The organism is Amycolatopsis sp. NPDC043887 (assembly GCF_056435665.1).
Genome location: NZ_JBWKEB010000002.1, coordinates 735,485 through 822,038, shown reverse-complemented (window position 1 = coordinate 822,038; position 86,554 = coordinate 735,485). Strand labels below are relative to the sequence as shown.

85 protein-coding genes and 1 tRNA gene are annotated in these 86,554 nt (G+C 68.4%); 45 read left to right on the top strand and 41 right to left on the bottom strand.

The genetic code is table 11. From position 1 onward, the window contains the following. Positions 1 to 241: 241 nt before the first annotated feature. On the bottom strand, positions 242 to 895 hold the full coding sequence (locus tag AC069H_RS09115; RefSeq protein WP_478231877.1) for an NAD(P)-dependent oxidoreductase: 654 nt from the start codon (positions 893 to 895) through the stop codon (positions 242 to 244). Between the two features lie 141 nt (positions 896 to 1,036). Here AC069H_RS09115 and AC069H_RS09110 point away from each other — a divergent pair, with 141 nt between their 5' ends. Beyond that, the gene (locus AC069H_RS09110; protein ID WP_478231876.1) at positions 1,037 to 1,861 is read left to right on the top strand and encodes a class I SAM-dependent methyltransferase; all 825 of its coding nucleotides are present in this window, start codon (positions 1,037 to 1,039) and stop codon (positions 1,859 to 1,861) included. On the opposite strand, the gene AC069H_RS09105 is transcribed toward AC069H_RS09110, so the two are convergent. Together AC069H_RS09105 and AC069H_RS09100 are read right to left on the bottom strand one after the other, a co-directional pair. After that, complete coding sequence (locus AC069H_RS09105) at positions 1,858 to 2,184, bottom strand: YciI family protein (RefSeq protein ID WP_478231875.1); 327 nt, start codon at positions 2,182 to 2,184, stop codon at positions 1,858 to 1,860. The two genes, AC069H_RS09110 and AC069H_RS09105, sit on opposite strands and share 4 nt — an antisense overlap. A gap of 8 nt (positions 2,185 to 2,192) precedes the next feature. Then, a complete protein-coding gene (locus tag AC069H_RS09100; protein WP_340688756.1) occupies positions 2,193 to 2,627 on the bottom strand; it encodes a MarR family transcriptional regulator in 435 nt (144 codons plus the stop codon). 110 nt (positions 2,628 to 2,737) lie between these two features. Here AC069H_RS09100 and AC069H_RS09095 point away from each other — a divergent pair, with 110 nt between their 5' ends. Both AC069H_RS09095 and AC069H_RS09090 read left to right on the top strand, forming a co-directional pair. Further along, a complete protein-coding gene (locus AC069H_RS09095) occupies positions 2,738 to 3,403 on the top strand; it encodes a nitroreductase/quinone reductase family protein (protein ID WP_478231874.1) in 666 nt (221 codons plus the stop codon). A 217-nt stretch (positions 3,404 to 3,620) separates the two neighbouring features. Next, a complete protein-coding gene (locus AC069H_RS09090) occupies positions 3,621 to 4,478 on the top strand; it encodes a hypothetical protein (protein WP_478231873.1) in 858 nt (285 codons plus the stop codon). A gap of 94 nt (positions 4,479 to 4,572) precedes the next feature. Here the strand turns inward: AC069H_RS09090 and AC069H_RS09085 are convergent, their stop codons facing one another. From AC069H_RS09085 to AC069H_RS09050, 8 genes are all read right to left on the bottom strand, one after another. Further along, a complete protein-coding gene (locus tag AC069H_RS09085; RefSeq protein WP_478231872.1) occupies positions 4,573 to 5,793 on the bottom strand; it encodes an RNA polymerase sigma factor in 1,221 nt (406 codons plus the stop codon). Then, positions 5,794 to 6,198 (bottom strand): YciI family protein, encoded by a 405-nt coding sequence (locus AC069H_RS09080; RefSeq protein WP_478231871.1) that lies wholly within the window; start codon positions 6,196 to 6,198, stop codon positions 5,794 to 5,796. A gap of 96 nt (positions 6,199 to 6,294) precedes the next feature. Further along, on the bottom strand, positions 6,295 to 7,287 hold the full coding sequence (locus tag AC069H_RS09075; RefSeq protein WP_478231870.1) for an isopenicillin N synthase family dioxygenase: 993 nt from the start codon (positions 7,285 to 7,287) through the stop codon (positions 6,295 to 6,297). A 31-nt stretch (positions 7,288 to 7,318) separates the two neighbouring features. Next, positions 7,319 to 8,908 (bottom strand): DHA2 family efflux MFS transporter permease subunit, encoded by a 1,590-nt coding sequence (locus AC069H_RS09070; RefSeq protein WP_478231869.1) that lies wholly within the window; start codon positions 8,906 to 8,908, stop codon positions 7,319 to 7,321. A 66-nt stretch (positions 8,909 to 8,974) separates the two neighbouring features. After that, on the bottom strand, positions 8,975 to 10,321 hold the full coding sequence (locus AC069H_RS09065; RefSeq protein ID WP_478229634.1) for a UDP-glucose dehydrogenase family protein: 1,347 nt from the start codon (positions 10,319 to 10,321) through the stop codon (positions 8,975 to 8,977). Positions 10,322 to 10,430: 109 nt separating this feature from the next. After that, the gene (locus AC069H_RS09060) at positions 10,431 to 11,621 is read right to left on the bottom strand and encodes a hypothetical protein (protein ID WP_478231868.1); all 1,191 of its coding nucleotides are present in this window, start codon (positions 11,619 to 11,621) and stop codon (positions 10,431 to 10,433) included. Next, on the bottom strand, positions 11,618 to 12,718 hold the full coding sequence (locus AC069H_RS09055; RefSeq protein WP_478231867.1) for a Gfo/Idh/MocA family oxidoreductase: 1,101 nt from the start codon (positions 12,716 to 12,718) through the stop codon (positions 11,618 to 11,620). The genes AC069H_RS09060 and AC069H_RS09055 overlap by 4 nt, the downstream gene beginning before the upstream one ends. Then, complete coding sequence (locus tag AC069H_RS09050; RefSeq protein ID WP_478231866.1) at positions 12,696 to 14,138, bottom strand: FAD-dependent oxidoreductase; 1,443 nt, start codon at positions 14,136 to 14,138, stop codon at positions 12,696 to 12,698. Before AC069H_RS09050 ends, AC069H_RS09055 begins: the two co-directional genes overlap by 23 nt. A 555-nt stretch (positions 14,139 to 14,693) precedes the next feature. Between AC069H_RS09050 and AC069H_RS09045 the strand changes: the two genes are divergently transcribed. The 8 genes from AC069H_RS09045 to AC069H_RS09010 all read left to right on the top strand — a co-directional run bounded on the left by AC069H_RS09045 (position 14,694) and on the right by AC069H_RS09010 (position 23,047). Then, a complete protein-coding gene (locus AC069H_RS09045) occupies positions 14,694 to 15,704 on the top strand; it encodes a helix-turn-helix domain-containing protein (protein ID WP_478231865.1) in 1,011 nt (336 codons plus the stop codon). Positions 15,705 to 16,251: 547 nt separating this feature from the next. After that, entirely contained in the window at positions 16,252 to 16,992 is a 741-nt protein-coding gene (locus tag AC069H_RS09040) for a class I SAM-dependent methyltransferase (RefSeq protein WP_478231864.1), read from the top strand. Continuing rightward, positions 16,973 to 18,067, top strand: a complete 1,095-nt coding sequence (locus tag AC069H_RS09035; RefSeq protein ID WP_478231863.1) for a FecCD family ABC transporter permease — start codon at positions 16,973 to 16,975, stop codon at positions 18,065 to 18,067. The genes AC069H_RS09040 and AC069H_RS09035 overlap by 20 nt, the downstream gene beginning before the upstream one ends. Further along, positions 18,067 to 18,855 (top strand): ABC transporter ATP-binding protein, encoded by a 789-nt coding sequence (locus AC069H_RS09030; RefSeq protein ID WP_478231862.1) that lies wholly within the window; start codon positions 18,067 to 18,069, stop codon positions 18,853 to 18,855. The genes AC069H_RS09035 and AC069H_RS09030 overlap by 1 nt, the downstream gene beginning before the upstream one ends. Next, complete coding sequence (locus tag AC069H_RS09025) at positions 18,852 to 19,835, top strand: ABC transporter substrate-binding protein (protein WP_478229642.1); 984 nt, start codon at positions 18,852 to 18,854, stop codon at positions 19,833 to 19,835. Before AC069H_RS09030 ends, AC069H_RS09025 begins: the two co-directional genes overlap by 4 nt. Beyond that, on the top strand, positions 19,832 to 20,887 hold the full coding sequence (locus AC069H_RS09020; RefSeq protein WP_478231861.1) for a cysteine synthase family protein: 1,056 nt from the start codon (positions 19,832 to 19,834) through the stop codon (positions 20,885 to 20,887). Before AC069H_RS09025 ends, AC069H_RS09020 begins: the two co-directional genes overlap by 4 nt. Then, on the top strand, positions 20,884 to 22,074 hold the full coding sequence (locus AC069H_RS09015) for an ATP-grasp domain-containing protein (RefSeq protein WP_478231860.1): 1,191 nt from the start codon (positions 20,884 to 20,886) through the stop codon (positions 22,072 to 22,074). The genes AC069H_RS09020 and AC069H_RS09015 overlap by 4 nt, the downstream gene beginning before the upstream one ends. Before the next feature lie 67 nt (positions 22,075 to 22,141). Then, positions 22,142 to 23,047 (top strand): SDR family NAD(P)-dependent oxidoreductase, encoded by a 906-nt coding sequence (locus AC069H_RS09010; RefSeq protein WP_478231859.1) that lies wholly within the window; start codon positions 22,142 to 22,144, stop codon positions 23,045 to 23,047. Between the two features lie 481 nt (positions 23,048 to 23,528). Here AC069H_RS09010 and AC069H_RS09005 read toward each other — a convergent pair whose 3' ends face one another. Beyond that, entirely contained in the window at positions 23,529 to 24,146 is a 618-nt protein-coding gene (locus tag AC069H_RS09005; protein ID WP_478229646.1) for a TetR/AcrR family transcriptional regulator, read from the bottom strand. A gap of 85 nt (positions 24,147 to 24,231) precedes the next feature. Here AC069H_RS09005 and AC069H_RS09000 point away from each other — a divergent pair, with 85 nt between their 5' ends. Then, entirely contained in the window at positions 24,232 to 24,936 is a 705-nt protein-coding gene (locus tag AC069H_RS09000) for an SDR family NAD(P)-dependent oxidoreductase (RefSeq protein ID WP_478231858.1), read from the top strand. Position 24,937: 1 nt separating this feature from the next. On the opposite strand, the gene AC069H_RS08995 is transcribed toward AC069H_RS09000, so the two are convergent. Genes AC069H_RS08995 through AC069H_RS08980 form a run of 4 tightly spaced genes read right to left on the bottom strand, consistent with a single transcriptional unit; the run spans position 24,938 to position 27,511 of the window. Continuing rightward, positions 24,938 to 25,315: a RidA family protein gene (locus tag AC069H_RS08995; protein WP_478229648.1), complete on the bottom strand. Its 378-nt coding sequence runs from the start codon at positions 25,313 to 25,315 to the stop codon at positions 24,938 to 24,940. 59 nt (positions 25,316 to 25,374) lie between these two features. Beyond that, positions 25,375 to 26,616 carry a hypothetical protein gene (locus tag AC069H_RS08990; protein ID WP_478231857.1) on the bottom strand — a complete coding sequence of 414 codons (1,242 nt, stop codon included), beginning with the start codon at positions 26,614 to 26,616 and terminating at the stop codon, positions 25,375 to 25,377. Beyond that, positions 26,613 to 26,945, bottom strand: a complete 333-nt coding sequence (locus AC069H_RS08985; RefSeq protein ID WP_478231856.1) for a type VII secretion target — start codon at positions 26,943 to 26,945, stop codon at positions 26,613 to 26,615. The genes AC069H_RS08990 and AC069H_RS08985 overlap by 4 nt, the downstream gene beginning before the upstream one ends. Further along, positions 26,942 to 27,511 carry a YbaB/EbfC family nucleoid-associated protein gene (locus AC069H_RS08980; protein WP_478229650.1) on the bottom strand — a complete coding sequence of 190 codons (570 nt, stop codon included), beginning with the start codon at positions 27,509 to 27,511 and terminating at the stop codon, positions 26,942 to 26,944. The genes AC069H_RS08985 and AC069H_RS08980 overlap by 4 nt, the downstream gene beginning before the upstream one ends. A gap of 228 nt (positions 27,512 to 27,739) precedes the next feature. Between AC069H_RS08980 and AC069H_RS08975 the strand changes: the two genes are divergently transcribed. Beyond that, positions 27,740 to 28,195: an N-acetyltransferase family protein gene (locus tag AC069H_RS08975; protein WP_478231855.1), complete on the top strand. Its 456-nt coding sequence runs from the start codon at positions 27,740 to 27,742 to the stop codon at positions 28,193 to 28,195. Here the strand turns inward: AC069H_RS08975 and AC069H_RS08970 are convergent. The 11 genes from AC069H_RS08970 to AC069H_RS08920 form a co-directional block, all read right to left on the bottom strand. Then, complete coding sequence (locus tag AC069H_RS08970) at positions 28,192 to 28,773, bottom strand: P-loop NTPase family protein (protein WP_478231854.1); 582 nt, start codon at positions 28,771 to 28,773, stop codon at positions 28,192 to 28,194. The two genes, AC069H_RS08975 and AC069H_RS08970, sit on opposite strands and share 4 nt — an antisense overlap. 64 nt (positions 28,774 to 28,837) lie before the next feature. Beyond that, positions 28,838 to 29,476 carry an SRPBCC family protein gene (locus AC069H_RS08965; protein ID WP_478231853.1) on the bottom strand — a complete coding sequence of 213 codons (639 nt, stop codon included), beginning with the start codon at positions 29,474 to 29,476 and terminating at the stop codon, positions 28,838 to 28,840. Positions 29,477 to 29,649: 173 nt separating this feature from the next. After that, a complete protein-coding gene (locus tag AC069H_RS08960) occupies positions 29,650 to 30,228 on the bottom strand; it encodes a TIGR03086 family metal-binding protein (protein WP_478231852.1) in 579 nt (192 codons plus the stop codon). 9 nt (positions 30,229 to 30,237) lie between these two features. Then, on the bottom strand, positions 30,238 to 31,221 hold the full coding sequence (locus AC069H_RS08955) for an alpha-ketoacid dehydrogenase subunit beta (RefSeq protein WP_478231851.1): 984 nt from the start codon (positions 31,219 to 31,221) through the stop codon (positions 30,238 to 30,240). Continuing rightward, positions 31,218 to 32,192: a thiamine pyrophosphate-dependent dehydrogenase E1 component subunit alpha gene (locus tag AC069H_RS08950; RefSeq protein ID WP_478229656.1), complete on the bottom strand. Its 975-nt coding sequence runs from the start codon at positions 32,190 to 32,192 to the stop codon at positions 31,218 to 31,220. Before AC069H_RS08950 ends, AC069H_RS08955 begins: the two co-directional genes overlap by 4 nt. Then, positions 32,189 to 36,946, bottom strand: a complete 4,758-nt coding sequence (locus AC069H_RS08945; RefSeq protein WP_478231850.1) for an amino acid adenylation domain-containing protein — start codon at positions 36,944 to 36,946, stop codon at positions 32,189 to 32,191. The genes AC069H_RS08950 and AC069H_RS08945 overlap by 4 nt, the downstream gene beginning before the upstream one ends. An 11-nt stretch (positions 36,947 to 36,957) precedes the next feature. After that, a complete protein-coding gene (locus tag AC069H_RS08940; RefSeq protein ID WP_478231849.1) occupies positions 36,958 to 38,904 on the bottom strand; it encodes an amino acid adenylation domain-containing protein in 1,947 nt (648 codons plus the stop codon). Next, positions 38,897 to 40,126: a cytochrome P450 gene (locus tag AC069H_RS08935; RefSeq protein WP_478231848.1), complete on the bottom strand. Its 1,230-nt coding sequence runs from the start codon at positions 40,124 to 40,126 to the stop codon at positions 38,897 to 38,899. Before AC069H_RS08935 ends, AC069H_RS08940 begins: the two co-directional genes overlap by 8 nt. After that, complete coding sequence (locus AC069H_RS08930) at positions 40,123 to 41,271, bottom strand: LLM class flavin-dependent oxidoreductase (protein WP_478229660.1); 1,149 nt, start codon at positions 41,269 to 41,271, stop codon at positions 40,123 to 40,125. The genes AC069H_RS08935 and AC069H_RS08930 overlap by 4 nt, the downstream gene beginning before the upstream one ends. 37 nt (positions 41,272 to 41,308) lie before the next feature. Beyond that, positions 41,309 to 41,572 carry an acyl carrier protein gene (locus AC069H_RS08925; protein WP_034309004.1) on the bottom strand — a complete coding sequence of 88 codons (264 nt, stop codon included), beginning with the start codon at positions 41,570 to 41,572 and terminating at the stop codon, positions 41,309 to 41,311. A 329-nt stretch (positions 41,573 to 41,901) separates the two neighbouring features. Continuing rightward, positions 41,902 to 42,906 carry a ParB/RepB/Spo0J family partition protein gene (locus AC069H_RS08920; RefSeq protein WP_478231847.1) on the bottom strand — a complete coding sequence of 335 codons (1,005 nt, stop codon included), beginning with the start codon at positions 42,904 to 42,906 and terminating at the stop codon, positions 41,902 to 41,904. A 359-nt stretch (positions 42,907 to 43,265) separates the two neighbouring features. Here AC069H_RS08920 and AC069H_RS08915 point away from each other — a divergent pair, with 359 nt between their 5' ends. Next, a complete protein-coding gene (locus tag AC069H_RS08915; protein WP_478231846.1) occupies positions 43,266 to 44,003 on the top strand; it encodes a phosphotransferase family protein in 738 nt (245 codons plus the stop codon). Between the two features lie 89 nt (positions 44,004 to 44,092). Next, positions 44,093 to 44,431 carry an ankyrin repeat domain-containing protein gene (locus AC069H_RS08910; RefSeq protein WP_478231845.1) on the top strand — a complete coding sequence of 113 codons (339 nt, stop codon included), beginning with the start codon at positions 44,093 to 44,095 and terminating at the stop codon, positions 44,429 to 44,431. Positions 44,432 to 44,490: 59 nt separating this feature from the next. On the opposite strand, the gene AC069H_RS08905 is transcribed toward AC069H_RS08910, so the two are convergent. Next, positions 44,491 to 44,563, bottom strand: a tRNA-Arg gene (locus AC069H_RS08905). A 258-nt stretch (positions 44,564 to 44,821) separates the two neighbouring features. Here AC069H_RS08905 and AC069H_RS08900 point away from each other — a divergent pair. Both AC069H_RS08900 and AC069H_RS08895 read left to right on the top strand, forming a co-directional pair. Then, positions 44,822 to 45,946, top strand: coding sequence for an epoxide hydrolase family protein (locus tag AC069H_RS08900; protein WP_478231844.1), 1,125 nt, complete (start codon positions 44,822 to 44,824; stop codon positions 45,944 to 45,946). 150 nt (positions 45,947 to 46,096) lie between these two features. Continuing rightward, on the top strand, positions 46,097 to 47,014 hold the full coding sequence (locus AC069H_RS08895) for a cation diffusion facilitator family transporter (protein WP_340683776.1): 918 nt from the start codon (positions 46,097 to 46,099) through the stop codon (positions 47,012 to 47,014). 87 nt (positions 47,015 to 47,101) lie between these two features. Here the strand turns inward: AC069H_RS08895 and AC069H_RS08890 are convergent, their stop codons facing one another. Both AC069H_RS08890 and AC069H_RS08885 read right to left on the bottom strand, forming a co-directional pair. Continuing rightward, positions 47,102 to 47,800 carry a DUF305 domain-containing protein gene (locus AC069H_RS08890; protein ID WP_478231843.1) on the bottom strand — a complete coding sequence of 233 codons (699 nt, stop codon included), beginning with the start codon at positions 47,798 to 47,800 and terminating at the stop codon, positions 47,102 to 47,104. An 8-nt stretch (positions 47,801 to 47,808) separates the two neighbouring features. After that, on the bottom strand, positions 47,809 to 48,609 hold the full coding sequence (locus tag AC069H_RS08885) for a DUF3105 domain-containing protein (protein ID WP_478229706.1): 801 nt from the start codon (positions 48,607 to 48,609) through the stop codon (positions 47,809 to 47,811). 203 nt (positions 48,610 to 48,812) lie between these two features. Here AC069H_RS08885 and argS point away from each other — a divergent pair, with 203 nt between their 5' ends. From argS to AC069H_RS08850, 7 genes are all read left to right on the top strand, one after another. After that, positions 48,813 to 50,468, top strand: a complete 1,656-nt coding sequence (gene argS / locus AC069H_RS08880) for an arginine--tRNA ligase (protein WP_478231842.1) — start codon at positions 48,813 to 48,815, stop codon at positions 50,466 to 50,468. Positions 50,469 to 50,474: 6 nt separating this feature from the next. Then, complete coding sequence (lysA, locus tag AC069H_RS08875) at positions 50,475 to 51,908, top strand: diaminopimelate decarboxylase (RefSeq protein ID WP_478231841.1); 1,434 nt, start codon at positions 50,475 to 50,477, stop codon at positions 51,906 to 51,908. A 3-nt stretch (positions 51,909 to 51,911) separates the two neighbouring features. Then, a complete protein-coding gene (locus AC069H_RS08870; RefSeq protein ID WP_478231840.1) occupies positions 51,912 to 53,222 on the top strand; it encodes a homoserine dehydrogenase in 1,311 nt (436 codons plus the stop codon). Beyond that, positions 53,219 to 54,280, top strand: a complete 1,062-nt coding sequence (gene thrC / locus AC069H_RS08865; RefSeq protein WP_478231839.1) for a threonine synthase — start codon at positions 53,219 to 53,221, stop codon at positions 54,278 to 54,280. The genes AC069H_RS08870 and thrC overlap by 4 nt, the downstream gene beginning before the upstream one ends. Beyond that, positions 54,277 to 55,158, top strand: coding sequence for a homoserine kinase (thrB, locus tag AC069H_RS08860; protein WP_478231838.1), 882 nt, complete (start codon positions 54,277 to 54,279; stop codon positions 55,156 to 55,158). Before thrC ends, thrB begins: the two co-directional genes overlap by 4 nt. Before the next feature lie 419 nt (positions 55,159 to 55,577). Further along, the gene (rho, locus tag AC069H_RS08855; protein ID WP_478231837.1) at positions 55,578 to 57,536 is read left to right on the top strand and encodes a transcription termination factor Rho; all 1,959 of its coding nucleotides are present in this window, start codon (positions 55,578 to 55,580) and stop codon (positions 57,534 to 57,536) included. 174 nt (positions 57,537 to 57,710) lie between these two features. Then, positions 57,711 to 58,244, top strand: a complete 534-nt coding sequence (locus tag AC069H_RS08850; protein ID WP_478231836.1) for an AAA family ATPase — start codon at positions 57,711 to 57,713, stop codon at positions 58,242 to 58,244. Positions 58,245 to 58,309: 65 nt separating this feature from the next. Here the strand turns inward: AC069H_RS08850 and AC069H_RS08845 are convergent, their stop codons facing one another. Beyond that, positions 58,310 to 58,855, bottom strand: coding sequence for a CHAP domain-containing protein (locus AC069H_RS08845; RefSeq protein WP_478231835.1), 546 nt, complete (start codon positions 58,853 to 58,855; stop codon positions 58,310 to 58,312). A 222-nt stretch (positions 58,856 to 59,077) separates the two neighbouring features. Between AC069H_RS08845 and rpmE the strand changes: the two genes are divergently transcribed. Together rpmE and prfA are read left to right on the top strand one after the other, a co-directional pair. After that, the gene (rpmE, locus tag AC069H_RS08840; protein ID WP_007028345.1) at positions 59,078 to 59,305 is read left to right on the top strand and encodes a 50S ribosomal protein L31; all 228 of its coding nucleotides are present in this window, start codon (positions 59,078 to 59,080) and stop codon (positions 59,303 to 59,305) included. A gap of 94 nt (positions 59,306 to 59,399) precedes the next feature. Continuing rightward, positions 59,400 to 60,470 carry a peptide chain release factor 1 gene (gene prfA, locus AC069H_RS08835; RefSeq protein ID WP_478229674.1) on the top strand — a complete coding sequence of 357 codons (1,071 nt, stop codon included), beginning with the start codon at positions 59,400 to 59,402 and terminating at the stop codon, positions 60,468 to 60,470. A gap of 6 nt (positions 60,471 to 60,476) precedes the next feature. Here prfA and AC069H_RS08830 read toward each other — a convergent pair whose 3' ends face one another. From AC069H_RS08830 to AC069H_RS08810, 5 genes are all read right to left on the bottom strand, one after another. Next, positions 60,477 to 61,214, bottom strand: a complete 738-nt coding sequence (locus AC069H_RS08830; protein WP_478231834.1) for a hypothetical protein — start codon at positions 61,212 to 61,214, stop codon at positions 60,477 to 60,479. 165 nt (positions 61,215 to 61,379) lie between these two features. Further along, positions 61,380 to 62,279 carry a hypothetical protein gene (locus AC069H_RS08825; protein WP_478231833.1) on the bottom strand — a complete coding sequence of 300 codons (900 nt, stop codon included), beginning with the start codon at positions 62,277 to 62,279 and terminating at the stop codon, positions 61,380 to 61,382. A 193-nt stretch (positions 62,280 to 62,472) separates the two neighbouring features. Then, positions 62,473 to 62,940, bottom strand: a complete 468-nt coding sequence (locus AC069H_RS08820; protein WP_478231832.1) for a mannosyltransferase family protein — start codon at positions 62,938 to 62,940, stop codon at positions 62,473 to 62,475. 202 nt (positions 62,941 to 63,142) lie between these two features. Next, positions 63,143 to 64,579, bottom strand: a complete 1,437-nt coding sequence (gene wsfD / locus AC069H_RS08815) for a glycan biosynthesis hexose transferase WsfD (RefSeq protein WP_478231831.1) — start codon at positions 64,577 to 64,579, stop codon at positions 63,143 to 63,145. A 59-nt stretch (positions 64,580 to 64,638) separates the two neighbouring features. Continuing rightward, on the bottom strand, positions 64,639 to 65,406 hold the full coding sequence (locus AC069H_RS08810; protein ID WP_478231830.1) for an alpha/beta fold hydrolase: 768 nt from the start codon (positions 65,404 to 65,406) through the stop codon (positions 64,639 to 64,641). A gap of 58 nt (positions 65,407 to 65,464) precedes the next feature. On the opposite strand from AC069H_RS08810, the gene AC069H_RS08805 reads away from it, so the two are divergent. The 18 genes from AC069H_RS08805 (at position 65,465) to AC069H_RS08720 (ending at position 81,452) form a co-directional block, all read left to right on the top strand. Then, complete coding sequence (locus AC069H_RS08805) at positions 65,465 to 65,812, top strand: MerR family transcriptional regulator (RefSeq protein WP_478231829.1); 348 nt, start codon at positions 65,465 to 65,467, stop codon at positions 65,810 to 65,812. A gap of 7 nt (positions 65,813 to 65,819) precedes the next feature. Continuing rightward, positions 65,820 to 66,368, top strand: coding sequence for an HD domain-containing protein (locus tag AC069H_RS08800; protein WP_478229686.1), 549 nt, complete (start codon positions 65,820 to 65,822; stop codon positions 66,366 to 66,368). Positions 66,369 to 66,452: 84 nt separating this feature from the next. Further along, the gene (gene prmC / locus AC069H_RS08795; protein ID WP_034308966.1) at positions 66,453 to 67,319 is read left to right on the top strand and encodes a peptide chain release factor N(5)-glutamine methyltransferase; all 867 of its coding nucleotides are present in this window, start codon (positions 66,453 to 66,455) and stop codon (positions 67,317 to 67,319) included. A gap of 178 nt (positions 67,320 to 67,497) precedes the next feature. Further along, on the top strand, positions 67,498 to 69,483 hold the full coding sequence (locus tag AC069H_RS08790; protein WP_478231828.1) for a M6 family metalloprotease domain-containing protein: 1,986 nt from the start codon (positions 67,498 to 67,500) through the stop codon (positions 69,481 to 69,483). 79 nt (positions 69,484 to 69,562) lie between these two features. Further along, entirely contained in the window at positions 69,563 to 70,213 is a 651-nt protein-coding gene (locus tag AC069H_RS08785) for an L-threonylcarbamoyladenylate synthase (RefSeq protein ID WP_478231827.1), read from the top strand. A gap of 88 nt (positions 70,214 to 70,301) precedes the next feature. Beyond that, positions 70,302 to 71,453 carry a glycosyltransferase family 4 protein gene (locus tag AC069H_RS08780; RefSeq protein WP_340683754.1) on the top strand — a complete coding sequence of 384 codons (1,152 nt, stop codon included), beginning with the start codon at positions 70,302 to 70,304 and terminating at the stop codon, positions 71,451 to 71,453. Between the two features lie 57 nt (positions 71,454 to 71,510). Next, a complete protein-coding gene (locus AC069H_RS08775) occupies positions 71,511 to 71,966 on the top strand; it encodes a hypothetical protein (RefSeq protein WP_478229689.1) in 456 nt (151 codons plus the stop codon). Positions 71,967 to 72,343: 377 nt separating this feature from the next. Then, positions 72,344 to 73,141 carry a F0F1 ATP synthase subunit A gene (atpB, locus tag AC069H_RS08770; protein ID WP_478229690.1) on the top strand — a complete coding sequence of 266 codons (798 nt, stop codon included), beginning with the start codon at positions 72,344 to 72,346 and terminating at the stop codon, positions 73,139 to 73,141. Between the two features lie 62 nt (positions 73,142 to 73,203). Next, positions 73,204 to 73,461 carry an ATP synthase subunit c family protein gene (locus tag AC069H_RS08765; protein ID WP_478229691.1) on the top strand — a complete coding sequence of 86 codons (258 nt, stop codon included), beginning with the start codon at positions 73,204 to 73,206 and terminating at the stop codon, positions 73,459 to 73,461. 34 nt (positions 73,462 to 73,495) lie between these two features. Then, complete coding sequence (locus AC069H_RS08760; protein ID WP_478229692.1) at positions 73,496 to 74,059, top strand: F0F1 ATP synthase subunit B; 564 nt, start codon at positions 73,496 to 73,498, stop codon at positions 74,057 to 74,059. Between the two features lie 6 nt (positions 74,060 to 74,065). Continuing rightward, positions 74,066 to 74,887 carry a F0F1 ATP synthase subunit delta gene (locus tag AC069H_RS08755; protein ID WP_478229693.1) on the top strand — a complete coding sequence of 274 codons (822 nt, stop codon included), beginning with the start codon at positions 74,066 to 74,068 and terminating at the stop codon, positions 74,885 to 74,887. A 54-nt stretch (positions 74,888 to 74,941) separates the two neighbouring features. After that, positions 74,942 to 76,579, top strand: a complete 1,638-nt coding sequence (gene atpA, locus AC069H_RS08750) for a F0F1 ATP synthase subunit alpha (RefSeq protein WP_478229694.1) — start codon at positions 74,942 to 74,944, stop codon at positions 76,577 to 76,579. A gap of 11 nt (positions 76,580 to 76,590) precedes the next feature. Next, positions 76,591 to 77,535 (top strand): F0F1 ATP synthase subunit gamma, encoded by a 945-nt coding sequence (locus tag AC069H_RS08745; protein WP_478231826.1) that lies wholly within the window; start codon positions 76,591 to 76,593, stop codon positions 77,533 to 77,535. Then, on the top strand, positions 77,535 to 78,959 hold the full coding sequence (atpD, locus tag AC069H_RS08740) for a F0F1 ATP synthase subunit beta (RefSeq protein WP_038508936.1): 1,425 nt from the start codon (positions 77,535 to 77,537) through the stop codon (positions 78,957 to 78,959). The genes AC069H_RS08745 and atpD overlap by 1 nt, the downstream gene beginning before the upstream one ends. A 114-nt stretch (positions 78,960 to 79,073) precedes the next feature. Continuing rightward, complete coding sequence (locus AC069H_RS08735) at positions 79,074 to 79,439, top strand: F0F1 ATP synthase subunit epsilon (protein ID WP_034309272.1); 366 nt, start codon at positions 79,074 to 79,076, stop codon at positions 79,437 to 79,439. A 25-nt stretch (positions 79,440 to 79,464) separates the two neighbouring features. After that, positions 79,465 to 79,899: a DUF2550 domain-containing protein gene (locus AC069H_RS08730; RefSeq protein ID WP_039915170.1), complete on the top strand. Its 435-nt coding sequence runs from the start codon at positions 79,465 to 79,467 to the stop codon at positions 79,897 to 79,899. A gap of 75 nt (positions 79,900 to 79,974) precedes the next feature. Next, positions 79,975 to 81,210, top strand: coding sequence for a 3-phosphoshikimate 1-carboxyvinyltransferase (gene aroA / locus AC069H_RS08725; protein ID WP_478231825.1), 1,236 nt, complete (start codon positions 79,975 to 79,977; stop codon positions 81,208 to 81,210). 89 nt (positions 81,211 to 81,299) lie between these two features. After that, positions 81,300 to 81,452 carry a hypothetical protein gene (locus AC069H_RS08720; protein WP_478229697.1) on the top strand — a complete coding sequence of 51 codons (153 nt, stop codon included), beginning with the start codon at positions 81,300 to 81,302 and terminating at the stop codon, positions 81,450 to 81,452. A gap of 81 nt (positions 81,453 to 81,533) precedes the next feature. Here the strand turns inward: AC069H_RS08720 and AC069H_RS08715 are convergent, their stop codons facing one another. After that, on the bottom strand, positions 81,534 to 82,106 hold the full coding sequence (locus AC069H_RS08715; RefSeq protein ID WP_478229698.1) for a cob(I)yrinic acid a,c-diamide adenosyltransferase: 573 nt from the start codon (positions 82,104 to 82,106) through the stop codon (positions 81,534 to 81,536). Positions 82,107 to 82,167: 61 nt separating this feature from the next. On the opposite strand from AC069H_RS08715, the gene murA reads away from it, so the two are divergent. Next, entirely contained in the window at positions 82,168 to 83,442 is a 1,275-nt protein-coding gene (gene murA, locus AC069H_RS08710) for a UDP-N-acetylglucosamine 1-carboxyvinyltransferase (RefSeq protein ID WP_395874693.1), read from the top strand. Here murA and AC069H_RS08705 read toward each other — a convergent pair whose 3' ends face one another. From AC069H_RS08705 to AC069H_RS08690, 4 genes are all read right to left on the bottom strand, one after another. Continuing rightward, positions 83,443 to 84,315 (bottom strand): trypsin-like serine protease, encoded by an 873-nt coding sequence (locus AC069H_RS08705; RefSeq protein WP_478231824.1) that lies wholly within the window; start codon positions 84,313 to 84,315, stop codon positions 83,443 to 83,445. It lies immediately after the preceding gene. Positions 84,316 to 84,392: 77 nt separating this feature from the next. Continuing rightward, a complete protein-coding gene (locus AC069H_RS08700) occupies positions 84,393 to 85,052 on the bottom strand; it encodes an LPXTG cell wall anchor domain-containing protein (RefSeq protein ID WP_478231823.1) in 660 nt (219 codons plus the stop codon). Positions 85,053 to 85,113: 61 nt separating this feature from the next. Beyond that, on the bottom strand, positions 85,114 to 85,734 hold the full coding sequence (locus AC069H_RS08695; protein WP_478229702.1) for a LysE family translocator: 621 nt from the start codon (positions 85,732 to 85,734) through the stop codon (positions 85,114 to 85,116). After that, positions 85,731 to 86,357, bottom strand: coding sequence for a LysE family translocator (locus AC069H_RS08690; protein ID WP_478231822.1), 627 nt, complete (start codon positions 86,355 to 86,357; stop codon positions 85,731 to 85,733). Before AC069H_RS08690 ends, AC069H_RS08695 begins: the two co-directional genes overlap by 4 nt. Positions 86,358 to 86,554: the final 197 nt, after the last annotated feature.

Sequence of the window (86,554 nt, the reverse complement as noted above, 5' to 3'; positions counted from 1 at the left end):
AGGACTTTTTTCGCTAACGAAGCTCCGAGGGAGTACCCGGGGGGGAGGGGGAGGGGGGGGGGGGGGGGGGGTGTTGGGGGAAAAACCCAAAACCCCCCCCCACGACCCCCTCGTCGAACCGTGCAAATCACCCAAGTCGGACACTGTCACCGCGGAAAAGTCCGTTATGAACAGTTGGAAGGTGCCTGGTCGGCGAGTCCCGCTCCTGCCGCCAACTCCGAATCGCCACTCACGACGCCGGTCAGTGGTCGATGGCGACCATCATCCGTGAATGCTTCGGCCGCTCGATCTCGTCGACCAGCGCGACCGCGAGGTCCGCGTAGGAGAACGGTCTCGCGTCCGCCGCGCGCGGCAGCACCCGGTGGTCCCCGCTGCGGTACGAGCCCGTGCGCTCGGCGTGTTCGTCGATCATCGCCGGCGGCGGCGCGATGACCACCCAGTCGAGCCCGCCGCCGGACGCACGGAAGACCTCCAGTTCCGCCGTGTGCCCGAGCGAGAACTCGCGGTGCTCGGGCGGCCGGCCCGGCTGGTCGTGGAAGGCGACGCCCGGAGCGATCTCCAGCGCCGACCCGACGCCGACGACGACCAGCCTCGCGACACCGGCCCGGCCGAGGCCGTCGATCAGCGCGTGCGCGGCGGCCGGGTAGTACTCGCGTGACGGGAGGTCCGCGCGGTAGATGGAACTGATCGCGGCGTCGTGCCCGGCGGCGGCCTTCGCGACGTCGTCCGCGACGGTGACGTCGGCGGCGATCAGGGTGACGTTGTCCCCGGCGAGATCCGGGTGGCGGCCGGGATCCCGCACGGCGGCGGTGACCTGGTGCCCGCGGCTCACGGCTTCGGCGACGGCGCGGCGCCCACCGCGTCCACCCGCCCCGAAGATGACGATCCTGCTCATCGTGCTCCCTTTTCCGGTGCCGGCACCCGAGTACCGGCGGCGATCGCGATGCTAGGAGCGGCCCCCTCGGTTACCGCAACGAAACCGGCCCCGCGCGTTCTGGAGCCGTTCACCCGGATGGTGCTGGTGTATCGTCCCGGGATGCGTCACCTGGTACCCCATTCAGCCCTGAAAACCCTGAGCCGGTCGGCTCGCGGCACGCTCGGCCGGGGCCTGCACCGGCTCGCCCGCCGATTCCATGATCCTTATACCGAGGAACTGGAACGGGTCGCCGCGGAACTGCGGGAGGAGATCGTCCGCCAAGGGGATCGCTGTTTCGATCGGATCGTCGAGTTCGAAATCCGGAGCCGTCGCGACATCATCTACGCCGGTGACCAGGACGCGGCCAGGGACAGCAATCGTTTCGCCCGTGAGAATCTGACCGGGACCAAGCATTTCGCGCGTCCACAAGAGACTCTCGCGTACGCGCTTTCCCTTGCCCCGTCCGGGGGAATGGCCCTCGAATTCGGTGTCGCGAGCGGGAACACGCTGCGCGCGATCGCCAAGGCCCGCGGTGGTGTCGAGACCTACGGATTCGACTGGTTCCAGGGACTCCCGGAGAACTGGCTCAACGGGATGCCCGCCGGTTCGTTCGCGCGCGACGACCTGCCGGACGTCCCCGGAGCCGAACTCGTCGTCGGACTTTTCGCCGACACGCTTCCGGGTTTTCTCGAGCGGCACGAAGGCGTCGTCGATTTCCTTCACGTGGACGGCGATCTGTACAGCTCCGCGAAAACCGTACTCGATCTGGTGGGCCCGCGTCTGCGGTCCGGCAGCATCGTGCACTTCGACGAATTCTTCAACTACCCCGGCTGGCAGCGGCACGAGCACAAGGCGTGGCTGGAGTACGTCGAACGCACCGGCGTCGAATTCGAATACGTGGCCTACACCTACGCCGACAACCAGGTCACCGTCCGGATCGCCTAAAGCAGTTCGCGGACCTCGATCGTGCCGATCGCGGCCCACGGGTGGGTCTTCGCCGCCTCGACGGCTTGTTCGCGGCTGTCGCATTCGAGGATGTTGATGCCGCCGATCTGTTCCTTCGTCTCGGCGAACGGACCGTCCGTGAGCAGTGCCTCGCCGTCGCGGACACGGACGGTCGTCGCCGACTCGGGCGAGTGCAGTCCCATTCCGTTCACGCGCAGACCGCGCCGCGTCATCTCTTCGCCCCAGGCGCGGCACGGTTCGGTGATGTCGGTGGTCACGGCCGGATCGCCGTCGGTCCCGCAGAGCATGAGCAGGTAGCGCACCGCTCCTCCTAGTCGGTCAGTCCGTCTTCGTAGGCGCGCAGGGTATCGATGAACACGCGCCGTTCGGCCGGGGTCAACGGCGTGAGCGCCTTCTGCCAGGCGCGGGCGCCCTGCGCGAGCCAGCCGTCGATCGCGGGCCGCATCGGCTCGGCGATGGCGACGATCCGCCGCCGCCGGTCCGTCTCGTCCTCACGCCGGTCGAGCACGTCCTTTTTGGTCAGTTCGCCGACCATAAGGCTCACCGTGGTCGGGGCGACCTCCAGCCGCTCGGCCAGCTCGTTCACCGTCATGGGCCCGTCGAAGAGCAGGTACGACAACAGTGACAGATGACGCGGAGCTAGCGACAGTGACTGGAGTTCTTCGGGGATCTTGATCCGCTTCGCGCGTCCGACCATCCGCGGCATGAGCAGCAGCAAAGCCCGCACGGCGTCGTCGACTTCCATGTCCTCGGTTGACACAGGACACCCTCCTGGATACCTTTGCAAGCAAAGAAGCTTTGCTTGCAAAGCAAAATAGCTTTCACGATGATGCTACCTGGGGAGTACCGGTGCTGATGACCACCGCGGACGCCGAAACGGGGCGTCCCCGCACCACTCGTGTCGACTGCCGCCCGTCCGGGAGCCGGTACCTGGCGTTCGCGCCCGACGGCGATTCGCCTTGGTATCGCGACCTTCTGGTCAGTCCACAAGCGACACTCGAGATCGACGGCGTGCCGCATGCCGCGCGTGCCGTGCCGCTCGAAGGCGGGCAGCGGGGTTTCGCGCTGCATCTCTTGGAAGTCGATGCCGCCCGCGGCCGGGCGATCGCCGACCAGTTGCTCGTCCATCACGGGGAGCTCCGCAAGACGCTGGCGGCCGCGCGGGCCGAACTCGACGGCGCGCCGGTCGCGGACCGGCGGAATCCGCGGCGCGAGCTGCTCGGCCATTGCGTGACCTTCTGCAACGACCTGCGCATGCATCATCTCCGCGAGGACGGCGCGTTCACCGCGATCGAGAAGGCCCACCCAGGGCTCGCGCCGGCGCTGAAGCGGCTGCGTCAGGAGCACGAAACCGTGTCCCGCGCACTGCGCGATCTCGATCAACTGCTGCAGGGTAAGGGGAAGATCGAACGCGCCGTGCTGCGAGAGGAGTTCGAGCGCGTCGTGAAAGGACTCGAAGAGCACTTCGCCTACGAGGAGGCGAATCTGCTCCCCGTGCTCCGCGGCGACGATGAGGCCTAGCCGAAGTTTTGTCACAGCTTGGGAACGAGCGCGGTGATCGAACTGCTGACCGAAGACGCGTGTTGTGCACCTGGAACACGCGAGCGGGTTGCTCCGAGCGGGTGAGAGCCTTGGGGCGGCCGGTGGGAAACACCGGTAACGAAGGTCCGTTCCTGGGCGACTGATCGTTGTCCGCACCGATCGGCGCGACGCCCCCGACCGGAATAGTGAGAACCGAATGAAGCTTCGAAGAGCCTCGATTCTGTCTCTGGTGGCCGCGGTGGCCACGATCATGCTCGTGACGCCCACCTCTGCTCTCGCCGCCCCGCCGACCAGCGCGGTGGAGGTCTCGCCGACAACAGTCCAACGTGGACAGACATTCACCGTGACGCAGACCGTCTACAACGCCGACGCGACGTCGACGATCGAGGGCGGCAAGGCGACGCTTTACGGAAAGGAATCCCCGCTCCCTGGGATCGTCGACCTGGTGTCCTGTCCCGGCGCGTTCGCCTGCGACATGCTCGGCGGCAGCATCCGCGGCGGCGTCGGCACCGTGACCCCCGGACAGAGCAAGACCGTGGTGTTCACCTTCCGGGTCAAGGACGACGCCCCGCTGGGCGATGTCACGCTGCAGCACCAGTTCGTCGGTGACAACTACAGCTTCGAGATCCTCGACGGCCCTGTGCTGACCATCACCGACACGCCGAGCACGGCCGACCTCGGGGTCACGCTGACCGCGTCCCCGCACGGGCTCCTGACGTCGTCGATCGACTACACGGTCAAGGTCACGAACGCGGGCCCGGCCGCGGCGTCCGGGATCCGGGTGGCGTCGACCCTCGGCAACGGGCTGCGCTTCACCGGCTCCCCGGCCTGCTCGAACCCGAGCGGCACGACGGTCGTCAACTGTGACTTCTCGTCCCTCGCGTCCGGCGCCAGTGCCACGGCCAAGTTCTCGGTGGCGACCGGGCTGCTGACCGTCGGACCGGTCAAGACGACCGCGAAGATCACGCAGAGTTCCGTCGCCGACCCCAACGCGGCCAATGACACCGCGTCGGCGACCTGCACGGCGGTCACCGGGCTCCTCGTCAGCTGTTAGCACCCGGTGTCACATGGGCTGGGCGGGTCGTGAGTGGTAAGGACGGTTAGAACCGTCTTTACCACTCACGACAAGCCCGGCTCGCCACTCATGATCAGCGCAGGCGTTCGGCGCGGGTGTGGAGATAGCGCTGGTGCGGCAGGCTCGTGGCGCGCCGCGCGGCCTCCACATAGGACTCGACGGCTTCGGCGGTGTCTCCGGCCATCTCCAGCAGATGCGCGCGAGCGGCGTGGAACCGGTGGTCGCCGGAGATCCGGTCACCGAGCTCTTCCAACGCCGCCAAGCCTTCTCGCGGCCCTCGGGCCATTCCGACGGCGACGGCGTGGTTCAGCGCCACCACCGGATTGTCGGAGAGCCGCAGCAGAAGCCGGTACAGCGCCTCGATCTGCGGCCAGTCCGTCTCCTCGGCGTTCGGCGCCTCGTCGTGCAGCGCGGCGATGGCCGCCTGGATCTGGTACTGCCCGGTCGGCCCGTGCGGCAGCGCTTCGGACAGCAGCGCGACGCCCTCGGCGACGTACTCGGTGTTCCACCGGCCCCGGTCCTGTTCGGACATCGGGATCGGCGCGCCGTCCGGCCCCGTCCTCGCCGGACGGCGCGCGTCGGTCAGCAGCATCAGCGCGAGCAGCCCGGCGACCTCGCTGTCGTCCGGCAGCAGCCGGTGGACGATCCTGGTCAGCCGGATGGCTTCGGCGGACAGGTCGTTCCGCACCAGATCGGGACCGGACGTGCTGGCGTATCCCTCGGTGAAGATCAGGTACAGCACGTGGAGCACCGCGTCGAGCCGTCCCGCTTCCGGCGGCATGCCGAACGGGACACCGCCGGCCTTGATGCCGGCCTTCGCGCGGCTGATCCGCCGGGTCATCGTCGCTTCGGGGACCAGGAAGGCGCGGGCGATCTCCGCGGTGGTGAGGCCACCGACCGCGCGCAGGGTCAGCGCGATCTGCGACGCGGGCGACAGGGACGGGTGGCAGCACAGGAAGAGCAGGACGAGCGTGTCGTCCGAGTCGGCGGCACGCCGGTCCGCGGCGGGGGCGAGGTGCTCCTCCGGCAAGGTGCGCTGGACGACGGTGTCCTCGCGACGGCGCCGCGCCTGCTCGGCACGCAGGAGGTCGGTCAGCCTCCGTGAGGCGACCGTGATGAGCCACGCGCGCGGATTCTCGGGCAGCCCTTCGGCAGGCCATTGCGTCGCGGCCGCGAGCAGCGCCTCCTGCGTCGCGTCCTCCGCCAGGTCGAAGTGACCGTAGCGGCGGACGACGGCGCCGAGGACCTGCGGCGACAGCTCGCGCAGCAGATCCTCGGCGCCGCTGTCCGGCACCTAGAGCTCCAGTTCTTCGAAGCTGTCGGCGCACGGCCGGATGTCGACGTACCAGTCGCGGCCGAGGTCGCTGCCTTCCGGATGCGGGGTGTTCGCCAGCTGGGCCGCGATCTCGGTCGCGCGGTCGTAGCTCGCGCAGTCGACGGTCGTGTACCCGACCAGCACCTCCTGCGTCTCGGCGTACGGCCCGTCCGTCACCACGAGCGCGCCGTCCCGCAGGGAGACGCGGCGCGCGTGCGTCGGCTGGGAGAGGCCCTGAGCGTCGACGAACTCGCCGGACTCGACCAGATCGTTGTTCCACTTGCTCATGAACTCGTGCAGGGCCTTGACTTCGTCGGCGCTCCAGGCGCCGGCGATGTCGACGAGGTCCTTCTGCGACCCGAACATCATGATCATGTACTTCATGGTTCTCTCCTCTCGGCGGGCACCGCTCCGGTGCCTTCTGCCGGGGACGTCGGAGCCGCCGGACAGGACCGGACATGGTCCGCCGAGGATTCTTCCTCAGCCGCGGTCGGCCGCGGTGTTCATCGCGTCGGCGGGTTCCAGGGTCCGCCCACCGGTGATCTTGGCGTGGAGGTGCTCGCCGCCCAGGACCGGCGGATACTTCGGCGGGTTATCGGCGGACTGGCAGGTCGGAAGGCATTCGAACCGGGCGTCGTGGTCGCCGTCGAAGAAGAACGCCACGCTTCGCCGCCGTGACGGCCCCGGCCCGGACGGCGGCACGACCCGGTGCAGGGTGGAGCGCCAGCGGTCGTTGGTCCACTGCGCGGTGAGGTCGCCGAGGTTCACCACCAGCGCGTCCTCGGCGGGGACGACGTCGTGCCAGGCGCCGTCGGGACCGTGGATCTGCAGCCCGGGGACGGGGTCGGTGTAGAGGACGGTGACGATGCCGTAATCGGTGTGCGCGCCGAGCCGCATCTGGCCCGGCAGGGGCTCGGGCGCTCCGGCGCGGCGCTCGAAGTGATTCACCCGCAAGGTACGTGTCGGGTGCCGGGTGTACGCGCCGAGGTAGCCGTCGGGGAGCCCGAGTGCCTTCTCGAAGATCTCCAGCAGCACTCGCGCGACCCGGTGCGCTTCGTCGGCGTACGCGGTGAGCGCGGGACGCAGGTTCTCCGGCAGCTCGGGCCAGATGTTGGGGGCGAAGAAGCCATAGGGGTCCTCGCCGTCGATGTGCTCCGCGCCGATGACGAACGATTCCGACAGGTCGGGTGGCGTCGTCTCACCGAGGCTGTACGCCAGCCCTTCGGTGCCTTCGGCCGCGTACCCGCGATCCGAGGCGCGGTCGGCGGGCGCGGATCGGAGCTTCTCCTCGACAGGGAGCGCGAAGAAGGCGGCGGTCGCTTCGCGCATGTCGTCGATCGTCGCCCACGGGATGCCGTGTCCGACGACCTGCAGGAACCCGACGCGCTTCAACGCCTCGTCGACGGCGTGCGCGAGCCGAGTGCGGTCGCCGTCGTGCCAGGTGCTCAGGTCGACCGTCGGTACGAGAGTCATGGAGCGACGGTAACCAGGTCCGCGCCGGTGATCACCGGGTCGCGGTCATCCGATCGGGCGATCTGCGCTGCCCGATCGGCCCGCGCAGGTTCACCGAGCACAACAGTCCGAGGATCAGCGCGCAGACGGGAAGGAGGAAAGCGGCCTTGACCCCGTCCGTGAGCGCGGCGCCGGTGACCTGCGCGGCGAGTTCCCGTGCCTGGGCCGCGATCTCGGACGGCAGATCCAGGGGGACCTCGGGAGTGCCGCCGAACTCGCCGGCGGCGACGTCCGCCCCGGCCTCCCCGGTGAAACCGTCGACGAAACCCTGCCGGAACTCGGCGGGCAACGCCGCCGCCGCTTCGTTCGCCCGCGCCGTCATCGAGGCGCCCGCCCGCGCCTGCACCAGGACTCCGACGGCCGCGCCGCCGAGCACCCCGCCGACCTGGCGCGCGGTGTTGAAGATGCCCGACGCGCTGCCGACCAGCGAACGCTCGACGGAGTTGAGGGTCACGTTGTTCATCGGCGAGAAGGTGAACCCGACCCCGAGACCGCAGAGCAGCAGTCCGGGGAGCAGGGCCTGCGGCGAACTCGCCGGGATGATCACCAGCGAGACGAGGCACAGGCCGCCGCTCAACGAGAGCAGCCCGAACGCCAGCAGGTATTTGGGATTCACCCGGTCCGAGAGCCTGCCCGCGAACGGCGCGACACCGCCGGACACCACGGCGAGCGGCGCGATGAGCAGCCCGGCGTCGGCCGGGGACAGGCCGAGCACCGACTGGACGTAGATGACGAACAGCAGAAGCATGCCGGTCATCGTGAAACCGACCGTCACCGCGGCCGCGGCACCCAGCGAGAAGTCGCGGTGGCGGAAGATCCGCAACGGCAGTAGCGGTTCGCGGCGGTTGGCCCGTTGCCACAGGACGAAACCGCCCAGCAGCAGCACCCCTGCCCCGATGACCTCGAAGGCCGTTCCCCAGCCGTAGGTCTGTCCATTTTGGATACCGAAGACGACGCAAACGAGACCCGCGCCGAAGAGCAGGATCCCGGGAACGTCGAAGCGGTGCGAATTCCCCGGCCGCCAGTCGGGGACGAGGACGACGGTGAGCGCCAGCGCGATCAGCCCGACCGGGACGTTCGCGAAGAAGATCCATTCCCAGCCGAGATGGTCGACGAGCACACCGCCCAGTACCGGGCCGGCGATCATGGCGAGCCCCGCCACACTGCCCCAGGCGCCCATCGCCGGGCCGCGTTCGTCCGGCGGGAACAGATGCGTGATGAAGGCCGTGGTCTGCGGGGTCATCAACGCGGCACCGAGGCCCTGCACCGCGCGGGCGGCGATCAGCGTCTCGACGTCACCGGAAAGTCCGCACCAGAGCGACGCCGCGGTGAACACCAGCAGCCCGGCGACGAAGACGCGCTTCGGCCCGAAACGGTCGCCCAGCCTGCCGGCGGGCAGGATCGGGACGGCGTAGGCGAGCAGGTACACGCTGGTCACCCAGATCACCGCGGTCAGCTCGGTGCCGAGTTCGCGCACCATCGACGGCACCGCGATGTTCACGATGCTGATGTCGAGCATGACCATGAAGAAACCCAGGCACAGTGCGAAAAGCGCCGGCCAGGGCCGGGTCCGCTTCGCCATCCGTCCTCCTGTTCCGGCGCTGGAAGGGGCGGACGACGAGCAGGGCCGCTCGCCGTCCGCCCGGGGTCATCCTGCTTGCGTGACCATTTCGACGACGTTCGCCACGGGGGCCCAGACGCTGTCCGGACGACCGATTCCCTGATACGAAAGCCCGGTCCGCGCCACGGTGTTCGGGTCGAGCAGGTTCCGGGTGTCGATGACGGACCGGCCGTGGAGCCGGTCGGCGATCCGCCCCCAGTCGAGGGCACGGAACTCCGGCCACTCGGTCAGCAGCACGACCGCCGCCGCCCCGTTCGCCGCGTGATAGGCGGTCCCGGCGATCCGCACGTCGTCCGTCACGCCCGCCACCGGCGCGTGGACGCTGGGGTCGTAGCCGGTCAGTACAGCGCCTTCGGCGGCCAGCAGTGCCGCGATCGCCAGCGACGGGGAATCCCGCAGATCGTCCGTCCCGGCCTTGAACGTCAAGCCGAGCAGGCCGATCCGGACGCCGGCGAGGTCGCCGCCGACGGCCTTGCGCACCTTGTCGACCACGAGTTCCTGCTGCTTCACGTTGGTTTCGATCGCCGCTCGCAGCAGGGCGAAATCGCTGCCCGCCGATTCCGCGGTGCGCAGCAGCGCGAAAGTGTCCTTCGGCAGGCAGGAGCCGCCCCAGCCCGGGCCCGGTCGCAGGAACGACTTGCCGATCCGCTCGTCGTAACCCATCCCGGTCGTCACGTCGTCGATACTCGCGTCGAGGTACTCGCACAGTTCGGCGACGGTGTTCACAAAGGACAGACGCGTCGCGAGGTAGCAGTTGGACGCGTACTTGATCATCTCCGCGCTCGCGGAATCGGTCACCAGCACGGAGGTGTCGAGCTGCTCGTACAACTCGGCGACCCGGCGGGCGGGGACCGGGTCACGGTCGGCCGAACCGACCACGATCCGGTCGGGGTTCAGGAAGTCGTAGACCGCGAACCCTTCGCGCAGGAACTCGGGATTGGACACGACCGCCACGTCCGGGCGATCGATCAGGTCCGCGACGCGGGCCGCCGTGCCGACGGGGACCGTCGACTTGTTCACCACGACGCAGCCGGGCGGCAGCAGATCCCGCACCTCGGCCACGACGGATTCCAAAGTGGACAGATCCGCCGCGCCGCTCGCGCCCATCGGGGTCGGCACGCAGAGGATCACGATATCCGCCGCGGCCGCCGCCGCGCTCGCGCCGAGGACGAACCGCAGCCGCCCGGACGCCAGCCCGTCCACCACGAGTTCGCAGATCCCCGGTTCCCTGATGGTCGCCTCACCGCGCCGCAGCGCGTCGACCTTCTCCTGGTCGACGTCCGCGCAGACGACTCGGTGTCCCAAGGACGAGAGGCACGCGGCCGTGGTCAGCCCGACGTAGCCCGCGCCGATGACGGCGACCTCTGCCCCCATAGTTGCACCCATTCCCTTACCCTCCAGTTATCGAGGTCATCGGGCAGCACGGAGCCGCGCTGCCCGATGACCTCGCGAGATACGGATTTTCAGCAGGACGAACCGTGAGTCACTTGGCGTGCGGGATGGCCCTGATGCCCTCGTACGGGGTCTCCCTGCCGAGGTAGTCCACCGTTTCGAACAGGCCGATGGCGTCCATCGGGTAGCGGGCGCCCGCCTCCGCCGCGAAGACGCACGGAAGGATCTGCTTCCGCTCCGAGGCGGCGGCCTGGCCACCCTTGCGGATGTGCTTGTGGGTGTGGATCAGGATCGGCATGTAGCCGCCGCCGAGGAACGAACCCGCCTGCAGCACCGCCCCGCCGACGCAGTCGATCACGCAGCCCTTGCCGAGGATCGCGTCGCGGCCCTGGTAGTAGTACGAAGGCGTGGCGAGCGTGCCGTGCTCCACATGGAACACACCCGCCGACAGACCGATGATCGAGCGGCCGCAGGTGCGCAGCACCGAGCGGTAGAAGTCGACCAGGATCGGCCGCACGGTGGTGTCCGGAAGCGAGAATTCCCCGCACATCAAGGTGATGCGCACCAGTTCCGCGAGGGTGAGGCCGGAACCGTGCTCCCCGGGGAATTCCTGGTCCCACGGCACGAGGTAGTCCGACGCCGCCACCATGCTCGTCCCGACGTCTTCGAGGATGAGCCGCTCCGCCTCGCCGACCGGTTCCGACGGAAGGACACCGTTCGCGAGGATCCGCACGGCGAGCATATGCCTGCTCTCCAGCGTTTTCGCGCGGCTGGCCGCGATCAGGAGGTTGAGCCTGCCGGTCACCGTTTCGGGGATGTCGAAGAGGTGGTCGATGCCGTCGGTGGGGACGGCGATCTTCGCCTGCAATCCCCGGGCGGGCAGCGGTTCGTAGGAGTCGACGACCTCTTGGAGGGCGCCGGCGTACTCGCCCGTGCCGATCCGTACGAGCTTTTCCGCGGCCAAAGCCCGGTAGTCGTAAGGGATCGAGGTCGACGTCGACAGCACGACGTCGGCGAGCAGGGCGCGATACCGGTCGTCGTCCAGCGACGACGCGGCCAGCTCCAAGGACAGGTAAGGGGATTCGTCGCCGGGGCCGTGGATCCAGCTCGCGGTGAAGGGTGCCTCGAACCGGCACGCCTTCGCGAACAGCGCGCGGGCGGCGTCGTCGTTCTTGATCTGGCCGGTGACCTCGGCCAGTGCCACTTCACGTTCCGAGACTTCGGGCAACATGTCCTTGGCCGGCCGCAACAGTGTCGAAAGATCCTCGATGCTTCGCGTCATGCTTCGCTCCCAATTCGTGCGAACTTCTCGTTTTCCGTTGTCTGCGGGAAGGTTCCGGTGAACATCGCCGAACCCAGCGCGGCGAGGAACCGGTGCTCGGCGGGGCGGACCACCGTGGTGCCCTCGTCGAGGTGCCGCAAAAGGTCCAGCTGGGTCAGAAGCGCCTCCTTGAAATGGTTGACGGCGATCAGGAAATGGCGCGCCGGAGCGGCGGTGTTCCGGATGTGGACGGCGTGGATGTTCTTGTGGTCGGGATCCGCGCCGAAGAACGGTTCGAAGACCAGGGTGACGTGCTTCCCGGAGAAGAGTTCGACGTCCGCGAACCGATACCGGAACTCGGACCCGTACGGGATCGCCGATGGGGCGATGAATTCCCTCGAAACCCGTTCCGGGAAAGCGAATCCGGCCAGTTCGGGGAAGGCGATGGCGCCGGTCGACGACGTGTAGAGCTCGACCTCCGGGATGCCGGGCGCCGTGGTCCGCACCCGCATCTCCGGTGTCACCGAAGACGGCACCGTGCGCAGATACGTCCGGTATTCCGAGGTGGGAAGGATCGCTCGCAGGATGCTCAACATGTGGAAGCCCTCATAGCCGGCTTCGCCGTATCGGGTGTCGACGAACCTGCCGTTCGCGACGTCGAATTCCCGGTTCTTGGTGAATTCGACGGTGATCTTCCTGATCGGATCGGAGCCGGCGAGGTCCCGCGCCGACGCCGCGAAGCGCTGTACGGCTTCGCTGTGCGAATACACGTCGTTGACGATGATCCGGGCACGGGGGTGGCGCCGGACCGTGCGACCGAGACCGGCGAGGTCGTCCGGGTAGCAGGCCGGTTTCTCCAGCAGGACACGGGCATCGGGTTGCCGCCGCAGGATCTCGTCGACGACCTCGAGATGGGTCGCCGTCGGGGTGGCGACCACCCAGGCGTCGACCGACGAGGGATCGGGAACCTGCGCCACCCGCTCCCAGTCCGCGCCGTCGCCGAGGTCCACGGTGCCGATCCGGTGCCCCGCCTGTCCGTAACACGCGGCGTACAGCGAGCCGATCTTGCCGAGCCCGACGATCACGATCTTCTTCTCAGTCAGCGGCGGTGCCGACACGGGCTTCCCCTCCTCGCGACCGGATGGCGTGACGGGCGGCGGACGTGCCCGCCGCCCGGCCCAGCACGGCGCCGGCCATCAGGCCGGTGCCGCCCGGATAGCCCTGGTCGTAAAGGCCGCCGACGATCACGCCCGCCGCGTAGAGACCGCTGATCGGTTCGCCGCCGCCGCGCACCTCGGCGTCCGGGGTCACGGACAACCCGCCGTAGGTGAACGTCAGCCCGCAGACCACCGGGACGAACAGGAACGGAGGCGTGTCGAGACGTTTCTCCGCCTGGCCGTCGTGCAGCCGCTGGACTTCGGCGGTCAGGTTCGCCGCGTCGATGCCGAGCCGCCGGGCGCCTTCTTCGAGCGAGGAGACGGACACCGACGCCGGGTCGCCGACGTAGCCCTTCGGGAGCGCGCCCGCCGAGACGACCTTGTCGTCGAAGATCTGGAAGGCGATCTTTCCGGGCTGTTCCTGGATCTTCTGGCCCAGCGTGACGTAGGTGAGGTTGCTGTAGCCGCCGGCTTCGTCGAAGAACCGGCGCCCGTCCCGGTTGACCACGACGCCCAGCGGGTAGGCGTAGCGGGCGAGGCCGTGAGATTTGTGCATCTGCCCCGGCAGCATGTGGTCGGGCAGGTTGATGCCCTGCGGTGTGGTGTGGCACTTTTCCCAGTTGCCCGCGGTGTCGGCGCCGAGGTCGACGGCCGCCGCCAGCGGGGCGCCTTCGTTGAACGGAACACCGCGCAGCTTCACTTCCCGCCACTCCACGCCGAGGTGGCGTTCACGCAGCCGGGTGTTCGCCTCGAAACCGGCCGATGCCAGCACCAGCGCGTCGGCGAGCATCGGGAACGCGGGACCGGAACCGTGGAGCAGATACCGGTCGTCGGCGGTCTTCTCGAAACCCGTGACCGCGCTGTCGTAGAAGACCGTTCCACCGAGCTGTTCGAACCGCGCGAAGTTCCGGTCCTGGAGGCTCTGGCCGCCGCCGTCGAGGACGATCGGCACGTCACCGGGCAGCGGCGTCGGTCTCGGGGCCCAGCGCTGCCCGAAGTCGCGCATCCAGGTGATCGTGTCCGTCGAACGGCGGACGATCGATTCGATGAGGGCGACGTCCACCTGGTCGCCGGACACCGCCAGCCAATCGGCGAAGTACTGCTCGTCGGCGTACCCGGTCCGGCCCGCCAAGATCTCGTCGACCCGGCCCTTGTCCGCCTCCCGTAACAGGGAGGCGATGAAAGGGCTTCCCGGCCACGAGAAACGCATGGTCCTGGTCAGGGAACTGTTCCCGCCGCGTAATTGTTCCGGCGCGGCTTCGAGGACGCTGACCGCCGTCGCGCCCGCCTGTAGTGCGGCTATTCCCGCGCAGAGGCCCGCATTACCGGCGCCGACGACGACTACCTGCCTTTCGGCGACGGTATTTCGACCGTTATCCATCAACAACGCTCCACAAATCCGATGTTCGCCAATTCAGGGACGACCGAGTTCGAACGAGACCGCGACGTACCGCCGGAGGGCATGGCGAAGGGTTATGCCCTCGAACGGGCGCCGAACAGTCGGTTCACTGCGGGAATCGCAGCTTTCACTCCTCGCGTGTGCTCAGATGTGCGGCGCACGAGGGTCTTTCTTCGGAATCAGCGCATCGCCCGCCCCATACGGGCGATGCCGGCGTCATCCGGTCTTCAGTGCGGAGATTTCAGTGGACGCCTTCCGAGATGAACCAGGAGTTTCCGCCGGGTTCACCGTCGCCCTTGACGATGATCATGCGGATGCCTCTGGTTTGCTCATTTTCTTCGGCCCGGCTTTCCCGGGCCTCCCCAGTTTCGATCGGCGGTGAGGCCGACTGGGGCCAGCCTGACTTCCTGACCAGCGCAGGGGCAACCTTCGGCCAGTTCGGCCTTGTTCGAAATCGTTCGAGTGGTCCGAACAGCTGTTTCCGGCGCCGCTGAATGGCGGTATCGCGGCTGAGATCGGCTCAGCCAATCTAGAGTGATGATCGTTGATGAGGGGGGCGACGACGGGGAATCGCCGGCGACGGTTCACCCGCCGGACTCGACGGCTTCACCGGCTGAGTTCACAGCAGCACTGCGTGTATTGAGAACATGGTCCGGATTGACCTATCGACAGTTGGCCGGTCGGGCGAAAGAACTCGGGGGAACACTTCCGGCGAGTACGGTCGCGACCACTCTCGGCCGCACCACACTCCCTCGCGAATCGTTCGTCGAGACGTTCACGCGCGCGTGCGGGCTGAACGACGAAGAGGTACGGCGGTGGCTCGACGCCCGGACCCGGATCGCGATGGGGACTCCGCCGCGGCCCGCCGACGAGACGAAGGTGGAAGCCGTCCCCCCGCCGCCGGAGCCCGAGCCGGAGCCGGAACCTCGACCCCGACGGCGCTGGCGCGCGCCGATGATCGTGGCCGCGATCGTGACCATCGTCATCGTAGGTACCTTGGGATATCTGACGCGGTCCTTCGGCGCGTCCTCGAAGGCCAAGGAAACCGCGGCCGTGGTGCCGGGGCTGGACGTCCGGGAAGTGGGCAGCTGGGCGCAGATCCGCCCCGCCCGGTCTCCCGAGTTCTGTCTCGCCGAAGGGCAGGATCGGACCGGGCTCTATTCCGGTCCCATCGTCGCCCAGCAGATCTGCGGTGGTGACGCGGCACCACGCCTGTTCATCGATCCTGTCGGGGAAGAGAACGCCGTGCAGTTCCAGTGGCACCATCCGGAGACCGGGGTCGGCTGCCTCACGGTCGTGAACGAAGGGCTCGGGCACGACCTGGTCGAGTCCCGCGACGACTGCGACGACGATGGTATGGACCAGTTGTTCACCATCGCCCCCTTGGATCCGGCGGAGCCGGGACGGTTCGTCATCCGGCCCGTCGGCACCAGCCAGTGTCTGGGCCTGCGCGACCTGGACACCGTCGCGGGTACGGAGGTGGTCCGGGAGCGTTGTTCCGGCGCGCCCGACCAGACGTTCCTCATCGATCTGATCCCGCCGCCGTGAGTCCCGGCCGGGGTGGTGTTTCGGGTCAGGTCGTGAAGGCCTCCTTGCCTACCCTGACGGTAGTGAAGGAGGCCTTCACTACCGTCAGGGTCGCCGCTCTCGTCCCAGGTGCACCAGCGGCCACAGCAAGCACGGCGGCCGCGCGTGAAGGACCCCCTTCCCTCGGCTCAGCCGAGGAAACTCGACCTTCACACCTTGCCGAGTACATGAAGGCCCCCTTTCCTTGCGCCAGGCGCAAGGAAAGGGGCCTTCATGTACTTCAGGCGGGCACGGGCGCCGGTGACTCGTTCGGTGCCCACTGTGACGAACCCCTATGTCTTGAAGGCTCCTTTGAAGACATCCAGCGTCTCAAAGGGGGCCTTCAGGACATGCCCACGTCCGTGAAGGCCTCCTTCCCTACCCTCACGGTAGGGAAGGAGGCCTTCACGGAGCGGTCCGCAAGCGCCTCCCGTGATCACTCCACGAGAAAGGTGGCGGAGCCGGGAACCGAAGACGACCTTTCGACGACTTGTGGGGCTGAATCGTGCGGCCCGGCGAGCGGAGAGAGATGCACTGGTACGAGGACGACGACCTGTGGGTCGGCTTCGCGGACGTGATGTTCCCGCCCAGCCGGGCCGAAGACGCCGAACGCCTGACGGCCACGTCACCGCTGCTCGAAGTCGCCGATGGCGCGAAGGTGCTCGATCTGGCGTGCGGCCCGGCGATCCACGTCGTGCCGCTGGCGAAGAAAGGCGCCGACGTGACCGGCGTCGACCTCAGCCCGGCGATGCTCGAACGCGCGCGCGAAGCCTGCGAAAACGCGGGAGTCGCCGCGAAGCTGATCCAGGCCGACATGCTCGAATACACCGAGCCCGCCGCGTACGACCTGATCATCAACATGTACACGTCGTTCGGCTACTTCACCGAGCCCGGCGACAACCTCACGGTGCTGCGAAACGCCTACGCCAGTCTCGCGCCCGGCGGCAGGCTGCTGGTCGACGTACTCGGCAAGGAGGTGCTGGCCGGCTGGGTAGGTCGCCCCAAGGCGGTCGACGTCGACGGCGGGACGGTGTTCATGCGCGACACCATTCTCGACGACTGGACCCGGCTCAGGACCGAGTGGACCCTGGTCCGCGACGGCGAGGCGAAGCAGGCGTCGATCCTTTCCTTCTTGTACAGCGCCGCGGAACTGAAGGCGCTGTTCGAGACGGCGGGCTTCACCGGCGTCGAGTGCTTCGGTGACTTCGACGGCTCGCCGTACGACAACCACGCGCGCCGCCTGATCGTGCGTGGTGAACGTGCCGGCTGAACCACTTCGCCTGTTCGCGGAACCGGACGACGAGACCGCGCGCCCGCTCCGGCTCACCGGCCCGGTGATCCTGCTGTCGGTCGCGCTCCTGATCTCGCTGATCGCGGGCATCGCGCTCGGCCCGTCGAACGTCGCGCTCACGGATGTCCTGCGCTACTTGGGAAAGGCGATCACCGGCGGAACCATCACCGGCGATGAGGTCACCGGGTACTCGATCGTCTGGCAGGTTCGCACCCCGCGGGTGCTGCTGGCGGCCGTGGTCGGCGCGGGGCTCGCGGTGGTCGGCGTCGCGGTACAGGCGCTGGTCCGCAACGCCCTCGCCGATCCGTTCGTGCTCGGGATCTCGTCGGGCGCCTCCGTCGGTGCCGCCGCCGTCGTGGTGTTCGGCCTGTTCGCCGGGCTCGGCGTGCTGGCGCTGTCGACGGCCGCCTTCCTCGGCGCGCTGGGCGCGACGGCGATCGTCTATCTCGCCGCCCGCGGCAAATTCGGCCTGACGCCGTTGCGTCTCGTGCTCACCGGGGTCGCGCTCACGTATGCCTTCCAGGCCGTGATGAGCGTGCTCGTCTACCTGTCGCCGAACGGCCAGGCCGCGCAGACCGTGCTGTTCTGGTTGCTCGGCAGCCTCGGCGCGGCGACGTGGGCCTCCCTTCCGCTGGCCGCGCTCGGGGTGGCCGTCGCCGTCGTGGTCCTGCTGCGCTACGGCACCGCGCTCGACGTCCTGTCCATGGGCGACGAGACCGCGATGAGCCTCGGTACCGACGCGGCCGCGCTGCGCCGCTGGCTCTTCCTGCTCACCGCGGTCGTCACCGGCTTGCTGGTGGCGGTCAGCGGCTCGATCGGGTTCGTCGGGCTGGTCCTGCCGCATGTGGTGCGGATGATCGCCGGTTCGGGGCACCGCCGGGTACTGGCGCTCGCGCCGTTGGTGGGCGCGGTCTTCCTCGTGTGGGTCGACCTGCTCGCCCGCACGCTCGTCGCCCCCGAGGAACTCCCGCTCGGCGTGATCACCGCGCTCATCGGCGTTCCGGTGTTCCTCGTCGTCATGCGGCGCCGCGGCTACGCGTTCGGAGGTCGCTGATGCTGTCGTTGCGCGAACTTTCCGTCGAGGTGGCCGGGTCGGCGCTGATCCGCGAGCTGTGCCTGGACGTCGGCGCGGGCGAGGTCGTCGGCCTTCTCGGCCCCAACGGCAGCGGCAAGTCGACGGCGTTGCGCTGCGTCTACCGGGCGTTGTCGCCGTCCGGCGGCGCGGTCCTGCTCGACGGGACCGACCTCGCCGAACAGGGTCTGCGCGACACCGCCCGCCGGATCGCCGCGCTCACCCAGGACAGCCGGGCCGATCTGGACTTCACCGTCGAGGAGGTCGTCGCGCTCGGGCGGTCGCCGCATCAGCGCGGCAATCTCCGGCTGTCGGCCCGCGAACGCGCGCTGTGCCGGGAAGCGTTGCGGCGGATGGACATCACCCATCTCGCCCAGCGCAGTGTGCTGACGCTGTCGGGTGGCGAACGGCAGCGGGTCCTGGTGGCGAGGGCGCTCGTGCAGGAACCGGAGGTGCTGGTCCTCGACGAGCCGACCAACCATCTCGACGTCCGCCACCAGGTGGAACTGCTGAAGTTCCTGCGCGACTGCGGGCTCACCGTGCTCGTCGCGCTGCACGACCTCAATCTCGCCGCCGCCGTCTGTCACCGGATCGCGTTGCTGCGCGGCGGATCGCTCGCCGCCTGCGGGACCCCGGCCGAAGTGCTCACCCCCGGAACGGTCCGCGCCGTGTTCGGCGTCGAGGTCACCCAGGTGACCCACCCCGTGACCGGGGCTCTCCAACTGCTGTACGACCTTCCCGCCGATGAAACCGAGGGGATCACACGATGAAGCCGTCCAGGGTGACCGCGCTCTTCGCCGCGGCGCTGCTCCTGAGCGCCTGCGGTGCCCAGGTCGAGGCCGGACCGACCGCGCCGGCACAGGCCACGGTGACCAATTGCGGTGCGCAGGTCGCCTTCCCGGCGCCGCAACGTCCCGTCGCCTACGACGTTTCGGGTGCCGAGAAGATGTTCGCGCTCGGGCTCGCCGGCCGCATGCGCGGCTACGTGATGAATTCGCTGGGCGACCCGTCGATCGCCGGTTCGCCGTGGAAGGACGACTACGCCAAGGTCGAACGCCTCGGCACCTCGCGGGTCACCCGAGAGATCCTGGTCGACGCCAAGGCGGACTGGGTGATCGCGGGCTGGAACTCCGGGTTCAGCGAGGAACGCGGGATCACCCCGAAACTGCTGGAGCAGGTCGGTATCCGGAGTTACCTGCACACCGAGACCTGCTGGGAATATCCGACGGCGAAGCAGGAGGTGGCGCCGCTCGAAGCGCTCTACACCGACCTGCGCAATCTCGGCGACATCTTCGGTGTCCGCCAGCGGGCCGACGAGCTGGTCACGGAACTCAAGGGGCGCTTCGACAAGGTCCGCGCCGGAGCACCGAAGACACCGCCGGCCAAGGTGTTCGTCTACGACTCCGGCACCGACCAGCCGTTCACGTCCGGAAAACACGCCGCTCCCGACGACATCATCGACGCCGCCGGCGGGACGAACGTCTTCCGCGATCTGCCGGACGGCTGGGGGAGTGTCGGCTGGGAAGCCGTGGTCAAGACCGAACCCGAGGTGATCGTCGTGGTGGACTACGCCGACCAGCCCGCGCAGGACAAGATCGCGTTCATCAAATCCGCGCCGCAGCTGAAGAACACGCCCGCCGTGCGTGACAACCGGTTCCACGTCATCTCGTACGGGGACCTCGTGAGCGGCCCGCGCAACGCGGCGGGCGCCGAGTCGCTGGCCGCTTATCTGCGCTCGATCGGCCGGTGACCGCGATGTCCGCGCTGGTCCACGAACACGTCACCGACGCGATCAAGACGCCCGCGTTGATCCGGCTCGAACCGAACATCGTGCTGATCCGCTTCGAGACCCTGAAGGTCTATGCGGCGCTCGGCGCGGTCCGGTCGCTGCTCGCCGATGGAACTGTCCGAAAAGGACAGACGCTGATCGACAGCTCCAGTGGGATCTACGCGCTCGCGCTGGCGATGGCCTGTCATCGTTACGGCCTTCGCTGCCATATCGTCGCGTCGACCACCGTCGACCTCACCATGCGGTCGCAGCTGGAGATCCTGGGTGCGACAGTGGACCAGATGCCGCCGTCGGACGACCTCCGCCTCGACCAGCGGCGCCGCGTCGCGCGCGTGCATGAACTGCTGGAACGGCATCCGGGCATGCACTGGATGCGCCAGTACCACGATCCCGTGCATTACCTGGGCTACGCCGAGGTCGCCGATCTCGTCGCCCGCGCGCTGCCGTCCGGGCCGCTCACCGTCGTCGGCAGTGTGGGCACCGGCGCGTCGACCGGCGGGATCGCGCGCTCGCTGCGCGAACGCGATCCGGACGTCCGCCTGACCGGCGTCCAGCCGTTCGGCAGTGTCACCTTCGGCAGCGAACGGTTCACCGATCCGGACGCGATCATCGCGGGTATCGGCTCCGCCATCCCGTTCGGCAACGTGGACCACGAACTGTACGACCGGATCCACTGGCTGGACTTCGCGCACGCCATGGCCGCGACCATCGGCCTCATGCGTGAGCACGCCGTGTTCGCCGGGCTTTCCACCGGTGCGGCGTATCTCGTCGCGGGCTGGGAGGCGGCGCGGAATCCGGAGCGGACCCATGTCGTGATCGGCGCGGACACCGGGCACCGTTACACCGCAAGGGTTTTCGCCCGGCATCGGGAAGCCGTCGACCCGGCGGGCCTCGCGCCGCGCGAGATCGCCTCCCTGGACGAGCTCGCCCTGCCGTGGGCGGCGATGGACTGGAGCCGCCGCCGATTCGGGATACCCGCACAGCCGCTGTACCGGAAGGAGCGGGTTTCGTGACCGTCGTCCTGTTGGAAGCACTCACCTTCGGCCTGGGCAGGCTCGCCGACGCGGCGGCGGAGGCCGGGCGGAAACTGGTGCTGTTAACCGGAAATCGCGACATCTACCGCTACGAACTCGGCACGCTCGGGCCGGACCGGGTCGAGGTCGTCGACATCGACACCACCGACATCGCGGCCTGTGAGACCGCGTCGCGCGCCATCCCGGACCTCGCCGGGATCATCAACTCGACCGACACGTGGGCACTGCCCGGCGCGGAACTCACCGCCCGGCTCGGCCTGCCCGGCCCGGACGCGGCCGCCGTGCGGGTGCTGCGGGACAAGGGCGCGGTGCGCGACCGGCTGTACGAACACGGGCTCACCCGCGGCAGGCCGGTGCCGGTCATGGTCGCCGAAGAGCTCGGGTTTCCTCTGGTGGTCAAGGATTCTTCGGGAACGTCGTCGCGGGGCGTCTGGCTCGTCCGCGATCAGGCCGAACTCGAACGAGCCAGACTCGAGGCGAAGACCACGCCGCTCAAGGGGCATCTGATCGCCGAGCCGTATTTCGCCGGCCCGCTCTACAGCGCGGAAACCGTGACCTGGCAGGGAAGGACCCGGCTGCTCGGGATCCTCTCCCGTCAGCTGTCGCCCGAGCCGGTGCGGCGTGAGGAAGCCGCCGCGTTCCCGGTGGCCTTCCCCGCGGCCGAGTACGCGGGCTTGGCGGACTGGATCGGCAGGGTGCTCAAGGCCGCCGGACACGAGCAGGGCTTCGCGCACACCGAATTCGTGCTCACCGCCGACGGCCCGGAGGTCGTCGAGATCAACATCCGGATCGGCGGGGCGATGCTCGGCGAGGCCTTGTGCCGGTCGCTGGGCACCAACGTCTATTCCGCGATGATCGCCATGGCGCTGGGCGAGGAACCCGCCTTGCTCACCCAGGAAGTCGGTGGGGGACCCGGGATCGGGTTCGTCTTGGCATACCCGGCCGCGGAAGGCGTGCTGAAGGGATGGTCGGGGCTCGACAAGCTGCCCGGCCTGCCCGGTTCGCCGGAGTGGTATCCGACGGCGAGCCCCGGCGACGAGATCCGGCACCTCGCGGATCAGCGGTCGTGCACCGGGATCGTCCTTGCCGAAGGGCCGACGGCGGAGCTGGCGTTGCATCGCGCGCTGGCCGCGGCGGGCGGGATCACGCCGGAGATCGATTCTTGAGAGTTCTCTCAGATGGATAGCTTTACTTTCTGTTATGGGAAGTGGGGCTATCCATTCGGAGGGAATCGTGGACGGAACAGTGGGCAGGCGCGCCTTGCTCGGGGGCGCGATGGCAGCCGGTGTCACGATGCTGGCGGCGAACACGGCCACGGCGGGGGAAGACCGGCGGCGGTTCGCGGGCAAGGTCGTGCTCGTCACGGGGGCGACGTCGGGGATCGGCCGTGCGGCGGCCATCGCCTTCGCCGCGGCCGGTGCGAAGGTCGATTTCTGTGGCAGGCGGGAAGAGCTCGGGCGTGAGGTCGAGCGGGAGATCCGCCGTGCGGGCGGGGAGGCGACCTATCTCCGGGCGGACGTCCGGGTTCCCGAACAGGTTCAGTCCTTTGTGGACGTCTTCGTCCGGCGGTACGGCAAGCTCGACATCGCGTTCAACAACGCCGGGATCCACCTCGGCAAGCCGCTGCACGAGATCTCCCTCGACGAGTGGGAGGACGTGCAGCGCACCAACGCGCGCGGCGTGTTCCTCTCGATCAAGTACGAGGTGCCGCATCTGCTGAAGGCCGGCGGCGGGGTGATCGTCTGCACCGCGTCGGCGCAGGCCGACCAGACCAGGCCGGGGCACGCCGCCTACACCTCGAGCAAACGCGCCGTGCAAGGCCTGGTGCGCGCGGCCGCGCTGGACTACGGCGCGAGGGGGATCCGGGTGTTCTCGATCGATCCGGGGACGATCGACACCAGGCTGGTGCGCCCGCCGGGTATCCCGGACGACCTGTGGGCGCGGTTCAAGGAGGCTTGGGCGCCGCTGAACGTCCACGGTCTGCGGAGGATGGGGGAAGCCGCGGAGATCGCTTCGGCCGTCCTCGCCCTGGCGTCACCGGATTTCGCCTATCTGACCGGGACTTCCGTTCTCGTCGACGGCGGCCTGAACACCGGGAGGCCGATGGTGATGCCGCCAGGGTTCACCCCGCCCGCCTGAGCGGCCGTCGGGTTCGCTTGAAGCAAAGGCGGTAGTGAACGCCTCCTTCCCTACTCTGAAGGTAGGGAAGGAGGCCTTTACTACGCCGCCGACGGTGCTTGGCGAGACCCATGGTCTGGAGATGTTCCGCGAAAGCCACTTTCGTGAGGTGTGATGTCCCGAAAGTGGCTTTCGCGACACGATCGCAGACTGCCCTGAGCAGACTGCCCACCGCACGCGAAACCTTTACCCACCCCTCGATAACCGTCCTTGAGCGGGCGCGCACTTCTTGGCCTCCGCGGCGGCGGCCGGCGCGGCAGGAGGCCGGGGGTGTCCGTGACCGGTTCCTGCGTGGCGTCCATCGCCTTGACGGCCGCGTCCATGGCGGCTTCGTTCCCGGACTTCTCCAACCGCTGCTTGCCCGCGGTCGCCGCGTCCCTCGCGGCGGCGTACTGGTCCACAAGGGACTTCTTCACCGCACCGGAGGGGTGGAGGGTTGCCCTCAGCCGCAGCCGCCCATGATCCGGGTCAGTTCCCCGGGCAGCAGCGGGGGCTCCGGCAACGGATTCGCGGCGGGCGCCCGCATCCCGTCGAACAGCAGCGCGAGATGGCGGCGCCAGACCTCCGGCCGGACGGCCGCGGTCGCCTCCACGGTGCGCGCGATCCCCCAGGTCACAAAGGCCATGTCCTCGAGGGTGAAGTCGGCGCGCAGGGCGCCGCTCTCCTTCGCGCGTTCGACGATCCGGGTCATGAGTTCGTAGCCGCGTTCGAGGTCTTCGGTCTGCGGCGGACGCGTCGAGGCGAGTTCGTTGTAGCCGCGATCGGTGGCCTGCAATTCGCAGACCCGTTCGACGAAGGAGGTCAATCCGATCCAGGCGTCGTCGAGGGAAAGTGCGTGCTCGGCCAGCTTCGCGACGGTCTCGGTCCGGTCGGCGAACACGGCGTTCACCAGATCCGCGCGCTGGGGGAAGTGGTTGTACAGCGTGCCGATGCTGACGCCCGCGGTCTTGGCGATCTCTTCGAGCGCGACGTCGAGGCCGCGCTCCGCGTAGAGCCCCCTGGCGGCCTCGACCAGCAGGTCGCGGTTGCGCTGGGCGTCCTTCCGCAGGGGTTTGGTCATGACGGCATCCTAGCCAAGTTGAAGGCGGCCTCAAGTTACGGGTATAAGTTGAGGAGACCCTCAACTTAAGTCTTCGGGAGGACATATGACCAAGACGCTCGCGATCTTCGGCGCCGGACCGGTGCTGGGACTTTCGCTCGCGCGTCGCTTCGGCCGCGAGGGCTTCCGTATCGCCCTCGTCGCGCGCACCACCGAGAACCTCGACGCGCTCGTCGCCGAACTCGACGGCGACGGCATCGAAGCGAGCGGGTTCGTCGCCGACGTCTACGAGCCGGCGCGGATCGCGGCCGCCGTCACCGCCATCGGCCGGATCGACGCGGTGGCGTTCAACCCCGGCGGCGGGACCATGGGCGAGGGCATCGTGCCGGTGCTCGACGTGGACCCGGAGAACCTCCGGCTCATCCTGGACCGTTTCCTGGTGTCCGCGGTGGCGCTGGTGCGGGCCGTGCTGCCGGACATGACCGAGCGCGGCGACGGCGCGATCCTGTTCACCGCCGGGCAATCCGGCCTGCACCCGGCGCCCTTCCTCGGCAACGTCGGCATGGCGCAGGCCGCGCTGCGGAACTATTTCCACAATCTGAACGCCGTGCTCGCGGAGAAGGGCGTCTACGCCGGGGCCGTCAACGTAGGCGCGCTGATCGAGGGCAGCGTGCCGCATCGGGCGCTCACCGCGAGCCCCATGGACTTCGAGCCCGAGGTGATCCATCCGGACGTGTTCGCCGACGCCTTCTGGAAGCTTTACGAGACCCGTGAAGCGCCGGAAGCGCTGGTCGGATCCTTCGGGAGGTGACCTACTTCTCGATGGCGTAGGCCTCGATCTCGACCTTCATCTTCGGGTCGAGCAACGCCGACACCTCGACCATGGTGGCCGCGGGCAGCACGTCGGCGAAGGCTTCGCGGTGCGCCCGCGCCACCAGATCGGCGTCCTTGATGTCGGTCACGTAGGTGACCGTGCGCACCACGGCGGACAGGCTGGAGCCGGCCTCGCGCAGCGCGGTCTCGATGAGCGACAGCACGGCCGAGGCCTGCTCGTAGGCGTCGCCCGAGCGGGCGGGTTCACGCGCCGTGGTCCCGGAAACGTGGATGTGCTCGCCGACGCGCACCGCCCGGCTGTAGCCGAAGACCGGCTCGTAGTCGCCGCCGGAGGAGATGTTCACCCGTTCAGTCATGACCCGAACGAAAGCACAAGGGGTCCTGTGCCGGAACACCGGTACAGGACCCCTGGCCTTTACTGCTCTTCCTTGTCCTCCGGCGGTTTCTCGTTCGCGGCCGGCGGGATGGCCTTCGTCAGCTCGACGATGGTCTTCCCGGCCATGCCCGAAGCGCCGTAGGTCGGGTCGCTGAGGATCTTGGTCGTCTTCTCGATCGCGTCCGCCACCTTGGGGAACCGCTTGTGCAGATCGCCGATCGGGAAGCTGTTCCAGTAGTCGAACCGCTTCAGGATGTCCGCCGCCTCGGGGCGCCCCTCCAGCACCTTCGTCAGCTTCTCGCGCACGACCCGGAGGGGCATGTCGCTGAGCTTTTCCCGAGGGGGCTTGGGCGGAGTGTCCGGAGTGGTGTCGGACGGTTTGGTCGGCGGGCCTTCGATCGGCTTCTTGCCGCCGGGCATCGGGGTGCCACCACCGGGTTTCGGCTTGGGCAGCGTGACCTTGCCGCCGGCCAGCGTCAGCTTGACGACCTCGTCGGCCGCGCCGCGCGTCTTGGCCAGGATCTTGATCATCTCGGCGAGCTTCTTGGCCGTGTCGGCGATCTGCTTGGCGATCTTGGCGATCGCCACGCCGACCGTGGTCATGATCGAGGCGATCGCCGCGATGATCGAACCGCCGAAGGTGACGGGCGCCAGCGCCACCGCCACGATCGCGGCCTTGAGGATGCCGGCCAGCGTCATGGCGATGATGTCGCGGACGATGCCGCGGACCGCGCCGATCACGGCACCGGCGATCCCCATCTGCTTGCCCGCGAAGTTGATGTACTCGGCGAGCGCGTCGATCTGGGCGGCGACGCCTTCCATGTCGGCACGGAACTTGTCGGCGGCCTCGCCGTCCCACTTCTCCATGAACTTCTTGGTGGCGGCCGCGTGATCCTCAGACCACTCCTTGACTGCCTTGCCCTCGTTGTAGATCGCCGTCTTGGCCGCCTCGATGCCCTTCGGGTCACCCATCAGGAAGTCCAGTGGCCAGCGGAAGATGACGATGTGCTCGATCAGCCAGCCGATCCCGGCGGTGAGCAGCGACCCGATCGGGTCGACGACCATGCCGAGGATCTCGATCGCCATCCCCGCCGAGGCCAGCCCGATGCTGAGGCTGTCGCCGTCGTCGACGGCTTTCTTCAGTGAGAACGCGGAATCGAAGAAACCCGCGCCCGCCGTGTCCCCGCTGCCCGCGAGGAAGCTGCGATTCTCGTCCTTGAAGTCGTCGGCCTTGGTGCCGCTGCCGTTCCCGAAGTCGTTGCGGCTGTACTCGTCGCTCACTTGACCTTCACCTCGTCGATACCCTTGCCGGCGTCGGTGATCAGCTTCTCCGCCTCCTGCTCGTTGGCGTCGTACGTCTTCGCGGCCTCACGCACCCTGTCCGAGAACTCCTGCACGTTCTCCGAGTACTTGTTCAGGTGGTCCCGCGCCTTCGCGCAGTGCATGCTCGCGCCGGCGCCGTAGATCTGGCCGCCGAAAATGCCGAAGATGCCGGGGTCGGCCACGCAGCTGCCCACCATGCCGGCGCTCTTCCGCAGCGCGTCTTCGAGTTTGTCGAGGTGACCGGCGAACTCGTTCAGGGCTTCCGTCTTGACACCGAATCCGCTCACCACGGGCTCATTTCATCGTCGTCGGGGGAGGCCGGTCGCCGGGGTCGCGGCGCCGGGGGGTTCGGCGGCCGCACGGGACGGCCGGGCTGCGGGGGCATCGGGGGGCCCGCCTGCGGTGGTGGCGGCGGCCGGTACCCCGCCTGAGGAGGCGGCGGCTCGTTGTGCGCCTCGGGAGCCCACTTGTCCTGTTCCGGGTCGTCCGGCGCCTCGTCCTCCACCTTCGGCAGGAACGTGCGGACCAACCGCGCGGCCTCGTCTTCGCCGTTGATCTCGGTGTAGGACTCGGTGACCTTCTCGACGGTCTTGCGCTGGGCCTCGCGCACGGTCTGCATGACCAGTGAGGAGAGCCGGGCAGGCCCCAGCGAGGTGGCCCGGTTGCCGAACTCGATGGCGCTCAGCGAGCCGTTGGCTTCGACCGTCACCGTCACCGAGCCGTCGGGAGACCGCACCGTGGACGCGGACGCGGTGAACGCTGCCGTCAGGGCATGGGCTTTTTCCTCGAGTTTCTTGGCCTCTCGCTCCAAAAGGAGTGCGAAGTCCTCACCTGCGTCGAAATTGGGTTGCATGCGTCGCCTTGGCCTGGTTGGGATGGGATCACGATCGAGAGGTCGACGAGGCGGAACACCCCCGGCTTCCCCGCACGGAGGGTAGACCGGCCGTACTGGTTCCGCAGCGGACCGGTAGGTCACAAGCTGATTCGCCCGTATCGTTACCACCGGGCGCGCATCCGGGACAACCCCGGTGATCGAGAACTGCCCGAAAGGTCCTCGGGACTGGCGGATCGGGGCAGGACGATGATCGTGCGGAACGCCGACAGAGACGACGTCATGGCCATCTGCCGCTTCGCCGAGGAGTATGTCCGAGCCCACTACGCGCCGTTGATCGGCGAAGAATCCGCTGCCAGACAAGTGCGGATGTGCTGGAACGAGACGGACATCGCCGGCGCCGTGGCCCGCGGTTCGGTCGTGGTCGCCGAAGAAGACGGATACCTCGCCGGCGTCGGGCAGCGCGGTCGCGACGGTGACGAGTACGTGATCGACAAGCTGTACGTGCATCCCCGGCATCGCGGTGGCGGGTTGGGCCGGTGGCTGCTCGATGTCCTCATCGGACAGTTGCCCGCGGACGCCGAGCGGGTGTACGCCGAGCACTTCGTGGCGAACGAACGCGCGGCAGCCTTCTGCGAGCGCGAGGGTTTCACGGCGGAGCGGAGCGAACTCGGCGTCGTGCGGCGCGTGCGGGATCTCCGCTAGCGGAGGTTCCGGGCGAGGGGCCCGTCGAGCCAGCGATCGACCTGGCGCTGACCACGCAGACGGACGACGACGAGGTCCGGATACCGGTTCTCGGCGATGACCTTGTGCACGCGGGCCCGGATGATCGGGTGATAGCGCCAGGCGAGTTTGACGATGTGGTCGCGATCGGTGAAGAACGTGCGCAGCGGGCCCTCGACGTTGCCGCCGGCGATCTTCGAACCGCGCCCCACACGGCGTTTCAGCGTCCGGACGACCGTGCGTGCCACGGTCATCGCACGCGGATGATCGAGCCAGACCAGGACGTCCAGCCGCTCGGTCAGCCGCTCCCGGACCTCCTCGCCCTGCCATTCGATGGCCCACTCGTCGCCGCTGATGAAGTCCAGGACGTCGGCCTGCCAGGTCTCCCGCACCGTCCAGCCGGGCGCGTGGAAGAAGGACTCGAACTCGACGAACGGAAATCCCATGCGCTCGCACAGGGTTCGCGCCAGCGTCGACTTGCCGGATCCCGCGGGGCCCGCCACCGCGGCCCGCCGGATCCGGCGCGTGGGAAGAGCGTCGTCCGGCCCGATGATCTCCATGCGGGGAGCATAAGGAGAATCGGGTGGGCGACGCGCCTCGGGTGCGATCGGCCTTCCCTCTTCACTACCGGTTTTCGGCGGCCTTCTTCAGATCCTTCAGCCAGATTTCGAGGCCCTGCCCGAGCATCGCGGTGGAGCCGGGCACGTCCTTGTCGACCTGCGGGCCGGTGTGGCTCTCCTCGGTGCGGACGATGACGCCGCCGGGGATCTTGACGAAATTCCAGACGTGGACACCGTCGATGTGCACGCCGCCGGGGCCGTCGAGGGGGCCGGTCCAGCGGATGCACTTGCCGGGCTGGAGTTGCCGGACGGTGGAAACGATGGTCACGTCACCGGGCGGGTAGGGCATGCCGGGCGGGACGGGAATGGTCCACTGGAAGCGCGAATGCTTGCGCAGCGGGCCATGGTCCAGACGTTTCATGGTGACGGGGATGGCGGGGTTCTGCCAGGACGGCCAGGCCTCCACGTCGGTCTGCAGGTTCCAGATGGTGCGCAGCGGCGCCTTGACGAAGGTCTCGGTCCGGTAGTGCACCTTGGCGGACCGGTCGATGCCTTTGCCTTGGCACGTAAGCGAAGCCGGCTTGGTGTGGTGGGCGGGCGCCGCCTGGGCGGGCGCCGTGGCGCCGAGGACGCCGGCGAGGGCCAGCGGGACCGTGAGCAGGGCGGCGCGTGTGCTGATCCGGCGGCGTGCGATGCGGGTCATGTCTCTTTCTCCTCCGCTTGTTAGCGCTTGTCGCGATAGTTAGAACCTATAGCGATCACCCTTTGAACGTCAAGAGAAACCGTGAGAGGTTCTAACTGGCGAAGCGCGTGAAGGCCCCCTTCCCCTTGGGTTCAGCCGAGGGAAGGGGGCCTTCACGCGCGAAACCGCGGGGCTCAGACCGTCCGGCCGAGGAACGCCAGGAACCGCGCCTGCGGGTCGGCGTCCGCCGGCGGTTTCACCCGCGGCCCGAAAGTGCCCGGAGTACGGCTGATGATCAGCCGGGCGAGCGAGAACGACGGTGCGACGATGTCGGGATCCATGCGCACGTCCACGCCGAGCGCGGAGCCGATGTCCCAGGTGTGCACCAGGGTGTCGAACGTCAGCAGCGCCAGGTAGTCCGTGACCGTCGCATCAGGACGGTTGGCCACGTACCACGCGGGAGCGGGCCGATCTAGCAGTCCGCCGGTGACGACGGCACTGGTCGCCGCCCGGGTCGCGCGCCAGCGGGCCAGCGGGTCTTCACCCGCCAGTTCCCCTGGCTTCTCGGAGCCCGCGGGCCCGTTCTCCACCGTGAATTCCCGGCCCGACGCGTGGTGGTGCAGCACCTCCAGGCCCCAGATGACGTGACCCGTCACGTCGCGCACAGTCCAATGTTCGCACGCCGACGCGGCGTCCCACTGGTCCGGCCGCACGGTGGCGAGCACGGCGTCGAAGGCGTCTTGTGTCCGCCGGTGGCGATCCAAGGTTTCCATGGGGTTCCCCTACTTCAACGTCGCGTCGATGGCGGCCGTCAGTTCTCCGGCTCCGGGCACCAGGGCCTTGTCGAGCGCGAGGGCGTACGGGATGACGGTGCCGTCCGGACGGCAGACCCGCCTCGGCGGCGCCACCAGATCGAATTCCTCGGCCGCCGTCGCGACGATCTCCGCGCCCAGCCCGCACATGCGGTTCGAGTCGTCGATCACGACCAGCCGCCCGGTCTTGTCGACCGATTTGCGCAGGCATTCCCAATCGAAGGGATAGACCGTGCGCGGGTCGACGATCTCGATGTCGACCCGGTCGGCGAGGCGCTCGGCGACCTCGATCGCCGTGCCGACGTGCTGGCCCACCGCCACGACCGTCAGGTCGCCGCCCTCCCGGACGATGTTCGCCTGCCCGAGCGGCACGATGTCCTCTTCGCCCGCGTAGGACACATCGGTCGCGCCCAGCAACGACGAGGGAGCGAACACGGCCACCGGATCCGGATCCTGGATCGCCGCCCGCAGCAGCCCGTAGGCGTCGGCGGCCAGCCCCGGGACGACGGTCTTGACCCCCGCGTGCGCGAGCAGGCTGTACGGGTTGTCCGAATGCTGCCCCGCCCAGCCGAACCGCGAGCCGGATCCGGCCACGAGATACGTGACCGGGATCCGGACCTGCCCGCCGGTCATCAGGGAGAACTTGTGCGCCTGATTCACGATCTGCTCGAAGACCAGGTAGATCAGCGAGGAGATCTGGAATTCGATCACCGGTTTCTTGCCCGCCATCGCCGCGCCGGTCCCGAAACTGGTGAAGGCCTGTTCGGACAGCGGAGTGTCCAGCACCCGCTCCGGGCCGAACCGGGGCAGGAGCCCCGAAGTGACGCCGCTCGCCCCGACACCGACGTCTTCGCCGAGCAGGAAGACGTCTTCGTCGGCCGCCATCTCGGCGTGCAGGGCGCGGTTCATCGCGTGCATGTAGCCGAAGTTCTCCGGCGAAGGAAGCCCGCTCACAAGATCACCCCTGGCCGGACGGCGGCCGTTCCCGCGTACAGGTACATCAGTGCGTCCTTCGGATCGGGCGACGGGGCGTTCTTCGCGAACGCGACCGCCTCGTCGATGGATTCCTTGACGGCCGCGTCGATCCCGGCGACGACGTCGGCACCCAGCCGATCGCCCAGCAGGGGGATCGGATCCCGCTGGCGCCAAAGGGCCACTTCGTCGGGATCGCGGAACTCGACACCCAGGAGTTCGAGCACGGAATGGTGCCCGAAGAACCGGTACGTCTCGCATTCCAGGAACGCCGGGCCCCGCCCCGCGCGAACCCCTTCGAGCAGTTCGGCGGCGGCGCTCTCCACCGCCTCGACGTCCATGCCGTCGACACCGCGCGAGACCAGCCCGAAGCCTTCGGCGCGCCGGGCGGCGCCGCCCGCGAGCCCCGATTCGAGTTTGAGGCTTGTCGCGTACCGGTTGTTCTCGCAGACGAACAGCACCGGCAGGGACCAGATCGCGGCCAGGTTGAAGGCTTCCAACAGGACACCCTGGCTCATCGCCCCGTCACCGAAGAAGCTGACGACGACCTCGGAATCGCCGCGGGCCTTGGCCGCCCACGCGGCGCCGGAGGCGATCGCGCCACCCGCGCCGACGATTCCGTTGGCGCCCAGGATGCCCAGCTTCATGTCCGCGGCGTGCATCGATCCGCCGCGGCCCTTGTTGAACCCTTCGAGGGTGCCGAGCAGTTCGGCGAGCAGGCGGCGCGGGTCCGCGCCCTTCGCCAGTACGTGGCCGTGTCCCCGGTGGGTGCTGGTGATGAAGTCCCGTTCGGTCAGGTTCGCGCAGATGCCCACGGCGACGGCTTCCTGCCCGATGTACGGGTGGATACCGCCGTCGATCTCCCCGGCGATGGCCATCGCCAGGCAGCGTTCCTCGAACTCGCGGATCAGTTTCATGGACCGGTACAGGGCCGGCCGGTTCTCGCTGGTCATTTTCGCGACAGCCCTTCTGCGGAGGTCCGGACGAGCATTCGGTCGACGTAACGGAGCAGCGCGCCGTCGTCGGGGCTCGGCACGACGACGGGCTCGAATTCGCTGCTCGGCAGGCCGCTCGACGAAGGGGATCCGAAGAGCAGCTTCAAGATGGCGTGTTCCTCGGGGGAACGCGCTTCGAGCGCCGAGAGCCAGTCCGCCACCGGCAGGGTGCCGATCTCGGTACCGGCGCTCCGCAGGAGCCCCACCAGGTACGTGAGGCGCATCGGGCGTTCGCCGGCCAGCACGAACCGGCTGCCGTCCGGCCGCCGGTCCAGGCCGAGCCGGGCGAGCGCGCCCGCCGTCTCGTCCACCGCGATCCACGGTTCCTCGATCTCGGTGTCGGGCGCGGCGCCGAGTTCGAGGATGGCCCGCAGCACCCGCAGCATGATGTCCCGCGTGTTCCCTTGCCCGGTTCGCGAATCCCCGACGATCCGGGGCAGGCGGCAGATCGCCGCCGGCATCCCGCGTTCGTACGCGGTGGTGACCAGCTGCTCCGCGTGCGCTTTGGTCTCCGCGTATCCGCTGCGGGAGCCGTTCTCCTCACCGGCGGAAATGGTCGACACGAACTGCAGCCGCTTGAGCCGGGTGGTGGCCGCCAGCCGGATCAGCTCGCGGGTGCCGCCCACGTTGGCGCCTTCGAGTTGTTCGTAACTGGAGAGCGCGTCGACCCAGGCGCCGTTGTGGCAGATCAGGTCGATTTCGCCCGCGAGCCGTGCGAACACCGCGTCGGTGAGGCCGAGCCCAGGCGCCGCGAGATCGCCGGGAACGACGCTGATCCGCTTCTCGTCGACGTCGTCCCACAGGCCGTAGCGGTCGAGGTTTTCGCGCAGCCGTCGCCATCCCGATCCTTCGTCCGCCGCACGGACGAGACAGTGCACCCGCACGTTCTCGCGGGTCAGCAGCTCGCGGACCAGGTACGCCCCGACGAATCCGGTGGCGCCGGTGAGCAGGATCTCCGCGACGCCGCCGGTTCCGCGCGACGGCAACGGCTCAGGGAGGACGTCGCGAAGCCTGGCCCGCGGATCGAACGAGCGCACGGCGGCCTGCCGCTCGCCGTTGATCTCTTCGGCCAGCTTCGCGATGGTGGGCCGCTCGAACAGCGTCCGCAGCGGCAGGTCGATCCGCAGGGTCTCCCCGATCCGGACGGCGAGCTGCGCGGCCTTGAGCGAGTGCCCGCCGACGTCGAAGAAACTTTCGTCCCTGCCGACGGTTTCGCGGCCGAGGACCTGCGCCCAGATCGCCGCCAGCTTCTCTTCGGTCGGGTTGCGCGGCGGGGCGGCCTCGTCCCGCCGGAGGTCGTCCTCGGGTTCCGGCAGCGCCCGGACGTCCAGTTTCCCGTTGATGGTCAACGGGAGTTCGGGAAGCGACACGAACGCCGACGGCACCATGTACTCCGGCAGTTCACGGCGTAGTCCGGCACGCAGGGTGGTGTCGTCGAAAGTGCCCTTGAGATAGGCGACGAGCCGCTTCTGGCCCGAACCGTCTTCACGGGCGATGACGGCGGCCTGCGTGATCTCCGGCCGGGCCAGCAGCGCGGTTTCGATCTCACGGGGTTCGATGCGGAAACCGCGGATCTTGACCTGGTCGTCGACGCGGCCGAGGTACTCGAGATCGCCGTCGGCGTTGTGTCGCACGATGTCCCCGGTCCGGTAGAGCCGGCCGCCGGTGGTGTCGTGGTGGTCGGCGACGAACTGTTTTTCGGTGAGCTCCGGTTGTCCCCGATAGCCCCGGGCGACACCGAGACCTGCCACGTGGAGTTCTCCCGGCACCCCGGTCGGTGTGGGCCTGCCGAGTTCGTCGAGGACGTACACGCGCGTGTTGCCGAGCGGGCGGCCGATGGGGATTCCCTTGGCGTTCCCGGGAACAGGGGCGGGGATCGGGTGACAGGTGGCGAACGTGGTGCATTCGGTGGGGCCGTACCCGTTGAAGAACTTCGTACCGGGCAGCGCGGCGACGGCGCGGCGCACATGGGTGACGGACAGCGCCTCGCCGCCGACGAGCAGCTGCCGGAGCCCGGCGAGCGCCGAGGTGTCCTCGTCGACGACGTGGTTGAACAACGACGAGGTCAGCCACGCCGTGCTGATCCGGTGCCGGGTGATCGCGTTCGCGAGCGGCCGGGCGGTGAGCACCCGCTCGGTCGAGATGACGCAGGTCGCGCCGGTGAGCAGGGCACCCCAGATCTCGAAGGTGGCCGCGTCGAAGGAGATCGCCGATGCGTGCAGGACCACCTCGTCCGGGCCGAGGATGCCTTCCGGCAGGCCGGTGACGAGGCGGATGATCGACCGGTGCTCGATTTCGACACCTTTGGGGCGGCCGGTCGAGCCGGAGGTGTAGATGACGTAGGCCAGGTCTCGCGGCCCCACTCCGGTTTCGAGTGCGGTCGGTGGCTCCTCGTCGAGCGTCGGATCGCCGATCAGGTCGGTCGTGATCACCAGCCGTGCCCCGCCGTCGGTGAGCAGGAGCCGTTGGCGTTCCTCGGGATACTCCGGGTCGATCGGCAGATACGCGGCGCCGGTCTTGAGGATCGCGAGCAACGCGGTGATCAGGCCTGGCGAGCGCGGCAGGCAGACGCCGATGACCGTCCCCGGTCCGGCGCCCAGCGTGCGCAACCGGTGCGCGAGCCGGTTGGATCGGACGTCGAGTTCCTCATATGTCACGGAATCGTCGCCGCAGACCAGCGCTGTCGCTTGTGGACGGTCGCGCACCTGTGCGGCGAACACCGCGGGCACCGTCGCCGGGGAGGGCAGCTCCGTGGTCGTGTCGTTCCAGTCCTCCGTCAGCCGCCGGAGCTCGGCATCGCTCATCATCGACCAAGCGGAAAGCGGCAGCTCCGGCTCGGCGGACGCGAGCAGTTGCCGGAAGTGCCGGACGAAGCGTTCGATCGTGACCTGGTCGAACACTTCGGCGTTGTAGTCGATCCGCGCTTCCAGCACCCCGTCCCGGTCCGACACGAGGCATTCGAGGTCGAACGGTTCCGAGCGGGTGCCGACCGGTGCGACGTCCGGCAACGGTTCGTCCACCACCCGGAGCACGACCTGTGCGAGCGGAGTGCGGCTGAAGTCCCGCCGCGGCGCCAATTCCTCGACGAGACGCTCGAACGGGACGTCCTGGTTCGCGTACGCGCCGAGCGTGGTCTCCCGCACGCGGCCGAGCAGCTCCGCGAAGGTGGGATCGCCGGAAAGATCGGTGCGCAGCACCAGCATCTTCGCCTCGGGCACGGGGACACCGACCGTGACGTCGGTGGTGCGCGCGTAGCGGGACAGCACGACGTCGAAGGCAGCCAGCAGCGTCATGAACAGGGTGGTGTCATGACGGCTGCCCGCTTCACGGATTCCGGGGTCCACGTCGAAGGAGAGCGAGCCGGCGCGATAGGACGCCACCGGCGGCCGGGCGTGATCGGCAGGCAGCTCCAGTGCCGCGGGCAGGTCATCGAGCTGCTTGCGCCAGTAGTCGAGCTGTCCGCGCAGGGCCTCGAAAATCGGCTCGTCGGGATGCGCCAGCGTGTGCTCGAGCAGCCGGATGAGCCTGCCGACGAGCCGGGTGGCGGTGGAGCGGTCGAAGAGACCCGTCCGGAACACCAGGGAGCCGTGCAGTCTGCCGTCCTGCACATGGGTCACCAGTTCCAGATCGAACCGGGTCGCCACCCCGGCCCAGTGCACGCTGGAGATCTCGCCTTCGCCGTCGGCGGGGATCTCGCCGTTGTGCACGACCACGACGTCGAAGATCGCGTTGCGCCCGGCGTCGCGTTCCGGCCGGACCTCCGCGACCACCTGATCGAACGGTGCCTGCTGATGCGCGTAGGCGTCGACCATCTTGGTGCGCGCCACCTTCAGCAGCTCGCGGAACGACATCGACGGCGTGATCCGGGCGCGCAGCACGACGGTGTTCACGAAGAAGCCGAGGACGTCGGCGAAGCGGCGGTCGTCACGACCGGCCAGCACCGTGCCGATCGTGATGTCCTCCTGGCCGGAATGGAGGGCCAGCAGTGCCTGGAACACCGCGGCCACGGCGCTGGACAGCGCGCATCGGTTCCGCAGCGCGAAAGAACTGAAGGCCTTCGTGAGTTCGGCGGGGAGCACGAAATCGACATGGTCGCCCGCGAAGCCGGGATTGCCCGATCGCGGCCGGTCCGTCGGCAGCCGCAGCGGCTCGTAGCCGTCGAGCTCACGCCGCCAGTAGTCGATGTGCTCCGCCACCGAGCCGGCGGCCGCGCGCTGCACCGCGACGTACTCCTCGTAGGTCACTTCGAGTGGCGCGGGGGTCTCCGAGCGGTACAGCTTGACGACGTCCTCGGTCACGATCTGGATGGACCGGCCGTCGGTGATGATGTGGTGGTTCACCACGCACAGCACCGCCGACCCGTCGGCGCATTCGACCACCATCGCGCGGATGGGCGGCGCCGCCGCGAGGTCGAACGGCTCGCTGACCAGATCGGCCGTGTGCTTCTGCCAGTCGTCGTCTTCCGCGACGCGCCGGGCCACCGGGATGCGGAACCCCGGGGTCGGCACGGCGGCCGGTGTCCCGGTCTCGTCCACGACGAACCGCCAGCGCAGCACCGGATGCCGTTCGACGAGCGCGCCGAGCGCCCGGTCGAGCACGTCGAAGTCGACACCGTCGTGGAACCGGAAGACGATCGGGATGTTGTACGCGGCGCTGGTCCGGTCGAGTTGCTGCACCAGCCACAGCCGCTCCTGCCCGAGCGACAACCTCATCGATTTCTCCTTCATCGGGCGTTCGCGATCAGGGCCTGCTCGTCGACTTTCCCGTTGCGGGTCAGCGGGATCTCGTCGACCACCACCCAGCGGGCGGGTAACGCGTAGCTCGGCAGCCGCCGCGACAGGAACGCGCGCAGGGCGCGGGGTTCGGTGTCCTCGCCGGGGTGGACGACGATGGCCGCCACGAGCTGGGGGCTTTGGTCCTCCTGCCGGGAAACGACGATCACGGCGTCGCGGACACCGGGGTGACCGGCGAGGAGGGTGCCGATCTCCTCGGTTTCGATGCGATGCCCGTCGAGTTTGATCTGCTTGTCCACGCGGCCCAGGAAGACCACGTTCCCGCCGGGGTCGAGCCGGACCAGGTCACCCGTGCGATACAGGCGTTCGTCCACGTCGGGGGAGAAGTGGCCGAAGCGCTGCTTCGTTTCGGTCTCGTCGTCCAGGTACCCGTCGGCCAGGCCCGTTCCGGCCGCGTACAGCTCGCCGACGCCGCCGGGCGGGACGAGGCGGGCGTTCCGGTCGAGTACGAAGACCTTCGTGCCGGCGATCGGCCTGCCGATGGGCAGGGGCCCGTCGATCTCCGCGCCGCCGCGCACGGTGTGCGTGGTCGTGAACGTGGTGTTCTCCGTGGGGCCGTAGCCGTTCGTGAGCACCAGCCCGGGGTAGGTGTCGAGTATCCGTGCCGCCGCGTCGTGCGGTACGACTTCGCCGCCGCTCAAGAGCCAGCGCAGCCCGGCGAGCGCCTGCGGCCGTGAGTTGGCGACCAGCCGGAACAGGCTGGCGGTCAGCCAGGCGACGGAGACCTTCCGCTCGGTGAAGAACTTCTCCAGTGCCCGGACCGTCGGAAGCCGTCCGGGAAAGGCCTCCAGGGTCGCGCCGTTGAGCAAGGTCACCCAGATCTCGTACGTCGACGCGTCGAAGGCCAGCGGCGCCATCCGCAGGACCCGGTCGCCCGGGCGCGTCCGGAGTTCCGCCGTCCGCGCGAGCCTTGTGACCGCGCGATGCGGGACGACGACGCCTTTCGGCTCACCGGTGGATCCGGAGGTGAACGCGATGTACGCCGTCCTTTGTGGATCGTCGTGGCCGGGAGCCGGTTCGGGATCCGCGTCGATTTCCCCACCAGGGACCCAGACGTCGACCCGGGCGAGCCCGCGCAGGACGGGATGGCCGGCCGTGGCCGCGTCGACCACCGCCGCCGCGGGCGCCAGCTTGCCGATGATCCGCGCCATCCGGGCTTTCGGCGCGTCGTCGTCGAAGCCCGCGTACGCGGCTCCGGCACGGATGATCGCGAGCAGCGCGACGATCTCGCCGACCGACCTCTTGGTGGCGACGAGGACCGTGTCACCGGGCCGCACCCCGGCACGCCGCAGGACTTCGGCGTACCGATCGGCCGCCCGCGCGAGCCGCCCATAGGTCAGCTCGGCGTTCGCGTCACGGACCGCGACCCGTTCCGGGTGAAGCCGCGCCTGTTCCAGGAACAGGGTTTCGATATCGGCCGGAGGCGTGTCGGCGCCGGCCAGCGCGCCGAGGATCGGGCGGCGTTCCGGCGCGATACAGCGCACGTCCTCCAGCGAACCGTCGAGGTGGGCCAATTCGCCCACCGCGGCGGCGACGTCGGCGACGAAACCGTGCTCGGCGTCCGGCACCGCGGTGGCGAACCTGACCTCCCCGGACCGCAGATCCGTGTGCAGGGAAGCGAGTACGAGATCCACCGGCCCCTCTTCGGCGACGCCGACGGGGTGGACCGAATCCAGGAAGTCCTCGACGCGTGCCTTGTCGTCGACGTGGACCCGGATCACCCTTCCGGCGACCGAGATCGCGGCCTCGGCCGCCGCCGTCCACCGGCACAGGGTCACCGCGAACGCGGCGAGCACCACCTTCGCGCGCCGGTATTCGGACGGCTCGGCCGCGAGCTCGGCCGTCAGATCGTAGGGAGCGGTGAACGCATCAGGCATCGGCCTCGCTGCTTCCCGCGCGCTTGCGCTCCAGCCGGACATGGAGGTGATCGGGCCGCCGGAAGATGTGGCCGCGTTCCCGCAGCCGCCAGAAACCCGGCCGGACGCCGTCGAGCGAACCGCTGAGCCGGACGCCGCCGAACCGGTGCGACAACCGCTCGAACAGCGTGTCGAACTCCGCCAGCGCCAGCTGGATGCCCAGGCAGGTGTGCGGACCGGACGAGAACGCCAGCAGCCGCTGGTCGGTCCGCTCCGGACGCCAGGAATCCGGGTCCTCGAACGCGTTCTCGTCGCGGCTGGCGCTGCCCAGCGACAGCAGGAGCGCGGACCGGCGCGGGACGTCCACCCCGTGCAGGTTCAGGTCTCTGGTCGCGTACCGGAGGATGGTGTGGCTCGGCGGTTCCCACCGCAGCGTTTCGCGCACCACCTGGGTCCGGTATTCCTGGTCCGCCAGCGTCGACAGGCCGACATTGTGCGCGAGTACCGCGTACATGATCTTGCCGATGGTCGCGACGCTCGTCTCGGTGCCGGCGAGCAGGAACAGCGTGGCCGTGCCCAACATGGATTCGTCGAGCGGTTCGCCCGGCGGGAAGACGAGATCGAGGAACGGCATCCGGCCGCCTTCGCGGCGGTCGGCGAGCTTGCCCTTGAGGTAGTCGATCAGCTCCGCCTTGGCCGCGAGCGCCGAATCCAGCGAGGTCGCCGGGAACTCGATCGCACCCGCCAGCGGCAGCACCCGAGGACGCAGCCAGGCGGCGTCCTCCGGCGGCAGCCCGAACAGCCGGGTGACCATCGCGTAGGGCACTCCGACCGCGACCCGCTCCATGAACTCGACGTCGACCTCGTCCTTGGCGCCCATTTCGGCCTCGATCGAGTCGAGGACCTGGTCCACCGCGGGGATGAGGATCTCGGTGCGCAGCCGTTTCACCGAGGCGCCGGCGAACAGCGGCATGAACAGCTTCCGCAGATCGCGATGGCGTGGTCCGTCGGTGTCCAGCAACGTGCGGCCGAACAGGCGGCGGCTGCTGCGCATCGGGAACCCGCTGCCGACCTCGCGGTCGGCCAGCAGGGCCTGGACGTCTTCGAACCTGGTGACCAGGAAGGCGTTGAACGCCGCCGACCAGTGCACCGGGTCCGAACGCCGGAGCTCGGAGTAGATGGGCCAAGGGTCGGCGAGGAATTCGTCGGAGCTGAAGTCCAGTTTCACCGGGGCGGTGCTCATTTGTCGCCTCCGTTGCCGACCAGTTCGGTCCGGGACTTCAACTGACGTGCGGCCTCTTCCGACGTGAGCCGGATGGACTCGGCGGTGCCCTCGAATCCGCCTGCCAGGGTGGGCACGACCTCGTGCGCGAGCGCGGTCAGCTGATCGAGGGTCGCGCGGTGCGAAATCCACCTGGGGACGAAGAAGTTCAGCGACACCGGGTCGCCGACGCGGTCGATCAGGTCGCGGATCCGGGCCGCGCAGGTCGCGGCGTCCCCGACGATGAACCCGCCCGTGTCGACGAGGTTCTGTAACGTCTTGCGGTGCGCGACCGGGGAATCCGGGATGGGCATGCCCAAGGTGTTCCGGTAAAGGCCGCGGCGCAGCGCGGAAAAACCTTCCAACAGTTCTTCGACGCCCGCGGCGGGGGAGTCCGCGATGTGGACGAAGACGTTGCAGCGGATCCGTGTCCCGCCGGCGGATTTGTTCCGGTAGGCATCGACGCGCTCGATCAGCGCGCCCACCGGATCCGGGTCCATTCCGGGCCGGATGGCGCCCCAAGGCGGTGCCACGTGGACGGTCGGGGTCGTCGACGTGTCGGTCAGGAGCTCGATACCGGCCGGGCTCAGCGAAGACGCGACGACGGTCTCGATGGTGCCGGGACCCCTCAGCGGCTGGAGCTGGAGCACGGCCTTCTTGACGGTGAACCACGGCGTCGTCGTGTTGACCGTTTCGCCGTTGAGGAGCGCTTGCACCGTCCCCAGCGCCGCACGGAAATGGTCGCGGACCGAAGCCGGATCCACCCCGACCATTTCCATGTCGTGGACGTAGGTTCCGGTGCCGACGCCCAGGATCGCCCGGCCGGCGGTGAGGTGATCGAGCAGCGTGATCCGTTCCGCGACGTGCAAGGGGTGGTGGTACGGCAGCGGGATGACACCCGTGGCGAATCGGATACGGCGCGTCTCACGGGCCAGCGCGGCCATCAGCATTTCCGGGGAACTGAGCGTGCTCCAGCCGCTGGAATGGTGCTCACCGAGCCAGATCTCGTCGAAACCCAGTTCGTCGACGAGGCCGCACAACTCGATGTCGCGTTTCAGCGACGCGTGCGGGCTGACCGAAGGGTCGTGGAAGGGAGGCAGGAAGCAGCCGAATGCCTTTGCGTTCATCTCAATCCTTTGTCTGGGGGCGGACGATCGTGCTGCCTCAGGCCGATGGCACCTGTTCGAGCAGGTAGTCGCAGAACTTGTCCACAGTGGTCAGATCCTCGTTCTCTTCGAGGTCGATGAACACGTCGAGCTTCGTCTCGATCTTCTCGATGAGCGCCAGGTACTCGATGGAGCTCATACCCGTCTCGGGGAACTCCGTGTCCGCTTCGATGGTCTGGTTTTCCAGAACGCCGCCCGCGACCTCGGTCAGAAGGGAGAAAATCTGCTGACGCAATTCCGCCCGCGCGTCTTCCGCGTTCATGTGTCCCCTTTGTTGAATCCGCGCGTGAAGGCGCGGATGGATGAATGCTGAATGGTGATCACGCCGCATTCGAAAAGCGGCGGTTCATTCGATGATCACGACAGCGAAAGTCACCCCAGTGTGCTCGCTGTCGTTCCTCCCAGTACGCCCGGACATCCGTCCATGCGGGCGATTCGAACCATTGTTGCCCGAAGCTTCCGATGTCCGCAACAGTCCGCGAGACCGATCTTCGGTGTTCTTCCGCGGTTACGTGACGAAATGATCAATGCGGAATGACGTGAAGGGGGCTTTCCGTGCGCGCGTGCACGGAAAGCCCCCTTCACGTCTGGTCAGCGCTTGCGCTTCTGCAGCAGTTCCGCGAACTGCCGCCAGTCCTCCGCTCGCGCCCTGGCGAGTTCGGAGATCAGTTCCAGCCGGTGTTCGGGGATGTTCCTCGCGACCTGGTCCCATTTGTCGCGGTCGTTCAGATGCCCGTCCAGCAGTCGCACGAGGGTGCGGCCGGACTCGGTGTAGCGGATGGTGGGGTCCGACCGGAGCCGCTCCACCGCCGCCTGGGTGTCCGCTCCCGTGGGATCACCGCCGTCGGCCGGACGGGGGCGTGGCCTGGTCGCGGCGCGTGCCGCCTGCTCTTCGCCAAGGCGATGCCGGTGACGCACGTCGTGCGCGGTCGCCAGGGAAACGCCGGCGCCGCGCGCGATCTCGCGGATCGAGGCGGACGGGTTGCTCGTGATCAGCTCGTGGGCACGGCGGCGGCCCTGTGCCGGGTCCAGCGCGCGGACACGGCCGTCGCGGCCGACGTGGGCGTTCGACTGGGGAACTTCCCCACTCGAACGCCGGCGCAACTTGCCGACCGTCTTGTGGGAAAGGCCCGTGACCGCCGCGATCGCCCGGTCGGACCAGTGAGGGCGGGCGCCGAGGATCCGGCAGGCGGCGGCTTTGCGGTCGGCGAGGGAAAGCGGCAAGCCGTGCGCGATGTTCGCCTTCACGGCGAGGATGAAGGCGGCCTGCTCGTCGCCGTCGAAGAACTGCACGTTGATCGTGGTGGCGTTCTTCAGCTTCGCCGCCTGGAGCCGATGTGTCCCGTCGATCACCCGCATCGTGGGACGGTGGACGAGGATCGGCGGTAGCGGGGCATCCGTCTCGGCGAGCACCCGTGCGTACGCGGGATCCACGCCCGCCGCCCGCGGGGTGTCCCGCACGGACAACTCGTCGAGCGGGACCTCGACGACCTCACCGAGCGGCGGGTCCGAGCCGACCGCGACCCACTCGTCTTCCCTTCTGGCCGCGGGGATCTGCGCGCCCTCCGCAGTTTTCTCCTTATGCCAGTTTAACATCTTCCAGCCCCCAGAACACTTGGTGAATATCAAACCTTTTCAATATTCGAGCTGGTGTGAGTGGATGTCAAGGTCCGTGAGTCGCAATCGGTGGTTCCGGCGTCGCCAGGGTGTTCGACGGTGTCTCGTGTTCTCGGCTACTGTCCGTCGTCATACGGCCGAACGGAAGCAAGTCGCTTGACGGGAGCGCGGAAGCCACGCAACCTGGACTTGACCCGTCGACGGAGGGAAGCCCATAAACCGCTCGGTGAAATACGTCCCCGTGAATTCCGGGGACGGCTCGGCGAATACTACGCGATTATTCTTTCCGGTCATCGGATGATTTCCGCCGTCCGCCGTATGCGACGATACTGACCGCTATGGAAGAGGTCCAGGTGGTCGTCGCCCACCATGATTGCGCGACCGTGCGCGCCGGTGACGTGTTCCTGAAGATCGACGCCGATCAAACGCGCACCGACGTGGAAGTGGCGGCGATGACCATGGCGCCGATCCCGACCCCGGAGGTTCTCTGGCGAAAGCCGCCCGTACTCGCGCTTGCCGCCCTGCCCGGCGAAGCGCTCGGCCGCCTCGGCCGTCCGTCGACCGCGTCACCGGAGGCATGGGCCGCGGCGGGCGCCGCCCTGCGGACGCTGCACGACGCGCCGCTGCCACCGTGGCCGGGCCGAAGCCCCGACGAGGTCGCGGCGCACCTCGACAACGAATGCGAATGGCTCATCACGCAGGATGTCCTGCCCTCGAAGCTGGTCGAGCGCAACCGCCAGATCGCCGAAGCCGCGCTTCGACCGTGGACACCGGTGTTCACGCACGGCGATCTGCAGATCGCCCACGTCTTCGCCGACGGTGACGAGATCACCGGCGTGATCGACTGGTCCGAGGCGGCGCAGGGCGATGCCCTCTTCGACCTCGCCACCTTGACCCTCGGACACGAGGAGCGTCTCGAAGACGTCTTGTCGGGCTACGGTGCCGACGTGGACCTCAACGTGATCCACGCGTGGTGGTCGTTGCGAAGCCTGCGAGCGGTCCGCTGGCTGATCGAGCACGGCTTCGATCCGGCCGCGCCGGGCTGCGAGATCGATGTACTGAAGGCGCGGATGTGAAGGATGGTCATGAACCCGCTCCGTCGTCTGGGTGCCGTCGATCGATCTGCGACGGTGCTTCGGATACGGGGTTTCAGGAGACGGCCCTGATGAAGGACTTGAGCCCTGCTCATCAGGCGGTCGAGAGGGGTGATCTTCCGCTGCTTCGTGAACTCCTCGATGGCGGCGCTGACATCAACGAAGAGCATGCTGGGCTTACGTTGTTGCACCATGCCATTGACGTCGAGGTTGACAGTCACACGCAGACGGGCGAGCCACTGCACGTGGATGTCACGGCTTACTTGCTTGCGCGAGGAGCGGACCCGAAGCGACTTTCGGATGGCGGTCGCGGCGTTACTGCTGAGCATATGGCGTTCGTAAGCCGTCACTGGTTGGCGTCGGCTCTCTTTGAGAGATGGGGCGCCCGTCGCAACGGAGTGGGCACCTAGCGGTTCGCACTCGCCGATGATGGAACAAACGTGCAACTGAACCGTATGGTCGATCTGTGTGCCCTCGGCAGGATTCGAACCTGCGACACCTGCCTCCGGAGGGCAGTGCTCTATCCCCTGAGCTACGAGGGCGTTGCCGCCTGAGCGACGTTGGAAGCTTAGCGCATGTCCCCGCAGGGGCTCCCGAGTGGTGGTCGTTAACCGGCGTGGTGCTCCACGAGGCGCGCCGGTAGCCCGGTCGACTGCTCCGGTTCGGCGCGGTCCAGTGGCGTGAGGAACGTGTCCTGTGTGCCTCTGACCAGGTCTTCCGACCGCTGCAGCCGGCCTTGGTGCGGGGCCGGTGGCATCGGAAATGCGTAGCGTTGGTGGTACCGACGAACTGGAGGCCCGATGATCGAGCCGTTCGAAGTCCGGATCCCCGAATCCGCCATCGCCGACCTGTGTGCCCGCCTGCGCGCCACGCGCTGGCCCGAGCCGGCCACCGTGGACAACTGGGAGCAGGGAGTTCCGCTGGAGTTCGCGCGGGAGCTGTGCCGGTACTGGGCGGAGGACTACGACTTCGGGCTGGCCGATCGGGTCAACGCTTTCCCGGGTTTCAGGACCACTGTGGACGGTCTCGGGATCCACTTCCTGCACGTTCGCTCGCCGGAGCCGGACGCGACGCCGCTCGTGCTCACGCACGGCTGGCCGGGATCGGTCGTGGAGTTCCTCGACGTGCTCGGGCCGCTGACCGACCCCACCGCGCATGGGGGTGATCCGGCGGATGCGTTCCACGTCGTGGCGCCGTCGCTGCCGGGGTTCGGCTGGAGCGACAAGCCGGCGTCGACGGGGTGGAACGTCGAGCGCATCGCCCGGGCCTGGGACGAGCTGATGGGGCGGCTCGGCTACGAGCGTTACGTCGCGCAGGGTGGCGACTGGGGTGCCGGGGTGACGAACATGCTCGCCAAGGTCGCGCCGGAGCGACTGATCGGCGTCCACGTCAGCATGGCGGGCGTCCCGTATGACGAGGCCGTCCTCGGTGAACCGACGGCCGAGGAGAAGGCGGCGATCAGTGACCTGGCGCGATTCCGCGCGGTCGGGTCGGCGTACGCGCAACAGCAGGCCACGCGTCCGCAGACGCTCGGTTACGGGCTCACCGACTCGCCGGCGGCGCAGGCGGCGTGGATCGCCGAGAAGTTCTGGGAGTGGACCGACAACGACGGCTCGCCGGAGTCCGCGCTGTCCTGGCGCCAGATGCTCGACGCGATCTCCGTCTACTGGTTCACCGCGACGGCGGCCTCGTCGGCGCGGATCTACTGGGAGAACAAAAAACAGGACGTCTCGGCCGTTGAAGTTCCTTCGGGTATCTCGATCTTCCCCCGTGAGATCATCCGGCCGTCCCGGCGCTGGGCGGAGCTGCGCTACACCGATCTTCGCTGGTACGAGGTGCTGGCCGAGGGCGGTCACTTCGCCGCGTTCGAGCAGCCTGAGGCCTTCGTCGGTCAGCTGCGGGGGTTCTTCCGGTCGCTTCGGTAGCGGTGCGTGGCGAGTCCAGGTTTCGGGAAGGCCCTCCTGGGGGATGGCTTCCGTGTGTGGCTTAAGACATGGTGAATTAGGCTCACCTGTATTGCACATATGCGCATGTGACAATATATTCGGCCTGTCGACTTCACGAGAGGCGGAGCAATGGGTCACGGGCACGGGCATGGAACGGCCTCGCCGTCGAGCGCGTCAGGCCGCTACCTCAAGAGCTTGACGATCGCCCTGGTCATCGGCGCCGGCTTCATGGTCATGGAGTTCATCGTCGGGTTCGCCACGGGCTCGCTCGCGCTGATCTCCGACGCCGCGCACATGTTCACCGACGTCCTCGGTGTCGGCATGGCGCTGGCGGCCATCCTGCTCGCCCGGCGCAGCGGCCCGACGCTGACCCGGACCTTCGGCTTCTACCGCGCCGAAGTGCTCGCGGCCCTGGCCAACGCCATCCTGTTGTTCGGCGTCGCGGGCTACGTCCTGGTCGAGGCCATCGGCCGGATCAGCGACCCGCCTGCCGTGCCCGGCCTGCCCGTTTTGCTGGCGGCGGCCGCGGGCCTCGTCGCGAACATCGCCTCGTTCCTGATCCTGCGCAAGGGCGCGGAGGAGAGCATCAACGTCCGCGGCGCGTACCTCGAAGTCCTCGCCGACCTGATCGGCTCCGTGGGTGTCCTGCTGAGCGGCGCGATCACGCTGCTGACCGGCTGGCGCTACGCCGACCCGATCATCGGTGTCGCGATCGGCCTCTTCGTCCTGCCCCGCACCTACGCCCTCGCCCGCCGCGCGCTGCGGATCCTGTTCCAGCACGCGCCGAAGGGCGTCGACGTCGCCGGGATCCAGGCCGAGCTTGGCGGGCTGAAGGGTGTCGAGGACGTCCACGACCTGCACGTCTGGACGCTGACTTCGGGCATGGAGGTCGCTTCGGCGCACCTCACGATCGCGCCGACCGTGGAGCAGGCCGAGGTGCTGACCGAGGCGCAGAACCTTTTGGCGAATCGCTACTCGATCGAGCACGCGACCCTGCAGATAGAAGTGCCCCAATGCGCTCAACGTTGCCGGGAACTCTCCTGGTGACCCCCTGACGCATTTCGTCCTCTGAATGCGGTAGTTGGCAAAGCGAACTACCGCATTCAGAGGACGAAATGCGTGAGAGGAAAGGCGTCAGGCGGGGAGGGGGGCCGCGCCGCGCTCTCGGAGCATGCCCTTCATCAGGGTGATCTCGGCGCCCTGCGAAACGAGCATGCTCCGCGTCAGCGACTTCACGTCCGCGATCGACGTGTGATCGTGGCCGTACTGCGCCATCTCGGTCCCGCCCTCGTGGTGCCGCAGCATGAGCTGGAGGAAGAAGATGTCCAGCTCCTTGCCGGTCAGCGACCGCAGTTTGGCGAGTTCGGCCGACGTCGCCATCCCGGGCATCGGCGCGCCGTTCGGCGGCTTCATGTCGCCGCCACCGTGCCCGCCGTGGCCGGACATCGGCTCGGTCATCCAGGTCATGTAGGCGCCGGTCGTCTGCTCGGGCTGGCCCCACAGGCCCAGCCAGCCCTTCATCCGGCCGACCTGGCCGGTCTGCGTGCGCTCGATGTCGAACGCGAGGGTCTTGATCGCCTGATCGGTCGTGTGGTCCCGCGCCCAGCCCGCCATGGTGACGGCTTGGAGGTGGTGCACCGACATGTCCTGCGCGAAGCCGACCTCGACCGAGCCCGCGCCCGGCGTCGTCTGCTCCGGTTCGGAGTCGATCAGCCTGGTCGTCAGCGCGCCGAGGCCGAAGCCGAGGATCAGCATGACGACCAGGGCGGCCCCGATCACCAGCCATCGGCTCTTGGCCGACCGTGAGGCTTCGTCCTGGGGATCGGGGTCCACTTGGCTCACTACTTGCTCGCGGGCGCCGAGGGCTGGGTGGCGGGCACGGAAGGCACGCCGCTCTGGCCGGTGCCGGGCTGGTCCTGCTCCGTGCCCGCGGTGCCCTTGTAGTCCATCGGCTTCGCGTCCGGGCCCGGCGGGGTCGGGTCGAAGTCGCCCGGCTCGATCTGCGCGTCGCAGGTGGCGTCACGCTCGGGGTACGCGCCGAACGGGTTGGTCCGCAGCGCGGCGACGAACTGGTCGATCCGCTCGTCGGAGGCGGAGTCCAGCTTCAGCTGGTGGCCCCAGGACTGCACGGAGATCGGCTTGTCCAGGTTCGGGTACGGCGACATCACCATGTACGGCTTGCCCTCGACGCGCACCTTCAGCAGGTCCAGCGCTTCGCCGGTGACCTGCTGCGGGTTGTAGGCGATCCAGACCGCGCCGTGCTCGAGACCGTGGACCATGTTCTCGTTGCGGACGGCCTTTTCGTAGACGACGCCGTTGCACGCGGCCCAGGCCTGGTCGTGCGGACCGCCGAAGGGCGGGGTCTTGTCGTAGTTGACGCGCTCGGCGGCCGAGACGTGGACGGAGCCCTCGTAGGTGGCCGTGGTCACCCCGGGGATGCGCTTCGAGGGGTCCGGGTCCTGCTGCGAGGGCGCGAAGGCGGCAGCGGCCTCTTCGCGGGTCTTCTGCTCGCGCTTGGGCGCCGAAGCGACCATGTAGTAGGTGACCACCGAGGCCGCCAGGACGACGATCGCGACGACGGCGATGATCGTGCCCCAGGGCGTGCCCTTCTTGGACACGACGGAACTACGGGCGGCCTTCATGGCGTTCTTCGACGACGCGCCCTTTTTTCTGGTTGTCCCGTTAGCCATGGCTCCTGCGTTCTCCGAAAGGGGTGGTCCCTGCGCGGGCCAGTGTAGAGACCGCGCGTCTGATCACCGTGAACAGCCGGAAGATCACCGGCTTGGCTCACACCTTCCGGCGGTCGCTGCGAAGCCCGGACCAGGTCACACCTAGAATTCCGCGAGTGACTCCCGCAGCTCTCGCCGACCTGGTCCGTAACTCCGCCGTGCAGGTTCTCGCCGCGCGCGGCCTCGACGATTCCGTGCTGCCGGAGAAGGTGACGATCGAGCGTCCCCGCAACCCCGAGCACGGCGATTACGCGACCAACCTGGCGCTGCAGGTGGCCAAGAAGGCGGGCATGAAGCCCCGCGACTTCGCCGACGCGCTGGCCGAGGCGCTTTCGGCCACCGACGGCATCGAATCGGCCGAGGTCGCCGGGCCGGGCTTCCTCAACCTGCGGCTCGCGGCCGACGCGCAGGGCCAGATCGTCCAGCAGGTGCTCGACGCCGGGGAGAAGTACGGCCTCGGCGACGCGCTGGCGGGCGTCAAGATCAACCTCGAGTTCGTCTCGGCGAACCCGACCGGCCCGATCCACCTCGGCGGCACCCGCTGGGCCGCGGTCGGCGACGCGCTGGGCCGCGTGCTGTCCGCGCAGGGCGGCCAGGTCACCCGCGAGTACTACTTCAACGACCACGGCGCGCAGATCGACCGCTTCGTCCGGTCCCTGATCGCCGCCGCCAAGGGCGAGCCCGCCCCCGAGGACGGCTACGCGGGCGGCTACATCAACGACATCGCCGCCGAGGTCATCCGCCAGGAGCCGAGCGCGCTCTCGCTGCCCGACGACGAGCGGGCCGAGACCTTCCGCCGGGTCGGCATCGAGCTGATGTTCACCGAGATCAAGCAGAGCCTGCACGATTTCGGCACCGATTTCGACGTCTACTTCCACGAGAACTCGCTGCACGAGTCCGGCGCCGTGGCGTCCTCGGTCCAGCAGCTGAAGGACTCCGGGAACCTGTACTTCTCCGACGGCGCCTGGTGGCTCAAGTCCAAGGAACACGGCGACGACAAGGACCGCGTCGTCATCAAGAAGGACGGCAACCCGGCCTACATCGCCGGTGACCTCGCCTACTTCCAGGACAAGCGCAAGCGCGGCTTCGATCTCTGCATCTACATGCTCGGCGCGGACCACCACGGCTACATCGCCCGCCTGAAGGCCGCCGCGGCCGCGTTCGGCGACGACCCGGCCGTCGTCGAGGTGCTGATCGGCCAGATGGTCAACCTGGTCTCCGAGGGCAAACCCGTCCGGATGAGCAAGCGCGCCGGCACCGTGATCACCATGGAGGACCTGGTCGGAACCGTCGGTGTGGACGCGGCCCGCTACGAGCTGATCCGCTACTCGGTCGACTCCACTTTGGACATCGACCTCGACCTGCTGCGCAAGCATTCCAACGACAACCCGGTCTACTACGTCCAGTACGCCCACGCGCGGCTGGCCTCGTTGCAGCGCAACGCTTCCGACCTGGGCCTGAAAACCGATGGCGAAGTCGACTTCGGCCTGCTTACGCTGCCCGCCGAGGGCGATCTGATCCGCACGATCGGCGAATTCCCGACCGTCCTCCGCCGGGCCGCACAGCTGCGTGAACCGCACCGCGTCGCCCGGTACCTCGAAGAACTCGCCGGCGCGTACCACAAGTTCTACACCGTCGGCCGTGTCCTTCCCCAGGGCGACGAGGAGGCCACCCCCCTCACGTTCGCCCGGCTCGCGCTGTGCCAGGCCGCCCGCCAGGTGCTGGCGAACGGCCTCAACGTGCTCGGTGTCTCTGCTCCGGAACGGATGTAACGAAGAATGGCTCACCCCGCGGGCCCCCGCCACGCCGACGTCTACCCCCACGCCGACGCCTCCGGTTTCCCGCCGTCGAGTCCCGAAGAACTCGACAGGCTGTACCCGAAAGTCTGGCCCCGCAACACTTTCCGCGGCGGTGACGGCGTCGTCCGCATCGCCGGTGTCGACGTCCGCGAGCTCGCCGAGAAATACGGCACGCCGCTGTTCGTCGTCGACGAGGCCGACTTCAAGTCCCGATGCGCCGACTACGCCGAGGCGTTCGACGACCCGGCGCTCGTGCACTACGCGTCCAAGGCGTTCCTGTCCATCGAGATCGCCCGCTGGGTGGCCGAACAGGGGCTGAGCCTGGACGTCTGCAGCGGCGGCGAGCTCGCCGTCGCGCAGCGCGCGAACTTCCCGGCGGAGCGGATCACCTTCCACGGCAACAACAAGTCGTTGCCCGAGCTGGAAGCCGCCGTCGAAGCCGGCGTCGGCACGGTCGTGGTCGACTCCTATCACGAGATCGCGCGGCTGGCCGACGTCGCCGCCCGGCACGACGTCGTGCAGAACGTCCTCATCCGGGTGACCGTCGGCGTCGAGGCGCATACCCACGAATTCATCGCGACCGCGCACGAGGACCAGAAGTTCGGTTTCTCGCTGGCTTCCGGTGACGCGGCCGAGGCCGTGCGCCGCGTGCTCAACGCGCCGTCGCTCAAGCTGATCGGCCTGCACAGCCACATCGGTTCGCAGATCTTCGACGCCGACGGTTTCGAGGTCGCCGCCCGCCGCGTGGTCGGCCTGCTGGCCGAACTCGCCAAGGAGCACGGCAACGATCTGCTCGACCAGTTGTCGATCGTCGACCTCGGCGGCGGTTTCGGTATCGCCTACACCGACAAGGACAACCCGCCCCCGCCCGCGCAGATGATCACGCAGATCCGCGAGATCGTCCGCAAGGAATGCGAGTACGCGGGCCTTCCGGTGCCGAAGATCGCCGGCGAGCCGGGCCGCGCCATCGCCGGCCCCGGCACGATCACGCTGTACGAGGTCGGCACCATCAAGGACGTCTCGCTCGGCGACAAGGCCGCCCGCCGCTACGTCAGCGTCGACGGCGGCATGAGCGACAACATCCGCACCGCGCTCTACGACGCCGTGTACGACTGCCGTCTCGTATCCCGGTCCGCGGACGACGACGGGGACGGCCAGGCCGCCGCCGCGTTGTCCCGGGTCGTGGGAAAACACTGTGAGTCCGGCGACATCGTCGTCCGTGACTGCTGGCTCCCGGACACCCTTGCTCCCGGCGACCTGCTCGCCGTGGCGGCCACCGGGGCGTACTGCTACTCGATGGCCAGCGGGTACAACCGGCAGCCGCGGCCCGCGGTGGTGGCCGTGCGCAACGGCAGCGCCCGCGTGCTGCTGCGGCGGGAGACGACGGACGACATGCTGCGCCTGGAGGTCTAGCAAGTGTCTACTGTGGACGAACGCGTGATCAGGGTCGCCCTGCTGGGCTGCGGGACGGTCGGCGGCGAGGTGGTCCGGCTGCTCACCGAGCAGGCAGGGGAGCTCGCCGCGAGGGCGGGCGCCAGGGTGGAGCTGGCCGGTATCGCGGTGCGGCGCCCCGACAAGCACCCCGAGCTCCCACCGGAACTGGTGACCTCCGACGTGACGAAGCTCGTCACCTCCCCGGACGTCGACGTCGTCGTCGAGCTGGTCGGCGGCATCGAGCCGGTGCGGCAGTGGCTGCTCGACGCGCTCAAGGCCGGGAAATCCGTTGTCACGGCGAACAAAGCGCTGCTCGCCGAGCATTCCGCGGAGCTGTTCGAGGCCGCCGACGCGGCGGGCGTGGACCTGTATTTCGAGGCGGCCGTGGCCGGGGCGATCCCGTTGCTGCGCCCGCTGCGCGAATCGCTGGCCGGCGACCGCATCACCCGCGTGATGGGCATCGTCAACGGCACCACCAACTACATCCTGTCCGCGATGGACTCCACCGGCGCCGGTTACGCGGAAACGCTGGAAGAGGCGAGCAGGCTCGGCTACGCGGAGGCGGACCCGACCGCCGACGTCGACGGTTACGACGCGGCGTCCAAGGCCGCGATCCTCGCCTCTCTCGCGTTCCACACCCGGGTGACCGCGTCCGACGTGCACCGCGAAGGCATCGCCGATGTCACCGCGTCGGACCTCGCCGCGGCGAACGTCTTGGGCCGCACGGTGAAACTGCTCGCCATCTGCGAGCGTGTGACCGCCGACGACGGCACCGAGTCCGTTTCGGCGCGCGTGCATCCGGTGATGATCCCGCGCAACCACCAGCTCGCCGGGGTCGGCGGCGCGTACAACGCCGTCTACGTCGAGGCCGACGCCGCTGGTGAGCTCATGTTCTACGGTCAGGGCGCCGGTGGCGCGCCGACCGCGAGTGCCGTGCTCGGCGACCTCGTCGCGGTGGCTCGAAACCGGGTCGTCGGCGGACGTGGCCCGCGCGAATCCGCGCATGCCGCGCTCCCGGTCAGGCCGATGGGCCAGACGCCGACGCGGTACCACGTCAGTCTCGACGTGGCCGATCGAGCGGGCGTCCTCGCCCAGGTGGCCCAGGCGTTCGCCGGGCACGGTGTCAGCATCGCCGCCGTGCGGCAGCGCGACGCGAACGACACGGCCAGCCTGGTCGTGGTCACCCACCTGGCGCCGGACGCGGCATTGCGGTCCACTGTGGACGACATTGCCGAACTCGATGTGGTGAACCAGGTCGTCAGTGTGATGCGCGTGGAAGGCGAAGACCAGTGATTCCCCAACCGTGGCCCGGGATCATCCAGGCTTATCCCGACCGGATCCCGGTCCCGTCCGGCGCGAAGGTGATCACCCTCGGCGAAGGCAACACCCCGCTGCTGCCCGCCCCGCACCTCTCGGAACTGACCGGCTGCGAGGTCCACCTCAAGGTCGAAGGCGTGAACCCGACCGGGTCGTTCAAGGACCGCGGGATGACCGTCGCCATCACGCACGCGCTCGCCAGCGGGCTCAAGGCCGTCATCTGCGCCTCCACCGGCAACACGTCGGCGTCGGCCGCCGCCTACGCGGCCCGCGCCGGGCTCACCTGCGCGGTGCTGGTGCCTCAGGGCAAGATCGCGATGGGCAAACTCGCCCAGGCGGTGCAGCACGGCGCGCGGATCCTCCAGGTGGACGGAAACTTCGACGACTGCCTCGAACTCGCGCAGAAGACCGCGATCGACTACCCGGTGACCTTGGTCAACTCGGTCAACCCGGTGCGCATCGCCGGCCAGAAGTCGGCCGCGTTCGAGATCTGCGACGTCCTCGGCCGGGCGCCGGACATCCACTGCCTGCCGGTCGGCAACGCGGGCAACATCACCGCCTACTGGGCCGGGTATTCCGAGTACGCGGGCGACGGTGTGGTGAAGAACACCCCGCGGATGTTCGGGTTCCAGGCGGCCGGTGCCGCGCCTCTCGTGCACGGCGAGCCGGTGGCCGATCCCGACACCATCGCGACCGCGATCCGCATCGGCAGCCCCGCGTCCTGGGACGGCGCGATGAAGGCGAAGAACGCGTCCGCGGGCCTGTTCGAAGCGATCACCGACGAGAAGATCCTCGAGGCGTACCGGCTGCTCGCCCGCAAGGAAGGCGTGTTCGTCGAGCCCGCTTCGGCGACCAGCGTCGCGGGTCTGCTCGCCACGGCCGCCGACGGGCGCCTGCCGAAGGGCTCGACGGTCGTGTGCACCGTCACCGGACACGGCCTGAAGGACCCGGCCACGGCGCTGGAGGGCAATGTCGAGGTCGAGCCGCTCGCCGTCGACCCGACCGCCGTCGCCACCGCGCTGGACCTGCGATGACGCTGATCGAGGTCAAGGTCCCGGCGTCGTCGGCGAATCTCGGCCCGGGATTCGACACCCTCGGCCTCGCGCTGGCGTTGTACGACCGGGTCGAAGTCCGGATCACCGACGCCGGCCTCAAGATCGAGGTGATCGACGTCGGCGCGGGCGGGGTGGAGGACGTCCCGACCGACGAGTCGCACCTGGTCGTCCGCGCTTTCCGGCGCGGTTGCGAGCACCTCGGCCTCCGCCCGCCGGGCCTGCACCTGCGCTGCTTCAACGCCATCCCGCACGCCCGCGGCCTCGGGTCGTCCGCGTCCGCCGTCGTGACCGGTGTCGCGGCGGCGTACGCGCTGGCTGAGAAGGCCCTGGACGACGACGCGCTGCAGCTGGCCGCCGGGTTCGAGGGACACGCCGACAACGCCGCGGCGAGCCTGCTGGGCGGCTTCGTGGTGGCCTGGACCGAGGGCGAGCGGTTCCGCGCCGAACGGCTCCAGCCGCACCACGACATCCGGCCCGTGGTCGCCGTCCCGGCGCTGCGGTCCTCGACCGACGCCACGCGCGGGCTGCTCCCCGCCCAGGTCCCGCACGCCGACGCGGCCTTCACAGCAGGCCGCGCGGCGCTCGCGGTCCACGCGCTCACCTCGCGCCCGGACCTGTTGCTCTCCGCGACCGAAGATCGGCTCCATCAGCACTACCGGGCGCCCGCGTACCCGGCGAGCAGTGAACTGGTGCGCGCGCTGAGGGCCGAAGGGGTGGCCGCGGCCATCTCCGGAGCAGGTCCGACGGTGCTCGCGCTGACCACCGGGGGAATACTCCCGGCGGGCGTCGACGTTACGTCCTTCGACGTCACCGAGCTGCCGATCGATCCGGGCGGCGTTCAGGTTGCGGCTCAGTAAAGCCTCGGTCACATGCGAGAGCCTCGCCCCGCCACGCGGGGGGTGGTTGTTGCACCCGGCCGTGGTGCGGTCTACCCTCGGGGGCGTTCGATCACCGTGCGTTTCCGCACCCGGTGCCGGTCCAGGTGACCAGTGTCATCCTTGGCCCGCATCCTTCGTTGATCCGCCAGTTCCGTACACCGCCTGGCAAGCGGGGAGTAGCGGATGGACGCAGGCGGGTTCCCGGTTCCGGCGGTGCCGAATTCCGCTTCCTCCGTTTGGAGGACGCAAATCCCTGTGCTGGAGGCCTTCTAGCTGTGTTCAACACGGCCGAGGAGCTGATCGCCCGTATCGGGGGCCAATTACGCCGTTTCGCAATCGGACGCGAGCGGCGGTCCGCTGATCCACCTGGAGGCGTGGATCGGTCAGGAAGGACATTTGTGAGCAACACCGATCTTTTGAGCGACGTCGAAGGTGGCGCCGCCGAGTCGAACGGCGCCGTGGCTCCCAAGCGCACGGTCGGCGGATTGACCGGCAAGACCGTCGCCGAGCTGCGCTCGATCGCTGGGGAACTTGGCATCGGCGAGACCACGGGTATGCGCAAGGGCGATCTGATCGCGGCCATCCGCGAGCGCCAGGGCAAGACCAAGCGCAAGACCCCCGCCGCGGCGAGCGAAACGCTTCCGCTCGAGGGGATCGATGCACCGCGCAAGGCTCCCAAGGCCGAAGCGCCCAAGACGGAGGCCCCGAAGCAGGAGACCCCGAAGGCCGAAGCAGCTCCGGCCGAGGCTCCTCGCGCCGAGAAGACCGAGAAGGTCTCGGAGAACGGCTCCGCGCCCGCCGCCGAGCGGCCCGCGCAGCAGGAGAACTCCCAGCAGGACGGCCAGCCGCAGCAGGAAGAGGGCGGCCGCAACCGTCGTCGCCGCGGCTCCAACCGTGCCGCGGGTTCGCCCGAGCAGGGCGGTCAGCAGCGTGAGCGCGGTGAACAGCGTGACCGTGGCGAGCGCGGTGACCGGGGTGACCGCAACGAAGGCGGTAACCGTCAGGGCAACCGCGACGGCCGTGGCCAGGACAACCGCCAGCGCAACCAGCAGGGCGGCGGCCAGGACAACAGCCAGCGCCAGGGCCAGGGCCCGCAGGGCGACGACGACGAGGAAGGCGGCCGTCGCGGCCGTCGCTTCCGCGACCGTCGCCGCCGCGGTTCCGGCGGTGGCCGTGAACAGGGCGGTTCGCCCGACACCGAGATCCGCGAGGACGACGTCCTGCTGCCCGTCGCGGGCATCCTGGACGTGCTCGACAACTACGCGTTCGTGCGCACCTCGGGCTACCTCGCCGGGCCGAACGACGTGTACGTCTCGCTTTCGCTGGTCCGCAAGTACGGCCTGCGCCGCGGTGACGCCATCACCGGTGTCGTGCGTCAGCCGCGTGACGGCGAGCAGCAGCGGCAGAAGTTCAACCCGCTGGTGCGTGTCGACTCGATCAACGGCCTGGAGCCGGACGAGTCCAAGCGTCGTCCCGAGTTCACCAAGCTGACGCCGCTGTACCCGAACGAGCGGCTGCGTCTCGAAACCGAGCCGCACAAGCTCACCACTCGCGTCATCGACCTGGTGATGCCGGTCGGCAAGGGGCAGCGTGCCCTGATCGTGTCGCCGCCGAAGGCGGGCAAGACGACGATCATGCAGGACATCGCGAACGCGATCTCGACGAACAACCCCGAGTGCCACCTGATGGTCGTGCTCGTGGACGAGCGTCCGGAAGAGGTCACCGACATGCAGCGGTCGGTGAAGGGTGAGGTCATCGCCTCGACCTTCGACCGCCCGCCGTCCGACCACACCTCGGTCGCGGAGCTGGCCATCGAGCGGGCGAAGCGCCTGGTCGAGATGGGCCACGACGTCGTCGTGCTGCTCGACTCGATCACCCGTCTGGGCCGTGCGTACAACCTGGCGGCCCCGGCGTCCGGCCGGATCCTCTCCGGTGGTGTCGACTCGACGGCGCTGTTCCCGCCGAAGCGGTTCCTCGGCGCGGCGCGCAACATCGAGAACGGCGGTTCGCTGACGATCTTCGCCACGACGATGGTCGAAACCGGGTCCACCGGTGACACGGTCATCTTCGAAGAGTTCAAGGGCACCGCGAACGCGGACCTCAAGCTCGACCGGAAGATCGCCGAGCGGCGCGTGTTCCCCGCGGTGGACATCAACCCGTCCGGTACCCGCAAGGAAGACCTGCTGCTTTCGCCGGACGAGCTCGCGGTCACCCACAAGCTGCACCGGGTGCTGCACGCGCTGGACTCGCAGCAGGCCATCGACCTGCTGATCTCGCGACTGCGCAAGACGAAGACCAACATCGAGTTCCTCATGCAGGTCTCGAAGACGGCCCTCGGCTCGAACGACGACGACTGACCTTTTCGGTCGGTAAGTACATGAAGGCCCCCTTCCCTGCGCCAGGCGCAAGGAAGGGGGCCTTCATGTACTCGGGGCGTATGTCAGCGAGGTGAGGTCGTGAAGGCCTCCTTCCCTACTCTCAGGGTAGGGAAGGAGGCCTTCACGGACGGCGGTCCATGCAGGGAGGAAGCCGTGGGTTCGGTGCCGGGGCGCATCGTCGTGTACGGGGTCACCGGCTCGGGTAAGTCGACGCTGGCGCGAAAGCTGGCCGAGCGGACCGGGCTGCCGTGCCATTCGGTCGACGACGAACTCGCCTGGCAGCCAGGCTGGGTGCCCGTCCCCGACGACGAGCAGCGACGCCGGATCGGCGCGCTGGTCGCGGGGGAGCGCTGGGTCATCGACGGGATGTTCGCCAAATGGCGCGACATCGCGTTGCCCCGCGCCGAACTGGTCGTCGCGCTGGACTATCCGCGCTGGGTTTCGCTGAGCCGTCTGGTGCGCCGGACCGTGGTGCGGTGTGTCACCCGTCGGCGGATCTGCAACGGCAACGTCGAGACGCTGCGGGGCATGCTCTCCGGCGACTCGATCATCGTGTGGCACTTCCGCTCGTTCGCGCGCAAACGGCGCACGATCCGCGGCTGGGTCGCGGATCCGGCGGTGCCGGTGGTGCGGCTGACCTCGCCGCGCACGACGAAGCGCTGGCTTGCGTCGATCGAAGGTCCGTGAAGGCCTCCTTCCCTACTCTCAGGGTAGGGAAGGAGGCCTTCACGGACGGCGGTCCAAGCGATGGCTCAGCGGTGCGGAACCGCCGCAGGAGTCCAGCCGCGGTAGTTGTTGAAGTAGTGCACGCTCGACGCGTGGCCGATCTTGCCGCCGATGCTGGAGGCGTAGATCCCGCCAGAGCCGTCGGCGATGCCGACGTGGCCCCACTGGCTGATGTTCCAGTACACGAAGGAGCCCTTCGGCGGCGTCCCGGTCGTGTGCTTCGGGCTCGCGCCGTTCCAGTGCGCGTTGGCCGAGGCCCAGACGCCGGTGGTCCCGTACGCGTTCTCGACGGCCTTCTCGCAGAGGCCCTGGTACGCGGTGGAGCCCATGTGGTTCTTGAACCACTGGACGGCGCCGGCGGGCGTGCCGTCGCCGGCGCCCTGGATGGCCAGGTCGCCGTCGGACAGGGTGGTGAACGTCCCGGCGGCCGGGTTGATGTCGGCGGCGGTGATGGTGGCGGCCGTTTCGGGGGCGGCCGGAGCGGCTCCTGCGACCGGAGCCACTGCGAGGGCCGCGATGGCCAGCGCGGCGACGGAGGCCGGCTTCGCCACCTTGGCGAGGATGGTGCGCATGATCAGTACCTCCTGTTGAGGAATCACCAACAGGCGGAGCATCGCGTGATCAAGTACAAATTTCGTACAACTGGATGTCGATAGTTGATAACTCAACGTAGTGGAATATGCCGGGGGTGGGGTGCGTTGACGCCACTGCCAGCACATCTGGCAAAATCATCCGCTGAAGTCCGGCACCGGTTCACCCCGCACGGGGACCCGGGGCCAACGAGAGAGGACACCATGAAAAGCGGTATTCACCCCGAGTACGTGGTCACGCACGTGAACTGTGACTGTGGCAACGAATTCACCACGCGCAGCACCAAGACCTCCGGCAACCTCCACGTCGAGATCTGCTCGAACTGCCACCCGTTCTACACCGGCAAGCAGAAGCTCATGGACACCGGCGGCCGCGTCGCGCGCTTCGAGGCTCGCTACGGCAAGCGCAAGAAGGCCGAAGACGCCAAGTAGCTTGAACGACGGCGCCTACCCGCATGTCCGGGTAGGCGCCGCTTTCTTTGGTGTCGCAGCCTTGGTTTTGTCCGGGCCCTCGAAAGGTGGAGTGGTGGATTCGAGTTCGCTGAAGGGTCTGCTCGAAGAGCACGCCCAGCTGGAAGAGCAGCTGGCCGACCCGTCCGTGCACGCCGACCAGGCGCGCGCCCGCAAGCTCGGCCGCCGGTATGCGGAGCTGAGCCCCGTCGTCAAGACGGTCCGCGAGCTCGACACCGCCCGTGAAGACCTCGAGACGGCGAAGGAACTGGTGGCGGAAGACTCGGCCTTCGCGGCCGAGGCCGAGGAGATCTCCGCCAAGATCCCCGTGCTCGAAGCCAAGCTCACCGAACTGCTCCTGCCGCGCGACCCGTACGACGGCTCCGACGTGGTCATGGAGATCAAGTCGGGTGAAGGCGGCGAGGAATCGGCGCTGTTCGCCGGCGACCTGCTGCGTATGTACCTGCGCTACGCCGAGCGTCACGGCTGGAAGGCCGAGGTGCTCGACTCGGTCGACTCGGACCTCGGTGGTTTCAAGGACGTCACCGTGTCCATCAAGAGCCGTTCCGCCGAGGCCGACGGCGTCTGGGCGCGCCTGAAGTTCGAGGGCGGGGTGCACCGCGTGCAGCGCGTGCCCGCCACCGAATCGCAGGGCCGCATCCACACTTCCGCGTCCGGCGTGCTCATCTACCCCGAACCCGAGGACGTCGAGGTCGAGATCGACCCGAACGACCTGCGGATCGACGTCTACCGCTCGTCCGGCCCCGGCGGCCAGAGCGTCAACACGACCGACTCGGCGGTGCGGATCACCCACCTCCCGACCGGCGTGGTCGTCTCGTGCCAGAACGAGAAGTCGCAGATCCAGAACCGCGCCCGCGCCCTGCAGGTGCTGCAGGCCCGCCTCCAGGCGATCGCCGAGGAGGAAGCCGCCGCGAAGGCGTCGGACGCGCGCCGCTCGCAGGTCCGCACCGTCGACCGCTCCGAGCGGGTCCGCACCTACAACTTCGCGGAGAACCGCATCGCCGACCACCGGGTGAACTACAAGGCGTACAACCTGGACCAGGTCCTCGACGGTGACCTCGATGGCGTTCTGGACGCGCTCATCACCGCGGACCGCGAAGAGCGGCTCGCGGCTCACGCGGGCTGAGGCGAACTAGCCGGGCTCGGTGTAGAACGGATCGTCCTCCAGCGCGGTATGGACCGCCCGGACGGACATGTTCACCTGCGACAGCCTGTCGGTCACCTCGTTCGCGACCCGCCTGAGCGCTTCTTCACCGCTTTCCCCTGCCAGAGCCGGGAAAGCCGACAACAGTACCGCCTCGCAAGGACCCGCGTCCGTGCTGATTCGGATCAGTGACGCCGAAAGGTCGGCCGCGGGACGACCGCACAGGTCCACGGCCGACCGCAGGTCACCAGTGGGGACATAGAGATGCACCCGCGAAATGACATCGGTTTCCGCACGCGGCGAGAAATCGTGCCTTGTGACGTACGCGGGCTCACGTGGGTCGGTGCCGCCGACGGACGCCATCAGCGAATAGAGAGTGAATCCGTCCGCTCGGGTGTCGTAGGCGTCGTAGCTTCCGTATTGGCCGGTCTCCGGCGTGCCGTGGATTTCGAAGAATTGCGCATTCAGTCCGAAGTGGAAAAGCGCGGGTACCGCGGCTCGATGCAGTGTTTCGGCGGGATCTTCGCCGTCGGCAGGAGGCGTGCGATAGCCGACTGAGACCAGATAACCCGTCCAGCCGCCTTCGGGGTCCGCCCGGCAGATCTCCAGCTCGGTGGCCTCGAACTCACCGATGAGACGTTCGCCCAGTGCGGCGGCCGCGGCGAAGTCCTCGGCCTCGATATTCGCGGATATCCGCGTGACGACTGCCGTTTCCCGGAGATCCATGACTATCGCGTGAGCCCTTCGGCGCGTACAGGTGGCGCTCAGCCTACGCGGGACGGGCGCCGCATGGAACGACGCCCGTCCCGCGGGTGAGGGCTCTCCGTGACACGCGCCAGAAACGCATGTCCTCTGCGCGAACGCTTGGCGATCACCAGGGAACCGAGACGATCAGAGCCAGGAACGCGGAGCCGGTCCATTGTCGAAGCGGCCTTCGTTGAGTAATTCTTGGAAGTACTCTTCCAGGTATATCTGCCGATAGGTGCCGTCCAAGAGGCCGACCGCCGCGGCCTCTGCTTTGTCGAGCAGCCGAACCTGGCCATCGGGTTTACCCGCGCCGCCGTACTCGCCGTACTGTTCTCCCCAGGACGTCTTCGCCTGCCAGTAGACCTCGGGCGGATCAGGGAACAGGTCTTGCAGCTCAGGATGGTGCCCCACGATCGGCCAAGTCCTGCTCTTGATCAATCTGGGCCCCGTGTAGACCGGGATGTGGCGGGCCCGATGACTTCCGATGTCACCGACTCGCGGCGGAGAGAAGACGCCTTCCAACAAGCCGAGTGCTGTGCCCATCTGGTCTTCACAGAGCACGATGGCCAGATGGTGGCCTCGGGGCACCGCGGGAATCGCCACCACATCGCCGACCGTCACCCTGGCGGTCTTCTTGGCCGTTGGGGGGATCAGGGCCTGGAGTTCCCGTGCGGCGATGTCGCTGAACGCACGATCGCCGGACTGAAGGACCTCGAGGACATGGTGCGCGAGATCCTCGACTGACGACGGCTGGGCCGGCTCGGCACCGCTTCCGGCGGCGAGCAGATTCAGAAAATCGCCGGCTTCGGTGAAGGTGTTGTCATTGAGCGAGGCGACCCTCTCGGACAACTCGGCCTTGTACCAGCGATTCCCCTTCTTCTTGGCCTTGAAGAGAAGGGGGAACGGCGCACCCGGCAGAAGGTCCTCGTCCGGCTGGAACGAGAGTCCCAGTATCTCGAGGAATTCTCCGAGCGTCGGCTCCTCGCCGATCTCTTCGATGAAGGCATGGAGGACGCGATCGAGCGCGTCCGCGGCAGACCTCATAGGCGTCGTAATCGACTCTGTTATTCGCCGAGAGCGGTTGCTGCCGGTTGCCGCGATAGTTCGTCTTGTCTTCGCGACCGATGTAGGTCTTGTGTTCCTCGCTGAGTCGTTGCTCAGCCGGCGGAACGCCAGAACTCGAGGAGACACAGCCCGATGAACACCGCGGCCGTGATCCGCGACGCGGTGAGCGGGATCAGGCACAGCCCCATCCACGGCCATTGGCGTCGTAACGCGAACAGATAGCCCAGAAGCCGAGTGCGCAGAACACCGCCTCGCTGTAGAACGAGTGCAGGAAGAAGGCGGCGGGCGAGCTCAGGAACGCGGCGACGACCAGCCAGTGCGAGCGAGGCGTGGTGAGGAAGAACCGGGCGATCTTGAGCAGGGCGACGCCTGCCAGCCAGGTCGCGATGAGGTTGACGATGAACCCGGCCGTGAGCAGGCCGAGAGTGCCGAAACTGAGGGTCTTGACCAGCCACACGCAGATCGGGAACACCGGGTAGAAGGCCCGCGCCGGGACGAAGTCGCCGGTGTACGCGTGTTCGGCGATCTCGCCGTAGTTTCCCGCGTCCCAGCGGTAGGTGTGGGACAGCAGGCTCAGCGTCGAGCCGATACCGGTCTTGGGAATACCCTCGCCCGACGGAGTGGAGGGCCGAACAGCCACGCCACCACGGTCAGTGCGACGTTCCAGGCGAGGACGACCAAGAGGACCTTGCCGTAGTCCCCGGCCAGCCAGCCGAGCACTCGCTCGCGGCCGGATCTTCGCTCGCTCGCGTCCGCGGGAACCGGCATGGCCTGAGCGGGGTGCCGATGCCCCGGTGACCGGAACAGAATCGGCCCGCCGGACTTGCCCGAATACCGCGGATTCAGGAGAGCGCGGTCGCTGTTTCCCTGGTCTCGGACTGCTTTTCGAGGTCCGATCCGTTGTTTCGCCGCGGAAGGAACGAAAGCGCGGCGAAGGCGGCGGCGAGCAAGGTCGGGAAGATCGTCAGCTGCTGGTGCTTGATGTTCTCGATGCCTTCCGCGAGGCCGGAGACCAGGAATTGTCCCATCGCGAACAGCAGGAACATGAGCACCACGATGCCCACGTCGCGGCGCCCGGTGCGGTTCCGGAAGGCGCGGAGCCCCGCCCAGCCGATGAGCAGCCAGATCGGCAGCAAGGCGAACAACCCCAGCGGCGCGATCCAGCCGGTGATCCCGGACAGGACGGGGATCCGGTACTCCTTGGCCATCGGCGGCTGCCCGGCGTGCTCGCCGAAGCTCCCGAGGTTCGGCACACGAGCCGTCAGCGTCTCCTGCGCGGAGCGGTGCAGCATCTGGACCACGCGGCCAGGGTGGTCGAGGTAGTACTGGGCGACGTTGCGGCGGCTGATCTTGTCGCGGTACTTCGGATACTCGGGGGAGCGCCACGCCGCGTTGTCGCTCCACCAGCCCGTGCCCACGTACTCGGCGAACTCGGGCGGGAGACCCAGCGCGGCGAGGTCGCCGGTGGTGTCGTGTTTCCCGTCCACGATCCCGTTGAACACGACGTGGTACATGTTGGCCTCGCGGTACTCCGCGTTCGCGGAGTCGCCCGCACCCTGCGCCAGTGCGGTGCCCGTGCCGACGACGGCGAGCACGGCCAGCGGCAGGGCCCATCGGGCCAGGCCGCGGCTGCCCGCCGGCCGGACGAACAGGAGCGCGAGCGCGAACACCGGGATCAGCAGCAGCGTCTGCGACTTGGCGTTGACCCCGATCATCGCGCCGAGCACGGTGACCGCGGCGCCGGCGTAGCGCCACGGCCCGGTGCGATGCATGAGCAGGAGCCCGCCGGCGAGCAGGAGCATCCCGACGAAGGCCGCACCCTCGCTCAGCACCGAGGCGAAGTAGCCGAAGAAGGCCGAGTCCGCCACGACCAGCAGTAGCGCGACCGTGGCGATGACGCTGTTCCGGGCCGAAAGGCGCAGGCTCGCCACGATCGCGGCGATCCCGCCGGCGACCAGCAGACAGCCCAGCACGCCCAGCACCAGCAGGTCCAGGATCGCCGACGAGCCGAGCGCCTGCCCGATCTCGCTGGCGATCTTGTCGATCCAGCTCTGGCTGGAGATGTACTCGCTGTTGCAGAACGGGGCGGGGCCGTAGGAGAAGCGGACGAAGTATTCCGAAGGCCTGTCGAGCTCGCGGGCGCCGAGCTGGCACAGAATGCGCCAGCCGTCGCCGTTGTCCGCCATGCCGATCGGGCGCGGAACAAGGAAACGGACGAGCAGCACGCCCAGCGCGGCGGAAAACACGCCGAAGGGCAGTCCTATCTCCCGATACCTCATCCGGGCCACCATAGAATATCCGTCACAGTGATCGACTTGGCACCCTCCGTATGCGAGGGCTACGCCTGGTCGAGGAAGTTCTGGATCACGCCGAGCCATTCGTCGCGGGCCTCGGTGCCGATACCGTGCCCGGCCTCGATCTCGACCAATTCGGCGCCGGGGATCCCGGCCGCGAGTTCGCGGGAGTGGACCGGCGGGACGAGGCCGTCCAATGTCGTGGCGATGACGAGGGTGGGGACCGAGATCCCGGCCAGTTCGGCGCGGGTGTCGACGTTCGCGACCAGGGCCGCGTGTTCGGGGCTGCCTTCCGGGATGAATCCGGCGAGTCCTTCGATGGCGGCTTCGAGCTCGGAGGGGGTCAGTGCGTTCAGCTGCTTCTCGCCGGTGGCGGCGAAAGTGAGGAACTTCGCGAGCAGCTTCCGGTCGCCGGTCAGCAGCTCGCGCCAGATGTCGACGGCCAGCAGGAGCCGGTTGTCCGGTTTCGTGAACCCGGCGGTCAGGATGAGCCCGGTGACCCGATCGGGGTGCCGGGTCGCGGCGCGGACGGCGACGCCGGTGCCGAGCGAGTAGCCGAGGATCGCGAAGCGTTCGAGGCCGGTCTCGACGGCGATGGAGACCAACTCGTCCGCGACGGAGTCGAGGTCCAGCGGTTCGGTGCTGCGCGGCGTGGCCCCGGAGCCGGGGTAGTCGGGGCCGACGACGGTGTGCGTGCGGGCGAGGTCGTCGAGGATGCTCCCGAAGTTGCCCTCGACGCTGCCGCCACTGCCGTGGGCGAGCAGCAGGCCGGGACCGGAACCGCGGACGACGTGCGCGAAATGATTCGTCATGCCGGCGACGTTAGGTACTGACATCGATGTGAAGGTCAAACTCGGATGACGGGGTCACATGCTGATCGGCGAGCTGTCCCGGCGGACCGGTGTGAGCCAGCGGCTGCTGCGCTACTACGAGGAGCAGGGGCTGCTGGTCTCGCGGCGCGACTCCAACTGCTATCGCAGCTTCGGCGAAGACGCGGTCACCACCGTTCGGCAGATCCGCGCGCTCCTCGCGGCCGGGCTGAGCACGCAGGTCATCGCGAAGGTACTGCCGTGCGCGAACGGCGAACTGCCGGAACTCGACCTCTGCCCGACGGTCATCGCGGAGATCCGGCGCGAACTGGCCGAAATGGACGACCGCATCGACACCCTCCGGCGGCGGCGCGGGACACTGGCCGGATATCTCACTCTCGACGCGTAGGAGAACTGTGGAAGCCCTGGCCAGATTCGGGTTCGAACTGGGTGTGCTCAAGCGGATCCGGCGGGCCGGGTGGTGGCAGGCGGGGGTCCGCGATCCCGAATCGGTCGCCGAGCACACCGCCCGGGTCGCGCAGCTGGCCGGTCTGCTCGCGGCGGAGGGCGGTGCCGACCCGGCGAAGGCGGCGTATCTCGCGCTCTGGCACGACACACAGGAGACGCGGACCGGCGACCTTCCGCACACGATCAAGGGTTTCGTCGAGAAGCCGGATCCGCGCGCGATCACCGCCGCGCAGACGTCGTCGCTTCCCGGTGCAGCGCGTGACTCGGTGCGCGACGCCGTCGACGAGTACGAGTCCGCTGAGAGTCCGGAAGCACTCTACGCGCGCGACGCGGACAAGCTGGAGATGTTGCTTCAAGCCGTCGAATACCGCGATGTCGGTGTACGGAACGTGGACGAGTGGATCGCTTCGGCGACGAAGAGCCTTCAGACCGACCTGGCGCGGCGTGTGGCCGAAGCGGCACTGACGTTGTCGTCGCTCTCGTGGCGGGTGAGGTGAAAGGAATCGATACCCTGGGCCCGCGTGTATCGACCCCGGCACGCGTGCCTCGTGTGTCAGGCTTGACTCTGTGAAGGAACACCAGTGAACCGGCAGCCGTTGCGCCTCGCCATCATGGAAGCGACCCGCATCCTCACCGAGGCCGGTGTGGCGTCACCGCGTTCGGACGCGGAACTGATCGCCTCCCATGTCCTCGGCGTCGAACGCGGCCGCCTGCCGATGGTGCCGCTGGTGGACCCGCCCGTCATCGACGCGATCGGCCAGCTCGTGAACCAGCGGGCCAAACGGATCCCGCTGCAGTACCTCACCGGCTGGGCCGCGCTCGGCGACATCACGGTCAACGTCGGCGCCGGGGTGTTCGTCCCGCGCCCGGAGACCGAACTGCTCCTGGAATGGGGCCTCAAACTGCTGCACGGGCGCGAGTACCCGGTGGTGGTCGACCTGTGCACGGGGTCGGGCGCGCTGGCGCTGGCCGTGCAGCACGCGCGGCCGGACGCCGTCGTCTACGCGGTCGACATCGACGCGCAGGCGCTCGCGTGGGCCCGGCACAACGCGGACGTCCACGCCGACGCGGGGGACACGCCCATCCGCCTGTACTCCGGCGACGTCGCGGACAGCACGATGTTCGCCGAACTCGACGGGCTCGTCGACCTGGTCCTGTGCAACCCGCCGTACGTCCCCGAAGGCACGCCTGTGCCGACGGAGGTCGCGGAGCACGACCCGCCGCGGGCGGTGTTCGCGGAGGAGAGCGGGCTGGCGGTGATCCGGCACGCGATCGCCGCGGCCGCGCGCCTGCTGCGGCCCACCGGCGGGATGGCGATCGAGCACGACGACACGCACGGCTCCGCCGTCCCGGCGCTCGTGCGGGCACGACGGGTGCTCACCGATGTCCAGGGGCACCTCGATCTCGCCGGACGGCCGCGGTTCGTCACCGCCCTGCGCGTCTCCTGAACCCTCGCATTTCGTCCTCTGAATGCGGTACTTGCACGCGCAACTACCGCATCCAGAGGACTGAACGCGGGGGATAGTTAGCGAGACTCACGACTTCCGGCGGTGCCCACGGCAAAGGCCACCTCTTAACGTCGAGCACGGCCGCCTCATCGGCGGTCCGACTGGGAGGTGTACCCCGATGCGATCGTCTCTCCGACGAGCCCCACTCAGAACACTCGCCGTCCTCGCCACCGTCGCGTTGCTGCCGGGTCTGGTCGCCCAACCCGCGTCCGCCGCGGTGCCGGTGAAAGGCTGGCCCGCCCCGATCGACGGGTCGACCTGGGAGAACCAGGACCATATGACGTGGGACGACTACCGCAAGCCGCCCGGCACCAACTGGGCCGACCCCGCGCTGAAGCCGACGAAGCGGACGTTCAAGGGCGCCGTGGTGCTCGCGGACTATCCCGATCAGGAGTTCGCGGTCACGCAACCGACGCATTCGACGGTGTTCGGCAACCCCGGCCCCGCCGCGAGCAACATCCCGCGCGCGGACGTCGCGAAGTTCTACCAGGACTTCCTCAACAAGCCGCAGGCGATCAACCGCGGCCACACCATCAACGAGTACTGGATGGAGGACTCCGGCGGCAGGATGGGGGTCGAACTGACCGCGTTCGGGCCGTACCGCCTGCCCGGCAAGTCCTTCGAATACGGCATGGAGTTCCAGCCCGACGCCTGTCCGCCGGACGCGAACTGCAAGCGTGACCTGCGCGCCGACGCGGGCGCGGCCTGGCGGGCGGACGTGGGTGACGTCGCCAAGCAGTTCGACTTCATCTTCTACCTTTCCGCGGGCCAGGACGAGAGCGCGACCTGGCAGGAATTCGGCGTGATGAAGTTCGGCGAGCCGGGGAACGTGCCCGACGAATTCGGCCCCGGTGTCGCGGGAATGCCGAACGCCGCGTCCACCCGGTACGTTCCGTGGACGTCGTGGAAATCGGCGGCGAGTATCTGGCCGAACGCGGTCACCGGTTCCTCGACCCAGGCCGAAAGCTCGGGTCAGGCGGTTTACGCGCACGAATTGAGTCATATTCTCGGCATCGGTGACAACTACAACAACCCGTTCGGCACCCCGCCGTCCAGGACCTACACCGGTCCCTGGGAGATGATGTCGCGCGGCAGCTTCAACGGCCCCGGCGGACCGCACACGCGCTGGCAGATCCCGGCGACGCAGGGTGGCTCGATGGGTTCGCACCATATGCTGCGCACCAAAATGAAGCTCGACATCATCGACCCCGAAGACGTGCTGAAGCTCGACCGGAACCAGATCGCCGAGACCGGCCCGGTTTCGGCCAGGATCACGGCGCGTTCGGTCCTTCCGGGACAGGGCGCCTACAGCGGTATCAACATCGCGCTGACCGGTGGGGACCTTTCGCCGAAATGCGACCGGTCGAAGGATCCGTTCTGCGACGGCGGCGGATACAACAATTACACCGTCGAAGTCGTCGACCGGATGGGCAGTGATTCCTTCGCCCCCGATTCCGGGGTCATCATCGCGAAGACCAAGAACCAGGACAACGCGCCGTTCGAATGGATCATCGACGCGAATCCGGCCGACATCGGCATGACCGACTACAAGAAACCGGACGGCACCGCGGTGCCGATCACGATCGGCGACTACCGCCAGCTCAACGACGCGGCGTTCAAGGCAGGCACCGGTTCCGCGAGCAAGTACGAGTACACCGACGAGGCGAACAGGCTGAAGTTCCTCGTCTCGGACGTCGAGCGCGACCGCAAGGGCGTGCTGTCCTACGTCGTCACGGTGGCTTCGCTCGACGGCGCCGGCTCTCGGGCCAGGGGTGTTTCGCTGTGGCCATCGGCCCCGGCGTTCGCCAAGCAGGGCCTCGCGAGCTGCTCGTTCCCGGTGTTCAACACCGGGGACGCGAAGGGCGCGGCGGCGCCGTTCGACACCGACACCTACCGGCTGAGCGCGTCCACCAACGCGAAGGGCTGGGAGGTACGGCTGCCGAACGAGCTGTCGACCGTCCCGTTCGGCGGGCGGTCTTCGGCGACGGCGCACGCCAAACGGGCCGCGGGCGGTGACCACGTCGCGCATATCAAGCTGACCGCGACGTCGATCGCGGATCCGGCGAAGACGGCGACGTCGTTCTGTACCGCTTTCGCCTTCTGACCCAGCACGGCTCGTGAGTGGTAAGGACGGTTAGAACCGTCCATACCACTCACGAGGCCGCAGGCTACGCTCACAGGCCATGAGCGCGGTGTACGACTGCAGCAAGCATGAATCCCGGGCCGACGGGCTCGCCGCGGCGGCGAGCGCCGTGCGGTCCAGCCGTCTCGTCGTCCTCCCGACGGACACGGTCTACGGCATCGGTGCGGACGCCTTCGACGGCGGCGCCGTCCAGTCCCTCCTCCGGGCCAAGAACCGCGGCCCGGACATGCCGGTCGGCGTCCTGGTCGGCTCCTGGTCCACTGTGGACGGGCTCGTGCTCGGCACGCCGCCGCAGGCCCGCGCGCTCATCGAGGCTTTCTGGCCCGGCGACCTCTCCATCGTCCTGCCGCACGCGCCGAGCCTGCAGTGGAATCTCGGCCAGTCACGCGGAACGGTGATGCTGCGGATGCCGCTGCACCCGGTCGCGCTGGAACTGCTGCGTGACGTCGGCCCGATGGCGGTCTCGAGCGCCAACGTCTCCGGACAGCCGCCCGCCTCCACCGCGCAGGAGGCCGTCGATCAGCTCGGCGACAGCGTCGCGGTGTACCTCGACGGCGGCTCCACCGGAGAGCCCGTTCCGTCCACGATGGTCGATCTCACCGGCGACGACCCGGTCATCCTGCGGGAGGGCGCGGTCAGCCGGGCCGCCGTCGCGGAAGTACTGGGAGTGCCCGCGGAGTCACTCGCCTGATTCACCGGGTGTCAGTACCGTGTCCGGGCGTATCCCCCTCACGCGGTAGCGTGTTCGAGTGACTTGGACCTCGGCGGCGTAACGCATCATGCCTCCTACGCAAGGCCTCCCGATCCGGGAGTACATCCTCGTCGCCCTCACCGCGGCGGCCGTGACCTTCCTGCTCACCGGCGTCGTGCGCCGGGTCGCCATCCGGATCGGCGCGATCGCCAACCCGCGGGCCCGCGACGTCCACGTCACCCCGATCCCGCGGATGGGCGGTATCGGGATCTTCCTCGGCGTCGCCGCCGCGATGGGGCTCGCGCACCAGCTGCCCGCGCTGAGCCGCGGTTTCGACTTCTCCTTCGATTCGCTGGGCGTCCTGCTCGCCGCCGGGGTGATCTCCCTGATCGGCGCCCTCGACGACCGGTTCGAGCTGGACGCCTGGACGAAACTGGCCGGCCAGGTCATGTGCGCCGGGATCCTGGTGATCTTCGGTGTGCAGTGGGTGTCGTTCTGGGTGCCGTGGGGCGGCGGTGGCGAGTCCTTCGGCCAGGTGCTGGTGCTGGACAAGAACCAGGGCGCGCTGCTGACCGTCGTGCTGGTGGTCGTCATGGTCAACGCGATGAACTTCGTCGACGGCCTCGACGGGCTCGCCGGCGGCCTCGGCTTCATCGCCGCCGCGGCGACCTGTTCCTTCTCTCTCGGCCTGCTCGACTCCTCGGGTGGCGACGTCGGCGCGTACCCGCCCGCCCTCATCGCCGCCACGCTCGCCGGGGCCTGTCTCGGTTTCCTGCCGTACAACTTCCAGCCCGCGAAGATCTTCATGGGCGACTCGGGTTCGATGATGATCGGCCTCATGCTGGCGGGCGCGACGACGTCCGCGTCGGGCCGCGTGCCGTACCCGCAGTTCAGCGGAAAGGACGCACTCGCGTTGCTTTCGCCGCTTGTCGTGGTCGCCGCGGTGCTGTTCGTGCCTATGCTCGACCTGATCATGGCGGTCATCCGCCGCACCCGTCGCGGCGAGAGCCCGTTCGCCGCGGACAAGATGCACCTGCACCACCGCCTGCTGGAGATCGGCCACTCCCAGCGCCGCGCGGTGCTGCTCATCTACTTGTGGGCGGGCCTGCTCGCGTTCGGCGCGGTTTCGGTCACGCTGTTCGACAGCGCCGCGGTCTTCTGGATCGTCGGCTTCGGCTTCCTGCTGGCGACCCTGGTGTCGATCGTGCCCCGGCTGCGGTCCCGGAACCGGACCGCCTGAACCGCACACACCGGCACGGGCCTACACTGGCGGGCTGAGACGACCAGGGAGTTTTCTGTGAGCGAGACCGAGAAGACCGTCGAGGCGGAGGAGAACCCCCACGCCAAGGTGGTCCTGCAGGCGGCCAACGCGATGACGAAGGCTTCCCTGCGCATCACCCCGCCCGCGGTTCTCGTGTGCGTCGTGGTGTTCACCATCCTCAATGGACTGCCCGGGCTCGTGGGTTCGGTCATCGGTGGCGTGCTCGCCATCGCGTCCGCCCTGGCGACGCTGGGAATGATGCGCTTCTGTGCCGGCTTGGACCCGATGTTCGTGCTGGCGATCACTCTCAGTGGTTACATCGCCAAGGTCCTCCTCCTTTTCGGGGCGCTTTCCCTGCTCCGCGGCGTCTCCGCCGTGCATCCCATGTCGCTGGGAATCACCATGATCGTGGGCATCCTCCTGGCCGCGGGCGTGGAGTTCGCGGCGTTCCGCAAGGTCAAGATCCCGACGATCATCCCCGCTTCCCGCTGAATCCGGGACGAAGGTCCTGACCTGGGACGGGACCTAGGTCCTCGGCCGATCAGGGCAAAGTAGTACGCCTGTACGGTGCGTGAGAAGCGGCTGATATGGTCCGCGTGTGGGCGGCGGCCTCGGCTGCCTGCTCCCGATGACGAACCCCGAACAGCAGTGTGGCGACGGAGTTGAATCGTCCCCTCATGCCGCTGTCAGGCGTCTGTCCTCCGGGAGTATTGCAGCGAGAATCCTCGTGCGCGGAACGTGATCCCATGTTCAGCACATCGTGGGGTGGCCGCCTCCGACGGCCCGATACGTGTCGGGTACGTTAAGTCCAGATCGTGACGATTCCCCCGGCGGAGTGAACGCCGGCCGGGAGAACCGGAAGGAGCCCAGTGGGCGCGCTGGTACTAGCCGAGGGTGCGGAGTTCAAGCCGCCAGGCATCGCGGACTTCAACCTGCCGCCGTTGTTCGGCTCCGGCTATTGGCTGAGCTTCACCAAGCCGATGTTGCTGGTGATCATGTCCGTGGTCATCATCGCCACTTTTTTCCTGCTTGCCTCGCGCAAGCTGAAGGTCGTCCCTGGCAAGGGACAGTTCCTGGCCGAGTCGATTTACGGCTTCGGCCGTAACAACATCGCGCGGGACCAGATCGGCTCGAAGGACTTCAAGCCGTTCATTCCGCTGATTCTGGGACTGTTCACCTTCGTACTGGTGAACAACTTCTTCGGGATCATCCCGTTCTTTCAGTTCCCGACCATGTCACGGATCGGCTTCCCGCTCGCACTCGCGTTCCTTGTCGTTTACCCGGTGTACCACTACGTGGGTATCAAGCGCCACGGTCTCGGTGGTTATCTGAAGAAGGAACTCGCGCCGCCGAGCGTGCCGTGGTTCGTCATGCCGCTGTACGCGCTCATCGAGTTCGCGCAGAAGTTCTTCATCGCCCCCGCCACCTTGGCGATCCGGGTCTTCGCGGCGATGTTCGCCGGGCATCTCATCATCATGGTCTTCGCCCTCGGTGGCAGCTTCCTGCTGACCGATGGTGAAGGTTTGGTGAAACTCGCTTCGCCGGTCGGGTTCCTCTTCGCCATCGCGATGACGTTCCTGGAGGCATTCATCCAGATCCTGCAGGCGTACATTTTCGCATTCCTGGCCGCAGGGTACATCGGCGCCGCACTGGCGTCGGAGCACTGAGAGAACACCAAAAGCCCCCGATCCGCGTGAGTCGCGCGGACCGAGTTTGAAGGGAAACGCACGTGAGCAACATCGTTCTTGCGCAGGCTGCCGAGGCCGCCACCAGCATCAACCCGGGCCTCGCCGCCATCGGTTACGGTCTCGGTACCCTCGGGCCCGGCCTCGGCGTCGGTCTGATCTTCGCCGCGGTCATCAACGGCACCGCCCGTCAGCCGGAGGCGCAGGGCAAGCTGCAGAGCATCGCCTTCTCCACCTTCGTGCTGGTCGAGGTGCTCGCGCTGATCGGTATCGTCGTCTACTTCCTCGCCTCCACCAGCTGAGTTGTCGCTAGCTCATCTCGCTTAAGGAGACGTTGTGCTGAAGACCGAATTGGTGTTGGCCGCCACGGCGCCCAACCCGATCCTGCCGCACATTCCCGAGCTGATCCTCGGGTTCGTCGCCTTCCTCCTGCTGCTGTGGGTGCTCAAGAAGTACGTCGTTCCTCGTTTCGAGGCGATGTACGAGGAGCGGAGCAAGCTGATCGAGGGCGGCATCGAAAGGGCTGAGAAGGCGCAGGCCGAAGCCGAGGAAAACCTCGCGCAGTACAAGGCGCAGCTGGCGGAAGCCCGTTCCGAGGCCGCGAAGATCCGCGACGACGCCCGGCTCGAAGCCGAGCAGATCAAGGTGGAGCTGCGGGCCGAGGCCGAGGCCGAGACCCAGCGCATCGTCGCTCAGGGGCAGGCCCAGCTGCAGGCTCAGAAGGCGCAGATCATCGCCGAACTGCGTGCCGAACTCGGCCGTAACTCCGTCGAGCTGGCCAGCCGCATCGTCGGCGAGTCGCTCGCGGACGACGCGCGCCGTCACGGCACCGTGGACCGGTTCCTGGCCGAATTGGAGACCGCGGGCACCAACGGTGCCGGTCTCGGAGCGGGGAAGTAGACCAGAATGACGCTGCATGCTGCGAGCCGTGAAGCGCTCGACCTCGCCGAGAACAGGCTCGGCGAGGTTCTGGCCGCCGCGGGTACGGACCCGGCGACGGTCGGCGACGAGTTGCTTTCGGTCGTCGCCCTGCTGGACCGGGAGATCGGCCTGCGCCGGGCCGTCGCCGACGGTTCGGCCACGCCCGACGCCCGGATCGGCCTCGCTCGCGGGATTCTCGCGGGCAAGGTTTCCGAGCCGGCCCTGCAGGTGCTCGACTCCGTGGCGGGCAGCCGCTGGTCGAGCCCGCGCGAACTGACCGACGGGCTCGAGGCCCTCGGCCGCTCGGCGCTGCTCACCAGTGCGGAGAAGTCCGGGAACCTCGACGCGGTCGAGGACCAGTTGTTCCGGGTCAGCCGTATCGTTGCGGGCGAGCCGGAGCTCGAACGGGCCCTGTCCGACCTGACCGCCCCCGCCGAGGCGAAGCGGACGCTGGTCCGCACCCTGTTCGCCGACAAGGTGGACGTGGTCACCGAGACTCTCGTCGAGCAGGTCGTCCTGCGCGCCAAGGGCCGCGGGGTCGCCAATGCCCTCGAGCGGTTGGTCCGGCTGGCCGCGGAACGCCGTCAACGCTCGGTCGCCCAGGTGACCAGCGCGAGCGCGCTGTCCGACGAGCAGCAGGCTCGGCTGAGCGAGAAGCTCAACGCCCTGTACGGGCGGCAGCTCGCGCTGCACGTCGAGGTCGACCCGTCATTGGGCGGCGGACTCGTCGTCCGCGTCGGCGACGAGGTCATCGACGGCAGCACCGCGGGGCGCATCGACGCCCTGCGTCGCCGGTTGGCCAGCTGAACCCATAACAACGACTTTGCACACTGGCACGAACGAAGCGAGAGCGGGATTGAAATGGCGGAGCTGACGATCTCCTCGGATGAGATCCGTAGCGCGATCGAGAACTACGTCTCGAGTTACGCCCCGGACGTGAGCCGGGAAGAAGTCGGCGTCGTCATCGACGCCGGTGACGGCATCGCCCACGTCGAGGGCCTTCCCTCGGCGATGGCCAACGAACTGCTCGAGTTCCCCGGCGGGGTCCTCGGTGTGGCGCTGAACCTGGACGCGCGCTCCATCGGTGCCGCGATCCTGGGTGACTTCGAGACCGTCGTCGAAGGCCAGGAAGTCAAGCGGACCGGGCAGGTCCTTTCGGTTCCGGTCGGCGAGGGCTACCTCGGCCGCGTCGTGAACCCGCTGGGCGCCCCGATCGACGGCCTCGGCGAGATCGAGACCACCGACCGCCGCCCGCTGGAGGTCAAGGCCGCTTCGGTGGTCGAGCGCCAGCCGGTGTCGGAGCCGCTGCAGACCGGTATCACCGCGATCGACGCGATGACCCCGATCGGCCGTGGCCAGCGCCAGCTGATCATCGGTGACCGAAAGACCGGTAAGACGGCCGTCGCGGTGGACACGATCATCAACCAGAAGGCCAACTGGGAGACCGGCGACCCGAAGAAGCAGGTTCGCTGCATCTACGTCGCGGTCGGCCAGAAGGGTTCCACGATCGCCGCGGTGAAGAAGTCCCTCGAGGACGCCGGCGCGATGGAGTACACCACCATCGTCGCGGCCCCCGCGTCGGACTCCGCAGGCTTCAAGTGGATCGCGCCGTACACCGGTTCGGCCATCGGCCAGCACTGGATGTACGAGGGCAAGCACGTCCTCATCGTGTTCGACGACCTGACCAAGCAGGCCGACGCCTACCGCGCGATCTCGCTGCTGCTGCGTCGCCCGCCGGGCCGCGAAGCCTTCCCCGGCGACGTCTTCTATTTGCACTCCCGCCTCCTCGAGCGTTGCGCGAAGCTCTCGGACGAGCTGGGCGCGGGCTCGCTGACCGGTCTCCCGATCATCGAGACCAAGGCGAACGACGTGTCGGCCTACATCCCGACGAACGTCATTTCGATCACCGACGGTCAGTGCTTCTTCCAGTCGGACCTGTTCAACGCCGGTCAGCGCCCGGCCATCGACGTGGGTATCTCGGTTTCCCGTGTGGGTGGTGCCGCGCAGGTCAAGGCGATGAAGGACGTTTCGGGTTCGCTCCGTATCGACCTGTCGCAGTACCGCGAGCTGGAGGCCTTCGCGGCTTTCGCTTCGGACCTCGACGACGCGTCGAAGGCGCAGCTCGAGCGTGGTGCCCGCCTGTACGAGGTGCTCAAGCAGCCGCAGTACTCGCCGATCCCGGTCGAGGAGCAGGTCGTCACGGTGTACCTCGGCACGAACGGTCACTTCGACTCGGTCCCGACCGAGGACGTGCGCCGCTTCCGCGACGAGTTCATCGATTCCGCGCGTCGCAGGCACGGCGAGCTCCTCAAGGACATCCGCGAATCGGGCAAGTTCTCCGACGAGACCGCCTCCGGGCTGGTCGACGCGGTGAACGAGTTCAAGAAGGAGTTCACCACTTCCGAGGGCAAGAGCCTGGTCGAGGTCTCCGACGCGATGGACGCCGAGAAGGTCGGGCAGGAGACCGTCAAGGTCAACAAGCCCGCACCGAAGAAGTGAGCTGATAGCTCATGGCCGCACAACTCCGAGAACTCCGGTCGCGTATCAAGGCGACCAAGTCCATCGGCAAGATCACCAAGGCGATGGAGCTCATCGCCACCGCGCGCATCACCAAGGCGCGGGCGAAGGTCGCGGCGTCGCGGCCCTACTCGGACGAGATCACGAAGGTGCTCTCCGCGTTGGCCAGCGCCTCGGTGAACCTCGACCACCCGCTCCTGGTCGAGCGCCCCAACCCGAAGCGCGCGGCGGTCCTCGTGATCACCAGCGACAAGGGTCAGTGCGGTGGATACAACTCCAACGTGCTCAAGGCGACCGAGGAACTGCTCACGCTGCTGCGTGAGCAGGGCAAGCAGCCCGAGCTCTACGTCACCGGCAACAAAGGCTTGAGCTACTACCGGTTCCGTGGCCGCGAGATTTCCGAAAGCTGGACGGGCTTCTCCGACCAGCCCGGTTATGTCAACGCCGCGGAGGTCGGTGAGCTGATCGTCGAGTCCTTCCTCGCCGGGGCGGACGACGAGGAAGGCAACGCCGACGGCATCGACGGTGTCGACGAGATCCACGTCGTCTACACCGAGTTCGTCTCGATGCTCACTCAGCGGCCGGTCGCCAAGCGTGTCGCGCCGCTCGAAGTCGAGTACAGCGACGACGAGGACGAGAACGAGAAGTCCGCCGGTCTGCTGCCGGGCTACGAGTTCGAGCCCAACGCCGAGGAGCTGCTCGCCGCGTTGCTGCCGAAGTACCTCAAGACGCGGATCTTCGCGGCGATGCTCGAGTCGGCGGCGTCCGAACTCGCGGCCCGCCGCACCGCGATGAAGGCGGCGTCGGACAACGCGAACGAACTGGTGAACACGCTGACGCGGGAGGCGAACCAGGCCCGCCAGGCGCAGATCACCCAGGAGATCTCCGAAATCGTCGGTGGGGCGAACGCTCTCACCGCAGCAGGAAGTGATGACTGATGACCAGTACTGAAGCCCGTGCCAAGGGGCGCATCGTCTCGGTGACCGGCCCGGTCGTCGACGTCGAATTCCCGCGCGGTTCCGTTCCCGACCAGTTCAACGCGCTCAAGGTCGAAATCGAGTTCGAGCAGCTCCGCAAGACGGTGACGCTCGAGGTCGCCAGCCACCTCGGTGACAACCTCGTCCGCACCATTTCGCTCCAGCCGCAGGACGGCCTCGTCCGTGGCGCCGAGGTCACCGACACCGGCGGCCCCATCACGGTGCCGGTCGGCGACAAGGTCAAGGGCCACGTCTACAACGCGCTCGGCGAGTGCCTCGACGAGCCCGGCTACGGCGAGGACCTCGAGCGCTGGGGCATCCACCGCAACCCGCCCTCCTTCGACCAGCTCGAAGGCAAGACGGAGATGCTGGAGACCGGCCTCAAGGTCGTCGACCTGCTGACCCCGTACGTGCAGGGTGGCAAGATCGGCCTGTTCGGCGGTGCCGGCGTCGGCAAGACGGTGCTCATCAAGGAGATGATCACCCGTGTCGCCCGGAACTTCGGCGGTACCTCGGTGTTCGCCGGTGTCGGCGAGCGCACCCGTGAGGGCAACGACCTCTTCCTGGAGATGTCCGAGGACGGCGTCATCAACGACACCGCCCTCGTCTTCGGTCAGATGGACGAGCCGCCGGGCACTCGTATGCGGGTCGCGCTGTCCGCGCTGACCATGGCGGAGTACTTCCGCGATGTGCAGAACCAGGACGTGCTGCTCTTCATCGACAACATCTTCCGGTTCACCCAGGCCGGTTCCGAGGTGTCGACCCTGCTGGGCCGCATGCCTTCGGCCGTGGGTTACCAGCCGACGCTGGCCGACGAGATGGGTCAGCTCCAGGAGCGGATCACCTCGACCCGTGGTCGTTCGATCACCTCGATGCAGGCGATCTACGTCCCCGCGGACGACTACACCGACCCGGCCCCGGCGACGACGTTCGCCCACCTGGACGCCACCACGGAGCTTTCCCGTGGCGTGTTCCAGAAGGGCATCTTCCCGGCGGTGGACCCGCTGGCGTCGACGTCGACCATTCTCGACCCGGCCATCGTCGGTGAGGACCACTACCGCGTGGCCTCCGAGGTCATCCGGATCCTGCAGAAGTACAAGGAGCTGCAGGACATCATCGCGATCCTCGGTATGGACGAGCTGTCGGAAGAGGACAAGCTGACCGTTCAGCGCGCGCGCCGCATCGAGCGGTTCCTGTCGCAGAACATGCTGGTCGCCGAGGCGTTCACCGGTCAGCCGGGCTCGACCGTGCCGCTGTCGGAGACCATCGAGTCCTTCGACCGCATCACCAAGGGCGACTTCGACCACTACCCGGAGCAGGCGTTCCTGGGTATCGGTGGCCTCGAAGACCTCGAGAAGAAGTACAAGGAAATCACCAAGAAGTGATGTTCCGATGAGCGGCGGGATCAGTGTCTACTGTGGACGCTGGTCCCGTCGTTCGCTTACCGGGATCATTGACTATTACACTCGGTGCCAGCACCTGAGGTGAAGGGAAGCTACGTGGCTGAGATTTCTGTCGAGCTGGTAGCCGTCGAGCGCCGTCTGTGGTCCGGTACCGCCACGTTCGTGGTGGCGCAGACCACCGAGGGCGAGATCGGCATCATGGCCGGTCACGAGCCGGTTCTGGGCCAGCTCGTCGAGGGTGGCGTCGTCAAGGTGACGACCACGGACGGCGAGACCGTGACCGCCGCGGTGCACGGCGGGTTCCTGTCGGTCACCGCGACCGGCGTGAGCATCCTCGCGGAGAGCGCGGAGCTTTCGCACGAGATCGACGTCGACGCGGCCAAGAAGGCGCTGACCGGCGAAGACGAGCAAGAGCGGGCTAGGGCGACCGCCCAGCTCCGCGCGGCCGGTCAGTCAGTCTGACCGGGCGAAGGACAGGGGCCGGGCCGTGGAAATCGCCGTGGGTGTTCTCGGGGCCCTGACCATCCTGGCCGTCGTCGTGGCCTGGTATTCGTTGCGGTGGGTCCGGATGCGCCGCGGTGGTGGCGTGAGTGTCGCCCTGCGGTGGCGTCCGGACGAGGCGCGGTCCAGCTGGCATCTGGGGCTGGGCCGCTACGAGGGCGACGAGTTCGTCTGGTTCCGGGTGTGGAGCCTGCGGACCGGCCCGGACCGGGTCTTCCAGCGGGCGAGTATGGAGATCGCGGACCGGCGCGATCCCTCCGGCACGGAGGCGTACGCCGTCCCCGAAGGTTCGATCGTCCTGCGGTGTGAGTCCGCCACGCAGGAGGCGATCGAGATCGCGATGGGTCCCGGTGCCCTCACCGGTTTCCTCTCCTGGCTGGAGTCGGCCCCGCCGGGCCGCCGCCTCCCACGCGCCTCCTGAGTTACGCCCCCAAGCACGCATGTCCCGTCTCTGAGCACGCGAGTTCGCCGTTCGAGCACGCCGTATGCTCACGCCGTGACCATCGTCGACATCCCCGGTTCGAAGTCGATCACCGCCCGAGGCCTGTTCCTCGCGGCCGCCGCCCACGGGACGACCGTGCTGGGCAGGCCGCTGCGTTCGGATGACTCCGAGGGCTTCGCCGAAGGCCTTCTCAAGCTCGGCTACCAGGTTTCCCGCACTGACGGGGAGTGGACGATCGAAGGCAGGCCCGAGGGGCCCGCCGTCGACAGCGCCGACGTCTTCTGCCGCGATGGTGCCACCACCGCGCGTTTCCTGCCCGCGCTGGCCGCGGCCGGGCACGGCACCTTCCGCTTCGACGCCTCCGAGCAGATGCGCGCCCGGCCGCTGGGGCCGCTGACCGACGCGTTGCAGGAGCTGGGCGTCGACCTGACCTTCGAAGGCTCGCCGGGGCACCATCCGCTGGTCGTGCGGGCCGACGGGATCAAGGGCGGGGAGCTGACGCTGGACGCGGGGCTGTCCTCCCAGTTCCTGACCGCGTTGCTACTGGTCGGGCCGCTGACGTCCGAGGGGCTGCGGATCACCGTGACGGACCTCGTTTCGGTGCCCTACGTCGAGATCACCATCGCGATGATGCGGCGCTTCGGCGTCGAGGTCGTCCGGGACGGCGACACGTTCGTCGTGCCGCCCACGCCGTACCGGGCTTGCCACTACGAGATCGAGCCCGACGCTTCGACGTCCAGCTACTTCTTCGCGGCCGCCGCGCTGACCGGCAACTCGGTGACCGTGCCGGGCCTGGGTGACGGTGCCCTGCAAGGAGATCTGGCCTTCGTCGAAGTCCTGCGGCAGATGGGCGCGGACGTCGAGGTGGGCCCGGACGCCGTGACCGTGACCGGGACGGGCGGGCTGCGCGGCGTCACGGTGAACATGCGCGACATCTCCGACACCGTGCCGACGCTCGCGGCCATCGCGCCGTTCGCGGACGGGCCGGTGCGGATCGAGGACGTCTACAACACGCGGATCAAGGAATGCGACCGGCTCGCGGCATGCGAGGAGAACCTGCGCGCGATGGGTGTCTCGGTCGAGACGGGGCGGGACTGGATCGAGATCCAGCCGGGTGTGCCGACGGGGACGCTGGTGAAGTGCCGTCGGGATCACCGGATCGCGATGTCGTTCAGCGTCACGGGGCTGCGGACGCCGGGGATCACGCTGGACGACCCGGGTTGCGTGAAGAAGACGTTCCCGGGTTTCCACGACGCTCTCGCTTCACTGCGGGCTTCCTGGGGCATTTAGTCCTCTGAATGCGCCCGCGGAAACATGGGATCATCACGAAGCGGCATTTCTACCGGCCTTCCGGTATGCCGCGCGGCTATTCTCGGCATATGACTCAGAGCGAGGACACGAACCGCTGGAGCCACCTTCCCGAGGCCGTGTCCCTGGAGGACACGATCACGATGAAGGCGATCGACCCGGGCAAGGACGGCACGCCCGAAGTCGACCTCGAGCGCTATTGGGCAGCACAGGAACAGGGCTGAACTCCTACCCATCACGCGATCCGGCACCTGGTCGCGGTGATCGCTCACGCGACGACCGCGACCAGGTGCCGGATCGCGTCGTCAGGAGGCGCCGCCGGGCCTCCACAGGATGTCGCCGTCCGGATTCGCCAGCCGGGACAGGATGAACAGCAGATCCGAGAGCCGGTTCAGGTACTTGATCGCCAGCTGATTGGTCGTGGCCTGCTCGGCCTCGAAAAGCGCCCAGCCGGAACGCTCCGCCCGCCGCGCGACCGTGCGGGCCTGGTGCAGGAACGCCGCACCCGGGGTGCCGCCCGGCAGGATGAACGACGTCAGCTTCGGCACTCGCTCGTTGAACTCGTCGCACCAGCCTTCCAGCCGCTCGATGTACCGCTCGGTGATCCGCAGCGGCTCGTACGGCGGGTTCTCCACGATCGGCGCGCACAGATCCGCGCCGACGTCGAAGAGATCGTTCTGCACCGCACGCAGCACCTGCGTGATCTCCTCGGGGAGACCACCCATCGCGAGCGCGAGCCCGATGACGGAGTTGGCTTCGTCGACGTCGGCGTACGCACCCAGCCGTGGCGAGGTCTTCGGCACGCGGGAGCCGTCGCCGAGCGCCGTGGTGCCGTTGTCGCCGACCTTCGTGTACACGCGGTTGATGCGTACGACCATGAAGCCGACTCTACCGGCCCGGCGTAAGGCAAATCCGGGCGAGAGGGCATGATTGGCGCCCATGAGCGAGCACTTCGACGTGCACGGCGGAGCACGGCTGGTCGGCGAGGTCGACGTGGTCGGGGCCAAGAACAGCGTCCTGAAACTGATGGCCGCGGCCCTGCTGGCCGAGGGTACGACGACCATCACGAACTGCCCCCAGATCCTGGACGTCCCCCTGATGGGCGACGTCCTGCGCAGTGTCGGCTGCGACGTCGTCATCGACGGCGACACCGCCAAGATCACCACTCCGGCCGAGCTGTCGCACCGGGCCGATTCGGCCGCGATGGGCAAGCTGCGCGCGTCGGTGTGCGTGCTGGGTCCGCTGGTCGGACGGCTCAAGCAGGCCGTCGTCGCGCTGCCGGGCGGTGACGCCATCGGTTCCCGTCCGCTGGACATGCACCAGAACGGACTGCGCAAGCTGGGCGCCACCAGCACCATCGAGCACGGCTGTGTCGTGGCGAAGGCCGACGGGCTGCGCGGCGCGCAGATCTGGCTGGACTTCCCGAGTGTCGGCGCCACCGAGAACATCCTGATGGCCGCCGTGCTCGCCGAGGGCACCACGGTCATCGACAACGCCGCGCGTGAGCCCGAGATCGTCGACATCTGCACGATGCTGACCGAGATGGGCGCGAAGGTCGAAGGCGCGGGCACCTCGACCCTCACCGTCGAGGGCGTCGAGAAGCTGCACCCCACCGAGCACCGCGTGATCGGCGACCGGATCGTCGGCGCGACCTGGGCGTTCGCCGCCGCGATGACCAGGGGCGACCTGACCGTCCGCGGCGTCAACCCGCACTACCTCGACCTGGTCCTCGACAAGCTCCGCCTGGCGGGCGCCGAGGTCGAGACGTTCGACGACAAGGGTTTCCGCATCGTCCAGAACGAGCGCCCGAAGGCGGTCGACTGGGTGACGCTGCCGTACCCCGGTTTCGCGACCGACCTGCAGCCGTTCGCGGTGGCGCTGTCCGCGGTCTCCGAAGGCACGTCGATGATCACGGAGAACATCTACGAGGCCCGGTTCCGGTTCATCGAAGAGATGATGCGGCTTTCCGGCGACGCGCGTACCGATGGCCACCACGCCGTCGTGCGCGGCGTGGAGAAGCTCTCGAGTGCTCCGGTGTGGGCCGCGGACATCCGCGCCGGTGCCGGGCTGGTGCTGGCCGGGCTGTGCGCGGACGGCGTCACCGAGGTCTGGGACGTCTTCCACATCGACCGCGGTTACCCGCACTTCGTGGAGAACCTGAACCGGCTCGGTGCCAGGATCGAGCGCGTGGCCGGGGAGCCTGACCGGGCTTGATCAGGGCAGGGCGACGAACGGCGCGAGGAAGTCACGCGACGTCGGCGAGTCCAGCCGGTAGGTGACGTTGGTGGCGTAGCAGGGTCCGTCGCCGGTGATGGTCGTCGACACCAGGACGCGCTTGCCGCCGATGGTGGCGAAGTTCGGCCCGCCGGAGTCGCCGTAGCAGGCGCCGCCGTTGCCCTGAGGCGCTGTCATCGCCAGCCGCACCCACGTGTTGTTCAGCGCGTTGAAGGTGACCGGCGCCTTCATCCGGACTCCGCCGCCCGGATGGGTGTGCCCGCCCGGCGCGTTCACGGCCTCCTGCGTGCCGTAGCCGGCGACCACGAACGGCGTCGAGTTCAGCGCCTGTGGCCCGAGCGCGTCGAGCTGGCCGGCGCTCGGCAGCGTGGCCGGAGTGAAGGCCCAGCGCGCGGAGACCTGCTTCGCGGGCACCTGGACGACGGCGATGTCGTGCGAGTCGGCCGAGTTGCCGGGGTATCCGGGCTCGTTGTGCGCGACCCCTTCCACCGCGACGGCCTTGGCGATCGCCGCCGGGTCGCCGGGGTACTTCTTCGCCGCCGCGTCGAGACCCGCTTGCACGTCCTGGTCGAGCGAGACGAAGAACCGCACGTTGGCCGGCCAATCGGTGGTGCAGTGCGCGGCGGTGAGGAAGGTGTCGGCGTCGACCATCGTGCCCGAGCACACCCAGTCGACCCGGTCGGGTGTGGCGGGGTCGCCGTCGTTGTCCCAGGTCGCGACGAGGGCACCGACCTCGGTGCGCTCCGGTGCGGGCGTGGCGTTGTAGGAGTTGATCGCGGGCGCGGCGGTGGCGCCGCCCAGCAGCAGGGCGGCGGCCATCGCCGCGACGGTGGCGGCGGGGGTGAACCTCACGAAGGGCCTCCTCGTCTCGTGCTTCTGGAGACGGGATTCAATGTGGTGGGCGCCCGAAAGTCATCCGCCGAAAGTAGTCACGCGTCCCTGCGCCGCCGGGTCCCCGCGTACAGCGCGGCACCCGCGGCCAGCGAACCCAGCCCGGTCAGCAGCACGGGTTCGAGTTCGAAACCGGTCTTAGCCAGCGAAGGCGGGCTCGCGACCGCGCTGACGGGCCGAGGCGTGACGGCCTCGCCCTGGACCGCTACCGGCACGGCCGCGGGACGGACGCCCTCGCTGTGCGGTCCCCCGCGCGGGGGAGTCTCGGCCGGAGGGTTCGAGGCAGGCGGTGTCCGGTCCGGCACGCAGGCGGTGTGCGCGGGATTGCCGCGCCCGACGCCGTGGTTGCGGTCGCATTCGTAACCCGCGTTGGCATCCGAGCCGCCGGGCAGCTGTCCGGGCGGGTTCTTGTTGTCGGCCTTGCCGACGCAGCCCGCGCACGGCTTTCCGGCCGCTTCACCACCGCCGTTGCCGTTGGCCGACGGTGAGCCGTCCCGTGTGGAGTCGTAGGGCCCGCGCTTGTTGGCGCCGTGCCCGGAGAAGTCCGCTTTGGACGGAGGCTGCGGTTTGGTGGTGTCCTGGGCGCGTCCCGGCGGGGCGACGCCGTTGCCGCGCTCACCGGCGTCGGCGGGGGCCGCGCCGAGAAGAACGAGGGAGAAGGCGGCTCCGGCGAGAACGCCGTAGGTCTTCTTGTTCATCGAAGCCTCCTAAGGTCGCGCCATTGCGACATCCGGAGTATCGCGTAAACGACCGAAGGGGTTACTCGAGGACGAGAGCGGCGCCGAATCCGACCAGCGCGGTCCCGGTGACGCCGTCGAGCGCGCGCCGGACCTTGCGGCGTTCCAGCCAGGCCCGGACGCGGTGCACGAAGAACAGCAGCAGAAGCTGGGCGATGGTGCCCGCCGCCGCGATCGTGTAGGCCAGCAGCAGGGCGTCCCCGGTGCCGGTGACGCCCGGGGTCAGGAACTGCGGCAGCACCGACAGGTACAGGACGAGGACCTTCGGATTGGTGAAGTTGGAGAGGAAACCCTCCCGCCAGCGGCGGAATCCGCTCCGGGCGGCGGCGGTCTCGGCGAGCAGGCCGTAGTCGCCGCGGAAGGCGCCGATCAGTGCCCGGACGCCGAGGTAGCAGAGGTAGGCCGCGCCCGCCCATTTCACGGCTTCGAACACCGGCCGCGAGTTCATGATGACCGCGCCGAGGCCGAGCGCCGCCGCGGTCGCCTGCGCGAGGTTCGCGACGCCGATGCCGAAACAGGCCCAGCCGCCACCGCGGACACCGCCGGACAGCGCGTTCTTCAGCACCACCATGTTGTCCGGGCCCGGGACGAGCGCCAGCGCCAGCATCATCAGCGCGAAACCGCCGTAGACACCCCAGGTCATGACTCGAGCACCAAAGCCGCGCCGAAACCGACCAGCGCGGTCCCGGTGACGCCGTCGAGCGCACGCCGGACCTTGCGGCGTTCCAGCCAGGCCCGCACGCGATGCACGAAGAACAACAGCGTCAGCAGCCAGACCGCGCCCAGCACCGCGACGGTGTACGCGAGCAGCAGCGCGTGCCACGCCGAGGTCGTCACGGGGTCGAGGAACTGCGGCAGCACCGAGAGGTACAGCACGAGCACCTTCGGGTTGGTGATGTTGGAAAGGAAGCCCTCACGGAAGCGGCGGAATCCGCTCGATCGTTGCTGCTTCACCGCCGTGACACCGGAGTAGTCGCCCCGCCACGCGCCGCGCAACGCCTGGAAACCGAGGAAGACCAGGTATGCGGCGCCGACCCATTTGAGCGTCACGAACACCGGCTGCGACTGCGCGATCACGACGCCGAGGCCGAGCGCGGCGGCGGTGCCCTGGACGGCGTTGGCCACGAAGATCCCGGCCGTGGCGAGGAAGCCGCCGCGGGTGCCGCCGGAGAGCGAGTTCTTGAGCATCACCATCGTGTCCGGCCCCGGCGCGAGGACGATCAGGACGACGATGACCAGATAGCTGCTGTACGCACTCCACGTCACGGTCACCCACGCTAGACGCCGGGCACGGGCGAGTCTCGCGGATTTCGGTCACAGTCACGATTCCGCGGCCGCGGTAGCCGCTGGGCCGGGTGGGTCGTGGGGGGGGGGTTGGGGTGGGGAACCAACCCCCCCCCCCCCCCCCCCCCCCCCCACAAACCCGAGCAGGCCCTTTTGCCCCAAAATTCCCCCCACCACAA

What these genes read in the sequence shown, in the direction of transcription:
- AC069H_RS09115 (WP_478231877.1), bottom strand. Translation starts at nt 895, where the DNA reads ATGAGCAGGATCGTCATCTTCGGGGCGGGTGGACGCGGTGGGCGCCGC.
- AC069H_RS09110 (WP_478231876.1), top strand. Translation starts at nt 1,037, where the DNA reads ATGCGTCACCTGGTACCCCATTCAGCCCTGAAAACCCTGAGCCGGTCG.
- AC069H_RS09100 (WP_340688756.1), bottom strand. Translation starts at nt 2,627, where the DNA reads ATGGAAGTCGACGACGCCGTGCGGGCTTTGCTGCTGCTCATGCCGCGG.
- AC069H_RS09095 (WP_478231874.1), top strand. Translation starts at nt 2,738, where the DNA reads ATGACCACCGCGGACGCCGAAACGGGGCGTCCCCGCACCACTCGTGTC.
- AC069H_RS09090 (WP_478231873.1), top strand. Translation starts at nt 3,621, where the DNA reads ATGAAGCTTCGAAGAGCCTCGATTCTGTCTCTGGTGGCCGCGGTGGCC.
- AC069H_RS09080 (WP_478231871.1), bottom strand. Translation starts at nt 6,198, where the DNA reads ATGAAGTACATGATCATGATGTTCGGGTCGCAGAAGGACCTCGTCGAC.
- AC069H_RS09075 (WP_478231870.1), bottom strand. Translation starts at nt 7,287, where the DNA reads ATGACTCTCGTACCGACGGTCGACCTGAGCACCTGGCACGACGGCGAC.
- AC069H_RS09070 (WP_478231869.1), bottom strand. Translation starts at nt 8,908, where the DNA reads ATGGCGAAGCGGACCCGGCCCTGGCCGGCGCTTTTCGCACTGTGCCTG.
- AC069H_RS09065 (WP_478229634.1), bottom strand. Translation starts at nt 10,321, where the DNA reads ATGGGGGCAGAGGTCGCCGTCATCGGCGCGGGCTACGTCGGGCTGACC.
- AC069H_RS09060 (WP_478231868.1), bottom strand. Translation starts at nt 11,621, where the DNA reads ATGACGCGAAGCATCGAGGATCTTTCGACACTGTTGCGGCCGGCCAAG.
- AC069H_RS09050 (WP_478231866.1), bottom strand. Translation starts at nt 14,138, where the DNA reads ATGGATAACGGTCGAAATACCGTCGCCGAAAGGCAGGTAGTCGTCGTC.
- AC069H_RS09045 (WP_478231865.1), top strand. Translation starts at nt 14,694, where the DNA reads ATGATCGTTGATGAGGGGGGCGACGACGGGGAATCGCCGGCGACGGTT.
- AC069H_RS09040 (WP_478231864.1), top strand. Translation starts at nt 16,252, where the DNA reads ATGCACTGGTACGAGGACGACGACCTGTGGGTCGGCTTCGCGGACGTG.
- AC069H_RS09030 (WP_478231862.1), top strand. Translation starts at nt 18,067, where the DNA reads ATGCTGTCGTTGCGCGAACTTTCCGTCGAGGTGGCCGGGTCGGCGCTG.
- AC069H_RS09025 (WP_478229642.1), top strand. Translation starts at nt 18,852, where the DNA reads ATGAAGCCGTCCAGGGTGACCGCGCTCTTCGCCGCGGCGCTGCTCCTG.
- AC069H_RS09005 (WP_478229646.1), bottom strand. Translation starts at nt 24,146, where the DNA reads ATGACCAAACCCCTGCGGAAGGACGCCCAGCGCAACCGCGACCTGCTG.
- AC069H_RS09000 (WP_478231858.1), top strand. Translation starts at nt 24,232, where the DNA reads ATGACCAAGACGCTCGCGATCTTCGGCGCCGGACCGGTGCTGGGACTT.
- AC069H_RS08995 (WP_478229648.1), bottom strand. Translation starts at nt 25,315, where the DNA reads ATGACTGAACGGGTGAACATCTCCTCCGGCGGCGACTACGAGCCGGTC.
- AC069H_RS08980 (WP_478229650.1), bottom strand. Translation starts at nt 27,511, where the DNA reads ATGCAACCCAATTTCGACGCAGGTGAGGACTTCGCACTCCTTTTGGAG.
- AC069H_RS08975 (WP_478231855.1), top strand. Translation starts at nt 27,740, where the DNA reads ATGATCGTGCGGAACGCCGACAGAGACGACGTCATGGCCATCTGCCGC.
- AC069H_RS08970 (WP_478231854.1), bottom strand. Translation starts at nt 28,773, where the DNA reads ATGGAGATCATCGGGCCGGACGACGCTCTTCCCACGCGCCGGATCCGG.
- AC069H_RS08965 (WP_478231853.1), bottom strand. Translation starts at nt 29,476, where the DNA reads ATGACCCGCATCGCACGCCGCCGGATCAGCACACGCGCCGCCCTGCTC.
- AC069H_RS08960 (WP_478231852.1), bottom strand. Translation starts at nt 30,228, where the DNA reads ATGGAAACCTTGGATCGCCACCGGCGGACACAAGACGCCTTCGACGCC.
- AC069H_RS08950 (WP_478229656.1), bottom strand. Translation starts at nt 32,192, where the DNA reads ATGACCAGCGAGAACCGGCCGGCCCTGTACCGGTCCATGAAACTGATC.
- AC069H_RS08945 (WP_478231850.1), bottom strand. Translation starts at nt 36,946, where the DNA reads ATGAGGTTGTCGCTCGGGCAGGAGCGGCTGTGGCTGGTGCAGCAACTC.
- AC069H_RS08940 (WP_478231849.1), bottom strand. Translation starts at nt 38,904, where the DNA reads ATGCCTGATGCGTTCACCGCTCCCTACGATCTGACGGCCGAGCTCGCG.
- AC069H_RS08935 (WP_478231848.1), bottom strand. Translation starts at nt 40,126, where the DNA reads ATGAGCACCGCCCCGGTGAAACTGGACTTCAGCTCCGACGAATTCCTC.
- AC069H_RS08930 (WP_478229660.1), bottom strand. Translation starts at nt 41,271, where the DNA reads ATGAACGCAAAGGCATTCGGCTGCTTCCTGCCTCCCTTCCACGACCCT.
- AC069H_RS08925 (WP_034309004.1), bottom strand. Translation starts at nt 41,572, where the DNA reads ATGAACGCGGAAGACGCGCGGGCGGAATTGCGTCAGCAGATTTTCTCC.
- AC069H_RS08920 (WP_478231847.1), bottom strand. Translation starts at nt 42,906, where the DNA reads ATGTTAAACTGGCATAAGGAGAAAACTGCGGAGGGCGCGCAGATCCCC.
- AC069H_RS08915 (WP_478231846.1), top strand. Translation starts at nt 43,266, where the DNA reads ATGGAAGAGGTCCAGGTGGTCGTCGCCCACCATGATTGCGCGACCGTG.
- AC069H_RS08910 (WP_478231845.1), top strand. Translation starts at nt 44,093, where the DNA reads ATGAAGGACTTGAGCCCTGCTCATCAGGCGGTCGAGAGGGGTGATCTT.
- AC069H_RS08900 (WP_478231844.1), top strand. Translation starts at nt 44,822, where the DNA reads ATGATCGAGCCGTTCGAAGTCCGGATCCCCGAATCCGCCATCGCCGAC.
- AC069H_RS08895 (WP_340683776.1), top strand. Translation starts at nt 46,097, where the DNA reads ATGGGTCACGGGCACGGGCATGGAACGGCCTCGCCGTCGAGCGCGTCA.
- AC069H_RS08885 (WP_478229706.1), bottom strand. Translation starts at nt 48,609, where the DNA reads ATGAAGGCCGCCCGTAGTTCCGTCGTGTCCAAGAAGGGCACGCCCTGG.
- lysA (WP_478231841.1), top strand. Translation starts at nt 50,475, where the DNA reads ATGGCTCACCCCGCGGGCCCCCGCCACGCCGACGTCTACCCCCACGCC.
- thrB (WP_478231838.1), top strand. Translation starts at nt 54,277, where the DNA reads ATGACGCTGATCGAGGTCAAGGTCCCGGCGTCGTCGGCGAATCTCGGC.
- AC069H_RS08845 (WP_478231835.1), bottom strand. Translation starts at nt 58,855, where the DNA reads ATGCGCACCATCCTCGCCAAGGTGGCGAAGCCGGCCTCCGTCGCCGCG.
- rpmE (WP_007028345.1), top strand. Translation starts at nt 59,078, where the DNA reads ATGAAAAGCGGTATTCACCCCGAGTACGTGGTCACGCACGTGAACTGT.
- AC069H_RS08830 (WP_478231834.1), bottom strand. Translation starts at nt 61,214, where the DNA reads ATGGATCTCCGGGAAACGGCAGTCGTCACGCGGATATCCGCGAATATC.
- AC069H_RS08825 (WP_478231833.1), bottom strand. Translation starts at nt 62,279, where the DNA reads ATGAGGTCTGCCGCGGACGCGCTCGATCGCGTCCTCCATGCCTTCATC.
- wsfD (WP_478231831.1), bottom strand. Translation starts at nt 64,579, where the DNA reads ATGAGGTATCGGGAGATAGGACTGCCCTTCGGCGTGTTTTCCGCCGCG.
- AC069H_RS08810 (WP_478231830.1), bottom strand. Translation starts at nt 65,406, where the DNA reads ATGACGAATCATTTCGCGCACGTCGTCCGCGGTTCCGGTCCCGGCCTG.
- AC069H_RS08805 (WP_478231829.1), top strand. Translation starts at nt 65,465, where the DNA reads ATGCTGATCGGCGAGCTGTCCCGGCGGACCGGTGTGAGCCAGCGGCTG.
- AC069H_RS08790 (WP_478231828.1), top strand. Translation starts at nt 67,498, where the DNA reads ATGCGATCGTCTCTCCGACGAGCCCCACTCAGAACACTCGCCGTCCTC.
- AC069H_RS08785 (WP_478231827.1), top strand. Translation starts at nt 69,563, where the DNA reads ATGAGCGCGGTGTACGACTGCAGCAAGCATGAATCCCGGGCCGACGGG.
- AC069H_RS08780 (WP_340683754.1), top strand. Translation starts at nt 70,302, where the DNA reads ATGCCTCCTACGCAAGGCCTCCCGATCCGGGAGTACATCCTCGTCGCC.
- AC069H_RS08755 (WP_478229693.1), top strand. Translation starts at nt 74,066, where the DNA reads ATGACGCTGCATGCTGCGAGCCGTGAAGCGCTCGACCTCGCCGAGAAC.
- atpA (WP_478229694.1), top strand. Translation starts at nt 74,942, where the DNA reads ATGGCGGAGCTGACGATCTCCTCGGATGAGATCCGTAGCGCGATCGAG.
- AC069H_RS08745 (WP_478231826.1), top strand. Translation starts at nt 76,591, where the DNA reads ATGGCCGCACAACTCCGAGAACTCCGGTCGCGTATCAAGGCGACCAAG.
- atpD (WP_038508936.1), top strand. Translation starts at nt 77,535, where the DNA reads ATGACCAGTACTGAAGCCCGTGCCAAGGGGCGCATCGTCTCGGTGACC.
- AC069H_RS08720 (WP_478229697.1), top strand. Translation starts at nt 81,300, where the DNA reads ATGACTCAGAGCGAGGACACGAACCGCTGGAGCCACCTTCCCGAGGCC.
- AC069H_RS08715 (WP_478229698.1), bottom strand. Translation starts at nt 82,106, where the DNA reads ATGGTCGTACGCATCAACCGCGTGTACACGAAGGTCGGCGACAACGGC.
- murA (WP_395874693.1), top strand. Translation starts at nt 82,168, where the DNA reads ATGAGCGAGCACTTCGACGTGCACGGCGGAGCACGGCTGGTCGGCGAG.
- AC069H_RS08700 (WP_478231823.1), bottom strand. Translation starts at nt 85,052, where the DNA reads ATGAACAAGAAGACCTACGGCGTTCTCGCCGGAGCCGCCTTCTCCCTC.
- AC069H_RS08695 (WP_478229702.1), bottom strand. Translation starts at nt 85,734, where the DNA reads ATGACCTGGGGTGTCTACGGCGGTTTCGCGCTGATGATGCTGGCGCTG.